This is a genomic window from Methanobrevibacter gottschalkii DSM 11977 (genome assembly GCF_003814835.1).
Lineage (GTDB): Archaea > Methanobacteriota > Methanobacteria > Methanobacteriales > Methanobacteriaceae > Methanocatella > Methanocatella gottschalkii.
This window is the reverse complement of sequence record NZ_RKRG01000003.1, coordinates 1-115,343: the sequence shown is the minus strand read 5'-3', so window position 1 is coordinate 115,343 and position 115,343 is coordinate 1. Positions and strand designations below refer to the sequence as shown.

125 protein-coding genes, 1 tRNA gene and 2 rRNA genes (1 of these 128 running past the window's edge) are annotated in these 115,343 nt (G+C 30.3%); 31 read left to right on the top strand and 97 right to left on the bottom strand.

Features of this window, described 5'->3' with window-relative positions; all coding sequences use genetic code 11:
- Together EDC42_RS07395 and EDC42_RS07390 are read left to right on the top strand one after the other, a co-directional pair.
- A protein-coding gene (locus EDC42_RS07395; protein WP_069573144.1) for a hypothetical protein crosses the window boundary here: on the top strand, positions 1 to 418 show its 3' portion. 344 nt of this gene lie to the left of the window's left edge; the window shows 418 of its 762 coding nt (coding positions 345–762); the start codon falls outside the window, past its left edge; its stop codon occupies positions 416 to 418.
- A gap of 18 nt (positions 419 to 436) precedes the next feature.
- Positions 437 to 1,066 (top strand): molybdenum cofactor guanylyltransferase, encoded by a 630-nt coding sequence (locus tag EDC42_RS07390; RefSeq protein WP_069573138.1) that lies wholly within the window; start codon positions 437 to 439, stop codon positions 1,064 to 1,066.
- Here EDC42_RS07390 and rrp42 read toward each other — a convergent pair.
- The 8 genes from rrp42 to EDC42_RS07350 form a co-directional block, all read right to left on the bottom strand.
- Positions 1,063 to 1,848 carry an exosome complex protein Rrp42 gene (rrp42, locus tag EDC42_RS07385; RefSeq protein ID WP_069573133.1) on the bottom strand — a complete coding sequence of 262 codons (786 nt, stop codon included), beginning with the start codon at positions 1,846 to 1,848 and terminating at the stop codon, positions 1,063 to 1,065. The two genes, EDC42_RS07390 and rrp42, sit on opposite strands and share 4 nt — an antisense overlap.
- Positions 1,849 to 1,857: 9 nt before the next feature.
- Positions 1,858 to 2,556 (bottom strand): exosome complex exonuclease Rrp41, encoded by a 699-nt coding sequence (gene rrp41, locus EDC42_RS07380; protein WP_069573127.1) that lies wholly within the window; start codon positions 2,554 to 2,556, stop codon positions 1,858 to 1,860.
- 24 nt (positions 2,557 to 2,580) lie between these two features.
- Entirely contained in the window at positions 2,581 to 3,501 is a 921-nt protein-coding gene (gene rrp4, locus EDC42_RS07375; RefSeq protein ID WP_069573121.1) for an exosome complex RNA-binding protein Rrp4, read from the bottom strand.
- Positions 3,502 to 3,521: 20 nt separating this feature from the next.
- Complete coding sequence (locus EDC42_RS07370; RefSeq protein WP_069573115.1) at positions 3,522 to 4,223, bottom strand: ribosome assembly factor SBDS; 702 nt, start codon at positions 4,221 to 4,223, stop codon at positions 3,522 to 3,524.
- Positions 4,224 to 4,257: 34 nt separating this feature from the next.
- The gene (gene psmA, locus EDC42_RS07365) at positions 4,258 to 5,025 is read right to left on the bottom strand and encodes an archaeal proteasome endopeptidase complex subunit alpha (protein ID WP_069573109.1); all 768 of its coding nucleotides are present in this window, start codon (positions 5,023 to 5,025) and stop codon (positions 4,258 to 4,260) included.
- A gap of 212 nt (positions 5,026 to 5,237) precedes the next feature.
- Positions 5,238 to 5,594, bottom strand: coding sequence for an Rpp14/Pop5 family protein (locus EDC42_RS07360; protein ID WP_069573104.1), 357 nt, complete (start codon positions 5,592 to 5,594; stop codon positions 5,238 to 5,240).
- Positions 5,584 to 6,294 carry a ribonuclease P protein component 3 gene (rnp3, locus tag EDC42_RS07355; protein ID WP_069573098.1) on the bottom strand — a complete coding sequence of 237 codons (711 nt, stop codon included), beginning with the start codon at positions 6,292 to 6,294 and terminating at the stop codon, positions 5,584 to 5,586. The genes EDC42_RS07360 and rnp3 overlap by 11 nt, the downstream gene beginning before the upstream one ends.
- 149 nt (positions 6,295 to 6,443) lie before the next feature.
- On the bottom strand, positions 6,444 to 7,055 hold the full coding sequence (locus EDC42_RS07350; RefSeq protein ID WP_069573311.1) for a zinc ribbon domain-containing protein: 612 nt from the start codon (positions 7,053 to 7,055) through the stop codon (positions 6,444 to 6,446).
- A gap of 139 nt (positions 7,056 to 7,194) precedes the next feature.
- Here EDC42_RS07350 and EDC42_RS07345 point away from each other — a divergent pair, with 139 nt between their 5' ends.
- Positions 7,195 to 7,491, top strand: coding sequence for a transcriptional regulator (locus tag EDC42_RS07345; protein WP_069573094.1), 297 nt, complete (start codon positions 7,195 to 7,197; stop codon positions 7,489 to 7,491).
- On the opposite strand, the gene EDC42_RS07340 is transcribed toward EDC42_RS07345, so the two are convergent.
- From EDC42_RS07340 to aroA, 16 genes are all read right to left on the bottom strand, one after another.
- Complete coding sequence (locus EDC42_RS07340; protein ID WP_069573088.1) at positions 7,488 to 8,465, bottom strand: zinc ribbon domain-containing protein; 978 nt, start codon at positions 8,463 to 8,465, stop codon at positions 7,488 to 7,490. The two genes, EDC42_RS07345 and EDC42_RS07340, sit on opposite strands and share 4 nt — an antisense overlap.
- 7 nt (positions 8,466 to 8,472) lie before the next feature.
- Positions 8,473 to 9,366: a zinc ribbon domain-containing protein gene (locus EDC42_RS07335; RefSeq protein WP_069573086.1), complete on the bottom strand. Its 894-nt coding sequence runs from the start codon at positions 9,364 to 9,366 to the stop codon at positions 8,473 to 8,475.
- 8 nt (positions 9,367 to 9,374) lie between these two features.
- Complete coding sequence (locus EDC42_RS07330) at positions 9,375 to 11,636, bottom strand: DHH family phosphoesterase (protein WP_069573084.1); 2,262 nt, start codon at positions 11,634 to 11,636, stop codon at positions 9,375 to 9,377.
- A 17-nt stretch (positions 11,637 to 11,653) separates the two neighbouring features.
- Positions 11,654 to 12,091 (bottom strand): hypothetical protein, encoded by a 438-nt coding sequence (locus EDC42_RS07325; protein WP_083234818.1) that lies wholly within the window; start codon positions 12,089 to 12,091, stop codon positions 11,654 to 11,656.
- A gap of 191 nt (positions 12,092 to 12,282) precedes the next feature.
- A complete protein-coding gene (locus tag EDC42_RS07320) occupies positions 12,283 to 12,654 on the bottom strand; it encodes a desulfoferrodoxin family protein (RefSeq protein WP_069573082.1) in 372 nt (123 codons plus the stop codon).
- Positions 12,655 to 12,715: 61 nt separating this feature from the next.
- Positions 12,716 to 13,087, bottom strand: coding sequence for a Fe-S cluster assembly scaffold protein NifU (gene nifU / locus EDC42_RS07315; RefSeq protein WP_069573297.1), 372 nt, complete (start codon positions 13,085 to 13,087; stop codon positions 12,716 to 12,718).
- 1 nt (position 13,088) lies between these two features.
- Entirely contained in the window at positions 13,089 to 14,294 is a 1,206-nt protein-coding gene (nifS, locus tag EDC42_RS07310) for a cysteine desulfurase NifS (protein WP_069573077.1), read from the bottom strand.
- 46 nt (positions 14,295 to 14,340) lie between these two features.
- Positions 14,341 to 15,639, bottom strand: a complete 1,299-nt coding sequence (locus EDC42_RS07305) for an O-acetylhomoserine aminocarboxypropyltransferase/cysteine synthase family protein (RefSeq protein WP_069573071.1) — start codon at positions 15,637 to 15,639, stop codon at positions 14,341 to 14,343.
- Positions 15,640 to 15,882: 243 nt separating this feature from the next.
- Positions 15,883 to 16,092 (bottom strand): hypothetical protein, encoded by a 210-nt coding sequence (locus EDC42_RS07300; protein WP_069573068.1) that lies wholly within the window; start codon positions 16,090 to 16,092, stop codon positions 15,883 to 15,885.
- Between the two features lie 347 nt (positions 16,093 to 16,439).
- The gene (gene cysS, locus EDC42_RS07295) at positions 16,440 to 17,786 is read right to left on the bottom strand and encodes a cysteine--tRNA ligase (RefSeq protein WP_069573063.1); all 1,347 of its coding nucleotides are present in this window, start codon (positions 17,784 to 17,786) and stop codon (positions 16,440 to 16,442) included.
- A 31-nt stretch (positions 17,787 to 17,817) separates the two neighbouring features.
- A tRNA-Cys gene (locus tag EDC42_RS07290) sits at positions 17,818 to 17,889 on the bottom strand.
- Between the two features lie 72 nt (positions 17,890 to 17,961).
- Positions 17,962 to 18,336 carry a transcriptional regulator gene (locus EDC42_RS07285; protein WP_069573061.1) on the bottom strand — a complete coding sequence of 125 codons (375 nt, stop codon included), beginning with the start codon at positions 18,334 to 18,336 and terminating at the stop codon, positions 17,962 to 17,964.
- Positions 18,337 to 18,340: 4 nt separating this feature from the next.
- Positions 18,341 to 19,054 (bottom strand): serine O-acetyltransferase, encoded by a 714-nt coding sequence (cysE, locus tag EDC42_RS07280; protein ID WP_069573060.1) that lies wholly within the window; start codon positions 19,052 to 19,054, stop codon positions 18,341 to 18,343.
- Between the two features lie 63 nt (positions 19,055 to 19,117).
- Complete coding sequence (cysK, locus tag EDC42_RS07275; RefSeq protein ID WP_069573058.1) at positions 19,118 to 20,065, bottom strand: cysteine synthase A; 948 nt, start codon at positions 20,063 to 20,065, stop codon at positions 19,118 to 19,120.
- A 177-nt stretch (positions 20,066 to 20,242) separates the two neighbouring features.
- A complete protein-coding gene (nth, locus tag EDC42_RS07270; protein WP_069573292.1) occupies positions 20,243 to 20,872 on the bottom strand; it encodes an endonuclease III in 630 nt (209 codons plus the stop codon).
- Positions 20,872 to 22,188 carry a 3-phosphoshikimate 1-carboxyvinyltransferase gene (gene aroA, locus EDC42_RS07265; RefSeq protein WP_069573056.1) on the bottom strand — a complete coding sequence of 439 codons (1,317 nt, stop codon included), beginning with the start codon at positions 22,186 to 22,188 and terminating at the stop codon, positions 20,872 to 20,874. The genes nth and aroA overlap by 1 nt, the downstream gene beginning before the upstream one ends.
- A gap of 481 nt (positions 22,189 to 22,669) precedes the next feature.
- Between aroA and EDC42_RS07260 the strand changes: the two genes are divergently transcribed.
- On the top strand, positions 22,670 to 23,074 hold the full coding sequence (locus EDC42_RS07260; protein WP_069573054.1) for a PH domain-containing protein: 405 nt from the start codon (positions 22,670 to 22,672) through the stop codon (positions 23,072 to 23,074).
- Between the two features lie 290 nt (positions 23,075 to 23,364).
- Here the strand turns inward: EDC42_RS07260 and EDC42_RS07255 are convergent, their stop codons facing one another.
- Positions 23,365 to 23,994 (bottom strand): stage II sporulation protein M, encoded by a 630-nt coding sequence (locus tag EDC42_RS07255; protein ID WP_069573052.1) that lies wholly within the window; start codon positions 23,992 to 23,994, stop codon positions 23,365 to 23,367.
- 61 nt (positions 23,995 to 24,055) lie between these two features.
- Complete coding sequence (locus EDC42_RS07250; protein WP_069573050.1) at positions 24,056 to 26,767, bottom strand: valine--tRNA ligase; 2,712 nt, start codon at positions 26,765 to 26,767, stop codon at positions 24,056 to 24,058.
- A 300-nt stretch (positions 26,768 to 27,067) separates the two neighbouring features.
- Between EDC42_RS07250 and EDC42_RS07245 the strand changes: the two genes are divergently transcribed.
- A complete protein-coding gene (locus EDC42_RS07245; protein ID WP_069573048.1) occupies positions 27,068 to 27,424 on the top strand; it encodes a hypothetical protein in 357 nt (118 codons plus the stop codon).
- A 22-nt stretch (positions 27,425 to 27,446) separates the two neighbouring features.
- Positions 27,447 to 29,105, top strand: a complete 1,659-nt coding sequence (gene pheT / locus EDC42_RS07240; RefSeq protein WP_069573046.1) for a phenylalanine--tRNA ligase subunit beta — start codon at positions 27,447 to 27,449, stop codon at positions 29,103 to 29,105.
- A 145-nt stretch (positions 29,106 to 29,250) separates the two neighbouring features.
- Here pheT and EDC42_RS07235 read toward each other — a convergent pair whose 3' ends face one another.
- Positions 29,251 to 29,655, bottom strand: coding sequence for a secondary thiamine-phosphate synthase enzyme YjbQ (locus tag EDC42_RS07235; protein WP_069573044.1), 405 nt, complete (start codon positions 29,653 to 29,655; stop codon positions 29,251 to 29,253).
- A 53-nt stretch (positions 29,656 to 29,708) separates the two neighbouring features.
- On the bottom strand, positions 29,709 to 31,424 hold the full coding sequence (locus EDC42_RS07230) for a right-handed parallel beta-helix repeat-containing protein (RefSeq protein ID WP_083234817.1): 1,716 nt from the start codon (positions 31,422 to 31,424) through the stop codon (positions 29,709 to 29,711).
- A 426-nt stretch (positions 31,425 to 31,850) separates the two neighbouring features.
- Here EDC42_RS07230 and EDC42_RS07225 point away from each other — a divergent pair, with 426 nt between their 5' ends.
- Positions 31,851 to 34,790, top strand: coding sequence for a right-handed parallel beta-helix repeat-containing protein (locus tag EDC42_RS07225; RefSeq protein WP_158005572.1), 2,940 nt, complete (start codon positions 31,851 to 31,853; stop codon positions 34,788 to 34,790).
- A gap of 41 nt (positions 34,791 to 34,831) precedes the next feature.
- Here the strand turns inward: EDC42_RS07225 and EDC42_RS07220 are convergent, their stop codons facing one another.
- From EDC42_RS07220 to EDC42_RS07205, 4 genes are read right to left on the bottom strand one after another with little or no spacing between them, the layout of a single operon-like run.
- A complete protein-coding gene (locus EDC42_RS07220) occupies positions 34,832 to 35,053 on the bottom strand; it encodes a hypothetical protein (protein ID WP_069573040.1) in 222 nt (73 codons plus the stop codon).
- Between the two features lie 8 nt (positions 35,054 to 35,061).
- On the bottom strand, positions 35,062 to 35,748 hold the full coding sequence (gene rpiA / locus EDC42_RS07215) for a ribose-5-phosphate isomerase RpiA (protein WP_069573038.1): 687 nt from the start codon (positions 35,746 to 35,748) through the stop codon (positions 35,062 to 35,064).
- On the bottom strand, positions 35,748 to 36,185 hold the full coding sequence (locus EDC42_RS07210; RefSeq protein ID WP_069573036.1) for a UPF0179 family protein: 438 nt from the start codon (positions 36,183 to 36,185) through the stop codon (positions 35,748 to 35,750). The genes rpiA and EDC42_RS07210 overlap by 1 nt, the downstream gene beginning before the upstream one ends.
- Entirely contained in the window at positions 36,186 to 37,229 is a 1,044-nt protein-coding gene (locus tag EDC42_RS07205; protein WP_069573034.1) for an NAD(P)-dependent glycerol-1-phosphate dehydrogenase, read from the bottom strand.
- A 425-nt stretch (positions 37,230 to 37,654) separates the two neighbouring features.
- Between EDC42_RS07205 and proS the strand changes: the two genes are divergently transcribed.
- From proS to EDC42_RS07175, 6 genes are all read left to right on the top strand, one after another.
- A complete protein-coding gene (gene proS / locus EDC42_RS07200; protein WP_069573032.1) occupies positions 37,655 to 39,058 on the top strand; it encodes a proline--tRNA ligase in 1,404 nt (467 codons plus the stop codon).
- Between the two features lie 9 nt (positions 39,059 to 39,067).
- Positions 39,068 to 39,739: a 2-phospho-L-lactate guanylyltransferase gene (cofC, locus tag EDC42_RS07195; protein ID WP_069573030.1), complete on the top strand. Its 672-nt coding sequence runs from the start codon at positions 39,068 to 39,070 to the stop codon at positions 39,737 to 39,739.
- A 3-nt stretch (positions 39,740 to 39,742) separates the two neighbouring features.
- Positions 39,743 to 40,477, top strand: coding sequence for a bifunctional hydroxymethylpyrimidine kinase/phosphomethylpyrimidine kinase (gene thiD / locus EDC42_RS07190; protein WP_069573028.1), 735 nt, complete (start codon positions 39,743 to 39,745; stop codon positions 40,475 to 40,477).
- Between the two features lie 119 nt (positions 40,478 to 40,596).
- Positions 40,597 to 41,409 (top strand): 5'/3'-nucleotidase SurE, encoded by an 813-nt coding sequence (gene surE, locus EDC42_RS07185; protein ID WP_069573026.1) that lies wholly within the window; start codon positions 40,597 to 40,599, stop codon positions 41,407 to 41,409.
- 503 nt (positions 41,410 to 41,912) lie between these two features.
- On the top strand, positions 41,913 to 42,449 hold the full coding sequence (locus EDC42_RS07180; RefSeq protein WP_083234816.1) for an MFS transporter: 537 nt from the start codon (positions 41,913 to 41,915) through the stop codon (positions 42,447 to 42,449).
- 137 nt (positions 42,450 to 42,586) lie between these two features.
- A complete protein-coding gene (locus tag EDC42_RS07175) occupies positions 42,587 to 43,300 on the top strand; it encodes an MFS transporter (protein WP_083234815.1) in 714 nt (237 codons plus the stop codon).
- 124 nt (positions 43,301 to 43,424) lie between these two features.
- Here EDC42_RS07175 and EDC42_RS07170 read toward each other — a convergent pair whose 3' ends face one another.
- From EDC42_RS07170 to EDC42_RS07150, 5 genes are all read right to left on the bottom strand, one after another.
- On the bottom strand, positions 43,425 to 43,796 hold the full coding sequence (locus EDC42_RS07170) for an MmcQ/YjbR family DNA-binding protein (RefSeq protein WP_069573024.1): 372 nt from the start codon (positions 43,794 to 43,796) through the stop codon (positions 43,425 to 43,427).
- A 262-nt stretch (positions 43,797 to 44,058) separates the two neighbouring features.
- Positions 44,059 to 44,811 (bottom strand): ABC transporter ATP-binding protein, encoded by a 753-nt coding sequence (locus EDC42_RS07165; RefSeq protein ID WP_069573022.1) that lies wholly within the window; start codon positions 44,809 to 44,811, stop codon positions 44,059 to 44,061.
- Between the two features lie 9 nt (positions 44,812 to 44,820).
- Positions 44,821 to 45,570 carry an ABC transporter permease gene (locus tag EDC42_RS07160; protein ID WP_069573020.1) on the bottom strand — a complete coding sequence of 250 codons (750 nt, stop codon included), beginning with the start codon at positions 45,568 to 45,570 and terminating at the stop codon, positions 44,821 to 44,823.
- A 316-nt stretch (positions 45,571 to 45,886) separates the two neighbouring features.
- Positions 45,887 to 48,016 carry a heavy metal translocating P-type ATPase gene (locus EDC42_RS07155; RefSeq protein WP_069573018.1) on the bottom strand — a complete coding sequence of 710 codons (2,130 nt, stop codon included), beginning with the start codon at positions 48,014 to 48,016 and terminating at the stop codon, positions 45,887 to 45,889.
- A 22-nt stretch (positions 48,017 to 48,038) separates the two neighbouring features.
- Positions 48,039 to 48,305 (bottom strand): DUF6110 family protein, encoded by a 267-nt coding sequence (locus EDC42_RS07150; protein ID WP_069573016.1) that lies wholly within the window; start codon positions 48,303 to 48,305, stop codon positions 48,039 to 48,041.
- A gap of 151 nt (positions 48,306 to 48,456) precedes the next feature.
- Between EDC42_RS07150 and EDC42_RS07145 the strand changes: the two genes are divergently transcribed.
- A complete protein-coding gene (locus EDC42_RS07145; protein WP_069573014.1) occupies positions 48,457 to 49,389 on the top strand; it encodes a CPBP family intramembrane glutamic endopeptidase in 933 nt (310 codons plus the stop codon).
- A gap of 16 nt (positions 49,390 to 49,405) precedes the next feature.
- Here the strand turns inward: EDC42_RS07145 and EDC42_RS07140 are convergent, their stop codons facing one another.
- The 6 genes from EDC42_RS07140 to EDC42_RS07115 all read right to left on the bottom strand — a co-directional run bounded on the left by EDC42_RS07140 (position 49,406) and on the right by EDC42_RS07115 (position 54,046).
- Entirely contained in the window at positions 49,406 to 49,753 is a 348-nt protein-coding gene (locus tag EDC42_RS07140) for a carboxymuconolactone decarboxylase family protein (protein WP_069573012.1), read from the bottom strand.
- Between the two features lie 373 nt (positions 49,754 to 50,126).
- On the bottom strand, positions 50,127 to 51,317 hold the full coding sequence (locus EDC42_RS07135; RefSeq protein ID WP_069573010.1) for an AAA family ATPase: 1,191 nt from the start codon (positions 51,315 to 51,317) through the stop codon (positions 50,127 to 50,129).
- A 362-nt stretch (positions 51,318 to 51,679) separates the two neighbouring features.
- Positions 51,680 to 52,057: an Ig-like domain-containing protein gene (locus EDC42_RS07130; RefSeq protein ID WP_069573008.1), complete on the bottom strand. Its 378-nt coding sequence runs from the start codon at positions 52,055 to 52,057 to the stop codon at positions 51,680 to 51,682.
- Positions 52,058 to 52,480, bottom strand: a complete 423-nt coding sequence (locus EDC42_RS07125; RefSeq protein ID WP_069573006.1) for an RNA-binding protein — start codon at positions 52,478 to 52,480, stop codon at positions 52,058 to 52,060. It abuts the gene before it with no gap.
- A 27-nt stretch (positions 52,481 to 52,507) separates the two neighbouring features.
- Positions 52,508 to 53,065, bottom strand: a complete 558-nt coding sequence (locus EDC42_RS07120) for a 50S ribosomal protein L15e (RefSeq protein WP_069573004.1) — start codon at positions 53,063 to 53,065, stop codon at positions 52,508 to 52,510.
- Positions 53,066 to 53,305: 240 nt separating this feature from the next.
- Entirely contained in the window at positions 53,306 to 54,046 is a 741-nt protein-coding gene (locus EDC42_RS07115; RefSeq protein ID WP_069573002.1) for a J domain-containing protein, read from the bottom strand.
- Positions 54,047 to 54,124: 78 nt separating this feature from the next.
- Between EDC42_RS07115 and EDC42_RS07110 the strand changes: the two genes are divergently transcribed.
- Entirely contained in the window at positions 54,125 to 54,526 is a 402-nt protein-coding gene (locus tag EDC42_RS07110; RefSeq protein WP_069573000.1) for a DUF3795 domain-containing protein, read from the top strand.
- Between the two features lie 22 nt (positions 54,527 to 54,548).
- Here the strand turns inward: EDC42_RS07110 and EDC42_RS07105 are convergent, their stop codons facing one another.
- From EDC42_RS07105 to EDC42_RS07070, 8 genes are all read right to left on the bottom strand, one after another.
- The gene (locus EDC42_RS07105) at positions 54,549 to 54,848 is read right to left on the bottom strand and encodes a DUF2149 domain-containing protein (RefSeq protein WP_069572998.1); all 300 of its coding nucleotides are present in this window, start codon (positions 54,846 to 54,848) and stop codon (positions 54,549 to 54,551) included.
- 4 nt (positions 54,849 to 54,852) lie between these two features.
- Entirely contained in the window at positions 54,853 to 55,494 is a 642-nt protein-coding gene (locus tag EDC42_RS07100) for a MotA/TolQ/ExbB proton channel family protein (RefSeq protein WP_069572996.1), read from the bottom strand.
- A complete protein-coding gene (locus EDC42_RS07095) occupies positions 55,491 to 56,141 on the bottom strand; it encodes a hypothetical protein (protein ID WP_069572994.1) in 651 nt (216 codons plus the stop codon). The genes EDC42_RS07100 and EDC42_RS07095 overlap by 4 nt, the downstream gene beginning before the upstream one ends.
- A 277-nt stretch (positions 56,142 to 56,418) precedes the next feature.
- Positions 56,419 to 58,197, bottom strand: coding sequence for an Ig-like domain-containing protein (locus EDC42_RS07090; RefSeq protein ID WP_069575495.1), 1,779 nt, complete (start codon positions 58,195 to 58,197; stop codon positions 56,419 to 56,421).
- A gap of 521 nt (positions 58,198 to 58,718) precedes the next feature.
- Positions 58,719 to 59,138, bottom strand: a complete 420-nt coding sequence (locus tag EDC42_RS07085) for a DUF3021 domain-containing protein (protein WP_069575496.1) — start codon at positions 59,136 to 59,138, stop codon at positions 58,719 to 58,721.
- 80 nt (positions 59,139 to 59,218) lie between these two features.
- Positions 59,219 to 59,587, bottom strand: coding sequence for a LytTR family DNA-binding domain-containing protein (locus EDC42_RS07080; RefSeq protein ID WP_069575497.1), 369 nt, complete (start codon positions 59,585 to 59,587; stop codon positions 59,219 to 59,221).
- Between the two features lie 304 nt (positions 59,588 to 59,891).
- The gene (locus tag EDC42_RS07075; RefSeq protein ID WP_069575498.1) at positions 59,892 to 60,590 is read right to left on the bottom strand and encodes a diacylglycerol/polyprenol kinase family protein; all 699 of its coding nucleotides are present in this window, start codon (positions 60,588 to 60,590) and stop codon (positions 59,892 to 59,894) included.
- Positions 60,590 to 61,705: a tocopherol cyclase family protein gene (locus EDC42_RS07070; protein WP_069575499.1), complete on the bottom strand. Its 1,116-nt coding sequence runs from the start codon at positions 61,703 to 61,705 to the stop codon at positions 60,590 to 60,592. The genes EDC42_RS07075 and EDC42_RS07070 overlap by 1 nt, the downstream gene beginning before the upstream one ends.
- Positions 61,706 to 62,254: 549 nt before the next feature.
- On the opposite strand from EDC42_RS07070, the gene EDC42_RS07065 reads away from it, so the two are divergent.
- Positions 62,255 to 62,476: a DUF4870 domain-containing protein gene (locus EDC42_RS07065; protein WP_069575500.1), complete on the top strand. Its 222-nt coding sequence runs from the start codon at positions 62,255 to 62,257 to the stop codon at positions 62,474 to 62,476.
- A gap of 110 nt (positions 62,477 to 62,586) precedes the next feature.
- Here EDC42_RS07065 and EDC42_RS09740 read toward each other — a convergent pair whose 3' ends face one another.
- The 7 genes from EDC42_RS09740 to EDC42_RS07045 all read right to left on the bottom strand — a co-directional run bounded on the left by EDC42_RS09740 (position 62,587) and on the right by EDC42_RS07045 (position 66,708).
- Complete coding sequence (locus tag EDC42_RS09740) at positions 62,587 to 62,721, bottom strand: hypothetical protein (protein ID WP_255360585.1); 135 nt, start codon at positions 62,719 to 62,721, stop codon at positions 62,587 to 62,589.
- 131 nt (positions 62,722 to 62,852) lie between these two features.
- A complete protein-coding gene (locus EDC42_RS09645; protein ID WP_233144910.1) occupies positions 62,853 to 62,993 on the bottom strand; it encodes a hypothetical protein in 141 nt (46 codons plus the stop codon).
- A gap of 169 nt (positions 62,994 to 63,162) precedes the next feature.
- On the bottom strand, positions 63,163 to 63,294 hold the full coding sequence (locus EDC42_RS09735; protein ID WP_255360586.1) for a hypothetical protein: 132 nt from the start codon (positions 63,292 to 63,294) through the stop codon (positions 63,163 to 63,165).
- 59 nt (positions 63,295 to 63,353) lie between these two features.
- Positions 63,354 to 64,628, bottom strand: coding sequence for an ATP-binding protein (locus EDC42_RS07055; RefSeq protein ID WP_069575501.1), 1,275 nt, complete (start codon positions 64,626 to 64,628; stop codon positions 63,354 to 63,356).
- 491 nt (positions 64,629 to 65,119) lie between these two features.
- Positions 65,120 to 65,266, bottom strand: a complete 147-nt coding sequence (locus EDC42_RS09480) for a hypothetical protein (protein ID WP_158005595.1) — start codon at positions 65,264 to 65,266, stop codon at positions 65,120 to 65,122.
- Positions 65,267 to 65,482: 216 nt separating this feature from the next.
- Positions 65,483 to 65,929, bottom strand: coding sequence for a hypothetical protein (locus tag EDC42_RS07050; RefSeq protein ID WP_069575502.1), 447 nt, complete (start codon positions 65,927 to 65,929; stop codon positions 65,483 to 65,485).
- A gap of 2 nt (positions 65,930 to 65,931) precedes the next feature.
- The gene (locus EDC42_RS07045) at positions 65,932 to 66,708 is read right to left on the bottom strand and encodes a TIGR04255 family protein (protein WP_069575503.1); all 777 of its coding nucleotides are present in this window, start codon (positions 66,706 to 66,708) and stop codon (positions 65,932 to 65,934) included.
- A gap of 293 nt (positions 66,709 to 67,001) precedes the next feature.
- On the opposite strand from EDC42_RS07045, the gene EDC42_RS07040 reads away from it, so the two are divergent.
- The gene (locus tag EDC42_RS07040; protein ID WP_245988586.1) at positions 67,002 to 67,961 is read left to right on the top strand and encodes an IS5 family transposase; all 960 of its coding nucleotides are present in this window, start codon (positions 67,002 to 67,004) and stop codon (positions 67,959 to 67,961) included.
- 147 nt (positions 67,962 to 68,108) lie between these two features.
- Here the strand turns inward: EDC42_RS07040 and EDC42_RS07035 are convergent, their stop codons facing one another.
- The 32 genes from EDC42_RS07035 to EDC42_RS06880 all read right to left on the bottom strand — a co-directional run bounded on the left by EDC42_RS07035 (position 68,109) and on the right by EDC42_RS06880 (position 93,307).
- The gene (locus EDC42_RS07035; RefSeq protein ID WP_123833439.1) at positions 68,109 to 69,101 is read right to left on the bottom strand and encodes a hypothetical protein; all 993 of its coding nucleotides are present in this window, start codon (positions 69,099 to 69,101) and stop codon (positions 68,109 to 68,111) included.
- 22 nt (positions 69,102 to 69,123) lie between these two features.
- Positions 69,124 to 70,113: a hypothetical protein gene (locus tag EDC42_RS07030; protein ID WP_123833438.1), complete on the bottom strand. Its 990-nt coding sequence runs from the start codon at positions 70,111 to 70,113 to the stop codon at positions 69,124 to 69,126.
- A gap of 75 nt (positions 70,114 to 70,188) precedes the next feature.
- Positions 70,189 to 71,181 carry a hypothetical protein gene (locus EDC42_RS07025; protein ID WP_123833437.1) on the bottom strand — a complete coding sequence of 331 codons (993 nt, stop codon included), beginning with the start codon at positions 71,179 to 71,181 and terminating at the stop codon, positions 70,189 to 70,191.
- Positions 71,182 to 71,906: 725 nt separating this feature from the next.
- Positions 71,907 to 72,899 (bottom strand): hypothetical protein, encoded by a 993-nt coding sequence (locus tag EDC42_RS07020; protein WP_069573903.1) that lies wholly within the window; start codon positions 72,897 to 72,899, stop codon positions 71,907 to 71,909.
- A 571-nt stretch (positions 72,900 to 73,470) separates the two neighbouring features.
- Positions 73,471 to 74,097, bottom strand: coding sequence for a uracil phosphoribosyltransferase (upp, locus tag EDC42_RS07015; RefSeq protein WP_069573905.1), 627 nt, complete (start codon positions 74,095 to 74,097; stop codon positions 73,471 to 73,473).
- Positions 74,090 to 75,379, bottom strand: a complete 1,290-nt coding sequence (locus tag EDC42_RS07010) for a uracil-xanthine permease family protein (RefSeq protein ID WP_069573907.1) — start codon at positions 75,377 to 75,379, stop codon at positions 74,090 to 74,092. Before EDC42_RS07010 ends, upp begins: the two co-directional genes overlap by 8 nt.
- A 343-nt stretch (positions 75,380 to 75,722) precedes the next feature.
- Entirely contained in the window at positions 75,723 to 77,294 is a 1,572-nt protein-coding gene (locus EDC42_RS07005) for a cysteine peptidase family C39 domain-containing protein (protein ID WP_069573909.1), read from the bottom strand.
- Entirely contained in the window at positions 77,294 to 77,617 is a 324-nt protein-coding gene (locus EDC42_RS07000) for a hypothetical protein (RefSeq protein WP_069573911.1), read from the bottom strand. Before EDC42_RS07000 ends, EDC42_RS07005 begins: the two co-directional genes overlap by 1 nt.
- A 112-nt stretch (positions 77,618 to 77,729) precedes the next feature.
- Positions 77,730 to 78,371 (bottom strand): queuosine precursor transporter, encoded by a 642-nt coding sequence (locus EDC42_RS06995; protein WP_083234829.1) that lies wholly within the window; start codon positions 78,369 to 78,371, stop codon positions 77,730 to 77,732.
- A 243-nt stretch (positions 78,372 to 78,614) separates the two neighbouring features.
- Entirely contained in the window at positions 78,615 to 79,250 is a 636-nt protein-coding gene (locus EDC42_RS06990; protein WP_069573912.1) for a CBS domain-containing protein, read from the bottom strand.
- Between the two features lie 15 nt (positions 79,251 to 79,265).
- Entirely contained in the window at positions 79,266 to 80,093 is an 828-nt protein-coding gene (locus EDC42_RS06985; RefSeq protein ID WP_069573914.1) for a 4Fe-4S binding protein, read from the bottom strand.
- 45 nt (positions 80,094 to 80,138) lie between these two features.
- Complete coding sequence (locus tag EDC42_RS06980; RefSeq protein ID WP_069573918.1) at positions 80,139 to 81,086, bottom strand: carbohydrate kinase family protein; 948 nt, start codon at positions 81,084 to 81,086, stop codon at positions 80,139 to 80,141.
- 10 nt (positions 81,087 to 81,096) lie between these two features.
- Positions 81,097 to 81,987 (bottom strand): formylmethanofuran--tetrahydromethanopterin N-formyltransferase, encoded by an 891-nt coding sequence (locus EDC42_RS06975; protein ID WP_069573923.1) that lies wholly within the window; start codon positions 81,985 to 81,987, stop codon positions 81,097 to 81,099.
- Positions 81,988 to 82,002: 15 nt separating this feature from the next.
- Entirely contained in the window at positions 82,003 to 83,049 is a 1,047-nt protein-coding gene (locus EDC42_RS06970) for a hypothetical protein (RefSeq protein ID WP_069573926.1), read from the bottom strand.
- A 4-nt stretch (positions 83,050 to 83,053) separates the two neighbouring features.
- The gene (locus EDC42_RS06965; RefSeq protein WP_069573931.1) at positions 83,054 to 84,421 is read right to left on the bottom strand and encodes a 4Fe-4S binding protein; all 1,368 of its coding nucleotides are present in this window, start codon (positions 84,419 to 84,421) and stop codon (positions 83,054 to 83,056) included.
- A complete protein-coding gene (locus EDC42_RS06960) occupies positions 84,418 to 85,443 on the bottom strand; it encodes a 4Fe-4S binding protein (protein WP_069573937.1) in 1,026 nt (341 codons plus the stop codon). Before EDC42_RS06960 ends, EDC42_RS06965 begins: the two co-directional genes overlap by 4 nt.
- Positions 85,444 to 86,568, bottom strand: coding sequence for a hydrogenase large subunit (locus tag EDC42_RS06955; RefSeq protein ID WP_069573941.1), 1,125 nt, complete (start codon positions 86,566 to 86,568; stop codon positions 85,444 to 85,446). It lies immediately after the preceding gene.
- Positions 86,565 to 87,014 (bottom strand): NADH-quinone oxidoreductase subunit B family protein, encoded by a 450-nt coding sequence (locus EDC42_RS06950; protein WP_069573946.1) that lies wholly within the window; start codon positions 87,012 to 87,014, stop codon positions 86,565 to 86,567. The genes EDC42_RS06955 and EDC42_RS06950 overlap by 4 nt, the downstream gene beginning before the upstream one ends.
- Before the next feature lie 39 nt (positions 87,015 to 87,053).
- Entirely contained in the window at positions 87,054 to 87,446 is a 393-nt protein-coding gene (locus tag EDC42_RS06945; RefSeq protein WP_069573951.1) for a DUF1959 family protein, read from the bottom strand.
- A gap of 5 nt (positions 87,447 to 87,451) precedes the next feature.
- Positions 87,452 to 87,757 (bottom strand): energy-converting hydrogenase subunit EhaL family protein, encoded by a 306-nt coding sequence (locus tag EDC42_RS06940; RefSeq protein ID WP_069573956.1) that lies wholly within the window; start codon positions 87,755 to 87,757, stop codon positions 87,452 to 87,454.
- Between the two features lie 8 nt (positions 87,758 to 87,765).
- On the bottom strand, positions 87,766 to 88,020 hold the full coding sequence (locus EDC42_RS06935) for a hypothetical protein (RefSeq protein WP_069573960.1): 255 nt from the start codon (positions 88,018 to 88,020) through the stop codon (positions 87,766 to 87,768).
- The gene (locus tag EDC42_RS06930) at positions 88,017 to 88,889 is read right to left on the bottom strand and encodes a respiratory chain complex I subunit 1 family protein (RefSeq protein WP_069573966.1); all 873 of its coding nucleotides are present in this window, start codon (positions 88,887 to 88,889) and stop codon (positions 88,017 to 88,019) included. Before EDC42_RS06930 ends, EDC42_RS06935 begins: the two co-directional genes overlap by 4 nt.
- 9 nt (positions 88,890 to 88,898) lie before the next feature.
- Positions 88,899 to 89,114 carry a DUF788 domain-containing protein gene (locus EDC42_RS06925; protein ID WP_069573970.1) on the bottom strand — a complete coding sequence of 72 codons (216 nt, stop codon included), beginning with the start codon at positions 89,112 to 89,114 and terminating at the stop codon, positions 88,899 to 88,901.
- Between the two features lie 8 nt (positions 89,115 to 89,122).
- A complete protein-coding gene (locus tag EDC42_RS06920) occupies positions 89,123 to 89,794 on the bottom strand; it encodes a hypothetical protein (RefSeq protein WP_069573973.1) in 672 nt (223 codons plus the stop codon).
- A gap of 9 nt (positions 89,795 to 89,803) precedes the next feature.
- On the bottom strand, positions 89,804 to 90,499 hold the full coding sequence (locus EDC42_RS06915; RefSeq protein WP_069573978.1) for an EhaG family protein: 696 nt from the start codon (positions 90,497 to 90,499) through the stop codon (positions 89,804 to 89,806).
- The gene (locus EDC42_RS06910; protein ID WP_069573983.1) at positions 90,499 to 91,092 is read right to left on the bottom strand and encodes an EhaF family protein; all 594 of its coding nucleotides are present in this window, start codon (positions 91,090 to 91,092) and stop codon (positions 90,499 to 90,501) included. Before EDC42_RS06910 ends, EDC42_RS06915 begins: the two co-directional genes overlap by 1 nt.
- Entirely contained in the window at positions 91,089 to 91,349 is a 261-nt protein-coding gene (locus tag EDC42_RS06905; protein WP_069573987.1) for a DUF2107 family protein, read from the bottom strand. Before EDC42_RS06905 ends, EDC42_RS06910 begins: the two co-directional genes overlap by 4 nt.
- Positions 91,342 to 91,611 carry an EhaD family protein gene (locus tag EDC42_RS06900; RefSeq protein WP_069573992.1) on the bottom strand — a complete coding sequence of 90 codons (270 nt, stop codon included), beginning with the start codon at positions 91,609 to 91,611 and terminating at the stop codon, positions 91,342 to 91,344. Before EDC42_RS06900 ends, EDC42_RS06905 begins: the two co-directional genes overlap by 8 nt.
- Positions 91,612 to 91,618: 7 nt before the next feature.
- Positions 91,619 to 91,867: a DUF2109 domain-containing protein gene (locus EDC42_RS06895; protein WP_069573996.1), complete on the bottom strand. Its 249-nt coding sequence runs from the start codon at positions 91,865 to 91,867 to the stop codon at positions 91,619 to 91,621.
- 6 nt (positions 91,868 to 91,873) lie between these two features.
- Entirely contained in the window at positions 91,874 to 92,371 is a 498-nt protein-coding gene (locus EDC42_RS06890) for a hypothetical protein (RefSeq protein ID WP_069573999.1), read from the bottom strand.
- Complete coding sequence (ehaA, locus tag EDC42_RS06885) at positions 92,364 to 92,753, bottom strand: energy-converting NiFe hydrogenase A subunit EhaA (protein ID WP_069574005.1); 390 nt, start codon at positions 92,751 to 92,753, stop codon at positions 92,364 to 92,366. The genes EDC42_RS06890 and ehaA overlap by 8 nt, the downstream gene beginning before the upstream one ends.
- A gap of 182 nt (positions 92,754 to 92,935) precedes the next feature.
- Positions 92,936 to 93,307, bottom strand: coding sequence for a hypothetical protein (locus tag EDC42_RS06880; RefSeq protein WP_069574007.1), 372 nt, complete (start codon positions 93,305 to 93,307; stop codon positions 92,936 to 92,938).
- 219 nt (positions 93,308 to 93,526) lie between these two features.
- On the opposite strand from EDC42_RS06880, the gene EDC42_RS06875 reads away from it, so the two are divergent.
- From EDC42_RS06875 to gatE, 7 genes are read left to right on the top strand one after another with little or no spacing between them, the layout of a single operon-like run.
- The gene (locus EDC42_RS06875) at positions 93,527 to 94,087 is read left to right on the top strand and encodes a helix-turn-helix domain-containing protein (protein ID WP_083234831.1); all 561 of its coding nucleotides are present in this window, start codon (positions 93,527 to 93,529) and stop codon (positions 94,085 to 94,087) included.
- A gap of 23 nt (positions 94,088 to 94,110) precedes the next feature.
- Positions 94,111 to 95,784 carry an AMP-binding protein gene (locus EDC42_RS06870; RefSeq protein WP_069574013.1) on the top strand — a complete coding sequence of 558 codons (1,674 nt, stop codon included), beginning with the start codon at positions 94,111 to 94,113 and terminating at the stop codon, positions 95,782 to 95,784.
- An 8-nt stretch (positions 95,785 to 95,792) separates the two neighbouring features.
- Positions 95,793 to 96,083, top strand: coding sequence for a 4Fe-4S dicluster domain-containing protein (locus EDC42_RS06865; protein ID WP_069574019.1), 291 nt, complete (start codon positions 95,793 to 95,795; stop codon positions 96,081 to 96,083).
- Positions 96,080 to 97,195 carry a 3-methyl-2-oxobutanoate dehydrogenase subunit VorB gene (locus EDC42_RS06860; RefSeq protein ID WP_069574024.1) on the top strand — a complete coding sequence of 372 codons (1,116 nt, stop codon included), beginning with the start codon at positions 96,080 to 96,082 and terminating at the stop codon, positions 97,193 to 97,195. The genes EDC42_RS06865 and EDC42_RS06860 overlap by 4 nt, the downstream gene beginning before the upstream one ends.
- Positions 97,196 to 97,208: 13 nt before the next feature.
- Positions 97,209 to 98,654, top strand: coding sequence for a 2-oxoacid:acceptor oxidoreductase family protein (locus EDC42_RS06855; RefSeq protein ID WP_069574030.1), 1,446 nt, complete (start codon positions 97,209 to 97,211; stop codon positions 98,652 to 98,654).
- 9 nt (positions 98,655 to 98,663) lie between these two features.
- Entirely contained in the window at positions 98,664 to 99,974 is a 1,311-nt protein-coding gene (gene gatD, locus EDC42_RS06850; protein WP_069574035.1) for a Glu-tRNA(Gln) amidotransferase subunit GatD, read from the top strand.
- Between the two features lie 9 nt (positions 99,975 to 99,983).
- Positions 99,984 to 101,849 (top strand): Glu-tRNA(Gln) amidotransferase subunit GatE, encoded by a 1,866-nt coding sequence (gatE, locus tag EDC42_RS06845; RefSeq protein ID WP_069574039.1) that lies wholly within the window; start codon positions 99,984 to 99,986, stop codon positions 101,847 to 101,849.
- Positions 101,850 to 102,439: 590 nt separating this feature from the next.
- Here the strand turns inward: gatE and EDC42_RS06840 are convergent.
- The 3 genes from EDC42_RS06840 to EDC42_RS06830 form a co-directional block, all read right to left on the bottom strand.
- Positions 102,440 to 103,192, bottom strand: coding sequence for a double zinc ribbon domain-containing protein (locus EDC42_RS06840; RefSeq protein ID WP_083234830.1), 753 nt, complete (start codon positions 103,190 to 103,192; stop codon positions 102,440 to 102,442).
- Positions 103,193 to 103,256: 64 nt separating this feature from the next.
- Positions 103,257 to 104,297, bottom strand: a complete 1,041-nt coding sequence (locus EDC42_RS06835; RefSeq protein ID WP_123833436.1) for a hypothetical protein — start codon at positions 104,295 to 104,297, stop codon at positions 103,257 to 103,259.
- 14 nt (positions 104,298 to 104,311) lie between these two features.
- Positions 104,312 to 105,061 (bottom strand): zinc-ribbon domain-containing protein, encoded by a 750-nt coding sequence (locus tag EDC42_RS06830; protein ID WP_069574057.1) that lies wholly within the window; start codon positions 105,059 to 105,061, stop codon positions 104,312 to 104,314.
- Between the two features lie 1,743 nt (positions 105,062 to 106,804).
- Between EDC42_RS06830 and EDC42_RS06820 the strand changes: the two genes are divergently transcribed.
- From EDC42_RS06820 to EDC42_RS06790, 7 genes are all read left to right on the top strand, one after another.
- Positions 106,805 to 107,236: a zinc ribbon domain-containing protein gene (locus EDC42_RS06820; RefSeq protein WP_123833435.1), complete on the top strand. Its 432-nt coding sequence runs from the start codon at positions 106,805 to 106,807 to the stop codon at positions 107,234 to 107,236.
- 366 nt (positions 107,237 to 107,602) lie between these two features.
- Positions 107,603 to 108,517: an NAD(P)/FAD-dependent oxidoreductase gene (locus EDC42_RS06815; RefSeq protein WP_123833434.1), complete on the top strand. Its 915-nt coding sequence runs from the start codon at positions 107,603 to 107,605 to the stop codon at positions 108,515 to 108,517.
- Positions 108,518 to 108,895: 378 nt separating this feature from the next.
- The gene (locus tag EDC42_RS06810; protein WP_123833433.1) at positions 108,896 to 109,453 is read left to right on the top strand and encodes a GMP synthase subunit A; all 558 of its coding nucleotides are present in this window, start codon (positions 108,896 to 108,898) and stop codon (positions 109,451 to 109,453) included.
- Positions 109,454 to 109,461: 8 nt separating this feature from the next.
- A complete protein-coding gene (locus EDC42_RS06805) occupies positions 109,462 to 109,719 on the top strand; it encodes a hypothetical protein (RefSeq protein ID WP_123833432.1) in 258 nt (85 codons plus the stop codon).
- A 1-nt stretch (position 109,720) separates the two neighbouring features.
- Positions 109,721 to 110,647, top strand: a complete 927-nt coding sequence (gene guaA / locus EDC42_RS06800) for a glutamine-hydrolyzing GMP synthase (protein WP_123833450.1) — start codon at positions 109,721 to 109,723, stop codon at positions 110,645 to 110,647.
- A 53-nt stretch (positions 110,648 to 110,700) separates the two neighbouring features.
- Positions 110,701 to 111,873: an Nre family DNA repair protein gene (locus EDC42_RS06795; RefSeq protein ID WP_123833431.1), complete on the top strand. Its 1,173-nt coding sequence runs from the start codon at positions 110,701 to 110,703 to the stop codon at positions 111,871 to 111,873.
- 2 nt (positions 111,874 to 111,875) lie between these two features.
- The gene (locus EDC42_RS06790; protein ID WP_245988584.1) at positions 111,876 to 112,829 is read left to right on the top strand and encodes a DegT/DnrJ/EryC1/StrS family aminotransferase; all 954 of its coding nucleotides are present in this window, start codon (positions 111,876 to 111,878) and stop codon (positions 112,827 to 112,829) included.
- On the opposite strand, the gene cgi121 is transcribed toward EDC42_RS06790, so the two are convergent.
- From cgi121 to EDC42_RS09550, 4 genes are all read right to left on the bottom strand, one after another.
- Entirely contained in the window at positions 112,813 to 113,304 is a 492-nt protein-coding gene (gene cgi121, locus EDC42_RS06785; RefSeq protein WP_245988582.1) for a KEOPS complex subunit Cgi121, read from the bottom strand. The genes EDC42_RS06790 and cgi121 overlap by 17 nt on opposite strands.
- Before the next feature lie 8 nt (positions 113,305 to 113,312).
- Positions 113,313 to 114,785: a (R)-citramalate synthase gene (locus EDC42_RS06780; RefSeq protein WP_091699873.1), complete on the bottom strand. Its 1,473-nt coding sequence runs from the start codon at positions 114,783 to 114,785 to the stop codon at positions 113,313 to 113,315.
- Positions 114,786 to 114,872: 87 nt separating this feature from the next.
- Positions 114,873 to 114,990 (bottom strand): 5S ribosomal RNA (gene rrf / locus EDC42_RS06775).
- 152 nt (positions 114,991 to 115,142) lie between these two features.
- A 23S ribosomal RNA gene (locus EDC42_RS09550) occupies positions 115,143 to 115,343 on the bottom strand; the annotation flags it as partial.

Genomic DNA, 115,343 nt, shown 5'->3' with positions numbered 1-115,343 from the left:
AGATTATGAAGATAAACTTGAAGAACTTAAAAATTCCCCAATTGAATTCACAGCAAATATTGCACCAGAAAATAGAGAGAAGTTTTTAGAGGATTTAAGAGAATTGCTTGTTAACAAAAGAGAATTTATCCTTAATTTAATAAATAACCCAAATCTACTTGAAAAAGAAGAATTTACTAGTTTGATTAATGCTATTCTTCACTTAGATGAAGAATTAGAGCACAGAAAAGATTTAGCTTTAGTAAATGATATTGACTTTGGACATTTAAATGGAGATATGAACAGAGTATACAATATTCTAGTACATGAATGGGTTTATTATTTAAAATATCTTAACAAACATCACCCATACATGATTGCATTAATGATACGTACTAACCCATTTGACGAAGATGCAAGTGTATATGTTACAGAATAAATAATGGAGAGGTTTAATATGAGTAATACAATTAAAAATGATGAAAATATTAAATCTTGCATCATTTTATGTGGTGGGCAAAGTAGAAGAATGGGTCAAGACAAAGGTTCGATGATTATTCAAAATAAACCTATGATAAAACACATACTTTCTACTTTAAACAAGCATATCGATGAAGTAATAATTGTTTTAAATGACCAAGTAAGAGTTGATAAATATGCTAAATTTATCAATCCTGAAGAATACACCTATTCCATCACATTCCTAAAAGATAAAATTAAAAGTAAAGGACCACTGTCCGGAATTATGACTGGGCTTGGTGAAATAAAAAGTGATTACGCTTTAATTTTACCATGCGACAGCCCATATGTTTCAGAAGATTATATTCAAACTATTTTTTCACAGATAGATAGTGATTATCAAGCTATTGTTCCTTATCATGATGAAAATAATAAATTGAAAACATCAGAGCCTCTTCATTCAATCTATAAAAAAGATACCATTACCGAAATTGAAAAACTAGTTAATGAAGATGTATTACATATTAAAGGATTAATAGAAAAGATAACAACAAAGTTTATTTTAATTGATAATAAAAAAATAGAAAAAAAAGAATTTAGAAATCTTAATCGTCCAGAAGACATTTAAAGATTTTCAATTAATTCATTAACTTTTCCCATTGCAGTATTTACACAATAGAAAATTTCATCCTTAGTTAAAGGTTCTTCGCCACCTTTCTGCATTGAACAGATGTGACCATCTTTAGTAACACCAACATTCAAACGAGCACATGCAACTCTTTGTTCATCTAATGTTGGATCAATTACCATTTTATCAGCAATTTTAACAAAAGTGCATAATGCTAATTCATTATTAATTGGTAAATCAAAAGTTTCATCATCACTAATAACTACCTCATCATCAACAATATTTGCAACAGGCAATTTAGTAGATTTTAAAGCAGCCATGACTGCTAATTCACATGCATCAAAAAGATTTCCGCAGTTATCAATAATATGTAAATCTACAAACAACATCCATACATGCTTTCCTTCTTCAACACATAACTTATCCAAATCAATTAACTGACTTTCACGAATACCCCTATCAACCACACGTGCAAGTTCAATAGAATCTTCACTAGGAGGTCCCGGTTCAAAACAAGGATCAGCCATTGGTAACATTTCACAATTAGTCATTAAAACTCCCAAATCCGGAGTATCAGGGAATGGAGTTCCAAGCTGTGGTTTAATACCAACAATGACTTGAGTTCCACCAAGTTTTACACGAGCAGAACCTTCAGCTTTAGAGATAACATCAGTTTCAATAGTAATATCCCTATATTCAGTTAAATCCCTACCATCTTCCCTTTTATCATTTTTGATAAGGTCAGCAATACTTTGTCTTGTAATTTCTGGTACTATATCCATATTATCCCCTCACTGTTCTGTAGAATACTTTTTCATTAAAGCTTCTTTTTGAAGTTCACTAACTTTAAGACACCCTTCCATAGCTAAATCTATAGCCTTTTGGAATTCTTCTTCAGTTAAGTCACCATCACTTTGTAATAAAGTAATTTCCCCAGTTCTTGGCATTATAGCAATTGGGATATCCGCTTGACCTTCTTTATCCTCATATTCAGATAAATCAAGTACAACTTCATCATCAACTTTACCTGCAGCACAACCTACAACAATATCCTTCATAGGAATTCCTGCATCAACAAGTGCAACAGAAGCAGCTGTAATTCCAGCACAACGAGTTCCACCTTCAGCTTCTATTACTTCTATATAAACATCAATCATTGAACGAGGATAATTTTCCAACATTAAAGCTGGCCTTAATGCATCCGCTGTAATTTTAGAAATTTCAGATGATCTTCTATCTGGTCCTGGCCTTTTTCTGTCATCTACTGAGAATGGAGCCATATTATACCTGCATCTAATTACTCCAGTATTTGGTTTAAGCAATCTTCTAATATAAGATTCTCTAGGACCATAAACAGCTACTAAAATTTTATTTCCACCAAATTCCAAGTAAGCTGAACCATCTGCACGTTCAAGTACACCTGCTTCAATTTTAATAGGACGTAATTCATCATATTTCCTACCATCCTTTCTAATAAACTCTGACATCATATCAACCTCTTAATCTGCGAAGAATTATTTATTATTCAATATAAAAGAATTATTTGAGTTATCTCCATAAGATAATCCATTATCTTTTTTACTTTTATTTTTTCTTTTTAACTCCTCGATAACTTCAGCAATATTAGGCTTATCTCCTTTTTCTTTTATTTCTTTTGCTTCATGTTTTGCGCGTTCTTCTTGTTCTAATTCTTCTTTAAAATCTTGAAGTTTAGGTTTTTCCAAAACAAAATCTTGCTCTTCTTCAGCTTCTTCAGGAGGCAGTTCCCCATCAATAGCTAAATATAATTTGTTTTTAATCTTATTGGTCAAACCAGAAGTATGAGCTTCAGCTTCAATTAAATGAATTATATTTTTGGTAAGCTGTTCCATGTCCTTGTCACCTTTTACCCAGACAAGACCATTTTGACCAACGACAATTTTACAATTAGTTTTATCCTTAATCATGTTGATCATAGAACCTTTTTTACCAATCAATCTAGGAACTTTAGTTGGAGCAATATCTACGATGATTCCTCCTTTAAATTTACCCATTCCTCTTCCTTTCAAACCGAGTTTTGCCTTTTTGATTTCATCAACATCGACAACTCTTAAAAATAGAACATCCCCAATATCATAGACTTTATTGAGTTCTTTTTTTTCACGACCGAACACTTCAAAAGCAGGTAAAATTCCAGAATAAGGTGAATTAATGTCTACATTCCACATTGAGAATCTAACATCACTAATCTTACCTATTACAACATCTCCTTTTTTAGGAACATATTTACTTTTAAGAGGAATAACTCTAAGTTTTTTATTCCTCAAAGAAACAAGTCCCATTAAAGAAGAACAAACCTTACCATTCTCTTTAAAGGTACCTCTTCCAGAATAGTATTCATCGTCAGCTAATATCTGACCAGGAATAACTAAATCTTTATTTTCCACATATATCATAATAATCCCATAAACATAAATTATTTAATAGTTTTAGTTTCTGCATTTCCACCTGAAATTTCGGCCATTTTTGCAGAAAACTTATCTTGAAGACCACCCGGCATTTCAATAATACCAATCCATGAGCCATCTTGTTGCCATTCTTCATTAATAATTTCACCAAATCCATGAATAATGGAATAAGCACTTCCAGCAGATGCTCCAGGTAATCTAACAGCAACTTTAACTCTTTCAAATCTAATTGGAATAAGTGGTTTGATAGCTTTAAGAGCAGTTTGTACTTGCTGGTCAACAGAAGTGAAAGGATCAAATTTAACTCGGGCCTCATCACATGCATTTTCAATTCTCTGGACAGGATGAGGTAAACCATTTTGAGGATTAACTGCTTCCTTAGCAATTTTATTAATAACTAATTTTCTTTTGTCTTCTTGCATTTTCCTTTTTTGGTCAGCAGTTAATTGTACAGTCCCTTTTTCAAGTATAATTTTAGAAACTTCAATAGGATCAGTAGTTTCAAATATTTTATTCATAGCTTCATCAGAAGCTTTATCCCCTTTTTTGGAGTCTTTAAAAATTTCTTCAACAGCTAAAAGATCTTCAATGGCAACATCTGGGCCATCAGGATTTCTAAAATCAGCTGCTAAATCAGGGTCAACCAATATCTCAAAATGTTCACCACAGTATTCATATTTAGCGATAATAGCTTCATCAATATTTACCATTAAAGTATCCCCTAACTAATTATTAAGAAAAGTATTATTCTTCATCTTCTTGAGAATCAGCAGACTCTTCTTCCTCTTCTTCAACAAGTACTTCATCAATGTATTTCTGTACTTCATCTTGAGAAAGTTTTACATATTTTTCGCCATCGACTTTAATAACGGCTATTTCTACATTATTAGATACAGTATCATGATCAGTAGCTTCATTAATAGCAGTTAATGCTAATTCAATAGCTTCATCTAATGTTAAATCATCTTCGTATTTTTCTTCAAAGATTTCCATAGCTGCAGATCTGCCTGAACCAATAGCTGTAGCTTTGTATTCAATTAATGCTCCGCTTGGGTCAGTTTCGAATAATTTACATACACCATCATATACTCCACCAATGATTAAAGCAGAACCAAATGGTCTTACTCCACCATTTTGAGTGTATAATTGTAACATGTCACATAATTTTTTAGATAAGCTAGTTACGCGAATAGGTTCACTATAAGTTATTTTATTTATTTGTGCTTCAACTCTTGCTCTTTCAACTAAAGCTCTTGCATCAGCAACAAGACCTGAAGTAGCTGCTCCAATGTGATCATCAATTTTGAATATTTTTTCAATAGATGATGCTTCAACTAATTTAGAAGTAGTTCTTTTATCAACAGCTAAAACAATACCTTCAGAACTTTTTACACCTATAGATGTAGTTCCTCTTTTAACAGCTTCTCTTGCATATTCTACTTGGAAAAGTCTTCCATCTGGGCTAAATACAGTAATTGCTCTATCATATCCAGCATTTTGTAAAGGTTGCATTTTTATACCTCACATTTTAATAAATATTTTATAAATTTTAAGTTCAACTACATAAAAAAATAAAACCAAATCTCCATGAAAAGGTAAATTTTAATTTTAACTTCCCAGTTGTAGAAAATTAAAATATTTTTATTCTTTTTCCATAAATCCATTTGATATTTATATCAATAAATTATTTATATAGTTTTCTATTTTAAAATAACAAAAAGTAACTAAATGTATTTTCCAGATGATTTTATAGTACCCGACAATCCAATAGTAGTAATTGAAATCATATTATTACCATATCTATTGGTCAAAGCAAAAGAAGACCTTACTTCATCAACATAATCCCGTTGACATCTGATAATTGATCTATACCTATAATAATCATCACGTTTTTCAATTTCAAAGAATTTCATAACCCATAAATTAAAATTAGCAGTGTTAAGTTCCCCCTGAAAACGGATACATGCATCCCAGACAATTGCAACTAAATCATCTTTTGTAATTTGACAGGTAACCTTAACATCTACAGTAAGATACCTATTATTTTTCCTAAGTGTAGGTGGCAATACCTTAAGTTTCATCTGTAACCCTCATAACACCCTTCAAAATTAAATTTTCCCTATTCTTATTGTATTTTAAAATATTATCTGCTGTTTTAAAGGATTTATTAATTTCTGCATCTGTTAAACCGGTTTGTTTAAAAAAAGTAATAAAATCATGAGTAGTTCTAATATCAAATACAGATTCCGCTCTTGAAGACAGCACCAAAGGAAAGTCAAATTTTCTATACAATGTATAAATATCTTTAAAATTAGAAAGAATTTTTGATCTATAAGACAAATAGCTTTTCAATACATCCTTAAAACATAACTCGACTGCTACATTATTCTTTTCTGCTTCCTTTGCAAGTACATGATTTAAACCACAATCATATCTTCTAAGATATGGTCTTGATAAAACATCTATTTTTATATTTTCTAATGTGGCTCTATTGACCTTTAAATCACCGCCAACAACGGAGATACATGAGGACCTATTCCTAAATTTATTAACAGACTTCCGAATATCATTAATGTTTGACGATTTGATTTCTAAAGTATAATCAAAGTCAATGATATCTCCCAATGCCTTATTCAACTCATCTTTAAAATTTAATGCATTTAAAAAGTTGTTTGCATTATATGAAAAATTAATATGATTCCAACCATAAAAAGAAGCTTCTTTAGCTAATTTGATATTATTTTCTAATGTACTCCCTTTAATATTCAGATCAAAAAACATAATACTTATTTATAATTTTATCAATTAAATAATTTTTGAGGATGGGCCACAATGATTTCATGTTTAATAATAAGGATATTTAAATTTAGACAAAATTTTAATTTTATGGTTATGACACATCCCCTTTTAAAAAAAAGAGGTGTAAAATATTACTGATACCTGTAAAAATGAACTTCCCAACTTACAGTTTCATAATAATCAATAGTAAATGTCTCAGAAGAGCTGGAAGTATAGATAAATGAATCAGATTTAGTCTTAACAGCACTATGAGAACCCCAATCTACTCCACCAGACTCACCATTAGATCCGGAAACTGTTAAATAATTAGTAGCATAATTTTTAATAGGATATGCAGAAAATTCCACTTTTATTTTACCTTCAGGTACCGTAATTGTTTTAGAACCTGAACCTGAACCTGAATAACTTCCAATCGGCTCCCATGATTTAGAGTTAGTTGTCTGAGATGATGTCACCTGAGTTTTGACATCCCCACCATTATCGGAATCTTGAATATTTGCAGAGTTACTTTCCTGAGAAGAAACTGTATTATTTGGAATCTCACTATCATGACTATTAAAATTATTGTTCAATACAAAAAATCCAATAGTTCCAACAAGAATTATTATAATAGCAATTAATGCAATTATGATAAGTTTAGAGTTCCCTCCGGTAGGTTCGGGACTTTCATTTAGTGGTTTACCACAACTTGTACAAAATTTAGCACTTTTCTTATTCTCAATACCACAATACTTACATTTCATATAAATCAAGTACACACAAATTATTTGATATAATTTTTAAAGTTATACATTAATAAATTAATTGAAATATGAACAATAATTAAATTAGTGTATAATATGTTATAAAATTTTTTATAGTACGAAAATAAAATACTAAAATATGGGAAATGAAAAAGACGAACTTTTGAAATTAACTTCATATGTTCAAATTTCTAAATATAGAGAAAAAACACTCAAATCCATTGGTGATGATGTAAAAATACCCACTAACATCGCAAAAGATAGTGGAATTAGAACTAATCATATTTCAAAGGTTCTAAGTGAATTAAAAAGCAAAGAAATTGTTGAATGTATAAATGAAGAAGCTCGTAAAGGAAGATTATACAGATTAACAGATACTGGAAAGGACGTATTAGAAACTATTAAAGTAAAAGAGGAAAAAGAAAATAAGGATTAATTTAAATCAATCCCCTCTTTAATATTTTTTAACTCACATATAACATTTGGATTTGAAGCTTCCTTAAAAACATCATACAAAATTTTCAATAACATCCTATTTTTATCATTTAAATTAAAACACTCATCAGTTTCCATTAATATTGAATCATAACTCGGACTTTTTAAATCCATTTTATATTGTAATTTTATTTCCTGTCTTAAATCATTTCCAATATATTTTTCCAGATAAATGATTATTTCATTTGCAAATGAATTACCGAACATTTCCATGGTTTTTATAGAATCTTCATCAAAAGATGTGTTTTTTACCAATAGATTAAAAGAACCATAATTCTGATATCCATATGGAATGAATCTGCCTTCAACAGTATGTGCACAGTATTCATTCATGATTTTAAATTCAGGAATCATTAAAAAATACCATATGAAGCTTTGTAATGTTGTTGATGTTTTTACATTAAATATATCACACAATAAGGATTCAATAATACTGAATATTAAATAATGTGCTAATTCATGAATAATAGTTGCAATTTGAACAGATTCGTCTAATCTATCATCATAATAAATATAATTGCCTAAAAATATAAATCCTCTTTCATAGCCTCTTGATTTAGGTTTACATTGCGTGAAAATACTAGCTAAGTTTAGAATTTTATCTTTTATGGTATTGCCATGAATTTCTGTAAAATCTGCTCTTAAAAAAATATTTCTTAATAAATCATTATATTTTTCATCACTTATTTTAGCATTTAATAAACAATTTTCATTAAATTCACTAAATAATATATCGAAATCATTAATAGAAATTGGATTGATTTGCCCATTACAATTAGCACAGAAATTCGCATAATCCTCATTAATTGAACCACAATAAGGACAGACATGCTCAAAAATAAATTTATTGCCACAATGAGTACAGTAATTATTATCTTTAAAATTTAAAGTTCCGCAAACATCACATTTTTTCAAACAATCACTACCTAAATATACTTTTAAGACTCTTTACTGTATTGTTAATAGAATTCCTTATAATCATCCTATTTTTAATATTTTTGCCACAATTAGGGCAGAACTCTGTATTCCAGTCAAGAATTTCCCCACATGAACAAAGGATTTTTGAGTTAATTAATCTTTTAGGATTTAATGGCCTTTCACAATTTTGACAAAATTTAGCCGAAATAGGATTTTTATGTCCACAAACACAAACAATAAGAGAATTCTCTTTTTTTAAGTTTAATCCACATTCAATACAAAAAGAAGAGTTAATATCATTTAAAGTAGAACAAACACATAATAATGCCATGTCAGATAAATGACCATAATTTATCAACGGCAATCCGCAGTTTCTACAGAATTGAGAAGATTCTTCGTTTTCTTCACCGCAAAAGCAGAAAACAGAATTCTTAAATTCCAAATTAAAATTACTGTAATTATTACTTTTGTATATTTTAGTTTCATGTTCATGCAGCTGTTTTCCACACATTTCACAAAAGGAATTCTCTTTAGAGTTAACAGCACCGCATTCACATAAAACATTATCCAAATTAAATTTTGGTTTGGATCTGTTTTTTAAAAATCTAGCTAGTTTACTATGGAATCTTTTTGCACCACACATATAACAAAATTCATTGGTTACATCATTTAGGTATCCGCAATGACATATATCATATTTGAAATCATCCCGATTACTCATAATATATGGAGAAAAATCAATTGAAAAATTAAAAAATCCAATATCATGTACCGGTGGTGTAAAAACATAAGATTCGTCATTTTCTGTGTAAATTGTTTTACATCCGCATCCGGGACAATATGGATTATTTGGAAGAATCCTATGGCCGCATTTTTTACAATAATTCTCTAAAGTCATGTTATATCTTAGTTTTTAGATAAGGATTGGATTTCTCCAATAACTTTTGATAAAACTTCTTCCCCTAATCCCTCAATATATTTGATGGATCCGGCACATTCATGACCTCCTCCATCAATACCTGCTTGAGGCACTGAATCCATCATTTTAGATACAATTTCATTTACATTAAATCCATATTGTTCATTAACAGCATCAGTAGCTCTGAACACTCCAAAATCAGGACCATGCCCTAATGTTACAATAGGTTTATCTTCACCTAACTCCTGTTTTACATTATCATGGACAAAACCGCAAGTTTTACCTGGAGCAGGGAATGTAAACTTATGTGCATATTTTTCAACATCAATGAGATTAAAGTAAATTCCGTTTTCAAATTGAGTTCTTTTAATATTCGGAAGTGTTGCTTTAAGTTGAGTGTCAACTCTTTTTTGATATTCCTTATATAATGCATCAATCATCTTTTCATGTTTATCAATATTATCAACAGCAAGAATTGTATCCATTATTCCTCGGCCATTCATAAATCTTAAGAAAAATGCTTCAAAGTCAACACATTCTGCAATTTTAGCTAAATGTTCTCTTTCAAAACCTTTCTGATTAGCAATTTCCAAATATTGGTCAGCCTCGCTGCATTCAGCCTTATCTCCTAATGCTGCAACAGCCGGCAGATGTTTGATTACTTCTTTTACATCCGGATTAATTAAGTGTGCAACTTCTGTTGCAAGAGCTCCTGCAGTAAGCTGTGAATCTCCACCAACCAAATAAGGATTTACATGACAGTCAACATATTCATCAACTGCAACTGTAGCTCCATATATTTTTCCATCTTGAATATTTTTAGTAAGTAATTCACCGGGAGAATGATGGTCAATAACAACAACTTCGATATCATAAATTTTGGCTTGCATCAAAGCAACAATATCCTCTTCAGTTGATCCATTATCTAAAAGAACAATTAATGGCAATTTTTGACCATGCCTTTCTTGATCCTCCAGTGCAAAAGATAAATCTTTAACAACATCCTCAAGTTCATAAAATGGAGCTTTACTAGGAGATCTTTTGAAATAATAATATTGAGCATCATTGCTAGGATTTACTTTCTCTATTAATGGAATAATAGCTTTTTCCATTGCAACACCTGAACAAATACCATCTGCATCATTATGGTGTCTGAGTAAAATTGTCCTACCATCAAGTATTGCTCTTCTGATTTTTTGTGCAGCTTCCCTCATCTTAGGTTTAAGTCTGTTTAAAATATCACTTTCAACTAAGAAATCAACATGTTGTGGTTCAGCTTTCTTGTTTAATGCATCGTCAATTAATTTATGTAATTTTGCAGTATTTTCTTCGTTGAGTTTTACCATTGAAGATGACTCAATTTGTGTCTTTCCACCATGTTCATTAACTTCACCGACAACTTGCACTGCATCACCCAGTTCGATTTCCGGATATGATCTCTCACCTGCTTTATCAAACGCTGCAATTTCACTAGAACCAGTTTCATCACTAATTATGAATATAGTTGGACCGGAAGTTTGTTGGATCTGTTGAACCTCCCCATCAATTCTAACCATCCTACCTTTTTTCTCTTCGAGTTTACCTATTAAAGTCCTTGGGAATGTTTTAGTTAATTTTTTAATATTATAAGATTCAACATGAGCTGGAGCTAAGTCTATTTTTCTTTCTCTAGATTTAATTGCAGTAACATATACAATTACATCATCTCCAACATTATAACCAAAGTTGTCACCCCTCATAAGTCCCCAAACATTATTGTTTAGAGTAACAAAAGCACCATATTTTTCAACCCTTGTAATTCTTCCTTTGTATAATTTGTCTTTGTCAATATCACTCATTTTACATAATGAATCTAAGATGTAAACATCACGGGCCGCACTTCTACGAGCTTCAAATTTATCGTGCTTAGCTTTTTCCAATTTTCTTTTCTCCTCGCACTCAGCACATAAATCATGTTGATCTCCAATTGATTTCCCGCAATCTCTACATACATTAATCTGACCAGTTCCATGACAATGAGAACATTCTTCAAAAACTTCGATTTGACCTTTTCCATTGCATGCTTCACATGGAATATCTTCTTCTCCGCCTAAGTCAAATTTCGCTTTTGCATTACTGTTTACACCTTTAAAATGATTACCAATATTAAAAGCATCATCTTCATAGCCAGTTCCACCACAGGCTTTACATTCTTTATAGTCCACAACTACTGAACCAATTCCTTTACATTTTGGACACTTTGTTTTCAACTTTAAAAACTCCTTGGTCATATAACAAAATTTTGTTGTTTGAATAAATTTGAATTATTTTTTACTATTGAATTACGTTCATGCTGGTACTCTGTAGCCTCATACATTAGATCATTAGCTTTTGAAGCATAATTCGTACCTGTGTAATTTGAATTGATTTTAAAACAGTCAATAGCTTCTTTTAGATTATTGACAGCATTAATTTTTAATTCCAATTCTTTAATAACAGTGCCAATATATTCTTCTTGAACTTCATTTATATCAGAAGAAAAATTATTTCGTATACCATTTAATTTAATTAAACTATTATTATAGTTATTCTCTGCAGATACTGCTTTAGTCTTTGCTTCATCAAAACTTTTATCATTGACTAATTGAACAGCTTCATTATACTCTTTATCCCCGTTAACAATAGAATCACTAACACCAGGCATGGTTCTATTAATACTATCCATTGAACTATCAATAAAGAAAATAGCTGCAGAAATAAATAATAAAACTAAAATAAAAATTATTAATTTACTATAACTAGACACAATATTTAGTATATAAAAAGATATTATTAAAATTTTTCATGAAAATATAAATCAAAAAAATCAAGCAATTTTAAAAAATAAAAAGAGAAGTTTAAAAATAATTTTTAAACTTATTCACTGGACCAAAGTCCGTGTAAATTACAGAATGCATATGCTACAGCATCAGCAGATTTGTCTGCACCAATAGTGAAAGTTGCTTCTGCAACATCCCCTGGTTTGAAGCATTTTGCATATAATTCAGAACCAATTTCAACAGCAACAAATTGGATATAATGATCATCATCCATAGGATGAGCAACTTCTCCAACTTTTACAGTTAATTTGTCTCCGTCAACTTCAACAACAGGTTTGTGTTTAGGAGCTTTGTCTCCTTCGGTTTGTACAGGAATTTCAAGTAAATCTGGACTGCAGACTTCTCCTTCACCTTTAACAAACATACCTAAAATACTTCCACATTTATCACATTTTACAAAATTTGCCATATATAAACATCTCCAATAAAAATATTCTGTTTATTATATTTATATCATAACATATATATTCTTATTGATTGTTTTCATAATAGTTTTCGATAGCAGCTTGAAGACCATCAGCAGCAAGGTTTGAACAGTGCATTTTAACTGGTGGAAGCCCATCCAATTCTTCTGCAACATCATTTCTTGAGATTTTTAATGCTTCCTCTAATGTTTTTCCAACAGCAATTTCAGTAATCATACTACTTGTTGCAATTGCTGCACCGCAACCAAATGTTTGGAATGAAATATCTTTAATAATGTTATCTTCAACTTTAATATAAATTGTCATTAAGTCTCCACATGTCGGGTTTCCAACAGTTCCAACCCCATTTGCATCTTCCATTTTCCTACTATTTCTTGGATTTGCGAAATGATCCATTACTTTTTCTGAATAATCCATATTAACACCTTTTACAATTATCATTTTTTCTACACATTACACCATCATAATCAATTTCCTGATTCCAGAGTGGTGACATTTCTCTTAATCTTGCAACTGATTCGGCAACAGTATTAACAAAATCATCTACATCAAATTCTTCACTTTCAGGAGCAAGGGATATTCTAAGTGATCCATGTACATCAACAGGATCCAATCCTAATGCTGTTAAAACTGGGGATGCTTCTAATGTATTAGAAGAACATGCAGATCCAGTTGAAGCCTGATAACCTTTTGCATCAAGCAGTAAAATTAAAGATTCACCTTCAATAGCTTTAAATCTGAAATTAAGTAGATTCGGCAATCTTTTTTCTGCATCACCATTTAAATAAGCTTCAGGAATAGTATTTAATATTTTATCAGAGATTTCATTTCTGATTGATGTTAACTTTTCATAGTGTTCATCAAGTTGATCTGCTGCTAATTCACATGCTTTTCCAAATCCAACAATTCCAGGGACATTTTCAGTACCGGAGCGAATTCCTTTTTCCTGACCTCCACCATGAATTAACGGTTCTAAACGAGTTCCTTTTTTGATATATAATGCTCCGACACCTTTTGGTCCATTGATTTTATGAGAAGATAAAGCAAGCAAATCCACATTTAATTTTTCAACATCAACTTCAATTTTACCGAAAGTTTGAACTGCATCGGTATGAAAATTAATTCCTTTTTCACGAGCAACCTTACCGATTTCTTCAATTGGCTGTATGGTGCCGAGTTCATTATTACCATGCATGACACTAATTAAAATAGTTTCATCAGTAATAGCTTCCTTCAAGTCGTCAATTTTAATAATGCCATTTTCATAAACCGGCAGATAAGTGACTTTAAAATCCAAAGACTCCAAGAATTGTAAAGTCCTTTTGACAGCAGGATGTTCGATTTCAGTTGTGATTATATGTTTACCTTTTTTTGCTAATTTAAAAACAATCCCTTTAATTGCCAAATTATCTGACTCTGATCCACCACTGGTGAAATAGATTTCCTCAGGCTTTGCATTAATGGCATTCGCCACTCTTTGACGAGCTTGATCTAACGCTTTTTTAGATTCACGACCAAGTTTATAAAGAGTTGAAGGATTTCCAAACTCTTCTCTGAAATATGGTTTCATTTCTTCAAAAACTTCTTTGCTAACTTGTGTAGTAGCTGAGTTGTCTAAATACATACTTTATCTCCCAATATATTTATAAATTAAATTTTATCTTATGATATCAGTCAATACAATCTAAAGCTTGACTTAAATCTTCAATTAAATCATCAGCATCTTCCAAACCAATAGAAAGCCTAATAAAATCAGGTGTTACACCTGTTGCTTCCTGTTCCTCAGGAGTTAATTGCTGGTGTGTTGTACTTGCAGGATGTATTGCAAGACTTTTTGCATCACCAATGTTTGCAAGTATGGAGAACAATTTTAAGTTTTCAATGACCTTTTTACCTGCTTCCTCTCCACCTTTAACACCAAATCCTAAGATACCTGCAAAATGATTTTTTAAGTATTTTTTATTATTTTCATAAGTTGCATGAGATTCCAATCCAGGATAATTTACCCAGTTAACTTTAGGATGTGATTCTAAAAATTTAGCTACTTTGAGTGCATTTTCAGAATGTCTTTTTACACGTACATCTAAACTTTCAAGTCCCTGTAAGAAAATGAAGCTATGTACCGGTGCTTGAGTTGCTCCCAGATCTCTTAAAAGTCTTGCCCTTGCTCTTACAGTAAATGCAATGTTTCCCAATTCTGGAACATCACCAAATGCATCCCAAAATACTAATCCATGATAACTTGGATCTGCTTTTGTGAAATTATCGAACTTGCCATTACCCCAGTTAAATTTACCGGAGTCAACAATATATCCTCCAACAGCAGTTCCATGACCGCCAACATATTTAGTTGCAGAAGCAGCAATTACATCAGCTCCGTGTAATAATGGCCTAACTAATCCAACACCCACCGTGTTATCCACAATCAATGGAATATCATGAGAATGTGCAATTTCTGCTAATGCTTCAAAGTCAGGTACATCTAATTTTGGATTACCAATAGATTCCACATAAATTGCTTTTGTTTTTTCATCAATTGCATCTTCGAAAGCTTGCAAATCCTGTGAATTTACAAATTTGACTTCACGTGCTAAATCTTTGAAAGTATAGTTAAATAATTGGTAAGTACCGCCGTAAAGGTTGTCGGCAGAAACAATGTTGTCTCCAGGACCAGTTACATTTAAAATTGCATATGAAATTGCTGCAAGACCACTTGATGTTGAAAGACCTGAATTACCACCTTCAATAGCAGCTATTCTTGCTTCAAATACATCGCTGGTAGGATTAGTAAGTCTGGAATAAATTTGACCAAACTCTTGAAGGGCGAATCTCCTAGCAGCTTCACTTGCATCTTTAAATACATATGAAGTTGTCTGATAAATAGGAACTGCTTGAGCCCCAGTTGCAGGATCTGGTTGTTGACCTGCACGTACACCTAATGTTGCTAAACCATAATCTTTATTATTCATTAATCATCACCTTTATAATCTAATTTTCATAAATATGTCACGTGTTATATTTATTATATAACAATAGTTATTTTTAGTATATAAAAGTTTTGGTTTACCTAAATTAAAGGATTCCAAAATAATTATAACCATTGTTATATACATATAACATGTGTTATTAGAATATATAAATGTTTTTATTAACCTAAAAAATAGAAGTGAAAATAATATACAATTAATAATCTGTTAAAATAACACAAATCATTAAAAATAATCCATTAAGAACTTTTCACAATCAATTTCATAAAGTCTACTACAATAATCCAAAAACAAATCTTTAGGCAAATGTATACCATTATTTACCATAGCAATCCATAATGAATTTGCAGTATCTTCTGAAATAATCTCTTTTTCAAAAGATTTGGATAAAATCAGGACACCTAATAATAATTTCCATATCCGAACTTTCAACATTATTTCTCTAATCTAAACAAATCCTTTTTTAAATTTCCAAAATTTGTTTTAACGATAATATGTCTTCAAATGATTTCATTATAAACTTGATCAGTGAAAATTAGATAAATATTGAATTAAAAAAATGCAAGCGAAGAATTAAAACTGTAGAAATAATGATTAATAATTACATGAATTAAAAAACCAACAAATTAAAATTATAAAATAACCATTTATACTATCAAATAGGAGTTATTAAAATAAATACAAGCATTATAGTAAATTAAAGAAAGATATATGCAGTACAGGTATATCAGTCAGATATTGGAAAAATCATGATAAAAAAGAAAAGAGAAAAATTAATTCTCTTAATCATTTATTTCATAACCTAATTTTTGCAGCTCATCTCTAATTTTATCAGATAAATCATACTGTTTGCTTGCCCTTAACTCTGATCTGACTTCAGAAATTACATTAAGCAAATCATCCAATCCAGCATTTACTTCTTCAGCTTCAAAGCTAACACCAAAAATATGGGATGCATCATCTAAAAATGATTTAATAGCTCTCTTATCTTCACTAGAAAATTCAGATAATTCTTTTTTAGTATCATTTATTAATCCAAAAATAGCTGCAATAGCTTTTGGAGTGTTAAAGTCATCATCCATACTATTAAAAAATTCTTCCATGTGAGGAGCTAAAACATCACATTCATATTTATTTTCATCAACTTCAACATCTAAAAGTTCATAGTATTTTCTAATTCTATCTAAGCTTTTTTCAGATTGGTGAAGTGACTCTTTTGAAAAATCAATGGGACTCCTATAATGAGTTGAAAGTACGAAGAATCTGAAAGTATCTGGTTCATAATCTTCAAGTAATTCACGTATGGTAATGAAGTTATTTAATGATTTTGACATTTTTTCGCCATTAACATTTAAAAATCCGGTGTGTAACCAGAATTTTACCATTGGAGCTTTTCCGCTTACTGCTTCCATTTGAGTAATTTCAGCTTCGTGATGTGGGAAAATCAAATCTAATCCTCCACCATGCGCATCATATTGAGAGCCAAAGTAATATTCAGTGATTGCAGTATCTTCAATATGCCATCCAGGTCTTCCTTCACCCCATGGAGATGGCCAAGTTGGTTCATCTACATCAATACGTTTTTTCCAAAGTGCAAAATCTTGAGGATTCTTTTTAGTAGTTTCTACAATATCTCTGTGTGATTCTAATTCTTCAACGTTTCTGTTTGAAAGTTTACCAAATTCAGGGAATTTATCAATTTCAAAGTAAACCCCATCTTCAGTTTCATAAGCAAATCCCTTATCAATTAATCTTTGTATTTGATCCAATATTTCATCAACATGATCAGTTGCTCTTGCAAATAAATTAACACCATTGACATTTAATTTGTGCATGTCTTCAATGTATCTTTTTTCGAATTTACGAGCTAGGATGCTTGCTGGAATTCCACTTTCTTTTGATCTGTTAATGATTTTATCATCAATATCTGTAATATTTTGAATATAAAATACTGCATAACCCTTGTATTCCAAATATCTTTTTATTGTATCAAAAGAAATGTATGTTCTTCCATGACCAATATGAGCATCATCATAAACAGTTGGACCGCATACAAATAAGTTAACCCTATTTTTATTAATAGTTACAAAATTCTCCTTACTACGAGTTAAAGTTGAATAGACATCCATAAAAAATAACCTCAAAAATAGTACTTAAAAAAGGCAAGTGAGGGATTTGAACCCCCGTATTATGGTCTGCAGCCACACACCTAAGCCACTCGGTAAACTTGCCATTAAAATTAAAGTATAATAAAGTATTAGTAATTGACTGTATAAATACTTTACTATTTTTTACCTGATTTCCCTAATTTACTTCAGAACCCAAACAAGATTGACAATCTTCACCAAGCTCAGACTTGTCAATATTAAGCTGATCTAAAACGTCAGATAATTTAACATGATTACAAATTTTACATGTTGTTGAAATCAAATCAGCTTTAGTAGCTTCACCTACAGACAATTGGCGAGCAAAATTTTTAATCATGTCCCTAACATTATCATCTAGTTTAATTCCACTGCCACGTTTGTCAGTAATATATTGGGATACAGCTGGCTGAGTAATATCCATAAGTTCTGAAACATCTTTTTGTTTCATTCCTAAATTCAATAATTCTTTCGCTAATTCTGATCTAATAGCAGGTATTACATACCAGACTACAATTTCACAAGGCGGTTTCATACAATCACTCCTCTCTTTTAAATAAATCTTCTAGGGTTTCTTGTTCATCCCTAATATCATCAGTTAAACAGATTTCATTTTTGTCAAACAAAATTTTAATATGCTCATCATTTTCTTGAAGATGCTTATTAATAGTAATAATCGCATCTGCAACAGGGTCTGGAAGTTTATTGTGATCTAAATCAACTTTTTCATGAGGTACGCCTTTACGTTTCACAATACGACCAGGAACACCGACACAAGTAGATTCAGGAGGAACATCCTTTAAAACAACAGCACCAGTACCAATTTTAGAATATTCCCCAATAGTAATATTGCCCATTACTTTAGCACCAGCACCAATAATAACTCCTTTTTCAACAGTAGGATGTCTTTTAGTTTTTTCCGTACTGGTTCCACCAAGAATTACTCCCTGATAAATCAATACATCATCACCTACAATTGCTGTTTCTCCAACAACAACACCCATACCATGATCAATGAACACCCGTTTACCAAATGTTGCACCAGGGTGAATTTCAATGCCCGTTATAAATCTAGCTAAATTAGAATTCATACGAGCGAGAAGTTTTAAAGAACGATTCCAAAGCCAATGACTAATCCTATGCATCAATAAAGCATAAAATCCAGGGTAACATAAGAAAATTTCTAATGTTGACCTTGCCGCCGGATCCTTTTCCTTAATAGCTTTAATCTCAGCCCTCAAATTATTAAACATCGGCAAACCTCAAATATAAATTAATACATCTAATTATATAACATATGGTATATAAAGGTTATCTTATTCAAATAACCATTCTACAGAGAGATATCTTTCACCATTATCCGGTAAGATAGCAATAATTCTTTTACCTTTATTTTCTTTACGCATAGCCAATTGTAAAGCAGCCCAAGTAGCAGCTCCTGAAGAAATACCTGCAAAGATACCTTCTTCTTTAGCAAGAGCAATTAAAGTTTTTCCTGCTTCATCACTAGGTACTGGAATAATCTCATCAATAACATCTGAATCATAAATTGACGGAACAAATCCTGCACCAATTCCCTGGATCTTATGAGGTCCTTTTGCACCCTTGGCCAATGTTTGTGATTCTTCAGGTTCCACAGCGACAATCTTAACATCAGGAAGAACTTCTTTTAATGCTTTACCAATGCCGGTAACAGTACCTCCAGTACCTACCCCTGCAACAACATAATCAACATTTCCTTCAGTATCTCTTAAAATTTCCTGGCCAGTTGTTTTGTAGTGTATGGCCACATTAGCTTCATTATCAAATTGACCTAAAATAACTGAGTTGGGATTTTCTCTGTGTAATTCTTCTGCCTTTGCAATAGCTCCATCCATACCTTCCGAACCTGGAGTCAATACAATTTCAGCACCATAGATAGCTAAAAGCTTTCTTCTTTCAACAGACATGGTTTCAGGCATAGTCAATATTACATTATAACCTTTTGCAGCGGCGGCAAAACCTATTCCAATACCAGTATTTCCACTAGTTGGTTCAATAATTACAGAATCATCTTTAAGCAATCCTTTTTCCTCTGCATCTTCAATCATTGCAACAGCAACACGATCCTTTACACTGCCTGTTGGGTTGAATGCTTCCATCTTTACATCAATTTCTGCATCCAAATCCTTAGTCAAATTGTTCAATTTTATGATTGGTGTGTTTCCAATCGCATCAACAACACTGTCAAGTACTCCTCTTTTTAATTCTGGAACATTTACCATATTTTATTCACCTAATAAATTATTTGTTTTTAATGGTATATTAAAAGGGTTATCTTAAAAGTTATATAACTATTGTTATAATAACTATTGATATATAACACTGTTTTATCATATAAATGTTTTGGAAAAATTTAGTGATGCCTAAAAAACAGTTTTAAAATAAAAAAAAGAAAAAAATCAAATATTTTCCTTAAAATAATCGCAAATTTCACTACAAGGACAAATCTCACATTGAGGAGACATTGGCTTGCAGATATTTTGACCAAACTGCACCATCAAATCATTTAACTTGATCCACAAATCTTTAGGAGCAATTTTAGTAAGTTCAACTTCAGTATCTTCAGGATTTTTAGTATCAACCAAACCCAATCTATTTGAAATTCTATGAACATGAGTATCAACCGGAATTGCAGGAAGTTCAAAAGCAAAAACCATTACACAATTAGCAGTTTTTCTACCCACACCAGGAAGTTTTATCATTTCTTCAACAGTATTTGGAACTTCACCACCATACTGGTCAATTAAAATTTGTGAAACCTCCTGAATTCTTGCGGCCTTTACATTATAAAATCCCGCAGGCCTGATCAATTCCTTTACATCATCAATCGGTGCCTCTGCAACTTCATAAATATCTTTATATTTAGAAAATAGATTATTAGTAGCCTGATCTGTGTTTTCATCACGAGTTCTCTGAGAGAGAATAGTTCTAATTAACACCTGATAGGGATCATGATTCTGAAATGTCCTTATCTCAAAAGTATTGTCCAAACATTCAACTAATCTAATTATCCTTTCTTCCTTATTCATCATACCAACTCCAATTCAAATCCAAGTTTCGCCATTGTTTCTATGAAATCAGGGAATGAAACATCAAATATTTCCCCATTTGTAATTTTAATGTCATGTTTAAGGCCAATTAGGGAAAAAGCCATTGCGAGCCTGTGGTCTCCATGAGAATCAACAACACCTGATGATACACCACCAGTTATGCTCATCCCATCTTCATGTTCCTCCAAGCAACATCCAAGTTTTTCCAGCTCCCTGCAAGTAGTATCAATTCTATCCGTTTCCTTTACTCTTGCATGAGCAACACCTGTAATATTTGTTGTTCCTTCGGCCATTGCCGCCAGAACTGCAACAGTAATCAATAAATCAGGAGCATTGGATAAATCAACATCAATCGCCTTTAAATTACCCTTTGATGTAATTTCAACATAATCATCACCACGTACAATGGTTGCACCCATTCTTTGAAGAATATCTAAAATAAATTTATCACCTTGTTTTGATGTCCTGAATAAATTTTTAACTCTGGCACTGCCACCATTAATGGCAATCAATGCAAGCAAATAAGATGCAGAGGAATAATCTCCTTCAACAGTATAATCACAAGCAATATACTCCTGTTTTTTGATTTTAAATTCATCAATTCTGCAGCTTTGGTGTTCCTGATTACAAGAATCATGCTTTAAATAATAAGCCTTAACTGATCTAATGCCGAATTTTCTCATGATGTCCCAAGTCATATAAACATAAGGTTTTGACTTAAATTCGGGCAGCACATATAGATTAACACCACATTTAGACAATGGTGCAGATATTAAAATTGATGAGATGAACTGTGAGCTAACATTACCCATGATATTAGTTTCACCACCAAGATAACCCGGTTTAATCAATATTGGTGCTTTATCATCACCATTCAATGATTCGGTTTCGACTCCCAATGGTTTTAAAGCATCCATCAAAAGACCCATCGGTCTTGTCTTAAGAGATTCATCACCGGTTAAAATAACTTCATTATCACTTAATGCAGATACAGATGTCATCAATCTGAGAGTAGTTCCTGAATTTGCAAGGTCAATTGGCCCATCACAGGAATTATGAAGCCTGCCATTAGTTCCTATAACTTCCAAATAACCATCTTTCTTATTAATTTGAGCACCCAATGCCTTACACACTCTAATAGATGCTAAAGTATCTTCAGAAAATAGCATATCATAAAGTTTAGAGGTGCCTTTAGCTAATGAAGCTAATATAACTGCCCTGTGAGAATAACTTTTAGATGGAGGTGCCTTAACCTCACCACCAATATTTGAAATATTTTTTACCTTAAGAATCATTTTATCGACCAAAAAGATATTAAACTTATTAATTTAACTCATAACTTTACTAATATAAAATTTAAACAAGATACTTAATTAAATTTTTGGAAATATATTCAAAACAGTTAACCAAAAAAATTAATTAGTTCAATGAAAAAGTTGATTATAGTTAATTACCAAACTTCTGTTATAAATGTTTCGAGTCAATTGTCATAAATTTTTGTTTCTAAAGTCAGTCCGTTATAGTTAATTCTTTTAGAAATTCCTTGATTGCAGGTAATAATATTCTATTTTTCTTTTTATTTATATTCCTATTTTTTTTATTGGATTTGAGTGTGGAGAGTACGGTTCAAGGTATATTAATGCAATATATAATGGAAAAAACATTTTCACATGATATAATTTTACTGGAAAATTAAATTTGAATAGTATTAAATAATTAGAAAATAATATTAACTAAATGAAATAAATCATTAATAAAATTCAAAAAGGTGATTATATGGGATTACTCGATAAAGTAGTAGGTCATGCAGAAGTAGGTGGAGACACCCAAATTGTAGAAGAATATCTCGCTCCAGGTGAAGAAATTATCCAATCATTCCATTTCCTAAGAGATGCAGTTATATTGACTAATTATGGAATATATGACATTGATGTACAGGGATTAAGTGGTAAAAAAGTGCAAGTTAAATTTTATCCTAAAAAAACAATTAAAACAATTTCGTTTGAAAGTGCAGGCTCTTTTGATTTTGATGTTGATATCAAAATCGGAGTAAGTAACAATCCAGTTGTTTTAATGGAAGGCGGAGCAATGAATATGCCAATCTCATTCAAAGTTCCAAAAGCACAAGCTGAAGAAGCAAAACAAATCATACACTTAGTAAAAGAACATTACTTATTATAAGCTATTAGCTTATATTCATTTTTTTAATAATATACAGCATATAAATTATCTTCAAGATTATTGTATTCTTATTAGACAGTATCATTTTAAAAAAGTAGAATAAAAACCAATTTTTCATAGATTTAATGAAATTATAAATAAAAACAGTACCATGACTAAGATTAAAATAAGATTATTTGGTATTGTTAGAAATTTAGGTTTACTGGATTTATGTGTTCATTTTTATCCGGAACTGAATCAAAAAACAACAGAATGTAAAAAAATAGGTGATATTATACATAATAGAAATATTAAAATAAAGTTTGAATCCATTTAGCAAAAGCACCAGTGAAATTTCCTTCAATAGCTGCTGCAATAACAAATAAAACAAAAGACAGAATCAATAAAATGATTGAATGTTTAATGATAACTTTATGCATATCCAATATCTCTTTTAAACTCAAATCATCCCTTTTGACAAATGTTTTGAGATATTTGAATATGAATTTGAATAAAAGAATTCCTGCAACAGATGAGAAAATTAATGCAGGAATCTCAAAAATTCCATGAGGAAGAATTAAAGCCAAAAACATTATCCCATTGTAAACTGGATCTGCGGACATGTATGCTCCACCTACAGCACCAAGGATAATTCCATTTAATATTAACGAAAAAACTGCCATTAAAGCAAAAAATACTGATAGAACATATGTAAGTAGGGATGCTCTGATATTATTAATGAATATTTCAAATCCTAAATTACTATTAGGATCATTAACAAACTCTCTAACCATCTTTTCAAAAATTGGTGATATTTCTTTATAAATAATGTCTTGAAAAATAAAGCCTACCGCAACAGATATGATAAAAATAACTGACATAAGCAATATTAATTTCTTATTTTCAGAAACTGCTTCTTGAACATGTACTAGATATCTCATATTATCTACCCAATAGCAAGAAAAACCTAAATAAAATAAGCTAAAAAAGTGTGAGAAGTAATTATCTAATTACTTCAACAATCATGTCTAAGTTTTCAGACTGTAGGATATCAACCTTTTTACCTGATGCTCCAACAATCTCTTTTTTGATATTTAACATGTCTTCAGGAACAACAATTTCACCAATAGTAAGTTCATGAGATTCATCTAAAACATTGGCAATTTCTTCAATGTCGGTAGACTTTAAATATCCAATAATTTTACCAGCATCTCCTTTGAATTTAGGTCCGATTTGAGACATATCCGGCTCAACTTCAATTGTTTTTTCATGAACTTCTGGTTTTCCAGAACTAATTTCTAGATTGTTAATTTTTAAAGTACCTTTAATATCATCATCAAACTGATTAAATACATCAATTAAATCGTTGTTGGATGTGTATACATTGACTTCTGAGAGTTCTGCATTTAATGGAATTTTTGATGCTGATTTAAATCTTCTTACTTCATCAATTAATTCAACTGTAGTTTCACCTTTAACTTCCATTTCTTCACTGATTAACTCTTCAATTACTTCCGGCCATGAAGTGGTATGGATAGATTGATTATCGAAGTATTGATATACTTCTTCAACAAAGAATGGAACAATTGGAGCAAGCAATTTTAAGGATGTTTCAACTACACATCTTAAAGTGTATTTAGCTGCTCTTTTAGATTCATCTGATACATCAGTGTATAGTCTGTATTTTACAGCTTCAATATATTCATCACAGAAATCATGCCAGAAAAATCCTTCAATTGAGCTAATTGTATCTGCAAAGTTGTATTCGGCAAATGCCTTGTCGACATTTTTATTTAAGTTGTTGAGTTTAGATAAAATCCATAAATCTAGAGGCCCTAAATCATCTTTAATTTCATCATAGGATACCTTTTCATCAAAAATTTGCATGCTGATAAATCTGAATGCATTCCAGAATTTTCTTAAGAAACGATACCCGTGTTTAATATCTTTCCAATCAAATATTACATCAGATCCCGGTACACTGTTTGCAGCCCAAGTTCTAAGTGCATCTGCACCATATTGTTCAATGACTTCTTCCGGACCAATTACATTTCCTCTGGATTTACTCATTTTATATCCATCTTCACCAAATACCATACCATTAATTACAATATCCGAAAACGGTTTTTGACCTGTGAGAGCTAAGCATCTAAGTGTTGTGTAGAACGCCCAAGTACGAATAATATCATGCCCCTGCGGACGAATATCCGCTGGGAAGTGGTTAATATAGTCTTCATTAGGCCATCCTGCAATAGATAATGGTGAAATAGAGGAATCCATCCAAGTATCAAGTACATCTTCTTCAGGGATAAATTCTTCGCATCCGCATTCACATGCATGTTTAGGTTTATCTTGAGTTGGATCAATTGGCAGATCTTCCACATCCGGCAAAATGACTTTACCACAGTCTTTACAATACCATACAGGAATTGGAGTTGCAAAAATTCTTTGTCTTGAAATACACCAATCCCATTCCATAGAATCTGCCCAGTTTACCATACGAGATTTCATGTGTTCCGGTACCCAGTTCATTTCTTCTGCTGCATCCTTGGTCTTTTTGATTAATTCCCTTACAGCAACGAACCATTGTTTTTTAACAAGAATTTCAATAGGAGTTTTGCATCTCCAACATTGCCCGACATTTTGGTCTACTTGTTCTTGTTTTAATAAGTAACCTTCAGCATCCAAGTCTTCAATTGTTTGTTTTTTAGCACTTGGCAAATCCATTCCAGCATATCTTCCAGCAGCTTCGGTCAAAATGCCTGTCTCATCCATAATATCAATGATTTCTAAATCATATTTATTTACCCAGCTTACATCAGTTTTATCACCAAAGGTACAAATCATTACTGCACCTGTACCGAATTCAGGATCCACCTCTTCATCTGCAATGATCTTTACTTTTTGATGTGATAAAGGAACTTCAACATATTTACCTAAAAGATGAGTGTATCTTTCATCTTCTGGATGAATTACAACTGCTACACAAGCAGCCATTAATTCAGGTCTTGTAGTTGCAATCAAAATACCTTCATCATTCGGACTAGCCTGTTTACCAGATGATTGTGAAGATACAATATCATCATATGAATCATCTACTGCAGGCGGGAAGTTAACATAGTTTAAAAATGTAGTATTATCACTATATTCTACTTCCGCAAAAGCAATAGCTGTTTCACAACGAGGACACCAATTTACCGGGTGAATGCCTTGATAGATTAATCCTTCCTCATACATTTTTAAAAAAGAATATTGGGTTCTTTTTCTGTATTCGGGAGTCATGGTAATAAATTCACGATTCCAATCTTGTGAAAATCCCATTGCTTTCATTTGAGATTTCATACTAGCAATATTTTTTGTAGTTAAATCGACACAATATTCTCGGAATTGAGCTCTGGAAACATCATTTTTTTTAATACCATGAGTTTCTTCAACTTTCACTTCAGTTGGAAGACCATGACAATCCCATCCTTGTGGGAATAATACATCATGTCCTTTCAATCTTCTATATCTTGCATTCATATCAATATAAACCCAATTTAAAACATGACCTAAGTGAATAAGTCCTGTTGGGTATGGTGGGGGAGTATCAATTATGTATCTGGGACGAGATCCATCTCCAATATATCTGTAGATATCTTCATCTTCCCATTTTTTCTCCCAAAACTTCTCTTTTTTAAAATCATAGTCTTTAGGAATTTCTTCATTTGACATATATTTTCTCCTAATAAATATTAGATAATAATAATATTGTTAACTATGTAGTTTATTATTTAAAAAACTTTCATGAAATAATGTAAATTAAATAAAAAAGAGGATTATTTGAAATTTAATAGTTAACATGAATCAAATTTTCCGTCTGAAAATCCCAATATAAAATATCATAATAAAGACTCAAAACTCTTATTTTAATGCAATTAATTAAAAATCCATGCTTATATATGAATAATAGTTAACTATATTATATAATAAAACTAAAATGTTAATATTATCAATTAAAAGGACTGTGAAAAAATGCAAATGATATGGTTTTATGTTGCTATTGTTTTAGCTATAAGTGATATATTACACACCACACTCATGTGGAAAGTTTTAAATAACTTTTATATATTATTGGGTGTTTTTATTCAACAATCTACACATTCTACATGGCAGACTTGGGTAATACATGAAATAATGGAAGCTGCATTTCATTTTATCATTTTATCAATAGTTTTCTTAAATCCAACTATTGGACTGCTAGCAGCCCTAATTCATTTTGTAATAGATGTATCCCATACAGTATTAATACGTAATATGGGTGAATTAGAACATAGAGCTCTTCATTTTGTTGTTGAATCTCTATTCTTCATATTAATCTATGGATTATAGAATTAAATAATGGAGTTATTAAATGCCAGTTATAACATTTAAATATCAAGATTTAAAAGATTTAGGAATCAATATGGAAAAAAATGAACTAATAGACACTTTACCAATGATGTCTAGTGATATTGAAGACTTTAATGATGAAGAAATTAAAGTAGAATTCTTCCCCAACAGACCAGACAACTTATCTGTTGAAGGGGTGGCCAGATCATTTAAAGGGTTTATTGGTCAGGAAGTGGGTTTTCCAGACTATAAAATTGAAGAATCTGGAGAATATGTTATCGTGGATAAAGATGTTGCAGCAATCAGACCATACATTGGATTTGCTAAAATTAATAATGTTGATTTTTCTGGAGATAAATTAAAATATATTATGGATTTCCAAGAAAACCTCCACTGGGTAATTGGAAGAGACAGAAAAAAAGTAGCTATAGGTATTCACAATGCAGATGCCGTAAATGGTCCATTTAAATATATTGCAACTCCAAAAGATGCAAATGCTTTCGTTCCACTTGAAAAAGATATTGAAATGACTCCTGATGAAATCTTAACCGAACATGAAAAAGGTAAAGATTATGCTCATTTAATCCGAAATTTTGATAAATACCCATTGATTCTTGATAAAAATAATAATGTGTTGTCTATGCCACCAATTATTAATGGAGAGTTAACTAAACTTAAAGAAGACACACATAACATTATTGTTGATGTAACTGGTACTGATGCAAAAGCAGTTAACCAAACATTGAATATTATCTGTTCCTCATTTGCAGAAGTTGGGGGTCAAATTAAATCCATGGAAGTTAAATATGAAGATAAAACTCTCGTAACTCCTGATTTAACTCCACAAGAAATGAATGTTCATGTAGATACTGCTAATGAGTTAATTGGTGGAACCGATTTAACTGCAGAAGATATTAGAGAATTATTATTAAAAGCACGTTTTGATGCTGAAATTATTAGTGAAAACGAAATAAAAACTATTATCCCCTCTTACAGAGTAGACATTTTACATGAAGTAGATATCATTGAAAATATCGCTGTACAATACCATATTAACGATGTGATAGCTGAACTTCCAGATATCAATACTGTAGCTTATGAAAATAACTGGTTTAAATCAGAAGCGACCATTCGTGAAGTAATGATTGCAATGGGATTCCAAGAAGTGATGAGTTTAATGCTTACTAACGAAGAGGCACATTACAAGAAAATGAACCAAGAAGAAAAGCCTCATGTTCAAGTTGCAAGACCTATTACAATTGATAGAACCATGATTAGAACCAGCTTAATTAATTCACTTATGGAGTTTTTAGAAGACAACAAACACGAAGATTTACCTCAAAAGATATTTGAAATCGGAGATGTTTTATACTTAGATGAAACTAAGGAAAATAAAACTGTTTCTTCTAAAAAATTAGCTGCACTCGTTTGTCACTCCACTGCTAACTTCAGTGAAATAAAATCAATTATGAGCAGTGTTTTATCAAATCTAGGATACACTATGGATATTAGTGATAGTGAGAATAAGACCTTCATTGAAGGAAGGGCAGCTGATGTGGTTGGTGAGGCTCAAAAAGGTATAATCAAAGGATTCTTTGGTGAAGTATCACCCGAAGTCATTACAAATTTTACATTGGACTATCCAGTAATCGGGTTTGAAATTGAATTTATTAACAAATAAATTCTTAATACCATAATTTTCTCATTTGGATTTCCATTTGAGAATAATTACTCATTTCAGGTGCAGCACCATAATTATTAAAAATCACCATAAAAATAAACAAAATAATTATAATCATTATTAAAATAATTAACCATTTATTCAATTATTCACCAACCATTGTCAAAATTATTGTCCTATCATATCTTGGTCCATCCAATTCTACAAAAAATACTGATTGCCAAGTACCCAAATCCAGTCTGCCATTTTTTATAGGCAAATTTTCACTTGAAGACAATAAAAAAGACTTTAAATGTGATCTTGCATTATTGTCAATCATATCATGGGAATAGCTAAATTTATCTGAAATAATATCATCAAGACTAACTTCCAAATCTTTTAATAATCCATCCTCATTTTCATTAACAACAATAGCTGATGTGGAATGTTTTGAAAAAATAGATACAATGCCTTCATCGATTTCAATTAATTCATTAATTTTAGATGTAATATCAATTATTTCAAATTTTTCATTACTACTTATTTTTAAAGAAACAGATTTAACTTTCATTAACTATAATTTGTAAAAACTTATTAATAAATAAAAAAAAGAAAAAATGAATATTAATTCTCTATTTCAGGTTTCCTCCAGTACCCATAAATAATCATTCCCAGAATAGAAACAATACTTAATACAATAATACCTGAAGTATCAGTGATTTCTTTTGAAATTTTGCTTTGAGGAACTATTTCATATGCTTTTCCTTCTTCAGATTGTTCACCTTTACTGGAATCTCCAGCATTAGCATTCCCATTAGTTAATACACTATCACCATTATCAGATGAATCTTGAAAATTACCCGAAGCATTAGTTCCATGAGCTCCAGATTGTTCTGAATTTGCAAAATGAGCACTTGAAGTTCCATTTTCTGAGTTCCCAACACCTTTTGAAGCATCATTTCCCATAGCATCAATAAAATCATGATGATTTATTCCGAAGTCACCATCTGTTGATGTTTGTGAATCTGATTCATCATTTTTATCACCAGATGAGGTTCTATAAGTAAATTTAACTGGTTTATCCCCAATAATTACTTCAATTTCATATTCTTTATCCGGATCCAGATTGGCATCAATAATTGCTTTACCATTTACAAATTTTGCTGTATATTGGTTTCCATTAACATTAACTGTGGTGTCAAATGTACCAAATTCTGTGACTGCTTCACCATTTGTATCATACATCTGAAGACCAAAACCGTTTTTAACAGATATAGTTCCCATTTTCATAATACCTGCAAGAAGCATTGGACAAACAAAAGTATTCTCATCATCAGTTGAGTCAAACCAGTTATCCCCAAGTTTAAATGTTGGAAGATCCGGATTGTTTTTAGCCTGGTATCCCTCATTATGAGTTAAAACATTATATTTAACTTCCAATCTTGAAGACTTTCCCTCTTTTGCCGTTTTAAAATCAGCACCAAATAGCAGTCCATTACCTGATTCGAAAGCACCTAATTCATAATCAGTATTACGTCGATTTTTAGTGAATGTATTTGAATTAACAACATCAAAATCTGACTGTGAATTTATATAAATTCCATTAGGGTTTTCATAAGCTAAATTGAATTTAATGATATTTCCAGTTGTTTTATTGTACAATGAAATTCCATTAAATTTATTATGATGAACAGTATTGTTAGTTACATTACAATAGTATATATTTGAAGCATGGATTCCAGATCTCCCATTATAAGAAATTGTATTTTTTGAAATTATTGATTTAGATACATTTTCTAAATGAATACTATTGGAATTTGCTTTTGAAATATTATTCTGAATTATATCCGCATTATTGGAGTTTTTAACCAAAATACCAACATTCCCATTTTTTATAACAACATTTTTAATTGTCGTATTATCAGATTTATCAACAACGATACCGTAATCACTATTAGATATAATTGTTAACCCATATAAAAAACTTCCACCACTATTAGAAGTGAAATAAAATCCGAAAGAATTGTTTAATCCCAAATTTCTTGCTTTATCAGCTATTTTATTTGAAGTATGAATATTTGAATTCTTTTTAGAGACAATATTCAACTTTTTATCTACAACTAAAGAAATATTCTTATATTCCCTGTCAGTAAATTCAAATTGATCTCCTTCTTTTGCATTATCCAACATTGTTTGAATTTCAGTATTTGATAAATCAGAACTTATTTGATAATTGGAAATATCATCAGAATTATTTGGATTGTCATTTGCCGCATTAACACATGAAATGACCAATAAAGCAACAAAACATATGAATAAAATATTTAAAGATTTATTCAAACTAATCTCTCCGCTATAACTTAAAACCAATATAATAAATTTAATGAAGTAGCTAAATGATATGTAATTATTTTAATATTGATTAAAATTCAATGTTAAAAACACTTAGAATTATGATTAAATAAGTCGAATTATATTTATATTAATATTGATTTCACAAAATAATATATATTTTTAATCAATATATAAATTTTATCAAAAATTAAGTTAATACTACATAATAATATTTTTAAATAAAATTGATAGAATTATAGACTATAATAAATCTATTATAATTTAAATATGATGAAAAATACAATATATACTATATTACTTATCGATTAATTATCTATTTTTTAATAATTTTGAGTAATATATTATTTATTGAAATGAGGAAATATAATGAATAAAAAGGGATATATATTAGTTATATCATTAGTTTTAATTATGTTATTTTGTTTAAGTACAGTATCTGCCAAAGATACAGATTTAAATGCAAATACATTAGAAAAAAGTAATGATGTGACTATATTAAATGAAGGCGATAGCAATGTTAGTCAAATACATTCACAACATACCGTTAAAGTTGGATCAGATAGTGATTCCATCCAAAATACAATTGATTGTATGAACGATGGAGACATACTTAATTTTGAAACCGGAACTTACAAGGATATATGTATTTATGTAAACAAAAGCATTACAATAAATGGTAATGGAGCGGAATTAATAGGATATGACACTCCTTCTAAAAGCAACACTCCTGAAATTATCTACAACGATACCGGTAAAGGAGGATATGCAATTGGAAATTTTGCTACTTTATACATTGTTAAGGCTGACAATGTTGTAATTAATGGTTTGAAAATAACCGGCGGTGCAAATAGTACTTCCACTTATTCTAATGCATTAATATATGCAATGAACTCAAAAAATTTAACTTTCAAAAGCAATGTTTTAGAGGGATCTTCTTGGGGATTATACTTCCAATACTGCACTGACGGACATGTAACAAACAACATCATTAAAAATCAGGCAGTGACTGGATTTTTAAACTTTGGATCTGCAAGAACCTCAATTGAAAACAACAAAGTAATCAATGCTAAAAACCATGGCATCGATGTAAGACATGGTACAGGACCAAACGTTAAAATTATTAATAACACAGTAATTGGTTCAAAAGAAGGAATCTATTTAATGCATTCTACAGGACATGTTGCAGCTAACAACACTTTAATAAACTGCACTATTAGTTCAATTAGTTGTTACGGTTCTAAAAATATTAAATTAAATGGAAATAAAATGCAAAAATCTAGAATTGGCGTTTTACTCGGAGGAGGATACGAGAACATCACTGTTGGTGAAAACATGTTTACTTTAGATAATTTACCATATCCTCCAACATTTGCATATTATATTGCAGAAGCAAAATCTGAATACCAGAATGATGAAGATATAATGGGTACTTTTAGTGACAGTTCTTTATATACTCCTAACTTTGTAGCATTTACTGGAATTGACGTCCCTAAAGATATTGGAATTAATTATGATCCCATTTTAGAAAAAACAGGACCAGAATGGATAGTTCCAGAAGGAGCTTCAAGTTCTGAGATTCAAAATATGATTAATAATATGAACAATGGCGATACTCTAAGTTTCACTCAAAATGCTATTTACAATGAAATTTCAATCTACACAGACAAAAACATTAAAATATTAGGTAACAATGCCACTTTAGTCGGATGCAGTGGAATTAACTTTAACAATACCCACTACTTGGATAATGTAGCTGAAAAAGTTAGAAAATCAACTAATGAGGGTGGATATGCAATAGGATACAATGCAGTATTATACATATTGAATACAACCAATGTTGTTGTAAGTGACTTAAATATTAAAGCACAATACCCTAAATATGATTCTAGCAAAGTTGAAACAACTACTAATGAGTATAAGACAGTGGGGATTTATGCCGATTCCAATTCAGGATTAGTAATTACTGGTTGTGATGTAACCGGTGCTTCTTGGGGTATTTTCCAACAGTATTGTAAAAATAGCACCATTATCAGAAATAATATTCATGACATTTACACTACAGGCATTATGAACTTTGGTTCACCTAATGGAATTATTGCCGGAAATACAGTTACTGATGCTGCCAATCATGGTATCGATGTAAGACATGGTACAGGACCGAACGTGACTATCTTTAATAACACAATTTCAGGTGCAAAAGAAGGAATTTATCTTATGCACTCTAAAGGACACTCTGCATACAATAACACGATTCTAAATTGTAAAATCAGTGGGATTACAGCCTACGGATCTGGAAATGAAGTGCTTTTTAACAATACCATTTCTGGAAGTAGACTTGGTATTTTGCTTGGAGGAGGATATTACAATATAACCATTGGTAAAAATACATTCAAGTTAGATTCATTACCATTTCCACCTACTTTTGTAACTTATCTTGCAAGAGCGGATAATAAATATCAATCTGAAGATGATGTCATTAGAACTTACTCCGATAAAGAAACTGCAGCAGTTGATGCTAACGACATAACTGTCGGATATAAAAAAGGTGAATTCAACATTACTTTAATTGGACAAAATGGTGATAAATTATCATATGAAGATTTATCCATATCTATTAATGGTGCTAATTTCACAGCTAAAACCGATGAAAAGGGCATTGCAGTTATTCCTCTTTCATTAACAACTGGAATTTATAATATGACCATTAAATTTGCAGGTAATGACAATTATGCACCAATAAATGTGACTAAAACTGTTACAGTTAATGATGACAGAATTAAAACCATTTTATCTGCAACTAGTAAAACCCTTTATTTAACTATCATTTCTAAAGGATATTCATACAAAGTCACATTTAAAGATATGAATGGAAAAGCAATTGCAAATAAAAAAATAAGTTTTAAAATTGATGGTAAAACCTATAGTGCAACTACTTCTTCAACTGGAATAGCTAATATTAAAATAAAAGCTACAACTACTGGAAATAAAAAAGCAACAATTAGCTTTAAGGGTGATGATAAATATGCTCCAGTCACTAAAACTTTAACTGTAAAAGTTATAAAACAATCATCCAAAATCAGCGCTTATAAAAAGACTTTTAAAGTAAAAATAAAAACTAAAAAATACACCATTACTTTAAAAAACAATAAAGGTAAAGCAATTTACAAAGGCACTGTTTATATTAAAGTTAAAGGCAAAACTTATAAAGCAGTTACCAATTCTAAAGGTAAAGCTACATTTAAGATTACCAAATTAACTAAAAAAGGTAAATTCACTGCAACCATCAAATATTACGGGAACAAATATTACAGTTCCACCAGTAAACAAGTATTAATAAGAACAAGAAGATAAAGAGATTTTTTTAAATCTCTTATTTTTTTATTTTTGAAAAATCAGTAATATTTCTTCTTACGATCGAAAGCAAAGTAAATAATGCAAATTCCAATTAAAATCAATACAATTTGAGGAAATATAACAAATAATATTGCAGGAATTATTTTCAACTCAGCAAGCAACCACAAAACACCATAAATTACAAGTAAAGCTCCGAAAATAATTGCTATTTTGTAACTCATATCTTTTAAATCAAATGGCATTCCAGCACCAATAGGCATCATATCACCTACAATTCTTTAGTACCTTCATCAGTACCAATAATAACTTTATCAACCATTTGGGTAAATATACCGTTTTCAACAACACCAGGAATAGTATTTATATCAATTTCAAGGTGTCTTGGTGATTCTATTTTATCAAATTTAGCATCAATTACAAAATTACCATTATCTGTGATTACAGGACCATCTTTTCTTTGAGCCATTCTAATTTCACATTCAGCCCCCATGTCCTCTAACTCTTTAATTGCCATACGGGATGCATCAGGCAATACTTCGACAGGTACAGGAAAATCACCTAATTTATCAACAAATTTTGATTCATCCACAATAACAATGAATTGTTTTGCAGCATAATCAACTATCTTTTCTTTTGTATGAGCTGCTCCCCCACCTTTAATTAAATTAAATTCTCTGTCCACTTCATCTGCCCCATCAACAGATAAATCAATATCATTTTCTTCCAAAGTGGTTATTGGAATATTCCATTGTTTTGCAATCAATAATGACTGAAATGAAGTTGGAATACCTTTTATGCTTATTCCTTCCTCTTTGATTCTCATGCCCACCTTTTCAATGAAAAAGTGAGTTGTTGAACCAGTTCCCAATCCTAAAACCATTCCATCTTCTACATACTCTGCAGCTTTATAACCTGCATTCTTTTTACTGGAACTGTTACCACTAGTATTTTTCATCATATCACAAATCCTAAAGTAAGTTTATTGAGTTTGAATCCTTTTTTGCATTCCCCATTATGTTTGCCATTGTTATTCAAGACAAGACATTTGTCATCTTCTTGTAATCCCTCAGGGAAACATAAATCATGGAATTCACATACCTCATCACAATCAGGAGCATTAAATGTAAATGTTGATCCTTCAAAAATATTTTTAGAAGCAGTCAATACATCAATTTGTGCCCTATCAATTTCAACAGGAATTACAAGTCCACTGGAGTGAATCGGGCATTTTTGCTCATTTTCCTTAACATTTACAACAACATATTTTCTGTTTAATTCTAAGTTTCCAACACAAGATGATTTAAATCTGCAATTTTCACATTCATCAGCCGGACCTAAAAAAACAAATTCTTGACCTTCTTTAGCCAAATCTTTACCTATTAATGTAATCATCTAAATCACCTCAGTTTTATAAGCAAGCTCATAGGCTGCTTCACGAGAAACACCATTATCCCCTAAAATAGTGTATCTTTCAGGCCTGATTTTATTCGCCATAACTAATGCATCAATAATTTCTTCATCAGAAATACCAACTTCCACAGCAGTTGTTGGAGCTTGAACTGATTCCAATGCGTTTTTAATAACTCTCCAATCACCACCATGTAAATACATCATCATTATTGTACCAATACCGCATTGTTCACCATGCAAAGCAGGTTTATCAAGAATTTTATCCAATGCATGAGAAAACAGATGTTCAGACCCACTTGCGGGACGTGATGAACCAGCAATACTAATTGCCATTCCTCCACTGAATAAAGATTTCATAACAATACGTGCACTGGGTTCAAGATTAGGTTTGATATTAGCTATATTATCAGTGATTAAATGAGCTGACATTATGGATAATGCAGCTGCAGATTCACTAAATGCTTCATTTTTTAAACGATGAGCCAATTCCCAATCTTTAATAGCTGTAAAGTTAGCTATTAAATCAGCACAACCTGCTGCAAGTAATCTGAATGGAGACTGTGCAATAATCTCAGAATCAGCAATAACTGCTATTGGGGAGTGTGCAGTAGCAGATATTGAAGTGTTTGGATTCTTTATTGATGCTAAAGGAGATACGATACCGTCATGTGAGGCTGTTGTTGGCATAGATACAAAGTATACACCCTGATTGAATGAAGATAATTTAGCTACATCAATAACTTTTCCTCCACCAACACCTAAAACAGTAGTTTCTGGAGTGATTAATTCTTCAACTTCTGAAATGGATTCTTCAGAAGCAACATCAACCTTAATTACATCATAAGATAAATTATTTTTCTCTAAGCTTTCAATAACAGGTCTTGCACCAATATCATAAGTATGAGAACCTGTTACTATTAAAAAATCATTACCCAAATGTAAAGAATTACAAATTTCAGCCGTATCATGTACAATACCCGGATCTATGTAAACTTCACGAGGCATTTGTATTTTCCTATTAGTCATAATATCTCCTAAAAATAAATTATACAATATTATTTATATACAAAATAGTTATAAAAAACTTTCTTATTCTAAAAGTTACACTTGAAATGCACCTCTTATCACCGATAATTTGTAAGTTATAAGTTATAACTTATAATGTATTAAGAAAGAAATAAAAAATCATTTAACTTAAAAAAATCAATAACAGAAAATGAATAAGTAAACAGCGAATGTATAATCTATCCAATATAATAAAAATGAAATACAGATTAAATAACTAAAAATTAAAGTTCATGACAACAAAATATGAAAACAAGACCCCACTATTCAACAACAAGGACAAATCAACAAAATTACACAAGAGTTCAGCATAGCCAAAAAATTAAATAAACTTAATAATTACTAAAAACAGATAGTTTAATGTTATAAAAATTATTTTAGGTGATATGGTGGAAAATTTTGATGAATGGTTTCATGATATTTTAGAAAATGCGAATATTACTGATTCAAGATATCCTATTAAAGGAATGGCAATTTGGATGCCATACGGTTTTCAAATTAGAAAACACTCAATGAACATTATTAAAAAACTACTGGATAAAGATCATGAAGAAGTACTTTTTCCAATGCTTGTTCCTGAAAGTGAACTTGCAAAAGAAGGAATTCATGTAAAAGGATTCGAAGATGAAGTATATTGGGTAACTAAAGGTGGTCAAAGAGAATTAAACGAACAATTAGCACTTAGACCCACCAGTGAAACTGCAATTTATCCAATGTATTCATTATGGATTAGAACCCACATGGATCTTCCAATTAAATATTATCAAATTGTAAACACATTCAGATATGAAACAAAACATACAAGACCTTTAATTCGTGTCAGAGAAATTACAACATTTAAAGAAGCTCATACCGCTCATTCAACTAAAGAAGAATCAGATGAACAAATTCAAGACTTTATTGCAATTTATAAAGAATTTTTTGATGAATTAGGAATTCCATACCTAATTTCCAAAAGACCTGAATGGGACAAATTCCCGGGTGCCGATTATACAATGGCTTTTGATGTAATTATGCCTAATGGTAAAACCTTACAGATAGGCACCATCCATAACTTAGGTCAGACTTTTGCAAAAACATTTGATATAACCTTTGAAGATAAAGATGGAGAACACAAACTTGTATATCAAACCTGTGCAGGAGTATCTGATAGAGTAATCGCTTCCGTAATCGGGATTCACGGAGATGAAACCGGTTTACGTTTACCACCTAAAGTATCACCAAACCAGGTTACAATTATTCCAATCTTATTTAAAAAAGGAAAAGAAGAAGTTTTAGCAAAATGTGCTGAAATAAAAGCCCAATTAGAAGAAACAGGACTTAGAGTAAATATCGATGATAGGGACATAAGGCCCGGCAAAAAATTCCATGATTGGGAATTGAAAGGAACACCATTAAAACTTGAACTTGGACCTAGAGACTTGGAAAATAATATTACAGTAGCTATGAGAAGAGATGAAGGAAAAAAAATCGAAATTGCTCTTGATAGCTCATTATCAGATAATGTTATTGATCTATTAAATAAAACCCAAGAAAACTTATCTGAATCTGCTTGGAACTTCCAAAAATCCCATGTTAAATTCACAGAAAGGTTAGATGAAATTAAAGATCTTGTTGAAACAGGCAATGTTGTTAAATTCCATTGGTGTGGAGACGAAGCTATCGGTAGAGACATTGAAGAAAAAACAGGATATGACATATTAGGTATCCAGGAAGAAATATCCGAAGGTGAATGCATCTCCGGTAAAGGGAATGCAAAATACATTGCTTTGATGGCTAAAACATACTAAGTGATTAAAATGGATAATATCTATGCAATAATTCCAGTCAGTAAGTTCAAAAATGCTAAAACCAGACTTTCCCCATTTTTATCAGAAGAAGAAAGGGAAAAACTATTAAAGGTAATGCTTCAGGATGTAACTGACACTTTAAAAAAGCATGTAGATAAAATATTCATTATTAGCAGAGATGAAGATGTTTTAAAATATGCAAAAAGCTTAAACTTAGATACTATCCTGGAAAATAAAGATTCAAACCTGAATAAAGCATTAAAACAAGCTATGAAGGAATGCAAAGGAAAAGTAAGGAAAGTTATTATTGTTCCTTCTGATGTTCCTTTGATTGGAAAAACAAATATTTCAATCTTAATTGAAGCTTCCAAAAACTTAGATTTCATTATTGTTCCGTCAAAAGGTGGTGGAACCAATATGATTATAATGAAGCCTATGGCAATACCTACTAAATTTGAAGGATTCAGTTACAGAGAGCATGTTAATGTTGCTGAGAGAAAAAAATTAAATCCGCAGGTTCATGATTCATTTTTCATGGCATTAGATGTTAATACAGCGCAAGATTTAGGTGAAATTATGATTCATGGAGAACATACTCATACCAGGAAATACTTGAAAGAACTTAAAGTTAAAGTAGAACCTTACCGTGGAACTGAACGTTTAAAAGTAACAAGAGGATAGTTTATGATAGTAATGTCAATTGCAGGTGTTGATCCATCAGCTGGCGCAGGTATCTATGCCGATTTAAAAACATTTCAAGCTATTGGAGTTTATGGAACCGGAATTGTAACAGCACTTACTGCACAAAATCCATATAAATTCTTTTCAGCTTCACCAGTTTTACCAGAATACATTGAAGAACAAATGGATTCAGTGCTTGATTCATATGAAGTAGAATTTATCAAAACTGGAATGTTATATTCCCCAGAAATTATTAAATTAGTTTCAAAAAAGATTAAGGAATATGACCTGAAAGCAGTAGTTGATCCTGTAATGGTTGCAACATCAAGTGGAAATCTAACAAAAGAAGACATTGCAGATGCATTTAATAAGTATTTACTTCCAAATTCAATATTAACCACACCAAACATAGCTGAAGCTGAAAAACTAACAAAATTTGAAATAAAAACTAAAGAAGATGCTTTTAAAGCTTCAAAAAGGATAGTTTGCAATAACATTATTACAGGAGGTCATTTAGACGGCCTAAATACTATCAATATTGATGGTGAAATTACAACTATAAAACAAGAATTAATAAAAACAGACAATTTACATGGTACAGGTTGTAATTTATCATCAGCAATTGTTGCATATCTCGCTAAAAACAATGAACTTGACACATCAATCATAAAAGCATTGAATTATGTGTATGAAGGAATAAAAAATGGAAATTATGGAACATTAATAGCTAAAATATAATTTCCTAAACTTTCTTTAAACTAGCAGACATCCCATTACCATAACATCAGATAGTAATGGAGAAAGTTTTTTAATCAAAAAATTAAATAGAATATTAATTAAAACAATTAGTTGGTATTATGAACATTCTAATATCTAATGATGATGGAGTTAATGCAGCAGGAATCTTAGCTGCCAAGCAGGCAGTTGAGGATTTGGCCAATGTTTATGTTGTAGCACCAGATAAAAATAATAGTAGTGTAGGCCGTCGCATTTCACTATTTAAACATTTAAAAATTGATTCATGTGAACTTGAAGACGGCAGTCCAGCATGCTCTGTTTCAGGCAGTCCTGCTGATGCTGTAATTGTTGGTGCAGATTATATAATGGATGAAAAGCCGGATCTGGTTATAACTGGAATAAATCAAGGACTGAATATCAGTTGTGATATAACCTCGTCAGGTACTGTTTGTGCCGCTTTGGAAGCAGTTAGTTTAGGCATTCCCGCAATAGCTGTTTCATTGTTTATTGATCCAAAAACTTCCTATAAACAGGATGAAAATGGTGAATGGTATATGGATTATGATTTTAATTTTGCAAAAAAGGTTTTGCATGATTTAGTATTAAAAATAATCGATGAAGGATTTCCCAAAGGAGTTGACTTATTTAACTTAAACATACCGACCAATTATAAATCCCAAGAGGTTAAAATTACTTACTTATCACATAAAATGATTGATAAAAAAGTCATTGATAATACCAATGAAGAAAAAAAGGAATTATTTAACTATCCCTTAGACGAAAATCAAGAAAGTGATGATTTAATTATGATTGCTTCCGATTTAATCAAAGAATATGAGGAAGGCAGTGATGGATACGCTCTTCTTGTTGAGAAGTGTCCTAGTCTAACTCCCCTTAATGTTAATATGACCTCAAAAAAGTTAAATTGGTAATTGAATTTTAAATAATTCAGATAAATACTGCAAGTATTTGATGAAATTACTTGAATATTTACTGAATGTTTTCATCTTATTAAATTAATATACCTGTAACTTTCTCCAACCTATTTCTTCTTTAAGATTTCCCTAACAGCTTACCTGTTTTTTTAACAGTGATAACATGATTTGTTGAAACATTGTAATCTCTAAATATAACATATTCAATCATGTGTTCACGATTTCTTGTCAATATCAGTTGTTCTGCTTCAGTTATGGCTTGATCTAGCCCATAATCCCCGCTTCTGTTTCAGCATTTGATGTTTCAAAATATTCATTAAATTTATCTTGGCTTCTACACTTACCCTTTCACATATCCTGTCCACCACATTACTTGCAGCAAACAAATAAAATATATTTTTCAAAAAAAGCTACTCAAAATAATGTATTAAACAAAGGATTAAATAATACAATTAAGAATAATGAAATATGGTTTAAAATAAATATTATAAGGAAATACTATGTCAACAAAAACTTTAGATACGAAAACAAGGAATTTAATACTTATATTATTTTTAATAGGAGTGTTTATGGGATCCCTGGATACTGGAATCATAGGTCCGGTACTGCCATCTATTGAGCAAAGCTTCAATCTTACAAGTAGAGATTCAAGTTGGATATTTACTCTTTTTGTAATTGCATTTATGATCGGTTCTCCAATCATGGCTAAATTTTCAGATTTTTACGGTAGAAAAAAGATTTTTATTTTAGATGTTCTTTTATTTGGAATCGGATCATTTTTAATTGCATCTTCCATGAATATTGAATCAATATTATTAGGAAGAGTTATACAGGGTTTTGGTTGTGGAGGAATATTTCCTGTAGCTGGAGCATTTATTGGTGATGGATTTCCATTGGAAGAGAGAGGAAAAGCATTGGGAATTCTTGGTAGTGTATTTGGAATTTCTGCAATTGGAGGGCCATTAGTTGGAGCTGCTTTAATCCCTTTTGGTTGGAACTGGTGTTTTACAATTAACATTCCAATAGCATATTTCTAATAATATTTGCTGATTATATTCTTCCAGATTTAGAAAAGCAAAGAAAACTTAAAATAGATTATTCGGGAATTATACTATTAAGTTTGCTTGCAATATTTTTATCCTATGGATTAAATCAAATTGATTCAAGTAATTTCATGAACAGCATATTATCTTTTAATGTACTTCCATTCCTAATAATTTTCATTATTTTAATTCCGATTTTCTTCATAATAGAAAAAAGAGCACAAGAATCAATCGTACCAATACATATGTTAAGAAATAAAGAGATTAGTATTGCATGCATTGAAACTTTATGTTATGGAATCGTTTACTCTTCAGCAATATTTATTCCTTCTCTAGTGATTCTTTCAATGGGTTTAAACAATCAGTCTGCAAGTTTAATGTTAATTCCAATCTTGGGAGCTAATGCTGTTGCAGCACCAATTCTTGGTAAAATCTTAGATTCTGCAGGTTCGCGTAAGATTATGGCAATTGGGACATTAATAATGAGTTTTGGTTTAATTGCTATTGCAGCCTATCCCAATAATTTAATTTTATTCCTTATTGCTGGTTGTTTAATCGGTATTGGCATGGTGACAATTATTGGTGCTCCATTAAGGTATATTGTTTTAACTGAAGCAAAAGCTACTGAAAGAGGAGCTGGTCAAGCTATTGTTAATATGTTGTCAATTGCAGGCCAATTAATAGGTGGAGCTCTGATTGGAGGTACAGTTGCATCTTTTTCAGGAATATTCGGTTATAAAATAAGTTTAATTTTAGCAGCTTCTGTTGGACTTATCGCATTCTTGTTTACTTTAAAATTAAAAAGTCGTGATGAACAAATTGAAACTATGAAATCAAATCAATAATTGGGAGCAAATTTGAAACATTAAGCAAATACAAAATTAGCAGAACCTAAAATTTATAATTAAAAGAAAGATTAATTAATCTTCTTTTATGAAAAAACACACAATCCTATACAATAACAATTATCTAATCTATTTTCTTATTAGATGCTGTTAACTCAAAGCTTATATCCAGCAACATTATTATTTTTTCATCAGATACGCTTCCATCAAGAGCAACAGTAATCCAGTTTTCTTTATTCATATGATATGCCGGGAAAAATCCCGGTTCAGTAGTTAAAGAATCTATAAGTATCTGATCACACTTGAAATTTACAACATCAAGAATTTCATCCCCATCCAAACCCAGCTTACTCTTAGAAACATCCATAATCAGAGCAAACCATTTCCGATTATCATCATGACGGAACACTTCATAATTTGGGAACTTCAGCCATGGAAATTCAGGTTCTGCAGAATAGTTATCTTCAATATAATCTTCTAAATCATCACGATTCATGCTTAATCCCCTTTCACTAAAAGATATATCTGATTTTATTTAATTTAAATATTTGACTGGAATTTCTGTTTCATGAAATATGCATTTAAAGAATAATTTAAACTGTGACTGTGAGAAAAATGAGAGTTATTTAAACAATAACCCTATTAAACGATTATTGGCATTAATCAAACCAAGGATATGTTGAAATATCTAAAACAATTAGACATTAATAAAAATATAATTCCTGATTCAATCAAAATAGAAAATTTGGAATTTAAAATCATTCATCCATATTTAATTGACTAACTATAGATTCTTGAAGAGCGAGGAATTCTTGTGATTCTCTTTTTCTCGGCCTTTCCAAATCCACTTCAACAATGTTTGCAATCCTGCCGGGATTTTTGTCTAAAATAACAATTTTGTCTGCTAAATAGATTGCTTCATCAACGTCGTGAGTTACAAAAACTATTGTATTTTCAAATCTTTTCCAGACACCAATTAGCTGTTCTTGAAGACTATGTCTATTTTGCATATCCAATGCAGAAAACGGTTCATCCATCAGTAAGATAGGTGAATGATTAAGCAAAGATCTGATAATTGCAACTCTTTGTTTCATACCACCAGAAAGTTCATGAGGATAGCTATCTTTAAAGTCAATTAAACCAACACTTGTCAAGTACCTTTCAGCGGCGGCAATATTTTCTTCTTTAGAACCCGGTTTTGTCATCTCCAAACCGAAAGTTACATTCTGAAGAACTGTTAACCATGGGAATAATGAATATTGTTGGAAAATAACCGCCCTATCACCAGATGGTTTTTTAACAACTTCACCGTTTGCAACAATTTCACCAGAAGTTGGAGTGTCAAGACCTGCAATCAATCTTAAAAGAGTTGTTTTACCACATCCAGACGGCCCTAAAAGACATACTAATTCACCATCATCAATAGTTAAATTAATATTTTCCAAAACAGAGAGATTTTCTGATTTTTTAGTTTCAAATTTTTTATAAATATCCTTAACTTCAATTGACATGCAAAACACCTACCAGAAGATTTTATCTTGAGCTCTGCTAAATACAAAGTCAAATACAAGTCCAATCAAACCAATTACAACCATACCAACAACAGTTGTACCTGTATCAAAAAGGTTTGTTGCAATTAAAATCATATAACCTAAACCACTACTTGATCCAATCATCTCTGCTGAAATAGTACACATTAAAGCAATACCAATACCAACTTTCAAACCGGAAACGATATATGGTATAGTAGAAGGCAATACTACTCTTCTTAAAATATTCCAGTCATTAGCACCAAGTGTTTGAGCAGATTCAACTAAAACCTTGTCTGTTCTTTTAACACCATCAATTGTATATACTAAAATTGGAAATACGCAACCCATAAATATAATGAATACAGCTGGAAAAGTACCTATTCCAAACCATAAGATGGAAAATGGAATCCATGCAACTGGTGGAATTGGTCTTAAAATGCTGATTACGAAAGTACATATATCTTCTAAGGTTTTATACCATCCAAGTACAATTCCAAGAGGAATAGCTACAATGGATGCTAAAATCAAACCAGCAAATACTTTATATAATGTATCAATAGTATTTGTCAAGAGTTTACCATTTTCTATTACTACTAATGCTGAATTTACCACATCAAGCGGTCCGGGCAAAATATATGAAGAGAACAATGCCAGTGCATTAGTTATAATATACCAAAAAAATATTAAAACTACTGGTAAAATCAATGGAATAAATTTATTTTTATAATTATCTAACATTACATCACTAATTAAAATTTAATACAGTATTAAATTTAATTTTTATAATATAAAAACTTTAAAAAAAATGAACTCTTTCAAAAACTTGTGTGATTTTTTCTTTTTTATTGGGTGTCCATCGAAAATCTAAAATTAATTTTTGAAACTGATTAAGAATACTTCAATTCAAAAACAAAGAAAAAATTTGCATCAAAAAATTACTTTTGGCGAACACTCCTCATAAAAGAAAAAAAATAAAAAAAATTTCGCAACCAAAAAACTATTCAAAAAATCAAATCACTTATGTTTTTGAAAAAAATTAAGAAGAATAAGCTATTTAAATAGCTTTCACTTCTATATCTTTAATATATTCCTCGTCAGTTAAAACGGATCTTGTACTTAAAAGTCCAAATAACATCGTGGATAAATTATGCACCATTGAAGATGTTGCTGGCGGGATTATTCCCAAAACACCTAAAACTAAAAGAGAACCATTTACTGCAACAATATTATGATAGTTATTATTAATTTTATCCAGCATTCCAGTACTTAGTTTTCTAAGAGTGACAAGGTCATATAAATCATCAGACAATAAGGAAATATCTGCAACTTCACGAGCGATATCTGATGAATGTTTCATTGAAACAGACACATCCGCAGCTGCAAGAGCAGGAGAATCATTAATTCCATCCCCCACCATTATTACAATCCTGCCTTCTGCTTTTAATTCTTCAACAATTCTTGATTTATCTTCAGGAAGTACTTGTGATCTATAATCTGTTATTCCCAAAGCATTAGCTCCAGCACGAGCCCCGCTTTCACTGTCACCGGTAAGCATTATAATATTTTCAATACCTAAAGATTTAAGTTCTTCTATAACATATTTTGCTTCCTTGCGTATAGGATCATCAATACAGATAATACCTTCAAGTTTGCCATCAATGGCCAAGTAAACTACAGAATGTTCTTTAATTTTCTCATTGATTTTCTTTTCCTGACTTTTAGTCACTTTGACTTTCTCATCATCGAATAAAAAGTGTCTTGAACCAATAACTGCACGTTTACCTTCATATTCAGTTACAATACCGTGTGCTACAATATATTCAACTTCACTGTGATCTTCTTCATGTTTTAAACCTTGTTTTTCAGCCTCCTTTACAATCGCCGTAGCAATACTGTGTGCAAAGTGTTCCTCAATACATGCAGCCATTCTTAAAATCTCGTCACAATCGTATTTTTTAGACATTGAAATTACATCAACAACCTTAGGAGCAGCATTAGTTAAAGTTCCAGTTTTATCAAATACAATAGTATCTGCATTGGCATAATTTTCAAGGAATTTTCCACCTTTAACCATCATTCTATTATCAGATGCTTCACGCATTGCTGAAATAATAGATAGTGGTGTTGTTAATTTAATTGCACATGAGAAATCAACCATCAAAACAGACAATGCTTTTGTTGGGCTTCCTGTAATAAAGTAAGTTAAAGCAGTTGCAATAAAACTGTATGGAACAATTGAATCTGCAAGTTTTTCCGCTTTACTTTGGCTTTCAGCTTTTAATTCTTCTGAATTTTCAATCAGATGAATAATTTTATTTAATCTTGTTTCTTTATTCATCGAATATACTTCAACAATCAGATTACCTTCTTCAACAACAGTTCCAGCATGAACCGTCTTCCCATTCATTTTATGAACAGCTAATGGTTCACCGGTCATAGAAGCTTCATTGACTAAACCTTCACCTTCGATTACTTTTCCATCTACTGGAATTACATCCCCCATGTGAACTTTGATTTTATCCCCCTTACTAATTTCTACTGCTGAACATTGTTTTTCTTCACCGTCTTCTCCTACTACCCATACTGTATCAATATTTAAAGCTAAGCTATCTTTTAGAGTGCTTTTAGCTTTTTGTAATGTGTAGTCCTCTAGTGCATCGGAGATTGACAATAAGAACATCATTGAACTTGCAGGTTTGTAATGTTTATTTAATAATGCGCCAGCAACAGCAGCACCATCAAGTAATGCCACATCAACATTAAAACTAGTTAAACTATCAAAACCATTCCATATATATTTCATGGCATGATATACTGTTAAAGCATTTCTTACGGGAATTGGTAAAAATAACTTATAAATTCCCCTATTTAGAATCATTTTAGCTATTTTTTTATAAAAATCTTCACTGATTTCTTTAGAAATTTGAATTTGAGTAGGTTCAGCTTCAAATAAATCATCCAAACCAATCTTATCCAAAATATCAAAAATTTTATCTTTATTATCAATGCCTTCATCATAATACATTAAAATACTACCATTTCTATGTGAAGTCAGCACCTCATGGATAAAATTTTGATTTAACAGTAATGAAGCAAGACCATAACCTTCCTCTTTAGTGAAAGCCCATTGGCCAGAACGAACTCTTAGGCGAGATCCGTTATCATACACCACCTCATATTTCATATTAAAACCTTAAAAAATAGAATTATTCTTGTGATTCATCATAAATTTCTTTTTTATCTTCCTTGTGGGCATCTACAACAATATCTTCAGCATTTTCTTTCATATCTTGAAAACATTCTTCAGCATCTTTTTTTATAGACATTACATTTGCCATGCCTTTTGTTGCTGCATTTTTTACAGATTTTGATTCAATGACTTTTTTCCCAACAACTGCAGTTGCAATACCTGCTGCAAAGAGCAACGCATGCTTATGTTCAACACATTTTTTTAAAATATTTCTATGTACCATATTATTTTTCCTCCAATTTAAATTTAGGTATAACTAAATTATTTTAATTACAATAAATATTATGAAAAATATAGTATATAAAGTTTAGGTATACCTTAATTTCATAATCACATTATAAATATATCAACAAAGATATATTGATAATGATAAAATGAATTCAAACAAAAAATTTTTCTCAAGAATAGGATTTAATTACTTAATTTATGCAGTATTTTCATTAGTAATTACAATGATTTTAGCAAATATTATTGCATATACAAGTCCAGAAATCCTTAATAATATAAATACATCAACAACAATAACAGCTATATGCAATTATATTTTACCATTACCCGTTTTCATATATTTAATGGGAAAATTAGATTCAAAAAAACTAGAAATCCATAAAATAAATGCTAGAACATTTTTAAAATATCTCTGCATTACATTTACATTGATGTGGATTGGGAATATTATCGGAGTTATAATAACTACCGCACTTAGCGGAGCTATTCAAAGCGACATATCAAATCCCATTCAGGACCTGATTAATTCAACTGGAATCTGGTTGAATATCGTGCTGATAAGTATTATCGGACCTGTTTTTGAAGAATTTTTCTTTAGAAAGCTATTGATTGACAGAACAATTAAATACGGTGCAAGAACTTCAATAGTTTTATCTGCAGTCATGTTTGGACTGTTCCATGGAAATTTAAATCAGTTCTTTTATTCTGCATTAATAGGTGGATTTTTTGCATATGTTTATATTAAAACCGGAAAGATAACTTATACAATACTATTACATATGATTATTAACCTACTGGGATCTGTTGTAAGTTTATTTTTAAACAGTAGTGTGACTAACCTCATCACCGGTACAATCAATCCATTTGATTTAATTTTTGTACTTTTGTACTTGGCAATACTTATAATTACATTAATAATTGGTTTAACTAACCTTTTAAATTATAAACAAGCAAAATTTAATGGACAAAAAACAGAAATATCATTACAGAAACCATTAAAAACAATATTCCTAAATCTAGGAATGTTCTGTTTTATAATATTTTTTACAATAAAAATGGTCTTGCAAGTGATAAATTAAAAAAAGAGAAAAAGAATCATTCTTCTTGTTTCTCTTCTTCAATAGCTGCTGTAACACTGTTTAATATTTGAAGTGATTTGGAAAATGCCGGCATTCCAGATGTTAATAAAACAACCCTTAAAACATCCACAATTTCCTCTTTGGTAATTCCCAATACTTCAATAGCACTTCTAATTTGTTTTTTAATAGCTCTAGGATCAGCACGAGAAGCAGTAATACCGATTGCAATCAATTTTTGAGTTTTATAATCCAATACCTTACCATTCCAAACAGTATCATTAATATCTGTTACTAACTCATATAAATCAGGGTATTCTCCTTCCAATTCTCTAATTCCTTTTCCATAAAATACTTCACCTTTCATACAACTCTCTCCAAAATATAATTAATTTATTATTTCTTTTTTAAATTATATATAATTAGGGCTCTTTCAAAAACTGGCTATTTCAAAAACTTGTGTGATAACTAATTTTTCGGTTAATCAATTCATTTAAATTTTTCAAAATAACGGATTAATTAGCTTTAAATTATAAAAATAACTCCAAATATCAAGAAAATCTTTTAAATAAAAAACTTGCAGAACTAAAACGGTTGTCCTAAATACCTCCAACAATCCTGCCACTATCATATATTCCCACATCATTGCGCTAGATTTCATCCGAATCTGGCAGCTGCTCTAGTACATATTCCAAATATTCTTTACTTGATGCCATATTAAATCACTCAATGTTCAGCAGTTATATATTTCTGTAGGGATAAATTCCTTTTTCTTTAAATTCTAATTCCAACCATCTTTTAAGAATAGGCTCAGCAATCTCGTATAAACCATTGTTGAGACTTATTAATCCTTGATTTTGAAGATTGTTTAAATAATTGCTTAATGATCCTGTGGATATTCCAAATTCATTTGCTATGTCTATTCTTCTCAGCGGTTTTTCAAGTAGAGTTATGATTATGGTTTGTTCTCTAAAAGATAATCTTGCCCATATATTTATTAAATGAGAACTTATAGCTTGGATTTTTTTATCAAAATACATTTTTATTGCATCATCATCCAGTTGCTCGTTTATCGGAAGCAGTGATGCGAATATATTTACATATGACGGGACTCCAGAGGTGAATTTGTAAAATCTATCAAAACCGTCATCAGTGAATTGGATATACGGGGTTTTTTTGGATAAATAATTCCTGACTGTTTCTTTTTCAAAGGGGTTTATGTTAATTGAAATCATTCTTCCGCCAAATGCCCCGTTTTGGCTTGCAATTTCTGATATTAGTTTGTCTTGTAGGCTCATTGACCCTGAAAATATGTATGCTATGTTTCTCTGGTTTTGAATGTAGCTTCTAATTTTCCATAAAAACGATTCTTTGTAATTGTTTAGTTCTTTTATAATTTGAAATTCGTCAATGAAAATTAAAACACCTTTAATTTTATCTTGATTTTCATCATATATTTTTTCAGGCAGATTTAATGCAAAATCAATAAGTTTTTCTTCGTTTGTTTCTTTTGAGAATATTGGTATAGGTATTTTGTCAAGCCGTATAAACTCTCTGATTTTAAAATCATTGGATTTGAAATATTTTTCTATCTGCTTGTCTAATGTGTTTAATCCTTTATTTTTTGATTCAAGAATCAATTCTTTGAAGAAATGTCCCATCAATCCGATAATGCTCATCTGATTTTTTTGATAACATTTGGATTTTGAAAAATCAATATATACAACCAAATATTCGCCATCAAGTTCCCTTTTTAGTTTTTTGAGAAAGACTGTTTTACCTACTCCCCTTATACCTGTTAATAATAAATCCGGGGCATGGCCCTGACCAGTTGAATGCAAGATATTTTTGATGTTTATCAATTCGCTTTCTCTGTTGTAAAATTCTTCATCAGTTAAATTCTGGTTATTTCCCCAAGGCAAATCAGTCATTTCTAAATCCTCCTAAAGCAATGTATTATAAAATATAGTATGTTCCAAGTATAATATAAATTTTAGCATGTATTATAAATTATAGTATATTTTAAATGTACTAAAAAATTTAGTACATGTGAAATTAACTTCTGTTGAACTTCAATATAACTAAGCCCCATAATTCCCTTTAAAACATCCTTATCTTCAATATTTTTGATTAATAATGCAAAATCAGATTTTAAAGCTTGAAATCCCTTTAACAATTATTGAATTTGAATTTACATAATAGTAACTGTTTTATCGAAATCAAAGAATAGTTTAATTCCGACTTATATAAAATTCAGATAAAATTTATTCAAAAAATAAAAAATATAAATCAGTTAAATTCCTACAGTAACATTACCTTCATATGCGCATCCCTGATATTTGCCATTTCCAGAGAATTTGAAATCACCATAATAATTGTCACTTGTTGAATTGGATAAATATTTGGCAAGTTCAACAGTAAACTCACCATTTTCATCAGTAGTTAGAGTTCCCACATTCCCTCCAGGTTCGTGATAGGCAATTGTTTGATTCGCTACGCCATTGCCATAAGAATCGACTAACATCCCAGAAAACGAACTGTTTTCAGTTACATGAGTTTCATTGACAATCATGAATGTTGAAACATTATTGTTAAACTGAAACCAGAATACACCAACACATATTAAAAAAACGATTAATAAAACAATAAGAATTTTACTTTGTTTTTCCATTTAAACACAACCTGAAATAGCTTTGCGTACTTTATCAACTGCGATTTGTTTTTTAGCTGGAAAAGCAGCAATTTTAATTTTTAAGTGAATCGAATCGCCTTTATCTAAAATGGTTAATTTTTCATCTAGAGCATCAGTTTTATCAAATCTTAAAAACCAATTTCCTTTTTCATCCATTTTACACTCTAAATCATTGTTTAACTTATCCAAATCAGCAGATTCTAAAAGTTTGTTAAAAAAAGTCTTTGTGTATCTTTTTTTAGATACGACACCAGTTAAAATAAGAATCCTATCTTCCAGCAACCCTTCAGCTTCCTCCACATTAATTTCAGCTTCAGGAAGTAAATTTAAAATAGCTTGAGAAATTTCATCAACACTTTCATTTTCATAAACGAAAGCTCTAAATTTGATATTATGAATCATTTTAATCAAAAAGGAATGAAGAAAATATTATAATTTTCTTCTTCTAGCTTGTTCTGAGCCTTTTCCTTTAGATTTAATTCCACGTCCTTTGTTACCAGCACTAGTTAAACCTCTGAGAGCTCTATTAGTGTGTTTTTTAGAACAAATCCAATTGATTTTTTTATCGTTGACAATAGAAGGACTTTGTGGATCTACTAAAATAACTTCGAAATATTTATATTTTCCGTCAGCCCATACCCAGTAAGAGTTTAATACTTCTAAGTTAGGGTATTTTTTAGCTACACGTTCTTCAGCAATTCTTTGAAGAGATTTTGCTTGGGTAATTTTGTTTACACCCATTCTTTTAGGTTTACGACCGTTGAAACGACGAGTTTTTCTTCTTCCACCACGTCTTACTCTGGTTCTTACTAAAACGAAACCTTTTTTAGCTCTGTAACCTAAGCTTCTAGCTCTGTCGAGTCTAGTAGGCCTATCAATTCTTTGAACTACTTTTTGTCTTCTCCATTTAGGAGCTCTTTGCCACATGAGTTCACGTACGTAAGACTCATCCGGATTTTTCCATGCATCTCTAATATATTTATACATAAATAACACCTTTTTGTTCAGCCACAGGGGCCACATCCATTTGGGAACTTGTCCCGAAAAAAGTAATTAAATTACTGTTAAAAATAACAGTATTAAAATATTTGTTTTATATGTTTATAAATGTATCGTAAAATAAGTGAAAATCATTCCCTTAAAAATATTTTGAATTTAATTATCCCTAATGCATCTTCCCCTAAACTTTTCCAACAGATGTGCTACCATACCGTACACATTAGACATTTAAATCAAATCAATTTCATCCATACATCTTTGAATATCATCATCAAATTGAGTGATTAAATTATTAAGCATGACTTCATACTCATAAATTTCATTATCATCTAATAACAACTCTTTTTTATTATATGGATATTTTTCTTTAATCTCAGCTATCTCCTTTTCCTCACATTCGATTAATTCCTGCAAACGTTCTATTTCAGATTCAAATTCTACTTTTTTATTTGGAACAAAGTAATATAAAGATTCCAATGCATTCAAGTTGCCATTTTTAAATGCTTCTGTAATTTGAATAAATAAATCTTTTTCACGATTAGATAAATTAGGATTTAAATCAGGATGCAGTTTCAAAACACATTGTTTATATATTAATTTAAGCCTTTTAGTATCTTTTTTTGATAATAAACAAATGTGTTGCTCTTCCATTGCACCATTTAATTCATCCATGTGTTTTTTAATATTCTCCTTATACTTAAAGAATTCCTCTTCCAATATTTCATCAATAAGTTCAATATCAATTTCTTCTTCAGTGCTAATTTGAATTTGTATCAATTGAAGTTTTCGCTTAAGCATTGATAATTTAACGTCTTTCTTATAAAGCTCATATTCAAGAGAACCAAACTTAAGAAGATACTCTCTTTCAATATTTGGACAAATCTGCAATAAAAGTTCATGATGTATCAATATTAAATCAGATAATCTGTTTTTTAATTTCTTAAATTCAGGAGAAATAATAATTGACATGATAGCACAACATATGATAACTATAGGATTAAATATGGAAGTAAATAAATATATAACTTTCTTATTGAGTTTGATATTATGAAAATGCCAGAAACTTTAGATTCGAAATTACTAGCACCCTGCGGAATTAATTGCATTAGCTGTGAAAAATACCAAAATCCATGTTCCGGATGCTTAATAAGTAATGATGGGAAGAGCAAAGCTAGTTTGAAGTGCAAAATTAAAACTTGTTTTGATTCCAAAAGTTTTAGTTATTGCGGACGATGCAGTGAATTTCCATGTCCTCTAATGAAAAAACACTCAAAGAAATATGTTAAAAGGCATGATTTAAACACTCTTGAAAGTGCTAAAAGAATAAAAACCACCGGTATTGGACGCATGATGAGTCAGGATCATGATGAATGGTTATGTCCGGAGTGCGGCGGTGTTATTAAATTTCAAACTAAAAAATGTAGTGAATGTGGCATTAAAAAAGAATAGGAAGTTTTAAACTTCCAAACTGTTAACCTGATACCATTACCAGTTTACCAGTACTTGGATCCTCATAAACTTTACCAACTTCACTATATCCACTATCTTCCAGTCCACCAGCATCAGTATAATTTTGAGTAAATGTATTTGCTGTTGAAACTTCTTTTGTTTGGGTTTGCTCAGTAATCATGTCTGGATTAACAGATAATGCCATGATTGCAAATATTAAAAAACCTAAAGCTAAAACAAGCATAGCATCTGAAAGATTATTTAAACCACCCATTGGATCATCATCAACAGATTCTGAAATCCTTCTTTTTTTTCTAAGCATATTCTCACCAATTATTGATAACTTCTAATTCAGTTTCTGCAAGAGTTTCAACATCTATTAATTCTGCCTCATACCATTGCTTTTTATATTTTGAAACTACAAATGCTAATGCGCCAATAGTTAAACCAGTTACAGTTGTATCAAAAGCAATAGTTAATGATTGAGCAAGAGTTGCAATATCTCCCGTTCCAAGTGCTGCAAGACCTGGGCCTAATGGAATTAAAGTACCTAAAAGACCTAAACTAGGACCAACACGGACTAAAATATCAGTTTTATTCGTTTTTTTTATTAATATTGTTTCTTCTGCAGATATTAGTTCACTAGCAAATGCTTTTCTTGCATCACAACCAATATCATAATTATTAGCAATTCTAATTAAAATTTCTTTTTGATAATTAAATAAATTACTATTAGTGATTTCACTTTTCATTTGATCCACATTATTTGAAAATGAAATTCTCCTAACTAAATTTTCTAAATCATTTGAACTAATAGGTTTTCTTGAAATATACTCATTAATCAAACCACCCAAAGCAAGAATGATAATTACTCCTGAAACAACAAGTAACACAACAACAGGTGTTAATAAGCTTTCGGAAAATATATGAATAATCGAAGTTAATGTCTCAGTTCCTTGAATAATCATGAATTTCCTCCTTTAATCTCATTTATAAATACACCAATAATCAAAATAACAACAAATGCAATAATCACATAAATTAACTGATAAGTAGGAGTTAAAATTAAAAAAGCCTTAAATGAAGTATAGTTGAGAGATTTAGTGGAATCATAAGTTAAAGCAAAAATAAAAATAACTATTGAAAATAAAAACATATATTCACTTGTTATTACATTATATTGCATTTTTGCATGATGCAATAATTTTGAAAGTTGATAAACAACAAATAAAATAATAAAAATAAATAAAGAGTACACAATTATGTTAAAAACATTCAGATTTGACTGAGAAGCAAACAGAAATATTGTAATTAAAAATGTAACTAAAGTTAGATATAATGCATGTTTAAAATTATTATTTTTTATATACTTAATTATTACAACAACAAGTGCAAGAAAAATAATAAAAAAGACATAACTAAAAGTATCAATTAAAAAAGACAATGAAACATTTAAAAAACTTGAAGCATACATCAATATAAATGAAACAATGAAACAAATTGAAGATAAAGCAACTAATTTAATATTATCAAGTTTATAATCGCCTAATATTAAAGCAATATTTGCAGTAAATAATAGTAAAATTACTAATAAATACCCCCCAATCAAATCCATATTCCATACCCATTATATTCTTTTATTAATTTAATGTTTATCAATATGAATATATAAATATATCGAGATTAGATATTAAAATACAAATTATTAAATTAAAAGCAAATATAATAATTTAAATAGAAAATTTAATAGATTAATGTTAAAATAAGGAATATATTCAAAAATTAATAAAAAATAAAGAATAATTAATTAGACATTAAATTAATGAAATGATCAATAAAACATATTAATAATATTTTAAGTTTAAAAAGAAAAAAGAAGATAGAAATAATATCTATCTTACATAAACATAACTATATTTACTTGCTGCTTTGTAAGCACCATCACCAGCAAATTTAGTTAATGCTTTAAAGGTACCTTTTTTAGCTATTTTAATATTAAAAGTAGCAATACCTTTGGAATTAGTTTTTGCAGTGTAAGTTTTACCTTTAACTTTTAAAGTAACCTTTTTGTATTTAAGAACTGTTTTACCAGATTTAAGAACAGTAGTTACTTTTTTATTTTTAGTTTTAACTTTAAATGTTTTTTTAGTAATGGTTAAAGCAGTGACTTTTTTAAGTACGCTAATTTTAACTGTTTTAATAGATCCAGTGTAATCATTATCACCAGTGAAAGCTAAAGTAGCATAATGAGTTCCAGAATTAGAATATTTAACAGATAAAATTGCAATACCATTATCATCAGTAGTTACAGTTTTAGCAACACCATCAATTACAATATTTACAGTTTTATTAGCAACAGCAACACCATTTGCATCTTTTAAAGTGAGTTTAATCTTACCGGAGTTACCAGCATAAATAGCTAAATTAGCAGAAGAAATAGAAGTTGAAACAGCAACAGGAGCAGGAGTTGGTTCAGGAGCTTGTGGAATCACAATATTTTCTGAATCTTCAACACCCCAGTCATTGTACCATACAACAACAGCTTTAACACCTTTAGCATATTTATTTCCAGTTAAAGTAATAGGAGCTTTAGGATTGATGTCTCCAGTTCTACTTAAAATATGTAAGAAAGTTACAGAACCAGCAACAACATTATCATTAGCAAGATTTACATTAGAGTTAGTGATGTTAATATCGCCTAAAGTACTTGGAGCGCCATGAGCAGTATTAGCAGATTCAGCTGCAATTAATTTATTATTATTAACTGCATAGAAAGTATTATTATTCATGTAAACACTATCAGAAGCTTTTTCTATACTGATTACAGGGTATCCTCCCCAAGTAGTATTTGCATCTTTAACAAATTGACCACATTCAATGAAAGTATTATCATTAATGAAAGTACCTTCAGTAGATGCACCACCAAAGAAAATAGCATATACATTATCTTTGAAAGTATTTCCAATTATTTTAGCATCTCCACTACCACCATAGATAGATACTGCATCGAGCATTGGTCCATCAAAAGTACAATTTAAAACACTGAGGAATAAAGATCCACCAGCACTTACAACTTTAGAACCCTTTTCTTTGTTTACAGTTGGATCATTAATAAGTTTAGTAGCATAACCACCACTGAATTTACTGTTTTTAACAGTTACATAATTACAAGATTTCACATTAACAGCAGTATTAAAATCTGCAAAACTACAATTATCTACAACACCATTTTCAGCACCTGATCCATCAAAAGTAATACCATATCCTTCCACATTACCATCATAAGTGAAATTATTATTTGGGTTGGTGTCAATGAAAGTAATATCCTTAAAAGTTACACCAATACTTTCAGATACTATAAATAAAGCACCTGTTTTTGAATTTTGGCCACCATGCCCTTTAATAATAGTGTTACCAGTACCTCTAATGGTGATTTTATCCCTACCATCAATTGTTACAGTTTGATTAGCAAAATCATATGTTTTGTCTTCCAATGTAATAGTATCTCCTGAATTTGCATTATTAACTTTAGTTTGAACAACATCCGCATCAGTCGGAATTGCATCTTCAGCCAAAGTAGCATTATCAGCATCCACTGCAGAAACTGCACTTACAGAAATTGCAATGAGAATAAACAATATGAAAGACAGAAATATCTTTTTATTATCCATATTTTTTTCCTCCAAATATCCTTAAAAAAATATACTAATATTAAAAATAAAATAACCAAAAATAGTAAAATAAACTTTACTAAATAATTATTTTGAATATAAGTACATGAATATATAATATCGAACTGCAATATAAATATTATCGTTTATATACATTATTAAAAAATAACTATAAAATGTTTAATCAATATTAAAAGATTAAAAATTAACTATAATAATAAATAAAGACATATTTAATTTATATTAATTAATTTAATCATAAATATTTATTTAATATTAAAAAAAATATATTAAATTAAATTAAAAATAATATTAAATATAATTCACAACGAATAAATATTTTATTAAATTATAAATGTTATTTAACAATAAATTAACAAATTAAACAATAAAAAAAAGAAATAAAGTTTAAATTATCTTTAATTAATTAGAATTCAAATAAATATCATTTAATTTATATAATAATTTAGATTATCAACAACATTATATTATATCGATATGATTTATAATATAATTCATGATTATTTCAATTTATTATTCAAGTCACGTGCAACTAAATAATAATAAATATAAAAACCAAACCAGAAAATAATGGCAAATATACAAGCTATTGCAATCCAAGTTACTATTGGACCGATACCCAAATTAATCGGCATCCATTTAAGATAAATTGCAATTAATAGCAATATTGTCATGCCGACACCCATCTGAATGATAACTTGAAATGTTAAAGGCAAATCTTCTTTATCATAAATAAATCCTGAAAAAGTAAATCCCCAACCTGCAACGATTGACCCGAAAAATGAATTTATTATGTCAATGCCGCTAAATCGAATATTCTGAGGACCCTGATAAAGAGATATTAAAACCATGACACACATTACAATAAAACAACCTACAAAAGCACCTAATGCAAATTTTTCAATTAATTTTACTTTCATAAAATCACCTACCAATCCAAAGCCTGTTTAAAGTTAGGCAAATATTTCCTTGAGTATTGTCCTTCAAACCATTTTTAAGTTCAATAAAACATCATTCCTTTAAGTGAAGGAGCTACTTTCTTTATCTTTCTTAAATTTACAATTGTTGTTTTGGAAATGCGGAGAAAATCAGTTGTTAATACATCTTCAATTTGATATAAAGGCTTTTTAATTACATACTCATGATCTTGGGTATAAACAGTAACCTGCTTATTTACAACTTTAAACATGAAAATTTCACTAAATTCTAAAAGTGCAATGTTTGAATCATTTTTAACAGCCAATATTTCATTTGAATCCTCATTTTCCAAAATTAACATTGCTTTTGTAATATTATCAGTTAGTTTATCAGTGTGAATATCTGCATATGGCTCTTCAATATCTCTTGAAACAAATAAATTTACCTTCATACTTTATTTCCTTAATTTTTTCATCTTTTATTGAATTTTCTGTTCTCTGCATATCCCTGTGTCAAATTTAATATCAAATACAAAAGGTTTTACAAAGTCAAATACCATGCACTACCAAGAAAAGTTTTCTTGAAATTTGAGTTCATATCATCTCTCCGATCTTTCTTTTAAATTTCCCATATTGCCATTTGATAATATATCTTAATAAAAGACGGTATAAATGATTATTTAACAATCACTTCAAGATGCAAAATATTGAAACCAAGATGCAAAAAATAGCAAATAAAAATAAAATTTAAAGCAGCTATAAAATAGCCACTAAGAAATATAAAATAGAAGTGATTACAGGAACTGTTAAATTATCAATTCCACCGTAACTGAATGCTTCACATGCTGTTGCAACTGCAGAAATTGCCAAGATACTAACAATATTAAATTCAGGCATTGTACAACCGATTGAATAGAATACCATCCACACAAATACACCCATTACAGAGGTAACAACGAACATTGTAAGTGATCCTTCAAGAGATTTGGTTCCTCCAAATACTGTATATTTAATTTTACCGAATTTTTGACCAATTAATGCTGCAAATCCATCACCATATACCATAGGGACAATAGCTAATGCTACAATCCAAAGGAATAACTTAGAGTCACTAGCAGGAGCAATTATTGTAAATATTGCAATTAATATTGTCCAAATTCCAGCATAGAAAAACAATCCCAATGCATGGCCAGACTCAGTTACACTGTTTTCTATTTTAATTGGCGAGTAGTCAGTTAAGAAGAATAATGCAATTGTAATGGGCAGTGTTAAAAACCAAACCATGTTCCACGGATTTGCAAAAAATGGCATTGCAAATATCATGTTACCAACCATGATATGCAAAAATTTACGTGAAATTTCAGGTCTTGTTTTTAAAACCATTTCAGCCACTACAAAAATAATAGCTACATAAATATAAACCACAATTAATGCAATGATGTCTGTGAATACCATTAGCAATACTCTCCGTATTCACAGCCGGTATTTTCCATTTTTACATGGTCAATGAGAGTTCCATCTTTTTTGTATAATTTGATTTCACCCCATCCATTTCCTCCATTCCATAACCTATTGTGTAATTTTTTACCTGTTGGAGCCTCATAGTTGATTAACAACATATCTTCACGTTTGCAATAAAGCACCAATTCCATTTTAGAGTCTTTGTTACTTGCATTTACATGCCATGTATGTACGTCTTCACCTTCTTCAAAGTCAAAATCAATCTTAACCATATTCCAGAATCTAGCAAAGTTATATTCATACATTTTACCTTCGTAGTAAAAACCGATTAATAATTTGCGAGGAATGGAAATTCCGAATGCTTTTGGTCTTCCCCCACCTGCTTCAAAAGCAGAATTATTTAATTTTTTACCGGTTTTAAGACTAGTTAAGTTACATGAGGAAATCCAAAGCCAAGGTGATGTGAAGTCTCCTCCCCAGTTTTTATCTGCATAACCATAAGATTTTTCAGGAATCACTTCATATTCCCTACCATCAAGCCAGATTGTTCCACTATATTGAGTTTTAATTCCTTCAGCATGCCAAAACATTTCAAATGAATTTAATTTCCTGAAAAGACCATTAGCACCATAACCAACATTAAAAGCGATTTGTTTATCAATGTCTAAATCCCACATCATATCTCCAGCATCACTCATATATTCTGGATGATCACGAGATTCTTCTTCACTAACTCTTGCAAATCCGCTCATATGAGTTTCTGTTAAGCTGCAATCCCCTACTTTGATATTTAATTCATCATCCGGACATTCAAAATATTTCATTGAGTAAAAATTATGAATTTGCTTTGCATTTTTACCCCAGGTGCCTGCTTTGATCATACAATAAGATGGTTTTTTACCGGCTTTTTGATTTTCAGGCAATTGTCCAAGAGTAGGTTCCTCTTCAGCTAATTCTGGATTACATACAAAGTACTCAATGAAGAAAGGTTTTTCTTCACCAGTTTCTTTATCATATGCGGTTAAGGAATGCCACCACCAGTCATAACCTTTCTTGGCAAGTGGCCCTTTGAGCATATAAAAATCTCTTTTCAAATCACTTTTATTCATTACTAATCCTCCAAAGATAATACAATATCAGATTTGTTAAAAATCGTTTAAATAATTTATTAAAAAATTTTAGTAAAATAAAGTAAAATTAGAAGAAAATAAGAAAAAATTAAAAACGATACTTGCAATGAATAATTTATAACATATATAATAAAATAAGTCTAAAAAAAAGATTTAAAATGGTTAATTTAAAAAAGCTTCAATTAAAAATTATTTATAAAATACATTAATATCATGATTTTATGATGAAATTTATAATAGTTTCAATTCTAAAAATTGAGGTTCCCAAAAACTATTTACTTTGGCGGACAAATTAATAAAAAATATAATTTTTGAGGAAAACCTACCAATAAAGAGCAGGAAATGAAGTCCACACAACATTTTTTAAAATAAAAAAATATAAAACATTAAAGCAGTAAAATAAGAAATAGATAGTGTTTAAAATGAATGTTTTCAATACAAATATTTAAAACATATATTACTTTCTAAAAAAATATTATTAACAATGAATAATGTCTATTATTCTTTAAAAATTATGGAGGGTAAAAAATGGCTGAAACTACAGACAAAGTTATTGTAATTGTAGGATATCTTCTTGCTATATTTATACCTATATTAGGTTTAATTGCAGGAATAGTATTATACTTTGTAAAAAAAGAAGATCCATTCTACCAAAAACATGCAAAATATATTATAATCGTTTCAATAGTCGTATGGGCTTTAAGCGCCATATTTGTGGGAATGCTCAATGTTGGATTAGACGGTTTTTAATTTAAACTTAAAAATTTTTTTCAATATTTTCATATTAATTAATCTCCTTAATTAATAAGAATTTTCTATTTTTATAATCTTTTTAATATATTAAAAAATAAAATAAAAACCTATTTTTCACTATCAGTTAAACTTTCAAAACTGTTTAGCATAGATTCGCTAACTGAATAAATCTTTTGCAAATCAAAGAGATTGTCAACCATATATCTTCTGAATCTTTCACAGGCATAATCATCATATCGCAATCTTATTCAATCATATTCTATGTCCATAAGGATAAGATTTTCAGGCTCTACAACCTTGATATATGCTCTTGGCTCATTTTCTTCAGGATCCAGCAATCTTCTTACATCATCAAGAGTTAGCTTTCCATAATTTACATCCAGGAAACTCTCATCATCTTATGCACCATATTCCATAAGAAACTTTCACCGTAAATGTCTACAAAAATAGGACTGCAAGTCTTGTTTAAATGAGCAAAATTATTGTTCTTATTCTTCTTGTCATCCTCATCTATTGCTGGTCTGGATATTATGATATCCTGAATTGTTCTTTCAGTTGTTTTCTGCTTTTTTTGGTAAAATTAGTTTGAAATGAATGTTTTCAATACAAATATTTAAAACAACCTGATTTTTCCATGATTCATTATCATTTGGTTTTGGTGGTTGTGCTGGGATTCTGTTGATTTAAGAATGGATTTTTCCTAAAAGTTTTTCCAAAAATCTTTCACTAATAGAAGCCCTACCTTCTTCAGTTGTACTTAGATTTTGTTTTTCAACCATGATTCCACTTCCAGTTATATCAATTGATTTTATCACATACTCCCATATTCTTCAAAATGGCATAGTGGATGTGAAGATTCATCAACAATACTAAACTATCTTAAACAGCCAATTGGAAAAACTTTAACCCCGTCTGGACGAGTGTATGCATATTTTCCACCGGTCAATACTGCAAGAAATGTAGGATTGTCCAATTTGTCATTCTTTTCAATTAAACCATTGATTTTAAGTAGATTTTGAGAGCCTTCTTCTATTCCATCATTTCCAAGTTTGCATTCTATTAATGCATATCTTCCATCTCTTAAGTGAACAACACAGTCGATTTCCAAACCTGACTTGTCATGGTAATATGAAACTTTTCCACCATGAGAATTGGTATAGATGCTTAAATCACGAATGCATAAGTTTTCAAAAATGAAACCGAATGTATTCAAATCATTAATCATGGATTCAGGGTTTGCATTTAGTGCAGCTACTGCGATTGAAGGGTCTATGAACACTTTCTTATTTCCTGATCGGATTGCTGATTTGGATTTGATGTTAGGTGACCATCCCCTATTGTCTTCAATTACGAATAATCTTTTTAATGCATCAACATATGAATAGTATGTTGGCCTACTTATATCCATGAAATTAGCATTCATATCATCAATGATAGTCTGGTCCTTAGCCAATGTAGAATTGTTTCTTGCAAGTGAACGCAATAATAATCTTACTCTATCAGGATCTCTTTTAACCCCATCAACGGCAGAAACATCAGTATTACAGATATTTTCCAAATAATTATATGCAACAAACAGTTTGCCCTCTCGGGTTTTTTGGTTCAGTGAATCAGGCCATCCGCCACGACATGCTGCAAATATCAAATCATCAATTGTTAAATCGGATTCACATTCATTAATGTTGATGTCAGGATTGTTGAATAAATCCATAATTGAAATTTGCCCATTGGATTCGCCGCTTTCATACAAGCTCATAGGCCTCATCAACATCCTATGGATTCTTCCGGTTCCAGAATGCATTATACTATCTTCATCAACTACTGTCGAACCGGTTAAAATATACAATCCATAATCTTCGCTTTCATCAACGCTTGTTCTAACTGAATCCCATAATACTGGAGCCACCTGCCATTCGTCGATTAATCGTGGTTTGTCCCCTTTCAATAATCGTGAAGGTTCTATGTCTGCCCACATCATGTTTGATTTGTAATTGTCTTTATCTTGTAGTTTTAATACACTGTTTGCATGCTGTTCTGCAGTAGTTGTCTTGCCGCACCACTTTGGTCCAACAATAAGAATTGCACCAATCATTGTAAGACATTTTTCCAAATCATCATCCAATATTCTTGGCAAATATTTAACAACCATGATCTCCTCCCCTTGATTTTACAATTTTTCTATATTTTAATTTACATTTTTTCATTAATATACTTTACAATTTTTCATAATTAATTTTTCACCAAAATTATATTTATATTATTAAAACCAGATTGTTGAACAATAAGATATAAGTACAATACCAGAAGGTTCATCAACAATACTAATACTGGATGGAGTCCATTCCCCTATGTCTTTAAACTTTAATCTAGGTATAATTTAATGAGGTATTCTGGTATTAGTACTGGACCTTTAACAATCATTACTTAATCCTCCCTTATAAATTGAGGTTTAATTTTCTTTTTAAAAGATAAAATATTAGAGGAGGAAAAAAATTAAAAAAAAAACATTTAAAATGTAATAAAAATACGAAGTGATATAATAAAAGTTAAATAATTATTTTTTTCCTCTTCAATAATTAAAGGTGGAAAAATAGAAAAATAAGTTAATTATAATTAAAAATCTACAAAAATGAAAAAAAACTAGGCATTATTTAACTCATCAAGTAATAAGAAAATTTCTTCAACAGTTTTCTTAGCTTTTTTAATATTATTTTTTCTAAAGTTAAAATCATAATCAGCATTATTACGATATTTTCTTAAGTTATTTAATAATTTTGAAAGTTCCACTTCTTTTTCAATTTCGTAATATTCTAAATACTTAATAATAATTTCATGTGGATTTTGATTATGACCAATAATAAATGTTCTTTCTCAAAATAAATTTTTGTTAGATTAAAACAAGCATAATAATATCTACCAATAGTGAACGTTTATATGCTTCTTCAGAAAAAGTATCTAAATGAATTCCAACATCATGGAAATCTTTCCACATAAAACTCATAATCACCACAAGTCCACAGAAATTAAATGTTTAACACTATTTGGGAAATTACATAAATCATTAATTTCACTATTCATTCTTTTTAATGAACTCCAATCCTCATCAAAAGAAGATTCATCTCCATTAATATAGATTACTAATTGATTTAATGATTGTATTTCTGGATCTGAATAAAATTCTAAACAATAATCATATTCTGAGAAATATTTTTGCAATAATAATTTAATTTGACTCAAATAATCAAATAAATCATCATGAAGTAAAATAAAATCTTGAATCTCCATAATATTAATAAGATTAAAATCATTAGATAACTCATTAAATTTGAATTCAAATGACTCAAAATATTTAGAGTAAGATATAGGTTTTGATTCAAAATATTCATCCTTTAAACTAGCAGGCAATGTAATATATGTATCATCATCACGAATAACTTCTGGAGGACTCATATTCATTCTCCTTTAATAATTTTTTCAAACTTAGCGGTTATTGAATAATCAAACTTATCAAAAATTAAATGATTCATATCAATTAAATTATCTTTAATTTCCCCAACATGACTAATATTATGAAGCACACAGTCATAATCCAATATGAACATCTTATCTGCATCCACATTAGGGAAACGTGGATTAAATAATCCATATTGCATAGTCATTAAATAATCATCTTTTTTAAAATTTACCTTAGTAAATATCTGTACCAAATTTTCATTATTTTTCTCAAGATTATTAATAATCGCCATATTTGTTAAATCCAGACTAAAAAATTCAGAAACATTATTATTAACATTTTTATCAGTAATTTGATTAATATATCTTAATCCTAAAAAGTTTAATTTTTGGTAATCAAACTGATTAAAAGCGTCCATCAGTAATAAAATTTCATCTAAAAAATTAGTAAAACCAGAATATACCCTATCTCGATATTCTAAAACTAAATCATTAGCTGTCAATGTAACAATCTTTTTGTTATTATGGCTTTTAAATATCCAAACTAAATCTCCTTCTCGAGTAATTTTTGGAAGTTGCCCTGAATTAATATCAATATCTAAATTAATTTTATTATGAGGAATAACTTCTGAAATAGGGAAAGTGCCTGAAATTTTATTAGCAAAATCTTTAACTACTTCTTCATCATTACCAGTTAACTTTTTAATAGTTGGAAATTCAATTCTGAAAATAACTTCACTAATAAAATTTTCATCAAAACGAATTCCTTTTTCCACATTTACACCTCAAAAAAATAAAACCTAAAAAATTAAAAAATGCAATTATAATTATAGTCATAATTATAATTCTGGGAGCATATATAATTTTTCTAAAAATAATGGCTTTGTAGAAATCCTATTTGATTCTTACAAAAAACTTTTCAAAAATATTTTTCTTTGCTATTTTTACTTTAATTTTTATAAAAATTATCTTAACATTAGTATTTTTATTTTACACTTGAAATTTCACATAGATTGAAAAAATAAGCAATATATAGTTATATATAGTAAAACGGAGAATAAATATTATTATGAAGCAAGAAAATACCTATTCTCCAGTTAGTAGTTTGTTTTCAAAGCAATTAAATCTTTCGGATTTTGGTTTTGAAAAACCCGCACTCAAAAAAATTAAAGAAATTAACAAAGAGATAAAACCCAATAAACTCTTAAAATTCATCAAATATACATTTAAATACTCAAAAATTGTGTTAAATAAGTATTCAAGTCATTTTTCGAAGCATGACTTCACACAACCTGCATTATTCACACTTTTAGCTGTGAAAATCTACACAAGAAGTACATACAGACAAATAACAGATTTATTAGAACTTTCTGACAAAATACAGGAACATTTACACTTAAAAAAGGTCCCACACTACACAACACTCCAGAAATTCTTTCAAAGACTTCCAACATCAATATTACAAGAATTAAACAAATTAATATTACAAAATCATCAAATAACTGGTAAAATAATTGCTTTAGATGGAAGCGGCTTCACTAATGACTACGCAGACAAATATTACGCAATAATGAGGCGAAAAGAAAGAAAAAGCTACATAAAAAACCATATTTCAATCGATGTAGATACAAGATTAATACTCCATTTCGCAGCTCAAAGAGGCCCAAGATTTGACACACGATTTGCAATCCCTGCAATAAGAAATATAAAGAAATATAACCCAAAATACATACTAGCAGACCGAGCATACGACACAGAACCCATCAGAAAATGCATTAACGAAGAAGCAAAAGCAGAAGATCAAATACCATTAAAAACCAGAGCAAAAAACGGACATTACCGATTAAAAAGTAAAAAACAATTCAAACAAGAAATATATTCCAGAAGAAACAATGTAGAATCAATATTCAGCGTAATTAAAAGAATATTTAATGGAACAAATAGAAGCAGAAGCTTACAACTGTCAAATAAAGAAACAAAACTCAAAAATACAATTTATAATATTTACAGATCAACTCAAATTCAATAAAAATGAGGATTTCTACAAAGCCAAAAAAACAATTAACTTGATATGCCAATTAATTGATTAAAAACATTTCTTGAGTTCTGAAATGTTGCAAAATGTAACACTATAACATGAAAAAAATAAGTGAAGCATTTGAAAATGATTCAATGTTCAAACAAGTTTATCGTATATTTTTTTACCCAAAGCTGCAGCCAAAGCCAAACCTATTATACCAACTGGCCTAAGTGAATCAACATAATTATCCACAGCATCTCCAAAAATCAATATTAATATTGCAGACATAGCAAAAAGCAACAGAAAGACAATGATTATGCTTAAAACTCCCGCTAAAACTTTTCGAATTATAGATGAAGATTTATTGTTAGATTGACCTTCCGAAATATTAATAGGTTTAAATTCACTTCCAGTATCAGAAATCATAGCACTAGCTGAATTAAAATCTTTAATATATGGACGTAAATCCATTAAAAATAAATTTAATGTTAATAACCAAGATTGAATTACCCCTTCATTCGACACCTCCAACCTACCAGAAGTCAATGCTCTACAACAAGCAAAATAATTTGCACAAACACTAAATGAACTAACAATATGATAATATGTATCATATTGTAATGTAATAGTATCCCAAAAGTTCTTAATATATTTATCCAAATTTTTGGAATTACTACTCCATTTAATTTTGCTAAGTTTTTTGAAAAATGTTTTATTGATTACTTCATAGTTCTTTATTTTTAAAAAATTTTCTTGACCTAAAGTTAATTTATAACCCAAATCACTATAATAAACTTTTTCTTTCTCAATATTTGACAATTCCCTACGAAGTTCACCAATGCAACTGCATTCAATCACAAAAAATAATGAATCAATACAAACAGATGATAAGTGAGAATTACTAAAAATAAAACCAAAATCTCCCAAAACATCATTTGCATCCAAATATAAATTATTATTATCTGAATAGTTATTAATATCTGTCTGATAATGAATATTTTCTGAAAGAAAAGCAAATTTATCATCATATTTAAAACTTAAAATCAATTCACGGAGATCCTCCATAGAATCAGCATCCATAAATACATCAAGTTTTTCATAATCTTCATTAATCCATTCATCAATAGTCTTTTGAGGAAACTGAACCATAATTACTCACTCCTACCAAAATTTAAATTTTAAGAATCTTTTTAATTATTCCATAAAACATACTAGTGGGGAATAAAAAAATGCCTGCTAAAACATATCTGTCTTGAGGAGAATTAGGATAATAATAATCTCCAGTTAACAAATTGGCGGTATACTGAAAAACCATAATTATTAATGAAAAAAACAATATTGACAACAATATTGCAAATATCTTTTTTACATTAACCGAACCATTATCATTGTCAACTTCAATATTCTTGTAAGAATTTACAGAAGGTAAACTAGCACAAGGACTATTTGATTCTAAACCTCTAATATATGGACGTAAATCATTTAAAAATAATTTTAAAGTTAAAATCCATGCATCAGCAATATCTTCAACAGAGACAACATTTCTCCCCCTATTAAATGCATAACACCTAGATAAATAATTTGCACAATATGCAAACTGTACATCCACCCTATTTTCAGTGCCATAATTAATAGTCAAATTTGACCAAAACTTTCTGTAAATAATCTTTTCAATTTCATTAGCCTTTTTATCTAGTTTCATATCTCTAATTGTTCTAAAAAATTCTTCACTAAGACTAGAAAAATCATCATATTTATCGAAATCATCCAAATATACAGTTAATTTATAAGGAAGATTCGAATTTAGAACATGTTCAAATTCAATAATATCCATAGGTCTTCCATAAGAACATGAACAACTATACATGATAATAGAATAAACTCCAACAAAAAAATTATAATTCATAATTGAAAGTTTAATCCAATATTTAAAAGATTCCAAACCATTATATGCATTAATTATAAATTTTGAATGATTTTTAGGTTTATCCATTAACGGTTGCGCATTAAAATCAATGTTTTTCGATATGAAAATATATCTTTCATTTTCAGATATAGTTAACAATAAATTTTTAAGTTCATTAAAATTTTTCAAATAATTGAATTTTTCTAATTCATTAAAGTTTTTTTCAATACTCTTTTTGAAATTATAATCAAACATTAAATCAACCTGCCAAAATTTTAATTTTCATATAATAAAAAGAAATAAATAAAGCATTTAAAAATGCTTCTAAATTTAAAATTTGAGAATATTTTTAACCAAAGAATAAAACATACTAGTTAAAAATAAAATAAATCCAAATATTGCATAACGAGTAGTTGGTGCACCAGAATAATAATAACTTCCAGTTAGAATATATGAAATATCTTCAACAACTAATATTAAAAAACAAAAAAACAATATGGATAAGAATATTGCAATTATCTTTTTAATATTAAAACTTCCATTATTTTCTTCTTCAACTTTAATCTTTTTATGTGATTTTAGAGAAGGGACAATAGCACAAGGACTATTTGACTCCAAACCATCAATATAACCTCTTATATCATTTAAAAATAATTTAAAAGTTAAAATCCATCCATCAGCAATGTCATTAATTGTAACAAATTTATTTTTTCTTGAATATGCATAACATCTGGAAAAATAACTTGCACAATATGAAAATTCAACAACAACAGCTACATAATGATTTCCAGGTTCTGCTAAATTAAGTAAAAATCCATGATAAATAAATTTATCTAATTTTTTTGCTGATTTATCTAATTTAACATCACGAATTGTCCTGAAGAAATCTTTATCCAATAATGGAACATTATTTATGTTGTAAAAATCATCCATGACCAAAGTTAATTTAATTGGAAAATCTGAAAAGATTATTGATTCTAATTCATCATTACTTAACATTCTACCATATGCAATAATACAACTATAAACAATTATTGAATAAACACTAGTAAATGAATTAAAATTCATTATTGATGGTTGAATCCAATATTTAAATGATTTTAAACCATTAAAAGCATTATTAATAAATGTTGAATATTTTCTAGATTTTTCCATAGTTTCAAACATTTCAAAATCAATATTTTCAATAATGAAAACATATTTTTCATTATTAATGAAATCATTGATTAAATTTTTAAGTTCAAATAAATTTAAAACATCATCAAATTTATCCAAATCTCCAAAATTTTTTTGAATATCCTTTTCATAATAAAATTCAAACATGAATAAACCTCCTTACCAAAATTTATATTTTTTAATACAGTGAGACAATCCCTTAAAAATACTTTTGTAACTTGACAAATTGCCCTTATTTTCATGATTTAATGATAATTTATCATTAAATTTCTGATAATGGAAATTATCCGAAACATTACATTCATCATTAATTTCCATATTATCATTTTGATAACTAATCCTCCTTAAGTACAGTCATATTATCAGACGAATTAATAGACAAATTATTATCCACATTGTTAGCAACAGAAACTGAACCAATAATCATCAAAAGACAAAAAAATATTACAATTGAAAATAATTTATCAATATGTTTATATGTTATAAATACCTCCAAAAAAATAAATTAAACAAATCAAAACAATTAAAATAAAAATAACCATCAAAATAATGACAATTAACTTAAATTAACTATATTAATATCTAATTTTAAAAATATATAAAATTAACCAACAATTATCAAAAGATGATACTCCAATTATAAATAATTAAAAACAGAACTCAACATTTAGACTACAAATGGAAAAATGGACAGGAAAAAACACCTAAAAAATCAGAACCCTATAAAATTTTACATATTCCAAAAATTAAAAAAAAACATTTAACTTGATTCCCAATTACTTGATTAAAAACATTTTTTGAGTTCTGAAACATTGAAAATTGAATATTATCACATGAAAAAATAAGTGAAGCATTTGAAAATGCTTCAATGTTCAAACAAGTTTATCGTATATTTTTTTACCCAAAGCTGCAGCCAAAGCCAAACCTATTATACCAACTGGCCTAAGTAAACCAATGAAATTATCCAAAGCATCTCCAAAAATCAATATTAATATCGTTGACATTACAATAAGCAACAGAAAGACAATAATTATGCTTAAAACTCCCGCTAAGACTTTTCGAATTATAGATGATGATTTATTGTTAGATTGACCTTCCGAAATATTAATAGGTTTAAATTCACTTCCAGTATCAGCAATCATATCACTAGCTGAATTAAAATCTTTAATATAGGGACGTAAATCCATTAAAAATAAATTCAATGTTAATAACCAAGATTTAACCACATCATCAGGCATTACTTCTAAACGATTATCATTAAATACATTACAACATGCTAAATACTCTGCACATTCACCAAATGAAGAAGTAACTCCTGAATCAGTATTTAATTCTAAAGTGAGTGTACCCATCAAATCTCTGTATATAATATTTTTTAACTTATTTGCAGAAGAATTCCACCTTATTTTTTTCATTTGATTAAATAGTTCATTATTATATTTAAAATTTTGATTGAAATTAGATGAAATATCCTGATTCAAAGTCAATTTATGAATTAAATTACAGTAATAAATTTTTTTTCTCTCATTATATGATAAATCTCTTTTAAGTTCACTAACACAACTATAAACAATTATATCATAAACAGATGCAAAATGAAGTTTGCTCAATTGAGATTTACTAAAAATTCCAAAAATTTTAAAACAATCTGATGCATATTTAAAAATTGGAATATCATCTTTTAATTCATCAAGTTCAATAATACAGGTATAATCAACATTATCTGAAATAAATATGAATTTTTCATTATTTCTTAAATCACATAATAATTTACGGAGTTCATATGCTCCATTAACATCTAAAAAAGGATTAAGGGCATTATATGCTTTAATCCATTCTTTTTCAATGAATTCTTTTGAAACCATTGTACACTACCATAATCTAAATTTTTTCACATAAGATTTTAAATATTTAAATGAATTTTTAACATAATTATATGTACTCTTTTTATAATGATTATAAGTTGAATAAACTTTCTTTTTTGCATAATTATAAGTTGAATGCACTTTTTTCTTAATATAATGACCCGTAGAATAAAATTTCTTTTTGGAATACTTATAAATTGAATAACATTTTTTCATGCCAAAATTAACGGCAGAGTAAACTTTTTTCTTCACATATGAATAACTAGAAACTAACTTATGTTTTACTTAATAAATAGATTTAACAATTTTCTTTAGAGAACCTTCAATCAATTAGTCGTGGCTTTATAAGATGAATAAATATTTTTAGAAATTAAACTACCTTTTGTTTTATCAATTAAATATGCAACTGTAGATTTAGCTTCATTTGTCGTGCTGTCCATTCAAAATAAAGAAACAAAATCCCTATATCTATTATTATACTCATTTAATCAATACCAAAATAAAATTTTATGATTTTTAATTTAATATTCATGAGTCATCCAAAAAAAAGAAAAAAGAAAATTAAACTTAATTATTTAGTTCCATATACCCTATCTCCAGCATCTCCAAGACCTGGAAGGATATATGCATTTTCGTTTAATTCCCTGTCAACAGTTGCACAAAATATTTTAACATCAGGATGGTCGTTTTCGATTGTTTCAATACCTTGTGGAGCAGCTACAATACATAACAACTTGATTTTAGTTACACCATCTTGTTTAAGCCGGGAAATTGTTGCTGATGCACTTCCACCTGTTGCAAGCATAGGATCAACTACTAGAACTTCCCTATTTTTAATCCCTTCAGGCATTTTATAATAATATTCAACAGGTTCGAATGTTTCTTCATTTCTGTAAAGACCAATATGACCAATTTTTGCATTTGGAATTACATTTAACACTCCATCAATCATGCCCATTCCAGCTCTCAATATTGGAACAATTGCATAGTTATTTTCATTAAGGGTTCCTGTTTCCATTTTCTCAAGGGGAGTTTCAATAGTTGTTTTTTCAAGTTGTGCATCCCTCATTGCTTCATAAACAAGAATTGTTGAAATTTCAGTTACAAGTTCTCTGAATTCTTTAGTTCCAGTATTGATATCTCTTAAAAATGCAAGTTTATGAGTTATCAATGGGTGATTTAAAACAAATTCATTCATGTTTTTCCTCCGGTATTACAAGATTTAAAATTACACCGATGACTGCTGCAAGAGACATTCCTGACATAGCAAGAGACAAATTGCCATAAACAACGGATAATGTTGCTCCACCTAAACCTAAAACAAGCATGGTTGCAGCTACAACAACATTTTTAGTGTTGTTAAAGTCAACTTGGTTGTGAATTAAAATTTTAAGACCATTTACACAAATAAACCCGTATAATAATACAGAAATACCGCCTAAAACGGGAGCGGGAATTGCTGTTAAAAGTGAAGTCAAATGTCCTGAGAATGCAAATATAATTGCTATAATAGCTGCAAGAGCAATAACATAAACAGATGCAACTCGTGTCATGCCTACAACAGAAGTGTTTTCACCATAAGTAGTGTTTGCAGGACCTCCCAATAATGCTGCAAGGAATGTTGCAAGACCATCCCCAAGCAAAGTTCTGTCAAGACCAGGATCTTCAATTAGATCACGACCAATGATTTCACTCAATACTTTATGGTCTCCAATATGCTCCACCATTGTTACTAAAGCAATTGGAACAATTGTAAGGACTGCAGCAAAGTTTAAATTATAATTCATAAATGGCAAGTAAAATTTAGGAATTTCAACCACATTTGCAGTTAATGCTTGAGTAAAATCAACCATACCAAGAGCCGCCGCTGCAATATATCCTACAATAATACCAATCAAAAAAGGGATTACGCGTAAAATTCCTTTTCCACGAACTGCCAAAAATGCAGTAGTTAAAAATGCAATCAATGCAACGACCAGGTTTTTCCATGGTACTACTGCTAAATCTAAACCGATTTCACTAATAGCAGTTGGAGCAAGAGACAATCCGATGACCATAATCATGGGACCAACAATTACCGGAGGCAATAATTTATTAATCCATGCTTTACCAGAAATTCTAATAATGCATGATACAGCAACATATACCAAACCAACAAGCATCAAAGCTGAAAATACACTAGATTTACCAGCTAATGCATACCCTGCAACCATAGGAGCAATGAATGCAAAAGAGCTTCCCAAGTATACCGGACTTCTTCCACGAGTGCAAACAAGATAGATTAATGTACCTATACCAGATGTGACTAATGCTACAGGAATTGATAAAACATCTGCACCTGCAGTGGTGTTAACAACTATCGGAACTAAAATTGTAGCTCCGAACATTGCACATACATGCTGTATAGCAAGTAAAACCCACCTAAGCGCAGGAGGCTTATCACGAACCCCAAGTAGCATATTACTATTTTCTTCAACCATATATATCACAAAATTTTCCTATATTATATCATAAATTGATTAATTATTTTAAAAAATATTATTGAATAATTTAAAAATAATCGTTAAAATATCTAAAATTTGTAAAATAAACTTTTAGATATTGCTATAACAATTTTTGACTAATTATATATCTGAATAAATTAATAAAATATTTTTTGTTTTAAAAATTGTCAGATTATCCTCAAAAACTCAGAAAATTAATCTTTAATAAATGTAAATAATGCTTCAATTATTAAATAAAGAAAATTTTACATTGACAAATTTAATTTTGACGGATATCATTTATTAAAAAAAGAATCAGGAAAATTTCCCCAATATTAAGTTAAACTAAACCCATTTTTTGACTAGTACTATGGCGATACCAATTTGTACCCATACTGTTATAGAAACAATTTACACTATCATTTACAGAATCAGAAAGCTTGTAATTACTTCTTACAATCACACTCTCCTCCCATTTAGAAAACTTAGTTTTCATATAACTTATTTTAGTCCATTTAGTTGGAATATTATCATAACTTCCATAAGAATTGCTCACTAAAACTTTTTTACCATCAGAACTGATATCCAAAATAGAAACATAATGGCGAGGTGCATGGAATACTAATGCAGCACCGCCTTTTTTAAGCTCATTTAATGCATTATCAAAAGATGCTTTGTAGAAGTAAGTTGCATTAAAACCTAATTTATTTAAACCATCAATAATCCATTGACATTTTGTACCCTCCCTACGATTTGTACCCATTAACTTTGCGAGATATTTTTCACAATAATAATTTTTCAAAACCTGAGTACAAACACTAGCTGAATTGGGACCACAATAATAGTTTGTAGATTGAGTCTTCCTTACTTCAGGATATTTATATGATTTACCCTTAAGTAAAACTGAAATTTCACTTAGCCAATAATTAGCTTTATTTTTCCCAACAATCTTAAGATTTATTGCCCTTTCAATAACATTCCATTTTTCTCGCTGAATAATATGATTAGTATTGGGATTATTTTTTGTTTTAAAAAAAGTATATTTGGATAATTTATTATTTAAAAACAAACAATAACTGTCTCTTTTTATAACTTCATTATATTGTATTTTTGTTAATGTGTATCTTGCATTATTGTCTCCCATAACATAATTTCCAGGCATTACATCAATATCTGGAACACCACTTTTTGTTGGAATATTATATTTCAATGGATCTTTCACATTGCCTTCAATACATTTCATTTTTTTATAAACAACATATTTGCCAAATTTCGCACTAACAGTATATGCCTTAGCACATACATTTGGTTTTAAAACAACAATCCCCTCAGAAGAGGATTTTTTAGAAAATTTTTTGCTCGCAACTTTAATTACAATTGTTTTTTTAGAAATTGAAGATTTAGTTAAACCATTTAAATAAATTCTTAAATATCCATTAGTTAAAAGTTTAGAGTTGCCTATTTTCAATGGTGAAAAAGTTGTTATATAAAATTTATGATACTTTGAAGATGACTTAAACTGACCATCACCTTTAAATTTAACATGAAGGGAATGTTTAGATCCTGATGATTTGATTTTATAAGAAATTCTGCCATTTTTATTTGATGTTTTAGTAACTGTTTTTCCTTTGTACTTTACAATCAATTTTTTACATGAGACTGGATTATAATAAGAATCAAATAAATAGAAATACAAATTATTTCCTTTAACTACAAAGTTTTTATAACAAGTGATTCTAGTTGATAATTTAGAGATGCGTAAATACATTATTTTATTAACAGCATTATAATTATCATCACCTTCAAAAGAAATAGTTAATTTATAAGTTTTAGCAACCAAGTTAATGTTTAAATTAGCAACACCTTTAGAATTAGTGTAAACCGAATATTTTTTATTACCGATGAAGACCATCAGCTTTTAGATTTCAGTGGGTTTCCAGAAGCATTTTTGAAATTAAATTCTAATTTATCTTTACTTTTTAAATATGTTGATTTAACAGTGATTTTAGGATTGGTTTTAATAATTTGAACCATATCACCATTATTTGTATTATTTACTGTTTTCGAGTTGTTTGAAGTTTCAACAGTACTTAAATTATCATTAAAACTTGAATCTAGAACAGTATCATTTAATTGAGAAAAATCTGTAGAATTAACATCACTAGCAGGTACAGCCACAATACTCAAAACAAAAATAATCAACAATGAAATAAAAAATTTAGATTTGAATTTCATAAATTCACCATCAAATAATACTATTATATATTTTAATTCCATTAAATAGTTAATGCGAAAAATATAATGAGTCCAATATAAAAAAAGTGGGAAAAATAATTCCCTAAATAATTTAAGCTTCTGCAGGTTTTCCTTTTTCAGCCCATTTTACAGTCATTTTTGTAAATGGTTGAGCAATTGCACTCCAAATCAAACTTAAAATCCAGTGAGAAACAATCATTATTAAAATATCAGTAACTGCGAATACGCCAACGAATGCAAGACCGATAAATACAAAATTATCAATTAGCTCACTGAAAGCAAGAATACCTAAGTTTTTGGTAGATGAATATTCTTTACCTTCGTTTACTTTAGCAGTGATTCTTGCATTTACGAAGTTACCGATTAAGTAACTAATGTAAGATGCAACAAGAATTCTTGGAGTTTGGGTAAATACAAATGCAAGGCTTGAATCTCCAGTATAGTACGCTGGAGACGGTAAGAACAATATTAAAGTTGTCATGAAGACAAATAAAATATCAACACAAAGACCTAAAATAATTGTTCTTTGCGCTATTTTTTCACCATAAACATCTGCGATTACGTTTGTTAAAATATATACCAAAGGATAGATTAAAACCCCGGCAGGAGTTTCCATACCTAAAAATCCAATATTGATAACTTTAACAGTGATTAAATTTGCAATTGTGAAAGCCATACAGAAAAATGCAGTAATAATTACTCTTTTTTCAGTAAAGTCAAAATTCAAATTCATACAAAGTAATATTGATTTTAAAAGTATTTAAATTTAACAGAACAAAATTGAGCTACTGTTTAATAAAAAATAACAATTATAATGCGATAAATAAAATTTAAAAAAATAAACCTAAAAATTGATGAAGTTATTCCAAAGATCCAATGCTAACCTGAATTGGAACTTCAGAATATATCAGATAATATTACGGGATTTAATAATCTCATTTCGGATTTAAAGAGTTGTTTATATGAGAGTATATTATTATCTTCTTGCTTTTCCAACTCTACGAGCAATTACCAATTCCCCAACAGAGATTAAACCAGCAAAGAATTTTTCCAAACCACCAGTAGACCAGATAGCCTCTCCAAAAGTGGAATTCATAATATTTTCTTCATATGCTTCAGGAGAAATCTTAACACCAGTAGTTTTTTGAGAAACAAGAGCAGATGCAGCCATTAATTCTTCCCAAGTAACTCCTTTAAGTTGATTTTGCATTGCTTCATATAATTTTGAAACTTTAATATCGTATAATTCAGATAACAATTCAACAATATCGCAAGCACGAACCATACCAATGATTTGTTTATCATCGTTTACAACAGGTACAGTTACGAATTTATTGTTTGCGGTTAAAATTACTGCTTTTCTTGCAGGATCATCTGCATGAACAGTCCCAATTTCTTCATAACCGCTCATTATATCTGAAATTTTTTCATTACCTTCCCTTAAACCTTTAGTAATATCAAAAGAAGTTACCCATCCGATTAATTGTTTATTATCATTTACAACAGGACAAGTAAAACGTCTAATTTCTTCCATGACTTTTGAAACTTCAATTACACTATCATTTGCATTTAAATATACAAAATTTTTATCCATTAACTCTTTAGCTCTCATAAACAGACCCCATTTTTATTCAATCTCAACTCTTTTTAAAGCTACTACCGGACAATGACGAGTGCATTCAATACATCTAATACATTTATCATCATCTAAAACAACTTTACCATCAACTAACTCAATAGCTCCGGTCGGACAATTTTCTTCACATAAATAACAATTCACACACAAATCATGATTAACATCAATGAAACGACTGTGAATAATCGGCCCAATATAACGGTCCAATTCTATTGCATTGTCATTAAGTGATATTTCAGCACAAGCTCCGCATCCTATACACATTTTTTCATTAACATATGGATATAACTCATCATCTATGAGTTCAATACCTAAATCCATATCCAAATCATCAAAAAACTCTTTAAATTCAAGAGTGAACGCATTTGTTGGACATAATTTTGAACAGTCATCCCAATTATTATCACATGAGTAATCGATTGAAATATTATTCATACGGACTACCCTATGACGGGAACTGATATTGGATAATTTATATTCAATTATATTTTCTTCATTCTCCCCATCATAAACGATTGAGTTATCAATCAATTTAATTGCAGAAACTGGACATGATTGAACACAAATTTCACATTTAACACACTTGTCAGTTATTTTAGCTATTCTAAAAATATTAGCTGGTTCAATTGCATTAACCGGACATTCCCCAACACATGTATTGCACCTTACACATTTAGGTGCAACTGCAATGATTTCATCATTTGCACTAAAATCATCTAGTTCAAATTGGAAATCATCACTATCATCATCTAATTCAACAGATTTTAAAAGGACTTCACGTTCTAAATCCTTCATCTGCTTTATAAAAGATACATTCATTTTAATACCAACTAATCAATTTTTTAATTTAATATTTATATTGTCTTAATAATTAAATTCACTTAAGAAGTCCTCTAAATCTTTAGCGGAAGGAAATTTATCCATTCCAAATCCTTCAATAGATTTACTAGCAACCCAATTTCCGATTCGGCAAGATTTTTCCAAATCATATCCTTTTAAGAAAGAATATAAAAATCCGCTGTTAAAACTGTCTCCGGCACCAGTAGTGTCTACAACATCACATTCATAAGATTCGACGAAACAATCTGTTGAGTTATTAATTGCAAACACTCCTTTAGCTCCCTGTTTTACAACGACGGTTTCAATTCCCAAATCTAAAAATCCAATAGCCAATTCTTTTAAGGAAGATTTATAATTATTGCATAATAATCTTAATTCAGATTCATTAATGAGCAATATGCCTGTCCTATCAAGAATAGGTTTTAACTCATCAAATCCTTTTTGAACATATAACATTCCAGGATCAAAACTTAATACAGTATTTTCATTTAATAAATCCAATAATTCAATTTGTGTTTTAAAAGAATCTCCAACAAAAGAGGTGTAATGCATTATTTTACATCTCATTATGTTTAATGGATTTATTTCACCAAGCTGAATTTCATCATTAACTCCAGGATTGATATATAGGCACCTCTCACCCTCATCATCAACAAATCCCAAACATTTTCCAGTTGAACCTGTTTCGGAATAAATTAAGTTATTTGAGTAAACACCATTAATGGCTAAATTGTATTCTATTAAATCACCATCATTATCTTCAGCTATCTTTCCAATAATAGATGTGGAACAACCTAATCTTGATAGTCCCACAATAGTGTTTGCTGCAGAGCCACCTGGAGTGTCAGTTTCACTTTTTATAAAACTTTCTTCATCTTTACCTGCAATATTTGCAACAGAATAAAGTTTATCAACATTCAGTGCTCCAAATCCCACTACTTCTGCATTAATATCATCGTCTAGAATTTCCATTTTAAAAACCTTACTTCAAAATATCTAATAAATTTATATTTTTATCTCCAAGCTTACCGTCAAAATTGCCTGCTGATATTCCAACTACTCCTTCAAATTCCAAAGCAGCATCAATACCTGCCTTAACTGCTTTATTCATTGACTTTTCATCCACTGCATTTATTACAATTTCAGGAATATAATTAATGCCTTCCGGAACTTTAGAAATATCTCCTAAAGATTCTTTTAAAGAAGGGCAATAAACATGATTTGTGGTTGGCCCAATTTCAGGATAGTTTGTTTCTGGTTTTGAAGCTGCAGAACAAATATCAAATGGTGTGGTAGCTCCTTCAACATTCATTATTGCATCAATTACTGCTTCACCTGCTTCTATTACTGCTTGAGCTGTAGTGCACAAATACCAGAAGTTTCCTCCCATAATCCCATTGTTAATTTTGAATTTTTCTTCAATTTGAAAATCAGGAACTGCAATCGGAACATTAATCATTTTTCTACCATATTCTTCAACAATCCATTCATATCCATCACCACAGTGGCCTACAATATCCATCATTTCAATGCATTCATCACTGTTGGATGCAGAATAATCAAAAATACGTGTAAATGGTTTTACTAAAACATCTTGTCTTAATCTGTAGGACAATTCAAAAGCGAACTTGCCAACATCATCTCCCCCTAACCAATATTGGACAACAGCACCGAATCTTCCATCTGGAGTCTGGGATTCATCTAAAAATCCTTCAACACCACCTTCCACTCTTCCGATAACTGCACTGGGAGTTGAAGTGGAATCATAAGCCGCCCATTTTACAATTTTTTCACTAGGTCCTGTAATTAAAGCTCTTACATATTTTCCTTCAAAAGCCTCGAAGAATGTGTCTTTTACTTTTTCATAACTCATTTTAATACACCTATTTTAACCTAATCCGCCTATATCTTTACCACGAATATTGTTTCTCATTTCCTTACTTGCTTTTAAAATTTCATCAAAGTTACTTTCATTGATAATTTCGATTAAAGGATATTTTCCACTATTGAAAAATGAGAAAAACCTATTCTTAATTTCTCCATCGACATTGTAATCATCAAATAATTTTTCATAATCATTTAAATTATTGTAACCTTTAATAAATTCCATTACTTTATTTTTATCATAATTTACATATATATTAGCTATTACTGCTGTTGCAACTGCACTTGGAGATACAATAGCTATTTCAGCAACCTTGAGGGGATATTCATTACCATTAAATGATACACTGATTCCATTGTTTATACAAGCAAAATCTAAAGGTTCCACGTCTGTGATACTGTCCCCAATATAGAAAATTTCATCCTTATCGATATTATCTCTTTCAATGATTTGGTCAATAGCTAATTTTTTTCCTTGCCCACCGACTACTTCCACATTTTTGATTTTTTCATAGATGTCCATTTTTGTAATTCGTGAGAAGAAAATATCATCAAATAGATCATAATCTTTTGGATTTTCTAAAATCAACTGTTTGAATTCATTAATTTTATTGATTTCCTGGACAGTTGGTGTAATGTTATCTAGATTTACCTTTGTGTAAAATGTATTCTTAAAAGGTAAATTCATATAATTAGATATTGCTTCAATATATTGACCATAACTAGTACTAACTATATATGTATTCATTACTTTTTGCAAATAAGTTAAAAGGAATTTTGAATCCTCAACTGAATAAATATGTTTTTGTGAAAAATCAATTAAATCATCATTTTTCAAATTTTCAGCAATAAAAAATGGTAAAATTAATTTTAAAGTATTACCTGCCTTATAATTTTCTTTTTTAACAATATCTACCAAATAATCATCATATAAACTAAGTATTTTAAATAATTTCCCACCATTTTCAATAAAATTGGCTGCCAATTCAAATGCATTATCATTTAAAGTCAGTGGGCCTTCGCAATCCGTGATAAATGATTTTTCAAACATCAAATCACCTAAAGTTAACTATCCTAATTGCGTCAAGAGGACATATTGCCTCACAATTTCTACAATAAATACATTTTTCATCATCAAACTCAATAATATCATCACCTAATGTTAATGCACCAGTTGGGCAATTATTCACACAAATTGCACATGCCTGACATTTTGAATTCGAAAGTGTAAAATCCCCTAATCTTTGACCACGTAAATAAGATCTGGCATAATACAAATCAGTATCTTTACTATAGAAATAATCATCATAAGCACCTATCGCATCAAATTTACATTGTTCAACACATTTTCCGCAATAAATACAATTATCTGAAATGGAGATTGGATTTGGACCATTTAGCTCAATTGCACCAACCGGACATACATTATAACAATCTCCACAAGCAATACATTTATTATTATAAATTTCAATATTCCTATCCATTAAATAAGATCCGACAAGTTTTGTAAATTCTCCAACTTCAATATTGGAATTAAGACTAATACTCAATTCCCTCTCCATTAAATCATTTACTTTATACTCAATGAAATTTTCAAAGTTTTGGTCATTAAATTCTAAAGCTATTGATTTGCCTACTTTTTGTAAAACTTTATTTAAACTGATCAAATCAAGTGAAAGTATTTTAATATCATGATCAACAATTTCAGATACAATATCAAAAGATTTTATCTCACTGTACATCTTATAAGCTTTTTTACGTGAAGAATATTTAATAGCTCCTGATGGGCAAGAATGCATACATTCCTCACACCTTGCACAATATCCCGGATTAATATAAGGCAATTTGTTAGTTCTAGCAACATTAAGAGCTCCCATTGATGGACAAACTCTTATACAAGTCATGCAACCAATACAATTATCCTGGTTAACAACAACTGCCTTACCTCCTTTAACTGTTTTAGGAAGTAATTGACCATATTTAATCGCATCAGTCGGACACACTCTAAAACAGTATCCGCAACGCACACAAGTATCTTTATCAATTTCACTATGAGGAGGTTGTTTTCCATCTGAAACAATATGAATTGAACCTTTTTTACATGCTTGAACACAGGCCCCACATGCTTTACATAATTTTACATTAATATTTGGAACATTTTCTTTTATAGGTGAATCCATATGTACTTCAAGTGAAATAGCATCATATGGACAAGCATTACGGCACAATACACAACCAAAACAAGTACTTTTTATTTTAATAAGACCTTCTTCATTATCCAAATAGATAGCATCAATAGGACAGGATTCAAGACAAGGTTTATCTTTACAATTAGCACATTTTGTTTGATCTATTAAATACTCAACATCAACATGTCTTAATGGTCTTGGTGTTTTAGTATAACTATCAATCATAACGCTCACTCCACAATATCCTCATTTAAATTAGATGCTTTAACAGTAACATGAATATTTTCACCATCATCAAAGGCGAATTTAGCTATGAAATATTTAATAACTGAAAATGGACAGGTCTGATAACAGATACTACATCTTAAACATCTATCTTTATCCCTTACAATTGTATCATTAATTTCATCAAATGAAATACAACCAGTTGGACAATCAGGTATGCATAACTGGCATTTTTTACATTTTGATTTATCCCAATCAATAATTCTAACTTTAAGTCTGTTAACAGCATTAGTAATGATTTCAAGTGATATTTCTTCATCAGGAATTATTTTCAATGCTTCATCCCAAATGTTGGAAAGCGGCACATCATATTGTAAAAGACCATTATGATCTAATGATCTTAAATCCTCTTCTTTACTATTAATAAACTCTTCAAGATAATTTACAGTCAATAAAATTAATTCTTTCTGATCTTGTAAGTTATCAACAAAAACACCCTTCATTGCACCATTAACCGGACATACCTCTAGACATTCCCCGCAAGAAATACACTTAAGTTGATCAACTACAACATTACCATCAATAAGACTTATTGCTTCAACAGGACATTTTTTAATACACTTTTTACATTTAATGCATAAATAATCATCAACAATGAATTGTCTTTTTGACGGAATAAGATTAAATTCAGGTAAAATCAAATGATTTAAACCACATTCCAATGTTTTCGGTTCTGTTGGACATACTTCTGCACAAAAACCACAACGGATACATGCACCCGGAGTAATAACTGGATATGTTGAACCTTCACCTGTTTCATCATCTTTTTCCCTTACAATTTTAATTGCGTTTGGAGAAGGGCATGAAACAGTACATGCTCCACAACCTATACAATATTCCTTATTTACTTTAGGAAAATCTCTAAATCTTTCTGGTTTTTCTGCAATCTCAGGATTAGTTTTTGCATTAGTGAATGCATCAGCCCATGCTTTTCTTGCAAAATCAAAGATATACCACATTAGAGATGACACCTATATCACCTCATAAATATTTTTAAGTTCTGTTTTTCCATGTTCATTAGTAATAGCTACTCTTTCAGCACAAGCAACACAAGGATCACATGATGCATAAGTTGAAACCGCATCTGCAACAGTTGGAACATCCCGAATCATGTATTTTGCACATGAATCCATATTTGCAATACTTGGAGTTCTAATAGAAATATGCTTAATTAAATTACCATTAGTTTCAATCATGTATGTAACTTCACCACGGGGAGCTTCATTTTTATTCATTGCATAACCAGATTTCAAATCAGCAGGAGTACGAATCTCACCCTTAGGCATGTTTTCAATTGCTTGTCTGATCAAACTTATAGATTCTGGAATTTCATCAAATCTAGTTAATGTTCTTGCGTAGTTATCTCCCTCTTTTCTTCTAATTACCTTAAAATCAAAGTAATCATCATAAGTGTAATGGCCAATCCTATAATCTTCTTTAATATCCGAAGCTCTTCCAATAGGACCGACAGCACGTCCTTTAATAGCTTCCTTTTTACTCATGTGACCAATTCCTTTACACCTTAATGCTAAAGCAGGACCTTCGGCAAACAATGCCCTTGTAGTGTCAAAACCTTCTTCAATTTTTTTAAGGTTTTCCAATATAGGTTTGAAGTGACGTTCATCAGCATCCATCCTGACTCCACCAACAACATTCCAACCCATATTAACTCTATTTCCAGTTAATAATTCAATAGAATCCATTGCATATTCCCTTAATTCCAAAACATGCATAAATAATGTTTCATGATCCATTGATTTGAAAAATGTTGAATTAGCAAGCAAATGGCTTTGAATTCTATCTAGTTCATTTGTAATTACCCTTAAAAATTGAGCCCTTAGTGGAACATCAACATTAGAAATCTTTTCAATTGTTTCTGCAAATGTTTGAGTATGTTCATATGAACAAATACCGCATACTCTTTCAGAAAGATAAATTCCTTTCTGCCATGTTTGTCCTTCAATTATTTTTTCGATTCCTCTGTGAACATACCCATATTCAATTTCTGCTTTAACAACTCTTTCACCCTCAGTTTGAAGTTTAAGCCTTATAGGTTCTTTTAAAGCTGGATGAATAGGACCAATCGGTACAATCATTTCTCTTCCCTCCCACGATCTGCAATAGCTTGTGGACCCACAGACAGAATAGCTTCTAAAATTTCACTAGGTCTAGGTGGACATCCAGGAATAGCCGCATCAACTGGGATAAAATTAGATGCAGGTGCATGAACATGGCCTCCTTCTTGGGCAAATACATCTCCGGATTGGGGGCAATTTCCAACAGCTACTACAATTTTTGGTTCTGGAGCTTTATCATAAACTCTTTTTAGATTATGAATCCATTGTTCGGTTACAGCACCAGTTAACAATAAGACATCAGCTTCACGAGGATTATTCTGAACATAAATACCATATTGTTCCAAATCATATCTTGGAGATAATAATGCAACAACTTCCACATCACAGCCATTACATCCCCCACAATTCACAATACAGACATGAATTGAGCTTTTCCTCACAGCATCTTTAACAGCGTCTAACATGTATTCCCTCTTTTTATTTTATAAATGAATAAATAAACATCAATAATTAGTTTCTTTTTTTAATAATTCAAATAATTCCAATCTTCCTTCTTTTAAAACATCATCATAAGATCTGCCTTTTTTAACTTCTTCAACTAATCTCATTTTTAGTTTTTTACCTTCCTCTTGAGATATCACTTCTAAAGAATCGATAAACCAACATAGTCTTAAATCAGCATTGAATTTTTGATATAAACAAATATCCCTAGCTGAATCAAATGTGCCGTGTAAAGATTCAAGTGAATTCATATCCAATAAATCGAAGAATAATTCTTCCAACTCTTCATTAGTGCAATTAAATTCATTAGAAAGTGGAATTATAATATCTCTTTGCCAAGCATAACTTTTAATTATTCTTTCTTGCATTACTTTTAATTTAGCATTTTCATCCATTTAAATCACAACATCCCACACTTCAATAATAAATATGCAACAATTGCAACTATTAAACCAACAGCAGTTTCTCTCCTACCATATCCTGGTCTTCCCCCCATCACAAAACCTGCCAAGAGGAAACCAATAGCTGATAAAATTATGTTACCTGATAAGAAACCCAAACACCAACCTGCAACTGAAACAACAGCCAATAATACATTAAACTCAGTGTCTACAACATAAGGTTCACCATGTAATTTGTAACTGTAAAGTAAACCAAGAATGGAACCTACAGCAAATACAAGAATATAAATCATATAATCTAACATAATATCTCCTACATTGGTCTATAAAGCAATATAAATGAACAAATAATTGCAATTAATGTTATTACAAAACATATCTTTTCAATACTTTCTATCTTATGTGAAAAATTACTTCGAGTGCACAATACAAAAATGCTTAAAATAATTCCAATAATTACTATCGGAGCAATAACCGATGAATGGAATACGGTTGTTAACAAACCTACAACAACTATACCAATAGCAACTAATGCTGTGAAATAAACTATTACATCCTCACTATTCATAACACCACCCCACCAAATAACATGATTATTGTTCCAAAGAAGCAGATTGCACCAATAGTGATTTGAGTCATAACTGAATGATTTGGAGAGAGTATTGGAGTTGTAGCATTAATAAATCCTGTAATAAATGTAATTACAATCATTCCAATCACATATCCAACAGCATTTAGAGGACCGAAGAATATAGTTAAGAATACCCACAACATCACATACCATGCAATAGATTCTGAAAATAACATGAATCCCCTTAAAAATCCAAAATGTTCTGTTTCAAAACCTGAAATTAATGCTTTATCTTTTGTTATTGCAAATGGAGAATATGGTGATTTTGTAATAATCAGCATAAAGAACATTAAAGCTGCAAGTGGAATAGTAAATACTAAAGGACCATTAACAGACTGATAAGTAATAATTTCCCCAATGTTCATTGAACCGGTTACCAAATAAACAAATATAATTGCTGCAAACAATGGAAGTTCAGTTGCTGCAGACAATACTGCCCTTACACAACTTAATTTACCATATGGTGAACCTGAACTTGATCCGGAGTTATGTTCAACAATTTTGTAAACAGCATACACACCAAATAGGATTAATAAAGAATCATGAGCTACAGGACCTGCAATAACACCAACAATCCATATTAAAGCCAATATAAATACAATACCTATGTAAAATAATTTTGAAACAGTTTTTGGGAATGCAGTTTCTTTAAAGAAAAATTTCAAAGAGTGCAACAAATGTTGAACTATAGGTGGTCCTGGACGCTTTTGAACACGGGCCATGATTTTCCTATGCAGACCAAGAAGCAAACTTCCTGCAATGAATGCAATAATAACTTGAATTAAAATATCTGCCATTAAATTCATAATATCACACTAATATCCAGTAAATGGTTCTTTCACCCTTTCTTCTGCATCTTCAGGTCTTGGTTTAGCCATAGTGAGCAAACCTAAAGATAATACCCATACCGGTATACCAAAGATAGCTATAGTATAAACAATCCATGCCTCGAAGTTTACAACTAAACAAGCTATAATAGCTATTGTTGATAATACCAATAAAATAATACATAAACTTTTTTGACTATCCATACTATCACTTACCATAATACCAATAATAAAATTTCGACTGCCCTTACAATTATAAATAATGAACTTAAATGAATAATAACAATAAATGGAGATCCAGCAGTCCTAAACATCTCTGCTTTACTTGCAAAGAACGGAGCTACTCCACTTTCACCTAAAATACCCAGTAACATCAATGTTGCACCAAAGACAACCATCGGACTTACAGGCATCTGAGATAACACTGCAAGGGACAAAGTTCCAGTTGATGCAAGAATGATTGATGCACCACCAAACAATGGTAAACTACACATCATAGCGATTAAACCATAATTAAATGCGGAGTTCAATACACTAGTTTGTCTTACAGCTGACACTATACCAATATTCAACATTCCAACCAATGCCATGAATAATGTGAAGTTAAATAAATCCCCCGTAATCATTGCACCTGCAGATGCAATACCGCAAAGTACAGATAAAAATCTTCTTTGCTTGAATTCTTTTTCTCCAACTTTAACTTCCGTATTACTTAAATAGTGCATTGTAGCTTCAATCTGAGTTTCAGGTTTACTTAATCCTATCATTACTGTGAATCCAAGTAAGACTGCAAATAAGAACAAATTAAACGGAGTCAAATATAATACAATATCTCCAAGGGGAATTGTTCCAAGTAAATTTCCACCGAGTGTAACAAAATCCATACTTATCACTTACTCCTTGTCTATGTCCTCTCTCATAAGTAGTCCAATTAAACCAACTTTTGAAGCTACTTTTAATAATAATCCGCATGCTGCTAAGAATAAACTTAATAACCAATATTGTGGAGTTACAAAGAAAAATAAAAATCCGATTATCCATAAACACCATGCAATACCTGAGACTCCAGCAATACCATCCAAGACAAGTACTGGAAGTCCTCTTGCCTTTTTAGACAATGCATATAATACAATTCCTCCACCAGCTACTGCCCCTCCAGTAAAACCGGTTAAAAATATACCATAAGCAATCAATACTAATGCAATGAAATTAGGTGCTGTATTCAATATCTCCATATTTAATGCAAATAGTTGCGGGAATAGGGAAGATGAATTAGATAAGTTTTTTCTCGGATTATTCTCAATTATGCGCATTTCTCTTGTAATCAAAATTTCTGAAATCGCTAAGGTTTCTGCAAGTTCCACTACTAAACCCGGCAAGATCAGTGCTTCTGCAAGGTCAGTTCCAACAGCAGATACAATAAATATCATAGCAAGACCTACAATATCAGTTAAGATAAGAATATGAATTTCCTCTCTTTTTAATGCTATTGCCATTGATCCAATAAAACCAACAATTAAACCTGCATAAATTGCAGGCAAATACATATTTAAGAATGCAGCGGGAACGAACTGTGGTATAAATACCATTAATTATCCCTCCTTAACTGTTTTGCTCTGGCTTTAGCATCGCTAACACTAATTTCATTAGCTACTTTTGTTGAATCTTTAATAGCTTTTTTAACATCTTTTTTGATTTCAGATTCATCATTTTTTCTATTCATTGTATAATTAATAGACAACCATGAAGCAATAATGAATGACATCATCAAGATTGAAGATTCCAAGATAGTATCAAAACCTCTTGTATAATATAATATTTCATCTATGAGCCCACCAGGAGATGAATAAATTGATGTTCCAAAGTATGGGGAAATTGAAGATACCCATTGTGATATTGGAGACATATAAGCTGTTATCATTCCCAGTTCTCTGGAATTATCTGGATATTGGGGATTAATCTGTCCAGGTTGAGTTAATACTTCTCCACCCCTATCATAAGGTGCAATAGATAGACCATCACCAATTTGCTCTTGTGGAGCAGGTCTTACATATAACTGATCAGGATTTAAAGCCATTGGGACAATAAGCCCTAAAATTAAAATTATTCCTAAACTAAATGCAAACAAACGTGGAATATTTTTAGGCTCAGCAAGTTTATTCCATAAAACTCCAATTCTCATATGTTTGCCCCCATCTCTTCCAAACGAATAATAGCTCTAAATAAAATTAGACTAATAATAACAGTTGTTGCAAGTAATGTCAATAATGCCAAAACATGGTTGTAACATAATAACACCAGACAGACCCCAATTGAAGCTACTTCAGTATTGAATGTTCTTATAATCGGATCTTTAACACCAGGACCCCATGCAGTAGCAATACTTCCTACAATTGCAAGGAAAATTCCAAAGTAAAAGAATAATGGAACACTAATCATCTGTACCACCACTTATAATTTTCTTTTTTCTAACCTCATTTATTTTAACAATAGCTAAAATGAATACTAAAGTAGACAATGGATCTGCTAATGCTGCAAACATTGCAACATCCAAATATTTAAATAAAACAATTACCAATACAAAACCCGCATCCAGCACTGAAAACATTATGACTTTGTCCAATGGTTTTTTCATGAATATGATGCCAAATGCACCGATAATCATTAAAGCAATTGCAATAATTGATACGAAAAACTCCATTTTTATCCTACTCCAAAAGAATTTCGTCATCTAACCTTTTTAAGGTATAAGCAATCGCATTAGCACTAATTGTAGAACATATAAAGAATGCTGCAGCAACAATGAGAGCAAATGGAGTATTAATTACAAAAGCTACAATAGCTGATACCCCAAATCCTATGACATTTAAGTACAATAGCCGTTCTGCCCTATTTCTTGTTACTAAAGCCCTTAATGCTACGAATATGACTATGACACCAATAATTTCTCCATACATATCTAATCACTCTCTAGCATGCCTATTGAATTTTTTTGCAACTTTACCTAATATGACTGAAGCTTTGGTCTGACTTATGCCCATAACAGTCAATATTGCAATAACCATCCCCACAATGAACATTTCTGGAGTCATACCTAAAAATGAACATATGAATATAATGCAAGTTGCTGTTAGGCTTCCACAGGTCCCTGCATACCCAGGATCTGCACATAATCTATTTCCAATAAATACAAAAAATGCAGCAATTATTCCACCGGGAATTCCTAAAACTAAATATCCAATAGAAGCTAATAATGTGCCAGCAGATGCATCCGGAGAACATGTAATGTTTCCTTGGAAAAATCCACCAGCAATGTCTCCCCCTCTTTTTTCGACATCTTGACCAATTATCCCAGCCCCTCTAACACCAGGTTGCTCGGGAAGTCCAAAATATGTATCTACAATAACAAAATTCAACCAGCATAGAACTGCGGCAATTATTATTCCAATTACCTCATTCATTAATTTCATCCCCTTCATCTTCATTTAGAGGTTTTGGAAATACAAAATTAAATAAATATTTCACAAATAATGCAGATAAAATACCAATTATAATAGCTAAAACTAAACCATTATATATAAAAGTATAATTCAATACTAAAAATATTGAAAAAATACCAATGGCAATAATTGGAGTTGGATATACCGCACAAACATCAAAAGAATACCTATATGGTTTGCTTGGCAATAATGGAACTTTTAAAACAAAAGCCATAATAATTGAGATAACAATAGCCACAACATAAGCTAAAATGATATCAATCGGACTAACTGCTATATTAGCAAGCCCAAAAATGTTGCCATAAGAAGCAAAAAATAGGGTACTATCTATTAAATTAAACATATTATTAAGACTCCTCTTAAATAATAGATATGCCTATAAAAACTATATAAATATTGTTACTTAAAAATATAATTTAAATTAATTTTTAGCACTTAAATCAAAAAATAAAGCAATTTTAGTGGTTATTGACATGATTTTAGAATGTCAATAATTTTATAAGAAAACGATTAAAAAAAATAATATCAGTGGAATCCGCATCCACTACAAGTTTCACATTTTTCCTCTTCCATCGGATCATAAGTTTTATCTTCCTGAAGAGTAGCTGAAATGAAATATTGATCAAATTCATCTTTATTTTTTAAAACAGGTGAAATACCTTTAAAATCACATTTGATATCTCCAGTTCCACCAATATCAACTAAAATGGGTTCACCTAATTTAAATCTTTTAAAATATGCTTCAACTTCATCTTTTAAATCACCAGGAACTCTGAAATTGAAAGACAAAATATTATTTTCCTTCATCTTTAAACCAACATATTTCTGGTCTATCTCATAATTCAAACCTAATTGTTTTTTGAAAAGTACTTTAGTACCAATCTCATTAGTTGACATATTAATAATCTCCTTTCATTAATAAATTAAACTTATTCTTTTAAAGTATTTAAATACTTATGTAAAAAGTAATATTTTTTCAACATAAATAAAAAATTTTGTTCAATAAAAATTATAATGAATTATCATGATTTTGAAAAACCTTTATATAATGATAAATTCAAACTTTCTATATGTTATACTATTAACATAATTATTAAAATCAATTATAAAAAACAGGTGTTTATTTTGAATGAATACAACAAAGATATTGGAAACAGAATTAGAGAATTAAGAGAATTGTCAGATATTACCATTAGTGAAATTGCATCTGACTTAAACATTAAAGAAGAAACATACATTCAATATGAAAATGGAGAAGTAGACATCCCAGCAAGCTTCTTGTATGAACTTGCACATATTTTTAAAGTTGATTTAGGATTATTATTAACCGGTGAAGAAAGCAGAATGAGCATTTTTGACGTGACCCGTGCAAATAAAGGTGTTGCAGTAGATAGAAGAAAAGAATATTTGCATGAAAACTTATGTTCAAAATTCATCCATAAAAAAGCAGAAACATTCCTTGTTGTTGTGGATCCTGAAAAAAACCCTGTTCCTTCACTCAATTCACACCCCGGACAAGAATTCAACTATGTCCTTGAAGGTTCTTTAAAAATATACATCCACAATAATGAAATAATACTTAATGAAGGAGACTCAATATTCTTTGACTCCGCCCACAGACATGCTATGGTAGCACTTAACGATAAACCAGCTAAATTCTTAGCAGTAATCATATAATTATTCACTAAGAGGTTATTTTAATGACATCATTAATAGGAAATTTCGTAGAAAGAGTTGATTTTAACTCTTATGAAGACTTTATGAAAAATTTCAAGCTCAAATATGAACCCGACTACAACTTTGGATTTGATGTAGTCGACAAATATGCAGAAATAGATCCGGATAAAGTTGCTTTAATCTGGACTAACGACAATGACGAAAACCACACTTTCACATTCAAGGATATGAAAGAGTACTCTAACAAAACTGTTAACTTACTTAGAAAATTAGGAATTAAGAAAGGCGATAAAGTAATGCTCACTTTAAAAAACAGATACGAATGGTGGTTCTGTATGGTTGCATTACATAAAATTGGTGCAATTGTAATTCCTGCAACTCACATGTTAAAACTTCACGATATCGATTTCAGATTAAAACAAGCAGAAGTGAAAGCAGTTATCAGTGTTGAAGAAGATTCGTTGCTTCCTGATTTTGAAGAAGCTGAAAAAGGATTAGATTGGGATTTAATAAAACTTGTAATTGAAACCGATAGAGATGGATGGATTAACTTCAATGAAGCGATTGAAAAAGAAAGTTCCGTTTATGAAAGACCAACTGGTGATGAAAACCCAATGGCTGATGAGGTATTCTTAATTTACTTTACTTCAGGAACAAGTGGAAACCCAAAAATGGTTTCACATGCACACACTTATGGTTTAGGCCACATTCCAACTGCTAAATACTGGCATAATGTAATAGAAGATGGTGTTCATCACAGTGCAGCAGATACTGGATGGGGAAAAGCTGTATGGGGAAACCTTTACGGCCAATGGATTGCCGGAACTTCAGTATTTATTTATGATTACGAAAGATTTAACGGAATCAAATTACTTGAAAAAATTATTGAACATAAAGTGAACACTTTCTGTGCACCCCCAACCGTTTACAGATTCTTAATTAAAGAAAATATTGAAGGATACGACTTTTCTAATTTAACTTATGTAACAACTGCAGGAGAACCACTTCCACCAGAAGTGTCTGAAAAATTCTATGAAATTTCAGGTTTAAGAATTAAAGAAGGATTTGGACAAACTGAAACAACTTTATCTATTGCAACATTCATTTGGTTAGATGCAAAAGTTGGATGCTTAGGTAAACCTTCTCCACTTTACAATTTAAAATTATTAGATGAAAGCAATAACGAAGTTGACATTGGTGAGAAAGGAGAACTCTGTTTCGACATATCCAATGGACCAACTCCAGGACTGTTCAAAGAATATTATAAAGACCCTGTAAAACAAGCGGAACAGTGTCATGACGGTTTTTACTACTGTGGAGATACTGCATGGGTAGATGAAGATGGATATGTTCACTTCGTTGGAAGAAACGATGACATCATTAAATCTTCAGGTTACCGTATTGGACCATTCGAAGTAGAAAGTGCAGTTTTATCCCATGAAGCAGTATTGCATTGTGCAATTACTGCATATCCTGATGAAGTAAGAGGTCAAATTGTAAAAGCAAGCATTGTTTTACAACCAGGATATGAACCATCAAATAAACTTACAAAAGACATTCAAAATCATGTTAAAAATGTTACAGCTCCATATAAATACCCAAGAATGGTTGAATATGTAGATGATATACCAGAAACCATAAGCGGTAAAACTAGAAGAGTTGAAATCAGAGAAAACGATCAGAAAAAATTTAATTAGATGATATAATGATTGAAGAAGAGATATCTTACCCAGTTATTAATAAAGAGATTTGCAAAGGCTGTATGAGATGTATAGTCGGATGTCCTCAAAATGCAATACTACTCAGTGAAGACATGAATAACGCAGGATATCAATTTGCTTATTATAGTGGAAATGGTTGTACTGGATGTAAAGACTGTTACTTTACTTGTCCGGAGCCATTAGGATTAGAAGTACATCAAATAAAAAATATTACTAATAATTCAATTGCAAAAATGATTAAAGCTAAAGTGGCTAGCAAAGGGGGAATTAAATGAGCAATCAAATGGTAAAAGGAAATACCGCAGTTATTATTGGTGCAATGTATGCAGGTTGTGATTGTTTCTTTGGATATCCAATTACACCTGCAAGTGAAATTTTACATGAAGCATCCAAATACTTCCCAATGGTTGGAAGAAATTTTGTTCAAGCTGAAAGTGAAGAAGCATCTATTAACATGGTTTATGGTGCATCTGGAACCGGTCATAGAGTTATGACTGCTTCATCAGGACCCGGTATCAGTTTAATGCAAGAAGGATTTACCTACCTTGCTGGTGCAGAATTACCTGCAGTTATCGTTGATATTATGAGAGCAGGACCTGGACTTGGAAACATTGGACCTGAACAAGGAGATTACAATCAAATTGTTAAAGGCGGAGGACATGGAAACTATAGAAATATAGTCTTAGCACCAAACAGTGTTCAGGAAATGTGTGACTTAACCATGAAAGCATTTGAACTTGCCGATAAATGGAGAAACCCTGTTGTTGTTTTAGCCGATGGTACTTTAGGCCAGATGGCAGAACCGTTAGAATTTCCAGCTGAAGCTGTTAAACCTGAAATTGATGAATCTTGGGCAGTTAGGGGAACTGAAAACACAATGGGAAATCTTATTACCTCAATTTTCAATGACTTTGATGAATTAGAAGACTTCAACTACAAACTTCAAGAAAAATATGCGAAAATTGATGCTGAAGAAGTTATTGTTGATGAATATCAAGTTGAAGATGCAGATATTGTTTTGGTATCATATGGCATTAGCAGTAGAATCGCAAGATCTGCTGTTGACAAAAGCCGTGAAAGTGGTATAAAAGTTGGACTTTTAAGACCTATCACCTTATCTCCTTTTCCAACTGAAAGAATTAAAGAATTAGCTGATAAAGGTGTTGAATTTATTTCTGTTGAAATGAGTAATGGTCAATTACTAGCTGACGTGCAATTTGCAGCTCTTAGAAGAGAAAAAACTCACCTTGTAAACAGAATGGGTGGAAACCTAATTGAATTAAAACAAATTCTTGCTAAAATCTATGAAATAGCCGGATTTGAAGATCATGATTTAGATTTATCTAAAAGAAGCGCTGAAAAGGCTAGTCCAAATATTATTGACTGAGGATGTGGAAAAAATGAGTGATAAAGAAATTGGTAAAGATTATGAATTAAAAGTACGTAGAAATCCACAATCCCTTTTAGAAGAATATCCAAGAAAAGGAAACAACATCCAATCAACTCACTATTGTGCTGGTTGTGGACACGGAATTATACATAAATTAATCGCAGAATGTATGGATGAACTTGGAATACAAGATCGATGCGTTATGATTTCTCCTGTCGGATGTTCAGTATACGCATACTTCTATTTTAACTGTGGAAACTTTCAAACTGCTCATGGAAGAGCACCTGCAGTAGCTACTGGTATTTCAAGAGCAGAAGATAACTCAATTGTTATGAGCTACCAAGGAGATGGAGACCTCGCATCCATCGGTTTAAATGAAACCTTGCAAGCGGCTAACAGAGGGGAAAAAATTGCAGTATTCTTTGTAAACAATACTGTATACGGAATGACCGGTGGACAAATGGCTCCAACAACATTAGTTGGAGAAAAAACTGTCACTTGCCAAACCGGAAGAGATCCTAATTATACAGGACACCCTACCCATATGTGTGAGCTAATTAACACTTTAAAAGCTCCAGTATACATTGAAAGAGTTTCTCTTGCAAATCCATTGAAAATCAGACTTGCAAAATATGCCATTAAGCAAGCATTAACTGTTCAAAAAGAAGGGAAAGGATATTCATTTGTTGAAATCTTATCCCCCTGTCCTACTAACTTAAAACAAGATGTGAAAAGTGCTCAAAAATTTATTGAGGAACAAATGGAAAAAGAGTTCCCCGTTAAAAATTTCAGAAATGATTTATACAAAAGAGAATCTATCCAAAGACCAGTTAGTGATTTTTCCACTGAAACATTAGACAAAGTATTCAATGTAAATAGAGATGGAAACTCCGGTTATGTTGATGATGCAAGCATCAGTTCAACCAGTATTAAAGTATCCGGATTTGGCGGTCAAGGAGTATTAAGTGCAGGGCTTACTATTGCTCATGCTGCTTGTGATGAAGGAAAACATGTTTCATGGTATCCTAGTTATGGACCAGAACAAAGAGGAGGAAAATCCAATTGTTCAGTTGTAATTTCAAATGAAACCATTGGGACTCCCGTTGTTGATGAAATGGATATTCTTATTGCATTAAATAAACCTTCCCTAGAACAATTCTCACAAGATGTAAAAACTGGAGGAACAATACTTTACGATTCAAAAATTGGTGAATTTGAAACTGATAGAGATGTCAATGTAATTGCAATGCCTTGTGTGGACATTGCAGAAGAACATGGAAATGCAAGAACTGCAAATACCGCATTACTCGGTGGATTGACTGAATTAACTGATGCTTTAAAACGTGAATCTTATGAAAATGCTATTCGTGATATGTTTGCTTCAAAACCAAAAGTAATTGATGTGAACATTGATGTTTTAAAAGCAGGAGCAGAATGGTTGAAAAACAATTCATAGTGTGATTTAATGACTTACAAAGAAAATGCTGAGAAATTTATTGAAACCTATGGTTTAAGCATAGGGGATAAAATCCAAGTAAACAAGGAAGATATCACCTATACTGGTATCTTACTTGATAGGCCCGAGGATGCTGATGATGGATATTTAGTCTTGAAATTATCCAGCGGATACAACATTGGAGTAGCTATTGAGAATACTGCTGCTGAGTTAATTGAAAAAGGTGAAAAACCTAAAATCGGATTTGGAAAAAGTGAAATTCCAGCAGATCCAAAAAAACAGAATATTTCAATTGTTTCAACTGGAGGTACAGTGTCCTCCGTTATTGATTATAGGACTGGAGCGGTGCATCCGGCATTTACAGCTTCAGACCTTGTAAAAGCAAATCCTGAATTATTGGATTATGCCAACTACAATGTTAAAGCATTATATAATATATTAAGTGAGGATATGAAACCAGAATACTGGGTAAAAGCAGCTCGTGAAATAGCTAATGACATTTCAAATGGAAGTGATGGTGTTGTAATAGCCCATGGTACTGATACAATGCATTATACGGCAGCTGCATTAAGTTTTATGTTAAAAACCCCAGTGCCAATTATATTAACTGGTGCACAAAGAAGTTCAGATAGGCCTTCAAGCGATGCCAACATTAACCTGATTGATTCTGTTGTTGCTGCAAAATCTGACATTGCAGAAGTATGTGTATGCATGCATGGAAGCTTAAATGACAAATACACTTACTTGCACAAGGGAACTAAGGTCAGAAAAATGCATACCTCAAGAAGAGATACTTTTAGAAGTATTAATGCCCAACCAATAGCTAAAATTGAAAACAAAAAAATTAACATTAACCCGGATTATGCATACACCAAACGTGGTGTAAATGGGTTAGAATTAAATGCAAATATTGAAGAAAAGGTTGGATTTATTAAAAGTTTCCCGGGAATTTCTTCTGATTACATTGAATATCACATTGATAATGGATATAAAGGCCTTGTTGTTGAAGGAACTGGTCTTGGACATGTTCCCAATGACTTAATTGACTCATTTAAAAGAGCAAGAGATGAAAATATTCCGGTCATTATGACTTCACAATGCCTATATGGAAGAGTGAATATGAATGTTTATTCAACTGGACGCAATATTATTGATTCTGGCGTAATTTCCGGAGTAGACATGACACCTGAAACTACTTATGTAAAATTATGTTGGGCATTAGGTCAAAGTGACAGTTACAATGAAGTAAAAGAAATTATGCATGAAGATATTGCAGGTGAATTTAGTGAAAAATCTTCCATTAAAGATTTCTTAAACTAGGTGATTAGGATGGATTATGAAAAATTAGGATTGAAAATGGGACTTGAAATTCACCAACAACTAAACAGTGAACATAAATTATTCTGTCCTTGTAAAACAGAACTTGTTGATGATGATTTTGACGGAATAGTTCAAAGAAAGTTAAGACCAACCCAATCAGAACTTGGAGAAATCGATAGAGCCGCACTTCAAGAATCTTTAAGAGGTTTAAATTTCAAATACGAAAACTTCGCAAAACATACCTGCCTTGTTGAAAATGACGATGAACCACCTCACAGTTTAAATGAAGAAGCGCTTGACATTTGCATTACAATAGCTTGTTTAATGAACATGCACATTGTTGATGAATTCCATACAATGAGAAAACAGGTTATTGATGGAAGTAACACTGGTGGGTTCCAGAGGACAGGTATGGTTGCAACTGATGGATACTTGGAAACACCATACGGAAAAGTTGTAATCGAAAGTCTTGGTCTTGAAGAAGATGCGGCAAGAAGAATTGAAACCAAAGATGGATTTACTGAATTTAGATTAGACAGATTAGGCATACCTCTTGCTGAAGTTACAACAGACCCTTCAATGCACCATCCTGATCAAGTACGTGAAGTTGCATACATGCTTGGGCAAATATTGCGAAGCACCAATGTTAAAAGAGGTCTTGGAACTATCAGACAAGATTTAAATATTTCCATTGCCGAAGGCGCACGTGTAGAGATTAAAGGTGTGCAGGACTTGGATTTAATGGCAGAAATTGTAAACCGTGAAATCCAAAGGCAATTAGTTTTAATTGACATTAAAAAAGAACTTGTAGCTAGAAATGCAGAAGTATTAGATGAAATCCATGATTTAGATGAATTATTCAAAGACACTGAATCCAAAATATTAAAATCGGCCGAAACTATTAAAGCAGTGGTTTTAAAAGGTTATGATGGTTTAATTGGTCGGGAAGTGCAACCTGGAAGAAGATTTGGTAGTGAAATTGCAAGCTATGCTAAAAAACGTGGAGTATCTGGTATTTTCCACTCTGATGAGTTACCGGCATACGGAATTACCCAAGAAGAAGTAGATAACGTGACTGATTACTTAAACATTGGTGAGGATGATGCGTTTATTATTGTAGCTCACGATGAAGATATTGCAATATCAGCACTTGAAGAAGTTAAAAGAAGAGCTTCACTTGGCCTAGATGGTGTGGTTGAAGAAACCCGTAAAGCATTAGAAGATGGCAATACTGAATATATGAGACCCCTTCCAACTGCAAATAGGATGTATCTTGAAACTGACATTCCGTTGTTTAAAATTACTGCTGATAGAATTGAACCTATTTCAAATAATCTACCTGAATTGCCTGACGTTAAACAAGCAAGAATTATTAAAGAATATAATTTAAGTGAAGATTTAGCAACACAGCTTGTTAAAAGACAAGAGGCAGACATGTTTGAAGCTATTATTGCTGATGTTAGCATAGATGCAACACCTGTAGCATCACTTCTTGCATATGATCTACGTGAGATCAAAAGAGAAGGTCATGACATTACCGCGTTAGGTCTTGATCACTTTAAAGAAATATTCACTTTACTCGCAGAAGGCAAAATTGCAAAAGATAGTGTGCGTAAACTTGCAATTGAAACAATTAAAGCACCTGAAAGCGATGTGGCTGAAATTGCAGAGATAAACAACTTAACTATGCTTAGCGAAGATGATGTTGTAAAAATCATTTCTGAAATTGTTGCTAAAAATGAAGGAATGGTAAAAGAACGTCAAATGGGAGCTATGGGTCCTTTAATGGGAATGTGCATGAAACAACTTAAAGGAAAAGCTGACGGTGGCATGGTTAACAAAACTGTGCGTTCAGAAATTCAAAAATTAATTTAGGAAACATTCCTAAATTTTCTTCTTTTTTAAAAATTTTTAGGTTAACCTAAAAAAATAGATACATTTATATACTATGACAACCAACTAAGTAGTAGAGATGAAATTTAGGAATACCTAAATTATTCTCTTATATTATTAGTCAAATAATAATACAATCTCCATATTTAACAGAATGCGTTGAATTAGATTTTACACAATTTCTCTAATTCAACAAGTCGTTGGAAAATTAAAAATCTGCCAAAATACATAATTTTCCTCAAAACACGAGGTGTTTAATGCATCAGTTAAACACCTATTATCTCTCTTTTCTAAAAAATTAACATATAAACTACAACCTATTTGATTAGTTATTTCCACAGCTATTTTTTCATATACTACTTCAGTATTGATGATTCCATTTATCAATTTCTGAATCAATATGAAAATTACATGAATTCAAAATGTAAATATTCACCAGAAAATCTTCAGCTAATATAACACGCATTCTTCATAAATTTCATAGTAATATAATTTCAAAATAATCAATAGCTATGCTTTAATTTATGAAATAATCAGAGTATACGACTTCTTAACAAATTATATATTTAAATTTAAAAGAGTTTGTCCTCGAGAATTTCTCCCTTATTTATAGCTATTGCAGAAGTGGCCGCATCATACATTGCATATATCCATATTAAAATGACTAATATTATTCCAATAAAAATAAAACACAATATAAAAGAAATTATATTAGCAATAATAAGAATAAACCCTTTATGGTTTTGATTATTATATAATTGGCCTAATCCTGGGAAAACAAATGAAAAACCTAATGCTATAAGAGGATTTTTTTTAATTATTTTTGCACCGCAATGTGCGCAGACTTTAGCCATTGCATCGATTTTACTTCCACAATTAGCACATATTTTAATTTTATGATTAATTTGATATCCACAAATAGAACAAAAGTCTTCATTCACTATTTTTTGCCTGCAGTTTGTACATATTGTTATGCCAGTGGCTTTTCCGCAATCAGGACAGAATGCCTCATCATTTAACTCAGCACCACAATACTCACATCTAATTGTGATTTCATCCTTATTTTCACTGGAAAATGAAGCCCCACAATTTCTGCAGAACTTAGCAAAAATTTCCTGTTCAATCCCGCATTTAGGACAAGTTTTTACATCATTGAGATTATCATATTCATCATTTTGATTTTCAATATCTTCTGGCAATCTATATTCATTACTGTTTGATAATGAATCATCATTTTCATTAGAAAGTAATGCCCCACAATTTATGCAGTAATTGAATGCATCATCTTGTTCAATTCCACATTCAAAACATATCTTATTTGTCATTTTTTAACCCTCCATAACTTATTTATTTTGTTTTAAATAATTAACAATTAATTTTTTCATGTTACTATTCATAATCTTTACAAAAACTTCCATGAGATACAAAATGTCCTAACCTACAACAATAGTCAACACCATACATATCATCAGTATAATCAGCACTTATCCCGCGAGGAGTTATAATTTCTTCGTAGTGATATCTGCAACTTGAACTACAATAACCTCCTCCAAATTGCCTTATATATTCTTCTTCCAGTCTTTTACGCTCTTCTATCTGTCTTTTACGGCCTTCATCTTTCCGTTTACGGTCAATTGCGCCAATTATGCTTATTTTATGATAATTATTTTCAGCAAATTCCCATTTAAGTCTCTCCCTATATTCAAACTGTGATTCGCCGATTGCAGGAGCTAAAGAATCTAAATAATCATTAGAAAATTTTGAAGTCCATTTCAATTCCACATTATCAAATTTAGGTTTAACATATTTATTTTTAGTTTGAAGACAATCAACTCTTTTTTTATCCGCAAATAAAATCGATCCACATTTTGTACAGGAGCATTCATCCGGCTTTATTATATTAATACAATTTATACAATAATTAGGAGAAACAACTTTCCATCTTGAACCTATTTCACATAAATACTCATCTATTTTAGATTTAGCGCTTTTTAATCCATTAAGATACTCATTGCAATACAATAAATGATTAAGTGTAAAATCCATTTTGGGACGTTGGTATAATGATGTATTACGTAATGAATATGGTAACACTTCCTTCAGAATATGCTTTTCAAAAAGATGTTTAGAATATTTATAATTATACACATTAGATGTCCAAAGTTTCTTTCCACATGTTGTGCAGAATCTGTTTGTATATGAATTTTTTGAATTGCATTCTGGACAGTTTATATCACTAAATTCATATCCGCATTCACATTTCTTTTGGCCTTTCTTAACAAGTCTTCCACAGTTAAGACAATACTGTTCAGGATTATCAAGAATTAATCCAATCTGATCATCATCCAACAGTTTATGACCACAATAAATGCAGAATTTATGAAGATCATTTCTTTTATGACATTTAGGACAAACAATTTCATCTTCCATAATATCATCCAATACTAGATTATATCTAAATTATTCTCCAGTGCAGGCAATATACACTTAATGCCATTTGATTCCCAATAATCTATATAAAACTCATCATCACTGCGAAATATTTCACCACAGTAATCACATTGCCAATTCATTTCACCATATTGTGAATTGTAAAATTCAGTAAATTGATTTCCACCACACACTGGGCAGATTTCATGTCCCTCATCTTGAAATGATGGATTAGAACTTGATGAAGAAGAACTACTTTTTTGTTGTGCTGAATTTTTTCTTTCAGCTTTTTGCTGCTTTCCTAATTCTTTATAATATTTATCAATAAACTGAAGATAGCCATCAAATTCAGATCCTTTTAAAACACCATTGTTATTTTTATCGGCGGCATCAAATATCCCTGAAAGATTATCCTGCGAAATATCTGATGCTAAACCTTTTACTTCATAAAAAGTAAGATTGCCATCACCATCAAGGTCCAATTTATTAAATTGAGATAAATGATAAGTTGCATCTCCCTCAGTATAAAATTCCAAAGGCATTCCAAAAAAAATATGCCCTATCCATGCTGAAGCAACAAAAAATACAAAAACTGCAACAATGATTATGATTAATTTAAGAATTATATTAGCATCCATAAATCGTTCTATTAATTTTTTATCATAGCTATGAGTAGGTTTAGGATTATTTAATATAGCACCACAGTTTGAACAAAAATTACTTTTATCTTTATTTTCTGCACCGCAACGATTGCACATTTTCATATTGTCTGCCCCACAATTAGATTGTTTAAATTTTCAGAAGTGTAACATCAAAGTATATTACCTGTTGTAGTACTTGCATAATGCGAATATTCCAAATTTAAAGCATAAAAAAACACATGTTAAGTATTTTATTTACACAACATCATCTATAGGAGTTTGTTTATAATGAAAGATATTTATAATTTGTGGACATTTTGCATTCCTAGAAACTTAAGATTTTTTAGGTGAAGCTTTTTATTAACTCTACTTGTTTAATAACGTGTTATATTTCTATTGATTTTCTTTGTATTGCGTTAATTATTTAGAGGGTTCATTAACAATAAATTGATTATTTCTCTTTTTTTCATCTGTGTTTCAAATATTAAGTCGAAGAATATATGTTTCCCATTATTTTTGCGAAATTCGACTGATAAATTCTTTTTTCTTAGTGTTTTTGTTATATTGTTTTCTGCATGATTTTTTATTGTTATTGCAATATTATAAACAAATATGTGAGCGGAAAATCTTGTTCGATTATTTTCTCTTCGGATCCCGCTGAAATCTTCAATTTCAATTAGATTTTTTTAATCTGTCGAATCCTGTTTCAACTGTCAATATTTTTACTACATACTTCTTTTAAATCATCAGTTGTGATTTATTCTGGTATTAAATTTATTGCAAGTATTCTTTATTTATTTTTCTAATATCTACTAATGCTATGTGATTGTTAGGTTTATTTTATTATTTCATCATTTGTTTGATTTTGGTGTTTAAATACATTTTTTGGCAGCCTTATTAAAAATTTAGAGCCTAAATCGATTGTTTTCACCATCAGCTCAATGGAATGATATCCTCGATTATAGATTGTAATTAATTTTTTTATGTCAAATCTTTCATTTAGATTCTTTAAATGTTCGATTATTAAATTTACTTCATTTATTGTTGTTTCAACTATTTTAGCTGTTAAAATATGTTTTGAATGTATGTCTAGAAAGCATGAGCCTCTTTCTCGAATTTTTTTCTTTAAACAAGTTTTTATCATCCAAAAAGAATCCTTTTCTGGTTAAAGTAACATTGAGAAGATCAACAATGCTCCAATTCACAAATACAATGATATATCCTTTATATTTGGAAAATTCCGAAAATTTACCATATAATTTGTCAATAAAACATTCATACATATCAATAAATACTTTTGAGTCAATGAACATTCGTTGTTTTCCAATTACCCGGTTTGAAATCGTTTAAAAATCTTTATCCATCATTAACGTTAAAAATCTAATAGTTTCAATTATAGCCAGTACAGCTTATTTGAGAAAGAATATATGCCCTATATTCTTTTTGAGTCATTTTTATATCTAATGAATCTATTCTCTTCTGTAATTTTATTTTTTTGATATAAAATACTCAAATAATCTAAATTCTTTAACAAATTTATCAAAGGAATACATGAATTCGACCCCATAATTATTAAAAATCGTGACAAAAAAAACTTCAAGCACATATAAATATTAATAACAACTAAAAATTTAAAATAAACTACAAATGATTATTAAAACAATGCATAAATAAATTAAAACTATTCAATAAACTATTAAAATAAATAACTAAAGAATCAAATAAAACAAGAGGAAAATAATGTATAAAATAAAAAAATCAAAAAAAAGCTTAAGTTTCTAGGAAAGTTGAAAATCAACAAAGTTTTTGAAAGAATCTGAAAAAATTTATTAAATAATATATAAAAAGTCTAATAAATTAGTTAATATGTTTTGTGAAAAATGTGGTAAAGAAATTCCAGATAATACACGATTTTGTAGTAATTGTGGAAACCAAATTAAAAAACCAAACAACAAAATAACTGAAGAGAAGAATATGTATCTTGCATTATTCCTTTCAATTTTTTTGATGGGTTTAGGAATATATTATGCAGGAAATAAGAAAAAAGGAATTATACTTTTTATTTTCATATTAATATCCAACCGTATGAGAAAATTTCAAATATTCATTATAATTGCAATAATACTCTGGATATATGCAATATATGAAACATACATAGATGTCAAAAGAGCAAATGGTGAGGAAAATCCAAATTTACTTGAAGATATAAACAATTTCACCACTTCTAAACATTTTGTTCATATAATCGCAATAGCATTATTATTTGCAGTATCTTATTTTTTAATAAGCAAATTGTAGAAACCCCTCCCCTTTAAAATATTTGTATTATTCTGTAAATGTTATAAAATATATCTTTTGTTTCCTTATTGGAATTTTGTATTTTTACTATGATTTCTTCCGTTAAATTTTCTTTTTATTACATATATTGCGCTTCCTACATTCATTATATGCCTATATGTCATTTTAAACAGTTATTGCAACAAGTGAATAATGGAAAAAGAACATTAGTGACTTACAACATCATTAAAAACTCAACCAATTGGATACCTATCAAATACATATAATCATATACTCTTTTCATAAAAAATCACGATTATAACTTTAATAAGCAATGCATAATTTTAATTAATATTTAGTTCAATAAATAAAACTAGAGGTTTTAAAATGAATCAATATGATATCATCATTATCGGAGCAGGACCTGGTGGGTTGACTGCAGGAATATATGCCGGCCGTCAAGGAACTAAAAATTTAATAATTGATAAAGACCTGGCAGGCGGACTTGGCCGTGAAGTTCCTGAAATGGAAAATTATCCTGGTTTTGATAAAATTTCAGGACTTGAATTAGTAGAGAAAATGAAAGAACAAGCAATTAAAAACTGTGATTTGCATGAAATGGAAAATGTGGAAGAAATCATAAGAACAGATGATGAATACAGATTCACTGTTAAAACAGATAAAGACGCTTATCAATCAAAAATTATTATTCTTGCAACTGGAAGTTCACATAGGCAATTAAATGTGAAAGGTGAGGAAGAATTTAGAGGAAAAGGAGTTAGTTACTGTGCAACTTGTGATGGATTTTTCTTTGCTGGTCGTGACATTGTAATGGTGGGTGGAGGAAACAGCGCTCTTCAAGAAGCGTTATACTTGAATAATCTTGGAGCTAATGTTACATTAATTCATAGAAGAGGTGAATTTAGAGCCCAAAAACACTTACAGGATATGATTAAAAAAGAAGGCATTAAAACAATTTTAAATGCAACCGTTGAAGAAATAAAAGGTGATATGCTTGTTGAATCTGTCTTATTAAAAGACAATGAAACTAACGAAATGAAAGAAGTTCCAACTAATGGTGTTTTCATTAGTGTCGGTTATATGCCTCACACAAAGCTTGCATATCAATTAGGAGTCACATTAGATGAATCTGGACATGTCATAATTGACAAATCTCAAAAAACTAATATTGACTATGTATATGCAATAGGTGATGTTTGCATTGGTTTAAAACAGTGGGTTGTAGCTTGCGGAGAAGGTGCAGTTGCTGCAACTTCCGCATTTGAAGACATTCAAAATTAGTTATAACGATCTTGCAAGTATACATAAATAAAGAATGCAATTATTAATACTACAATCACTGGCAATAACCAGAAAAATATTTTAAGTAAAACTACTGCTATTAAAATTGCAGCAATAACAAATATTAAATCTTTAAGTTCCATGTAACATTGGTTTATTTCATATAATATATAAACTTTTAAGGAACTTTTGACTCTTTCAAAAACTTAGGTGATTTAAATACCTGCAAGTTTTTTACAAAAAGCTTCTTCTTTTTTAATGAAATATTAATCGAAAAAAATTAGTTATCAGACAAGTTTTTGAAAGTGCCATTTTTCAATAAACTATAATAAATAAAAAAACTAAAAATAATATTATTATATTTTCATGGAGTATAATATGACAATTTTAGTAATTAATAACAAAGGCCAATATAACCATAGAATCGCTAGAAGTTTACAATATTTAAAGATTCCCTCAAAATTAGTTTCAAACAATTTATCTATTGAAGAAATTGAAGCTGAAAATCCTATTGGATTAATTTTAGGTGGTGGACCATCAATAGAAGATGCTGGTTTAAGTGAAGAATACATTAAATATTTTGACATACCTATTTTAGGAATATGCCTTGGTCATCAGTTAATTGCTAAAGTTTACGGAGGAGAAGTTACTACTTCAGATACTGAAAGTTATGCTCAAGTTAAAATTGATATTAAGAATGATGAAAACTTATTCGAAGGCCTAGCTCCTGAAATCGATGTTTGGTCATCCCATAAAGATGAAGTGAAAACAATTCCCGATGAATTCGAAATCTTGGCTAGTTCTAACTTATGCAATGTTGAATCATTTAAACATAAAGATAAAGATGTATATGGAATTCAATTCCACCCAGAAGTACATCACACTCCAAAAGGAGAAGCAATATTTAATAATTTTTATAAAATCTGTAAAAAATAGGTGTAACAATGATTGATAATGCTGATGATTTAAGAGATAAAGCAAATGAATTTAAAATCGGATTAAAAAAACAATCCATAAACGTTCAAATTGGAGACGAAGAATACAGTTTTAGAATTTCTGGAATTGGACAAAAATCTGTAAAATTAGAAAAATATGTTAAATTTGATGAAATATTTGAAGCTATTGAATCAGGAAATGACAATGGTCTTGAAACTATAATCAAACAGTTCATCGAGGATTACGAAGAAGAGGATGATGAATAAAATGTTAAGCCCAAAAGAGTTTATTGAAGATTCAATACAAAAAATTAAGGATCAAATTGGTGATGAAAAAGCAATTATTGCATTATCTGGAGGAGTAGATAGTTCAGTATGTTCTGTCCTCGTGCAAGAAGCTATTGGTGATAATTTAACCGCAGTATTTGTGGATCACGGTCTTTTAAGAGAAGGGGAAGTTGAACAAGTAACTAATACTTTTAAAGATAGATTGAATTTAAAATTTGTTGATGCTTCTGATGAATTTATGGATGCTCTTGATGGTATTGAAGATCCGGAATTAAAAAGAAAAATTATCGGAAAAATATTTGTAGATGTATTTGAAAGAGAAGCAATTAAATCTGGTGCTAAATTCCTAGTACAAGGAACTATTGCTCCTGACTGGATTGAAACTAAAGGTGAAATTAAATCCCATCACAACTTAGCCCTTCCAAGTGGAATGAAATTGAAAGTATGTGAACCAATCCGTGACTTATACAAAGATGAAGTAAGAGAAATCGGTGACGAACTCAACATACCTGCATCTACAGTTTACAGACAACCATTTCCGGGACCTGGTCTTGGCGTGCGTGTTGTCGGAGCACTTACAAAAGAAAATGTTGAAGTATGCAGAAAAGCAAACAAAATTGTTTGTGATGAAATCGAAGCTGCAGGTATCGATAAAGATGTATGGCAATACTTTGCCGTATTAACCAACACCAAAGTTACCGGTGTTAAAGGAGATCAAAGAGACTTTGGATACTTAGTTGTAGTTAGAGTAGTTAACTCTATTGATGCTATGACTGCATCTGTCGCTGAACTTCCTTGGGAAGTTATTCAAACTATATCAAAAAGAATTACCTCAGAAATTTCTGAAGTTACCCATGTCGCTTTATCTGTAAGCGATAAACCACCTGCAACCATTGAATTCTGTTAAATACTATTTTAACCAAATGATATTTTCCTTTTTATTTTTTTACCTAAGATAAAATGAAAACTACTAAAAATGCTTATCTTGCCAAATTAACGGAACAAATCCAAATGAAATCCGTTAAAGTTGGAAAAAATCTTGAAGGAACAACTCCACCATCAGTGTTTATTGGAAGATGGTCATATCCAAAAGTATATGCTGGACCAATGATGAGTTCACAAATGGGAGACACATCTATCATGGACACACCAGAAGATTGGATTGGTCAAAATAAAACACAAGATGAAATTATTAATTATAGAATGAATCTTGTACGTGGAAAGCAATTAATAAAAATTGATGATTTAGAAAATCCGTTTATTGAAAAACTTCAAGACATATCACTTGCATCCAAATCAATTGATAGTGAAGCGACCTTTGGAAGAAGACCAACTGGATCCGTGCTTACAGAAGACAGTATGCCTCATGGTCCAAGCGCAGTTATTGAAAAATTTGATATTGATGCAGTTAAATGGGATAGGCAACTTGAAAAAACATTTTATGATACAGATTTAAAATCAACTGATGCAATTGTTAATCTTCACAATAAAGATGTGCCATTTACCGCTATGCAGAAAGCATTTTCGGTTGGTGCTATTGGGACTAAAAACAAAAGAAAACTTGTTCCAACTCGCTGGTCCATTACAGCATGTGATTCGACACTTGCAGATGAATTTTTAAAAAAGGTAAGAAAATTCGAAAAATTAGATACATACAGAGTCTTTGAATTTGGTGCTCTAAACAATTATTATGTAATTATCTTAACACCTACAGAATGGCAATACGAATGGTATGAAGCATTTATTAGATTAATGAAAAATGAAGAGTTAATCTTTTCAGATTATGAAACAAATGGTGGTAAAAAAGAGTATTCAATTGTTGGTGGATGTTATTATACTGCAAAAATGGTAGTCTTAGACTATTTAATGCAAATCAAAAAACAATCAGGGCTTTTAATTTTAAGAGAAGCTTATGATGGTTATGTGCCTTTAGGTGTTTTCAATGTAAGAGAAAACATAAAAGAAGCAATGCAAAGACCATACATAGAATTTGAAACCCTAGAATCATGTCTTGAATACGCAGGAACTAAACTTCGAATACCTATCAATAGATATGTAAAACAGGGAACTTTAATGAATGAAATGCTCCATACAAAACAAACCACACTTGATATGTACTTTAAAAGTGGATAATTATGTTTAAATTTAAAACCCCCTCAGAGAAAACAAGACAAACAATGTCTAAAGTTGCATTAGGTAAAACCAATATAAACTTTGAAGAAAGATGCACAGAAAAAATAAAAAGGTTAACCGAAAAGGAAGAAGTTAAAATTACTTCAAGTGGAAATAACAGTATTTTTATTGCACTTTCAGCTATTAAAGGAGACATTATCATTCCTGATCAAGGAGGTTGGCATGGATTTAAACAGATTGCAAAATTCTTAAATAAGAATATCATTACATTAAAAACAGATTTAGGTTTAATTAACCCTAAATATATTGATGAACTGGATTTAAGAGAAGGTTCTGCATTAATTTATACTAGTTTTGCCGGATACTGTGCCGAGCAAGACACTAAATCAATTGCAAAGTATTGTAAAAATAATAATATTCTAACAATCGAAGATGCTTCAGCCGGAATTGGAGATAGTGAAAAAAAACTTGGAAAATATTCGGATATAATACTTGCATCAACAGGATCACCTAAAATAATCAATGTTGGTCAGGGCGGTTTTATTGCAAGCAATGAAAGTGAAATTTTCAAAGAAGATTTAATGCCCCAAAAATTAAGCAAAACATCAGAAATTGTATGTAGTGGTATAGATAGTGAACTTGATAATATTGCAGAAAAATTAAATCTTACAGTAAATGCTACAAACTATCTAAAAAAATATATTAATAATGCATTACATCCAAATAAAAGAGGTGTTAATGTAATTATACTGCATGATGATGCGAAAGCAATTGGTTGGAATTTGAAAAAAAAATTAACTACCGATAAAAGTGGATTTATTACAACTTGCCCCAATTATAATCGTGTGAAACAAAAAGCAATATCAATTGAAATTAAAAATCTTGATTACAATTGCCTTAAAAAAGAGCATTTAGATAAAATAATTGAAGAAATGGAAATTAATAATTTACAGTGAGTTTTGTAATTCTGTCAATAATAATATCTTCAAGAGACATGTTTTTTATCTCAATATCACTAATTTTATAGATTTTCATTAAAATCTCATCATCTGGAATAAAAACATTATCATCTAATGAGAATATTTCAGATAATTCAGAAGTATGATTTTTACTATTAACTAAAATTGCACATAAATTCATGTATCCTTCTTTTAAACCTAAAATTTCAAATGCTTTTGAAATCTGCCTTTGGGCAGAACATCTAAGAACAATTTCAACACTTAAATCTTTAGCTAAATTTTCACATCTATCAAAAGCAAGAATCGCTTGATTAACACCATGAATTATATGATTTCTTGAAGCAATGGAATCTGCATTTAAAAGTTGGATTATTTCACTATCTTCTTTAATACCATCAATTAAATTAAGTGTTTCACTAACTGAATCAATAGTACCCTTTAAACCTAAAATCTGAATATTTTCCATATACATGTAAACACCTAATCGCGTAATAATCTATTAACTCCAGAAATATACGCCTTCACACTAGCATTAATGATATCCGGTTCCGTACCACGAGCAGATACAACTTTATCCCCTTTTTGTAATTTAATGATTACATCAATGAATGCATCAGTACCGCCAGTAATAGCATCTACATGATACTCAATTAATTCAACATCACTGAATGCATCAACTGTTTTAACAGCATTAATGGCGGCATCAACAGGACCTAAACCGACTCCAGCATTAAGAATTTCTTCATCATCAAAAGTTATTTTAACCGATGCAGTTGGCATTATCTTATTTCCGGAAACAATAGTTAACTCATCAAGTTTAATCCTATCCTCATGATTTATCTCTAAAACATTATCCGCTATTACATGTAAATCAACATCAGTAACAGTTTTTCCTTTATCAGCTAACTCTTTAATATCATTACAAATTTGTTGAAGTTGAGTTTTATTAACTGATAAACCAATTTCTTTAAGTCTATTCTCCAAACCATGAGTCCCCATGTGTTTTCCTATAACAAACTTACGTTTACGGCCAACAAGTTCAGGAGTCATAGGTTCATATGTTGCAGAATTTTTAATAATGCCATCAGAATGTATACCTGATTCATGAGCAAATGCATTTTCACCAACAATTGCTTTATTAGGTTGAATATACACACCAGTTGATCTGGCAACTAATTTAGAAATATCATAAATTTCATGAATATTGACATTAGTTGAAAAATTTGTCAATAATCTGTCAATACTAACAACACATTCCTCAAAAGAAGTATTTCCCGCTCGCTCACCAATACCATTAATAGTTGAATGGAATTCTGTTGCACCACCTTTCAAGGCGGATAAAGTATTAGCAACAGCAAGACCAAAATCATTATGACAATGAGCAGCAATAGGAACATTAATATCCTCATTTAATTTATCAAATAATTCAAATGAAGAATCTGGTGTCAATATACCTACAGTATCACAAACACAAATTCTATCAGCACCATGATTTATAGCACTTAGATAAACAGATTTTAAAAAATCAGTATCACTTCTTGATGCATCTTCTGCTGATAATTCAACAATTAAACCATGATCCTTACAATAATCAACAGCATTATTGGACAATTGAATTAATTCATCACGTGTAATTTTTAATTTATCAGAAATATGCAAATCAGAAGTTGGAACAACTAAATTAACACCATCAACATCACATTCTAAACAATAATCAATATCAACTGATAAAGGTCTTGAGAAACTTAATATTTCTGCATTAAAACCTTGTTGTGCAATTCCTTTAATTGATTTTCTTTCTCCTTTTGAAGTAATAGCAGAACCTGCCTCAATATAATCAATACCAATCTCATCAAGCTTAGTTGCAATTCTTAATTTCTCTTGTTGAGTTAAAGAAACACCCGGAGTCTGTTCTCCATCACGTAATGTAGTATCAAATACTTTAATATTCAAAAAAATCACCAAAAATTATGCAATAGATGTATTAAGCTATATAAAAATCGTCAAAAAAAGTAAGTATAATAATTGTAATATAAAGAAGGCTTGCAGCGAAATGAAATTCCCATAGAAAACCATAGTACACAAACAAAACACAAAAGGACTTCACTACTGGGATCGAAACGAGACCAGGTATAACCCCCATGCCATGACCGCAATACCAAAAATATCTTTACATCACATATGAGTATAAATCAATAATAAATTTATAATTTAACACGTACAACTTTCACCCTTACTGTTAACACCTAACCAAATTATATCAAATCATAAAAATATTAATTCAAAAATATAATTTGTAACTAAAACTTTAAAATAATGCAAGCGAACAATTGGAAGCAGCGGACTCAACAACTCGGATAAAAAAAACCTCGAAGCTCACATCCCTACCCCATCAAACAAGTCTTCTACTCATGTTCTAAGCAATCTATTTTCAGGGAATACCTCAGGCTTAGATGCTTTCAGCCTTTATCACCTAGCGCGTAGCTGCCCGGCAATGCCCTATCAGACAAC

Coding starts and splice junctions, on each gene's coding strand:
- EDC42_RS07010 (WP_069573907.1), bottom strand. CDS start 75,379: ATGGTTGAAGAAAATAGTAATATGCTACTTGGGGTTCGTGATAAGCCT.
- EDC42_RS06950 (WP_069573946.1), bottom strand. CDS start 87,014: ATGTTAGACGCTGTTAAAGATGCTGTGAGGAAAAGCTCAATTCATGTC.
- rrp42 (WP_069573133.1), bottom strand. CDS start 1,848: ATGGATATAGTACCAGAAATTACAAGACAAAGTATTGCTGACCTTATC.
- EDC42_RS06900 (WP_069573992.1), bottom strand. CDS start 91,611: ATGGAGTTTTTCGTATCAATTATTGCAATTGCTTTAATGATTATCGGT.
- rrp4 (WP_069573121.1), bottom strand. CDS start 3,501: ATGATATATGTGGAAAATAAAGATTTAGTTATTCCTGGTCAGATATTA.
- rnp3 (WP_069573098.1), bottom strand. CDS start 6,294: ATGTTTTTTGATCTGAATATTAAAGGGAGTACATTAGAAAATAATATC.
- EDC42_RS07175 (WP_083234815.1), top strand. CDS start 42,587: ATGAACAGCATATTATCTTTTAATGTACTTCCATTCCTAATAATTTTC.
- ehaA (WP_069574005.1), bottom strand. CDS start 92,753: ATGTTTAATTTAATAGATAGTACCCTATTTTTTGCTTCTTATGGCAAC.
- gatD (WP_069574035.1), top strand. CDS start 98,664: ATGACTTACAAAGAAAATGCTGAGAAATTTATTGAAACCTATGGTTTA.
- EDC42_RS07390 (WP_069573138.1), top strand. CDS start 437: ATGAGTAATACAATTAAAAATGATGAAAATATTAAATCTTGCATCATT.
- EDC42_RS06790 (WP_245988584.1), top strand. CDS start 111,876: ATGTTTAAATTTAAAACCCCCTCAGAGAAAACAAGACAAACAATGTCT.
- EDC42_RS07100 (WP_069572996.1), bottom strand. CDS start 55,494: ATGATTATTCAAGGAACTGAGACATTAACTTCGATTATTCATATATTT.
- EDC42_RS06820 (WP_123833435.1), top strand. CDS start 106,805: ATGTTTTGTGAAAAATGTGGTAAAGAAATTCCAGATAATACACGATTT.
- EDC42_RS07370 (WP_069573115.1), bottom strand. CDS start 4,223: ATGGTAAATATTGATGAAGCTATTATCGCTAAATATGAATACTGTGGT.
- EDC42_RS06915 (WP_069573978.1), bottom strand. CDS start 90,499: ATGGTATTTATACCACAGTTCGTTCCCGCTGCATTCTTAAATATGTAT.
- EDC42_RS07260 (WP_069573054.1), top strand. CDS start 22,670: ATGGGATTACTCGATAAAGTAGTAGGTCATGCAGAAGTAGGTGGAGAC.
- EDC42_RS07285 (WP_069573061.1), bottom strand. CDS start 18,336: ATGAAACCGCCTTGTGAAATTGTAGTCTGGTATGTAATACCTGCTATT.
- EDC42_RS06865 (WP_069574019.1), top strand. CDS start 95,793: ATGATTGAAGAAGAGATATCTTACCCAGTTATTAATAAAGAGATTTGC.
- nifU (WP_069573297.1), bottom strand. CDS start 13,087: ATGGATTATTCAGAAAAAGTAATGGATCATTTCGCAAATCCAAGAAAT.
- EDC42_RS07125 (WP_069573006.1), bottom strand. CDS start 52,480: ATGATTCATAATATCAAATTTAGAGCTTTCGTTTATGAAAATGAAAGT.
- EDC42_RS07020 (WP_069573903.1), bottom strand. CDS start 72,899: ATGGTTTCAAAAGAATTCATTGAAAAAGAATGGATTAAAGCATATAAT.
- EDC42_RS06840 (WP_083234830.1), bottom strand. CDS start 103,192: ATGACAAATAAGATATGTTTTGAATGTGGAATTGAACAAGATGATGCA.
- EDC42_RS06920 (WP_069573973.1), bottom strand. CDS start 89,794: ATGGATTTTGTTACACTCGGTGGAAATTTACTTGGAACAATTCCCCTT.
- EDC42_RS07065 (WP_069575500.1), top strand. CDS start 62,255: ATGGCTGAAACTACAGACAAAGTTATTGTAATTGTAGGATATCTTCTT.
- EDC42_RS06830 (WP_069574057.1), bottom strand. CDS start 105,061: ATGAAAATGTGCAATCGTTGCGGTGCAGAAAATAAAGATAAAAGTAAT.
- EDC42_RS07005 (WP_069573909.1), bottom strand. CDS start 77,294: ATGGTCTTCATCGGTAATAAAAAATATTCGGTTTACACTAATTCTAAA.
- EDC42_RS07105 (WP_069572998.1), bottom strand. CDS start 54,848: ATGCTTAGAAAAAAAAGAAGGATTTCAGAATCTGTTGATGATGATCCA.
- EDC42_RS07070 (WP_069575499.1), bottom strand. CDS start 61,705: ATGAATAAAAGTGATTTGAAAAGAGATTTTTATATGCTCAAAGGGCCA.
- cgi121 (WP_245988582.1), bottom strand. CDS start 113,304: ATGTATATGGAAAATATTCAGATTTTAGGTTTAAAGGGTACTATTGAT.
- EDC42_RS06860 (WP_069574024.1), top strand. CDS start 96,080: ATGAGCAATCAAATGGTAAAAGGAAATACCGCAGTTATTATTGGTGCA.
- EDC42_RS07030 (WP_123833438.1), bottom strand. CDS start 70,113: ATGTTTGATTATAATTTCAAAAAGAGTATTGAAAAAAACTTTAATGAA.
- EDC42_RS07335 (WP_069573086.1), bottom strand. CDS start 9,366: ATGACTTTAGAGAATTATTGTAAAAAATGCGGCCATAGGATTCTTCCA.
- EDC42_RS07140 (WP_069573012.1), bottom strand. CDS start 49,753: ATGAAAGGTGAAGTATTTTATGGAAAAGGAATTAGAGAATTGGAAGGA.
- EDC42_RS07170 (WP_069573024.1), bottom strand. CDS start 43,796: ATGAATCGTGATGATTTAGAAGATTATATTGAAGATAACTATTCTGCA.
- EDC42_RS06955 (WP_069573941.1), bottom strand. CDS start 86,568: ATGATTGTACCGATTGGTCCTATTCATCCAGCTTTAAAAGAACCTATA.
- EDC42_RS07220 (WP_069573040.1), bottom strand. CDS start 35,053: ATGCCTATTGGTGCTGGAATGCCATTTGATTTAAAAGATATGAGTTAC.
- EDC42_RS07245 (WP_069573048.1), top strand. CDS start 27,068: ATGCAAATGATATGGTTTTATGTTGCTATTGTTTTAGCTATAAGTGAT.
- EDC42_RS07305 (WP_069573071.1), bottom strand. CDS start 15,639: ATGAATAATAAAGATTATGGTTTAGCAACATTAGGTGTACGTGCAGGT.
- EDC42_RS06975 (WP_069573923.1), bottom strand. CDS start 81,987: ATGAGTTATGAAAAAGTAAAAGACACATTCTTCGAGGCTTTTGAAGGA.
- EDC42_RS06925 (WP_069573970.1), bottom strand. CDS start 89,114: ATGGATAGTCAAAAAAGTTTATGTATTATTTTATTGGTATTATCAACA.
- EDC42_RS06970 (WP_069573926.1), bottom strand. CDS start 83,049: ATGTTTGAAAAATCATTTATCACGGATTGCGAAGGCCCACTGACTTTA.
- EDC42_RS07135 (WP_069573010.1), bottom strand. CDS start 51,317: ATGACTGATTTGCCTTGGGGAAATAACCAGAATTTAACTGATGAAGAA.
- EDC42_RS06810 (WP_123833433.1), top strand. CDS start 108,896: ATGACAATTTTAGTAATTAATAACAAAGGCCAATATAACCATAGAATC.
- nth (WP_069573292.1), bottom strand. CDS start 20,872: ATGAATAAGGAAGAAAGGATAATTAGATTAGTTGAATGTTTGGACAAT.
- rrp41 (WP_069573127.1), bottom strand. CDS start 2,556: ATGATGTCAGAGTTTATTAGAAAGGATGGTAGGAAATATGATGAATTA.
- EDC42_RS06815 (WP_123833434.1), top strand. CDS start 107,603: ATGAATCAATATGATATCATCATTATCGGAGCAGGACCTGGTGGGTTG.
- EDC42_RS07210 (WP_069573036.1), bottom strand. CDS start 36,185: ATGATTACATTAATAGGTAAAGATTTGGCTAAAGAAGGTCAAGAATTT.
- EDC42_RS07090 (WP_069575495.1), bottom strand. CDS start 58,197: ATGGATAATAAAAAGATATTTCTGTCTTTCATATTGTTTATTCTCATT.
- EDC42_RS07085 (WP_069575496.1), bottom strand. CDS start 59,138: ATGAAAGTAAAATTAATTGAAAAATTTGCATTAGGTGCTTTTGTAGGT.
- EDC42_RS07350 (WP_069573311.1), bottom strand. CDS start 7,055: ATGAAATGTAAGTATTGTGGTATTGAGAATAAGAAAAGTGCTAAATTT.
- EDC42_RS07035 (WP_123833439.1), bottom strand. CDS start 69,101: ATGGTTCAGTTTCCTCAAAAGACTATTGATGAATGGATTAATGAAGAT.
- EDC42_RS07235 (WP_069573044.1), bottom strand. CDS start 29,655: ATGAAAGTTAAATCTGTTTCTTTAAAAATAAGTAGTAATGAAAAATTT.
- EDC42_RS07345 (WP_069573094.1), top strand. CDS start 7,195: ATGGGAAATGAAAAAGACGAACTTTTGAAATTAACTTCATATGTTCAA.
- nifS (WP_069573077.1), bottom strand. CDS start 14,294: ATGTATTTAGACAACTCAGCTACTACACAAGTTAGCAAAGAAGTTTTT.
- surE (WP_069573026.1), top strand. CDS start 40,597: ATGAACATTCTAATATCTAATGATGATGGAGTTAATGCAGCAGGAATC.
- pheT (WP_069573046.1), top strand. CDS start 27,447: ATGCCAGTTATAACATTTAAATATCAAGATTTAAAAGATTTAGGAATC.
- rpiA (WP_069573038.1), bottom strand. CDS start 35,748: ATGAAAAATACTAGTGGTAACAGTTCCAGTAAAAAGAATGCAGGTTAT.
- psmA (WP_069573109.1), bottom strand. CDS start 5,025: ATGCAACCTTTACAAAATGCTGGATATGATAGAGCAATTACTGTATTT.
- EDC42_RS07160 (WP_069573020.1), bottom strand. CDS start 45,570: ATGTTAGATAATTATAAAAATAAATTTATTCCATTGATTTTACCAGTA.
- EDC42_RS07225 (WP_158005572.1), top strand. CDS start 31,851: ATGTTATTTTGTTTAAGTACAGTATCTGCCAAAGATACAGATTTAAAT.
- EDC42_RS07000 (WP_069573911.1), bottom strand. CDS start 77,617: ATGAAATTCAAATCTAAATTTTTTATTTCATTGTTGATTATTTTTGTT.
- EDC42_RS06805 (WP_123833432.1), top strand. CDS start 109,462: ATGATTGATAATGCTGATGATTTAAGAGATAAAGCAAATGAATTTAAA.
- EDC42_RS06890 (WP_069573999.1), bottom strand. CDS start 92,371: ATGAATGAGGTAATTGGAATAATAATTGCCGCAGTTCTATGCTGGTTG.
- EDC42_RS07360 (WP_069573104.1), bottom strand. CDS start 5,594: ATGAAACTTAAGGTATTGCCACCTACACTTAGGAAAAATAATAGGTAT.
- cysK (WP_069573058.1), bottom strand. CDS start 20,065: ATGGTAAATGTTCCAGAATTAAAAAGAGGAGTACTTGACAGTGTTGTT.
- EDC42_RS06835 (WP_123833436.1), bottom strand. CDS start 104,297: ATGGAAGATGAAATTGTTTGTCCTAAATGTCATAAAAGAAATGATCTT.
- EDC42_RS06995 (WP_083234829.1), bottom strand. CDS start 78,371: ATGAATTTGAATTTTGACTTTACTGAAAAAAGAGTAATTATTACTGCA.
- EDC42_RS07165 (WP_069573022.1), bottom strand. CDS start 44,811: ATGTCAATTGAAGTTAAGGATATTTATAAAAAATTTGAAACTAAAAAA.
- EDC42_RS07130 (WP_069573008.1), bottom strand. CDS start 52,057: ATGGAAAAACAAAGTAAAATTCTTATTGTTTTATTAATCGTTTTTTTA.
- EDC42_RS07110 (WP_069573000.1), top strand. CDS start 54,125: ATGAAAATGCCAGAAACTTTAGATTCGAAATTACTAGCACCCTGCGGA.
- EDC42_RS06880 (WP_069574007.1), bottom strand. CDS start 93,307: ATGTCAACTAATGAGATTGGTACTAAAGTACTTTTCAAAAAACAATTA.
- gatE (WP_069574039.1), top strand. CDS start 99,984: ATGGATTATGAAAAATTAGGATTGAAAATGGGACTTGAAATTCACCAA.
- EDC42_RS06945 (WP_069573951.1), bottom strand. CDS start 87,446: ATGGATGAAAATGCTAAATTAAAAGTAATGCAAGAAAGAATAATTAAA.
- cysS (WP_069573063.1), bottom strand. CDS start 17,786: ATGGATGTCTATTCAACTTTAACTCGTAGTAAGGAGAATTTTGTAACT.
- EDC42_RS06910 (WP_069573983.1), bottom strand. CDS start 91,092: ATGAGAATTGGAGTTTTATGGAATAAACTTGCTGAGCCTAAAAATATT.
- EDC42_RS07180 (WP_083234816.1), top strand. CDS start 41,913: ATGTCAACAAAAACTTTAGATACGAAAACAAGGAATTTAATACTTATA.
- EDC42_RS06990 (WP_069573912.1), bottom strand. CDS start 79,250: ATGAGAGCTAAAGAGTTAATGGATAAAAATTTTGTATATTTAAATGCA.
- EDC42_RS06905 (WP_069573987.1), bottom strand. CDS start 91,349: ATGATTAGTGTTCCATTATTCTTTTACTTTGGAATTTTCCTTGCAATT.
- EDC42_RS06855 (WP_069574030.1), top strand. CDS start 97,209: ATGAGTGATAAAGAAATTGGTAAAGATTATGAATTAAAAGTACGTAGA.
- EDC42_RS07080 (WP_069575497.1), bottom strand. CDS start 59,587: ATGAAGGTAAATTTATTTGTTTCAAGAGATATTGAAGAGCCATATGCA.
- EDC42_RS07145 (WP_069573014.1), top strand. CDS start 48,457: ATGAATTCAAACAAAAAATTTTTCTCAAGAATAGGATTTAATTACTTA.
- EDC42_RS07325 (WP_083234818.1), bottom strand. CDS start 12,091: ATGGATAGTATTAATAGAACCATGCCTGGTGTTAGTGATTCTATTGTT.
- EDC42_RS07300 (WP_069573068.1), bottom strand. CDS start 16,092: ATGTTGAAAGTTCGGATATGGAAATTATTATTAGGTGTCCTGATTTTA.
- EDC42_RS07095 (WP_069572994.1), bottom strand. CDS start 56,141: ATGGATTTGATTGGGGGGTATTTATTAGTAATTTTACTATTATTTACT.
- thiD (WP_069573028.1), top strand. CDS start 39,743: ATGATAGTAATGTCAATTGCAGGTGTTGATCCATCAGCTGGCGCAGGT.
- cysE (WP_069573060.1), bottom strand. CDS start 19,054: ATGTTTAATAATTTGAGGGCTGAGATTAAAGCTATTAAGGAAAAGGAT.
- EDC42_RS07205 (WP_069573034.1), bottom strand. CDS start 37,229: ATGACTAATAGGAAAATACAAATGCCTCGTGAAGTTTACATAGATCCG.
- EDC42_RS06930 (WP_069573966.1), bottom strand. CDS start 88,889: ATGAATTTAATGGCAGATATTTTAATTCAAGTTATTATTGCATTCATT.
- EDC42_RS07040 (WP_245988586.1), top strand. CDS start 67,002: ATGAAGCAAGAAAATACCTATTCTCCAGTTAGTAGTTTGTTTTCAAAG.
- EDC42_RS06895 (WP_069573996.1), bottom strand. CDS start 91,867: ATGTATGGAGAAATTATTGGTGTCATAGTCATATTCGTAGCATTAAGG.
- EDC42_RS07115 (WP_069573002.1), bottom strand. CDS start 54,046: ATGTCAATTATTATTTCTCCTGAATTTAAGAAATTAAAAAACAGATTA.
- EDC42_RS07120 (WP_069573004.1), bottom strand. CDS start 53,065: ATGTATAAATATATTAGAGATGCATGGAAAAATCCGGATGAGTCTTAC.
- EDC42_RS06980 (WP_069573918.1), bottom strand. CDS start 81,086: ATGGAAATTCTAGACGATGATATTAATGCAGAAGTAGTGGGATTTGGA.
- EDC42_RS07025 (WP_123833437.1), bottom strand. CDS start 71,181: ATGTTTGAATTTTATTATGAAAAGGATATTCAAAAAAATTTTGGAGAT.
- proS (WP_069573032.1), top strand. CDS start 37,655: ATGGTGGAAAATTTTGATGAATGGTTTCATGATATTTTAGAAAATGCG.
- EDC42_RS07155 (WP_069573018.1), bottom strand. CDS start 48,016: ATGAAATATGAGGTGGTGTATGATAACGGATCTCGCCTAAGAGTTCGT.
- guaA (WP_123833450.1), top strand. CDS start 109,721: ATGTTAAGCCCAAAAGAGTTTATTGAAGATTCAATACAAAAAATTAAG.
- EDC42_RS07150 (WP_069573016.1), bottom strand. CDS start 48,305: ATGGTACATAGAAATATTTTAAAAAAATGTGTTGAACATAAGCATGCG.
- EDC42_RS07075 (WP_069575498.1), bottom strand. CDS start 60,590: ATGGTATTCACAGACATCATTGCATTAATTGTGGTTTATATTTATGTA.
- EDC42_RS06795 (WP_123833431.1), top strand. CDS start 110,701: ATGAAAACTACTAAAAATGCTTATCTTGCCAAATTAACGGAACAAATC.
- EDC42_RS07255 (WP_069573052.1), bottom strand. CDS start 23,994: ATGAGATATCTAGTACATGTTCAAGAAGCAGTTTCTGAAAATAAGAAA.
- EDC42_RS07050 (WP_069575502.1), bottom strand. CDS start 65,929: ATGAGTCCTCCAGAAGTTATTCGTGATGATGATACATATATTACATTG.
- upp (WP_069573905.1), bottom strand. CDS start 74,097: ATGAATGAATTTGTTTTAAATCACCCATTGATAACTCATAAACTTGCA.
- EDC42_RS07250 (WP_069573050.1), bottom strand. CDS start 26,767: ATGTCAAATGAAGAAATTCCTAAAGACTATGATTTTAAAAAAGAGAAG.
- EDC42_RS06985 (WP_069573914.1), bottom strand. CDS start 80,093: ATGAATGTATCTTTTATAAAGCAGATGAAGGATTTAGAACGTGAAGTC.
- EDC42_RS07055 (WP_069575501.1), bottom strand. CDS start 64,628: ATGGTTGTTAAATATTTGCCAAGAATATTGGATGATGATTTGGAAAAA.
- EDC42_RS07320 (WP_069573082.1), bottom strand. CDS start 12,654: ATGGCAAATTTTGTAAAATGTGATAAATGTGGAAGTATTTTAGGTATG.
- cofC (WP_069573030.1), top strand. CDS start 39,068: ATGGATAATATCTATGCAATAATTCCAGTCAGTAAGTTCAAAAATGCT.
- aroA (WP_069573056.1), bottom strand. CDS start 22,188: ATGATTCTTAAGGTAAAAAATATTTCAAATATTGGTGGTGAGGTTAAG.
- EDC42_RS06870 (WP_069574013.1), top strand. CDS start 94,111: ATGACATCATTAATAGGAAATTTCGTAGAAAGAGTTGATTTTAACTCT.
- EDC42_RS06940 (WP_069573956.1), bottom strand. CDS start 87,757: ATGTTAGATTATATGATTTATATTCTTGTATTTGCTGTAGGTTCCATT.
- EDC42_RS06935 (WP_069573960.1), bottom strand. CDS start 88,020: ATGAATAGTGAGGATGTAATAGTTTATTTCACAGCATTAGTTGCTATT.